General features: G+C 55.3%; 86 protein-coding genes (2 of these 86 cut by a window edge). 30 read left to right on the top strand and 56 right to left on the bottom strand.

What is annotated here, in order from left to right; all coding sequences use genetic code 11:
- Positions 1-306, bottom strand: the 5' portion of a protein-coding gene (locus EDB95_RS23475; RefSeq protein WP_133998197.1) for a FecR family protein. Its footprint begins 918 nt before the window's first position; the window shows 306 of its 1,224 coding nt (coding positions 1-306); the start codon lies at positions 304-306; its stop codon lies off the left edge, out of view.
- A gap of 7 nt (positions 307-313) precedes the next feature.
- The gene (locus EDB95_RS23470; protein ID WP_162852752.1) at positions 314-901 is read right to left on the bottom strand and encodes an RNA polymerase sigma factor; all 588 of its coding nucleotides are present in this window, start codon (positions 899-901) and stop codon (positions 314-316) included.
- Positions 902-1,022: 121 nt separating this feature from the next.
- Here EDB95_RS23470 and EDB95_RS23465 point away from each other — a divergent pair, with 121 nt between their 5' ends.
- Positions 1,023-2,015 carry a glycoside hydrolase family 5 protein gene (locus EDB95_RS23465; RefSeq protein ID WP_133998191.1) on the top strand — a complete coding sequence of 331 codons (993 nt, stop codon included), beginning with the start codon at positions 1,023-1,025 and terminating at the stop codon, positions 2,013-2,015.
- A 23-nt stretch (positions 2,016-2,038) separates the two neighbouring features.
- On the opposite strand, the gene EDB95_RS23460 is transcribed toward EDB95_RS23465, so the two are convergent.
- The 7 genes from EDB95_RS23460 to EDB95_RS23430 form a co-directional block, all read right to left on the bottom strand.
- The gene (locus EDB95_RS23460) at positions 2,039-4,453 is read right to left on the bottom strand and encodes an ABC transporter permease (RefSeq protein WP_133998188.1); all 2,415 of its coding nucleotides are present in this window, start codon (positions 4,451-4,453) and stop codon (positions 2,039-2,041) included.
- An 83-nt stretch (positions 4,454-4,536) separates the two neighbouring features.
- On the bottom strand, positions 4,537-5,946 hold the full coding sequence (locus tag EDB95_RS23455) for a CehA/McbA family metallohydrolase (protein WP_133998184.1): 1,410 nt from the start codon (positions 5,944-5,946) through the stop codon (positions 4,537-4,539).
- A gap of 2 nt (positions 5,947-5,948) precedes the next feature.
- Positions 5,949-8,660: a TonB-dependent receptor domain-containing protein gene (locus tag EDB95_RS23450; protein ID WP_133998182.1), complete on the bottom strand. Its 2,712-nt coding sequence runs from the start codon at positions 8,658-8,660 to the stop codon at positions 5,949-5,951.
- Positions 8,661-8,745: 85 nt separating this feature from the next.
- Positions 8,746-9,552 carry a FecR family protein gene (locus EDB95_RS23445; RefSeq protein WP_133998179.1) on the bottom strand — a complete coding sequence of 269 codons (807 nt, stop codon included), beginning with the start codon at positions 9,550-9,552 and terminating at the stop codon, positions 8,746-8,748.
- Positions 9,549-10,070 carry an RNA polymerase sigma-70 factor gene (locus EDB95_RS23440; RefSeq protein ID WP_162852751.1) on the bottom strand — a complete coding sequence of 174 codons (522 nt, stop codon included), beginning with the start codon at positions 10,068-10,070 and terminating at the stop codon, positions 9,549-9,551. Before EDB95_RS23440 ends, EDB95_RS23445 begins: the two co-directional genes overlap by 4 nt.
- A gap of 191 nt (positions 10,071-10,261) precedes the next feature.
- Positions 10,262-11,233, bottom strand: coding sequence for a terpene synthase family protein (locus EDB95_RS23435; RefSeq protein WP_133998174.1), 972 nt, complete (start codon positions 11,231-11,233; stop codon positions 10,262-10,264).
- Positions 11,230-12,216, bottom strand: coding sequence for a terpene synthase family protein (locus tag EDB95_RS23430; protein WP_133998171.1), 987 nt, complete (start codon positions 12,214-12,216; stop codon positions 11,230-11,232). Before EDB95_RS23430 ends, EDB95_RS23435 begins: the two co-directional genes overlap by 4 nt.
- A gap of 312 nt (positions 12,217-12,528) precedes the next feature.
- Here EDB95_RS23430 and EDB95_RS23425 point away from each other — a divergent pair, with 312 nt between their 5' ends.
- A complete protein-coding gene (locus tag EDB95_RS23425; RefSeq protein WP_133998169.1) occupies positions 12,529-13,863 on the top strand; it encodes a sensor histidine kinase in 1,335 nt (444 codons plus the stop codon).
- 35 nt (positions 13,864-13,898) lie between these two features.
- Positions 13,899-15,224 (top strand): sensor histidine kinase, encoded by a 1,326-nt coding sequence (locus tag EDB95_RS23420; RefSeq protein WP_133998166.1) that lies wholly within the window; start codon positions 13,899-13,901, stop codon positions 15,222-15,224.
- Here the strand turns inward: EDB95_RS23420 and EDB95_RS23415 are convergent.
- From EDB95_RS23415 to EDB95_RS23405, 3 genes are all read right to left on the bottom strand, one after another.
- The gene (locus tag EDB95_RS23415; RefSeq protein WP_133998163.1) at positions 15,190-16,092 is read right to left on the bottom strand and encodes a terpene synthase family protein; all 903 of its coding nucleotides are present in this window, start codon (positions 16,090-16,092) and stop codon (positions 15,190-15,192) included. The two genes, EDB95_RS23420 and EDB95_RS23415, sit on opposite strands and share 35 nt — an antisense overlap.
- A gap of 123 nt (positions 16,093-16,215) precedes the next feature.
- Positions 16,216-17,358, bottom strand: coding sequence for a cytochrome P450 (locus EDB95_RS23410; RefSeq protein WP_133998160.1), 1,143 nt, complete (start codon positions 17,356-17,358; stop codon positions 16,216-16,218).
- A 97-nt stretch (positions 17,359-17,455) separates the two neighbouring features.
- The gene (locus EDB95_RS23405) at positions 17,456-18,058 is read right to left on the bottom strand and encodes a response regulator transcription factor (protein WP_133998157.1); all 603 of its coding nucleotides are present in this window, start codon (positions 18,056-18,058) and stop codon (positions 17,456-17,458) included.
- Between the two features lie 185 nt (positions 18,059-18,243).
- Between EDB95_RS23405 and EDB95_RS23400 the strand changes: the two genes are divergently transcribed.
- Positions 18,244-18,654: a SpoIIAA family protein gene (locus EDB95_RS23400; RefSeq protein ID WP_133998154.1), complete on the top strand. Its 411-nt coding sequence runs from the start codon at positions 18,244-18,246 to the stop codon at positions 18,652-18,654.
- 69 nt (positions 18,655-18,723) lie between these two features.
- Here the strand turns inward: EDB95_RS23400 and EDB95_RS23395 are convergent, their stop codons facing one another.
- A complete protein-coding gene (locus EDB95_RS23395; RefSeq protein WP_133998151.1) occupies positions 18,724-18,978 on the bottom strand; it encodes a hypothetical protein in 255 nt (84 codons plus the stop codon).
- A 355-nt stretch (positions 18,979-19,333) separates the two neighbouring features.
- Positions 19,334-19,603, bottom strand: a complete 270-nt coding sequence (locus EDB95_RS23390) for a hypothetical protein (RefSeq protein ID WP_133998148.1) — start codon at positions 19,601-19,603, stop codon at positions 19,334-19,336.
- 116 nt (positions 19,604-19,719) lie between these two features.
- On the opposite strand from EDB95_RS23390, the gene EDB95_RS23385 reads away from it, so the two are divergent.
- Both EDB95_RS23385 and EDB95_RS28045 read left to right on the top strand, forming a co-directional pair.
- Entirely contained in the window at positions 19,720-20,055 is a 336-nt protein-coding gene (locus EDB95_RS23385; protein WP_133998145.1) for an RNA polymerase sigma factor, read from the top strand.
- A 159-nt stretch (positions 20,056-20,214) separates the two neighbouring features.
- On the top strand, positions 20,215-20,454 hold the full coding sequence (locus EDB95_RS28045) for a DUF2442 domain-containing protein (protein ID WP_133998142.1): 240 nt from the start codon (positions 20,215-20,217) through the stop codon (positions 20,452-20,454).
- A gap of 111 nt (positions 20,455-20,565) precedes the next feature.
- Here EDB95_RS28045 and EDB95_RS23375 read toward each other — a convergent pair whose 3' ends face one another.
- From EDB95_RS23375 to EDB95_RS23360, 4 genes are all read right to left on the bottom strand, one after another.
- The gene (locus tag EDB95_RS23375) at positions 20,566-22,176 is read right to left on the bottom strand and encodes a hypothetical protein (RefSeq protein ID WP_133998135.1); all 1,611 of its coding nucleotides are present in this window, start codon (positions 22,174-22,176) and stop codon (positions 20,566-20,568) included.
- Positions 22,177-22,202: 26 nt separating this feature from the next.
- The gene (locus EDB95_RS23370) at positions 22,203-23,810 is read right to left on the bottom strand and encodes a hypothetical protein (RefSeq protein WP_133998132.1); all 1,608 of its coding nucleotides are present in this window, start codon (positions 23,808-23,810) and stop codon (positions 22,203-22,205) included.
- Between the two features lie 96 nt (positions 23,811-23,906).
- Positions 23,907-24,599: a response regulator transcription factor gene (locus EDB95_RS23365; protein WP_133998129.1), complete on the bottom strand. Its 693-nt coding sequence runs from the start codon at positions 24,597-24,599 to the stop codon at positions 23,907-23,909.
- Positions 24,600-24,606: 7 nt separating this feature from the next.
- On the bottom strand, positions 24,607-26,010 hold the full coding sequence (locus tag EDB95_RS23360) for a sensor histidine kinase (protein ID WP_133998126.1): 1,404 nt from the start codon (positions 26,008-26,010) through the stop codon (positions 24,607-24,609).
- Between the two features lie 123 nt (positions 26,011-26,133).
- On the opposite strand from EDB95_RS23360, the gene EDB95_RS23355 reads away from it, so the two are divergent.
- The 5 genes from EDB95_RS23355 to EDB95_RS23335 all read left to right on the top strand — a co-directional run bounded on the left by EDB95_RS23355 (position 26,134) and on the right by EDB95_RS23335 (position 32,917).
- Positions 26,134-29,088 (top strand): SusC/RagA family TonB-linked outer membrane protein, encoded by a 2,955-nt coding sequence (locus tag EDB95_RS23355; RefSeq protein WP_246073773.1) that lies wholly within the window; start codon positions 26,134-26,136, stop codon positions 29,086-29,088.
- Between the two features lie 11 nt (positions 29,089-29,099).
- Positions 29,100-30,725 (top strand): RagB/SusD family nutrient uptake outer membrane protein, encoded by a 1,626-nt coding sequence (locus EDB95_RS23350; protein WP_133998123.1) that lies wholly within the window; start codon positions 29,100-29,102, stop codon positions 30,723-30,725.
- Positions 30,726-30,796: 71 nt separating this feature from the next.
- Positions 30,797-31,552, top strand: a complete 756-nt coding sequence (locus tag EDB95_RS23345) for a DUF4241 domain-containing protein (RefSeq protein WP_133998120.1) — start codon at positions 30,797-30,799, stop codon at positions 31,550-31,552.
- A 68-nt stretch (positions 31,553-31,620) separates the two neighbouring features.
- Positions 31,621-32,073, top strand: a complete 453-nt coding sequence (locus EDB95_RS23340; RefSeq protein WP_133998117.1) for a carboxymuconolactone decarboxylase family protein — start codon at positions 31,621-31,623, stop codon at positions 32,071-32,073.
- Between the two features lies 1 nt (position 32,074).
- Positions 32,075-32,917, top strand: coding sequence for a sigma-70 family RNA polymerase sigma factor (locus tag EDB95_RS23335; protein WP_133998115.1), 843 nt, complete (start codon positions 32,075-32,077; stop codon positions 32,915-32,917).
- Here the strand turns inward: EDB95_RS23335 and EDB95_RS23330 are convergent.
- On the bottom strand, positions 32,901-33,233 hold the full coding sequence (locus tag EDB95_RS23330; protein ID WP_133998112.1) for a hypothetical protein: 333 nt from the start codon (positions 33,231-33,233) through the stop codon (positions 32,901-32,903). The two genes, EDB95_RS23335 and EDB95_RS23330, sit on opposite strands and share 17 nt — an antisense overlap.
- Positions 33,234-33,460: 227 nt before the next feature.
- Here EDB95_RS23330 and EDB95_RS23325 point away from each other — a divergent pair, with 227 nt between their 5' ends.
- On the top strand, positions 33,461-35,782 hold the full coding sequence (locus EDB95_RS23325; protein WP_133998109.1) for a GH92 family glycosyl hydrolase: 2,322 nt from the start codon (positions 33,461-33,463) through the stop codon (positions 35,780-35,782).
- 25 nt (positions 35,783-35,807) lie between these two features.
- Here EDB95_RS23325 and EDB95_RS23320 read toward each other — a convergent pair whose 3' ends face one another.
- The 13 genes from EDB95_RS23320 to EDB95_RS23260 all read right to left on the bottom strand — a co-directional run bounded on the left by EDB95_RS23320 (position 35,808) and on the right by EDB95_RS23260 (position 59,411).
- Positions 35,808-36,560 carry an SDR family NAD(P)-dependent oxidoreductase gene (locus EDB95_RS23320; RefSeq protein ID WP_246073772.1) on the bottom strand — a complete coding sequence of 251 codons (753 nt, stop codon included), beginning with the start codon at positions 36,558-36,560 and terminating at the stop codon, positions 35,808-35,810.
- A gap of 5 nt (positions 36,561-36,565) precedes the next feature.
- Positions 36,566-38,134, bottom strand: coding sequence for a sodium:solute symporter (locus EDB95_RS23315; RefSeq protein ID WP_133998104.1), 1,569 nt, complete (start codon positions 38,132-38,134; stop codon positions 36,566-36,568).
- Positions 38,131-39,357 carry an enolase C-terminal domain-like protein gene (locus EDB95_RS23310; RefSeq protein ID WP_133998101.1) on the bottom strand — a complete coding sequence of 409 codons (1,227 nt, stop codon included), beginning with the start codon at positions 39,355-39,357 and terminating at the stop codon, positions 38,131-38,133. The genes EDB95_RS23315 and EDB95_RS23310 overlap by 4 nt, the downstream gene beginning before the upstream one ends.
- Entirely contained in the window at positions 39,341-41,707 is a 2,367-nt protein-coding gene (locus tag EDB95_RS23305) for an alpha-L-fucosidase (protein ID WP_133998098.1), read from the bottom strand. The genes EDB95_RS23310 and EDB95_RS23305 overlap by 17 nt, the downstream gene beginning before the upstream one ends.
- A gap of 9 nt (positions 41,708-41,716) precedes the next feature.
- Positions 41,717-44,020 (bottom strand): glycoside hydrolase family 95 protein, encoded by a 2,304-nt coding sequence (locus EDB95_RS23300; RefSeq protein WP_133998095.1) that lies wholly within the window; start codon positions 44,018-44,020, stop codon positions 41,717-41,719.
- A gap of 2 nt (positions 44,021-44,022) precedes the next feature.
- Positions 44,023-45,222, bottom strand: coding sequence for a DUF4998 domain-containing protein (locus tag EDB95_RS23295; RefSeq protein WP_133998092.1), 1,200 nt, complete (start codon positions 45,220-45,222; stop codon positions 44,023-44,025).
- Between the two features lie 12 nt (positions 45,223-45,234).
- A complete protein-coding gene (locus EDB95_RS23290) occupies positions 45,235-46,491 on the bottom strand; it encodes a DUF4959 domain-containing protein (RefSeq protein ID WP_133998089.1) in 1,257 nt (418 codons plus the stop codon).
- Positions 46,492-46,501: 10 nt separating this feature from the next.
- On the bottom strand, positions 46,502-48,421 hold the full coding sequence (locus EDB95_RS23285) for a RagB/SusD family nutrient uptake outer membrane protein (RefSeq protein WP_133998086.1): 1,920 nt from the start codon (positions 48,419-48,421) through the stop codon (positions 46,502-46,504).
- Between the two features lie 3 nt (positions 48,422-48,424).
- Positions 48,425-51,622, bottom strand: coding sequence for a SusC/RagA family TonB-linked outer membrane protein (locus tag EDB95_RS23280; protein WP_133998083.1), 3,198 nt, complete (start codon positions 51,620-51,622; stop codon positions 48,425-48,427).
- A 119-nt stretch (positions 51,623-51,741) separates the two neighbouring features.
- The gene (locus EDB95_RS23275) at positions 51,742-53,085 is read right to left on the bottom strand and encodes a sugar porter family MFS transporter (protein WP_246073771.1); all 1,344 of its coding nucleotides are present in this window, start codon (positions 53,083-53,085) and stop codon (positions 51,742-51,744) included.
- Positions 53,072-54,148: an aldose epimerase family protein gene (locus tag EDB95_RS23270; RefSeq protein ID WP_133998078.1), complete on the bottom strand. Its 1,077-nt coding sequence runs from the start codon at positions 54,146-54,148 to the stop codon at positions 53,072-53,074. Before EDB95_RS23270 ends, EDB95_RS23275 begins: the two co-directional genes overlap by 14 nt.
- Positions 54,142-57,360, bottom strand: coding sequence for a DUF5107 domain-containing protein (locus tag EDB95_RS23265; RefSeq protein WP_133998075.1), 3,219 nt, complete (start codon positions 57,358-57,360; stop codon positions 54,142-54,144). Before EDB95_RS23265 ends, EDB95_RS23270 begins: the two co-directional genes overlap by 7 nt.
- 2 nt (positions 57,361-57,362) lie before the next feature.
- On the bottom strand, positions 57,363-59,411 hold the full coding sequence (locus tag EDB95_RS23260; protein WP_133998072.1) for an alpha-galactosidase: 2,049 nt from the start codon (positions 59,409-59,411) through the stop codon (positions 57,363-57,365).
- 164 nt (positions 59,412-59,575) lie between these two features.
- Between EDB95_RS23260 and EDB95_RS23255 the strand changes: the two genes are divergently transcribed.
- Entirely contained in the window at positions 59,576-60,463 is an 888-nt protein-coding gene (locus EDB95_RS23255) for an AraC family transcriptional regulator (protein WP_133998069.1), read from the top strand.
- 1 nt (position 60,464) lies between these two features.
- Here EDB95_RS23255 and EDB95_RS23250 read toward each other — a convergent pair whose 3' ends face one another.
- The 7 genes from EDB95_RS23250 to rhaT form a co-directional block, all read right to left on the bottom strand.
- Positions 60,465-62,618, bottom strand: a complete 2,154-nt coding sequence (locus tag EDB95_RS23250; protein ID WP_133998066.1) for an alpha-galactosidase — start codon at positions 62,616-62,618, stop codon at positions 60,465-60,467.
- 289 nt (positions 62,619-62,907) lie between these two features.
- Positions 62,908-66,321, bottom strand: a complete 3,414-nt coding sequence (locus EDB95_RS23245) for a T9SS type A sorting domain-containing protein (RefSeq protein ID WP_162852750.1) — start codon at positions 66,319-66,321, stop codon at positions 62,908-62,910.
- 68 nt (positions 66,322-66,389) lie between these two features.
- Positions 66,390-67,475 (bottom strand): DNA polymerase IV, encoded by a 1,086-nt coding sequence (gene dinB, locus EDB95_RS23240; RefSeq protein WP_133998062.1) that lies wholly within the window; start codon positions 67,473-67,475, stop codon positions 66,390-66,392.
- Between the two features lie 2 nt (positions 67,476-67,477).
- Entirely contained in the window at positions 67,478-68,791 is a 1,314-nt protein-coding gene (locus EDB95_RS23235; RefSeq protein ID WP_211352188.1) for an FGGY-family carbohydrate kinase, read from the bottom strand.
- A 79-nt stretch (positions 68,792-68,870) separates the two neighbouring features.
- Positions 68,871-70,163: a TIM barrel protein gene (locus EDB95_RS23230; RefSeq protein WP_246073770.1), complete on the bottom strand. Its 1,293-nt coding sequence runs from the start codon at positions 70,161-70,163 to the stop codon at positions 68,871-68,873.
- A 5-nt stretch (positions 70,164-70,168) separates the two neighbouring features.
- Positions 70,169-72,265, bottom strand: coding sequence for a bifunctional aldolase/short-chain dehydrogenase (locus EDB95_RS23225; protein ID WP_246073769.1), 2,097 nt, complete (start codon positions 72,263-72,265; stop codon positions 70,169-70,171).
- 7 nt (positions 72,266-72,272) lie between these two features.
- Positions 72,273-73,328, bottom strand: coding sequence for an L-rhamnose/proton symporter RhaT (rhaT, locus tag EDB95_RS23220; protein WP_133998056.1), 1,056 nt, complete (start codon positions 73,326-73,328; stop codon positions 72,273-72,275).
- Positions 73,329-73,405: 77 nt separating this feature from the next.
- On the opposite strand from rhaT, the gene EDB95_RS23215 reads away from it, so the two are divergent.
- The gene (locus EDB95_RS23215; RefSeq protein WP_133998053.1) at positions 73,406-74,431 is read left to right on the top strand and encodes a GntR family transcriptional regulator; all 1,026 of its coding nucleotides are present in this window, start codon (positions 73,406-73,408) and stop codon (positions 74,429-74,431) included.
- Here the strand turns inward: EDB95_RS23215 and EDB95_RS23210 are convergent.
- The 4 genes from EDB95_RS23210 to EDB95_RS23195 are packed head-to-tail and all read right to left on the bottom strand — an operon-like array spanning position 74,428 to position 82,363.
- Complete coding sequence (locus EDB95_RS23210; protein WP_133998050.1) at positions 74,428-75,585, bottom strand: glycoside hydrolase family 88/105 protein; 1,158 nt, start codon at positions 75,583-75,585, stop codon at positions 74,428-74,430. The genes EDB95_RS23215 and EDB95_RS23210 overlap by 4 nt on opposite strands.
- Before the next feature lie 5 nt (positions 75,586-75,590).
- Positions 75,591-77,489, bottom strand: coding sequence for a heparinase II/III domain-containing protein (locus tag EDB95_RS23205; protein WP_133998047.1), 1,899 nt, complete (start codon positions 77,487-77,489; stop codon positions 75,591-75,593).
- Between the two features lie 3 nt (positions 77,490-77,492).
- The gene (locus EDB95_RS23200) at positions 77,493-79,229 is read right to left on the bottom strand and encodes a RagB/SusD family nutrient uptake outer membrane protein (protein WP_133998044.1); all 1,737 of its coding nucleotides are present in this window, start codon (positions 79,227-79,229) and stop codon (positions 77,493-77,495) included.
- Between the two features lie 11 nt (positions 79,230-79,240).
- Positions 79,241-82,363, bottom strand: coding sequence for a SusC/RagA family TonB-linked outer membrane protein (locus EDB95_RS23195; RefSeq protein ID WP_133998041.1), 3,123 nt, complete (start codon positions 82,361-82,363; stop codon positions 79,241-79,243).
- 150 nt (positions 82,364-82,513) lie between these two features.
- Here EDB95_RS23195 and EDB95_RS23190 point away from each other — a divergent pair, with 150 nt between their 5' ends.
- From EDB95_RS23190 to EDB95_RS23175, 4 genes are read left to right on the top strand one after another with little or no spacing between them, the layout of a single operon-like run.
- Positions 82,514-86,593 carry a hybrid sensor histidine kinase/response regulator transcription factor gene (locus tag EDB95_RS23190; RefSeq protein WP_133998038.1) on the top strand — a complete coding sequence of 1,360 codons (4,080 nt, stop codon included), beginning with the start codon at positions 82,514-82,516 and terminating at the stop codon, positions 86,591-86,593.
- 58 nt (positions 86,594-86,651) lie between these two features.
- Positions 86,652-87,863, top strand: a complete 1,212-nt coding sequence (locus EDB95_RS23185) for a transglutaminase-like domain-containing protein (RefSeq protein ID WP_133998035.1) — start codon at positions 86,652-86,654, stop codon at positions 87,861-87,863.
- Positions 87,848-89,755, top strand: coding sequence for a sensor histidine kinase (locus EDB95_RS23180; protein ID WP_133998033.1), 1,908 nt, complete (start codon positions 87,848-87,850; stop codon positions 89,753-89,755). The genes EDB95_RS23185 and EDB95_RS23180 overlap by 16 nt, the downstream gene beginning before the upstream one ends.
- Positions 89,752-90,495 carry a LytR/AlgR family response regulator transcription factor gene (locus EDB95_RS23175; protein ID WP_133998030.1) on the top strand — a complete coding sequence of 248 codons (744 nt, stop codon included), beginning with the start codon at positions 89,752-89,754 and terminating at the stop codon, positions 90,493-90,495. The genes EDB95_RS23180 and EDB95_RS23175 overlap by 4 nt, the downstream gene beginning before the upstream one ends.
- Positions 90,496-90,497: 2 nt before the next feature.
- Here EDB95_RS23175 and EDB95_RS23170 read toward each other — a convergent pair whose 3' ends face one another.
- Both EDB95_RS23170 and EDB95_RS23165 read right to left on the bottom strand, forming a co-directional pair.
- The gene (locus tag EDB95_RS23170; protein ID WP_133998027.1) at positions 90,498-91,046 is read right to left on the bottom strand and encodes a globin family protein; all 549 of its coding nucleotides are present in this window, start codon (positions 91,044-91,046) and stop codon (positions 90,498-90,500) included.
- 12 nt (positions 91,047-91,058) lie between these two features.
- On the bottom strand, positions 91,059-91,466 hold the full coding sequence (locus tag EDB95_RS23165) for a hypothetical protein (protein ID WP_133998024.1): 408 nt from the start codon (positions 91,464-91,466) through the stop codon (positions 91,059-91,061).
- Positions 91,467-91,572: 106 nt separating this feature from the next.
- Between EDB95_RS23165 and EDB95_RS23160 the strand changes: the two genes are divergently transcribed.
- The gene (locus EDB95_RS23160; RefSeq protein WP_211352187.1) at positions 91,573-92,232 is read left to right on the top strand and encodes an HD domain-containing protein; all 660 of its coding nucleotides are present in this window, start codon (positions 91,573-91,575) and stop codon (positions 92,230-92,232) included.
- Here EDB95_RS23160 and EDB95_RS23155 read toward each other — a convergent pair.
- A complete protein-coding gene (locus EDB95_RS23155) occupies positions 92,229-93,254 on the bottom strand; it encodes a hypothetical protein (protein ID WP_133998021.1) in 1,026 nt (341 codons plus the stop codon). The genes EDB95_RS23160 and EDB95_RS23155 overlap by 4 nt on opposite strands.
- A gap of 127 nt (positions 93,255-93,381) precedes the next feature.
- Between EDB95_RS23155 and EDB95_RS23150 the strand changes: the two genes are divergently transcribed.
- The 4 genes from EDB95_RS23150 to EDB95_RS23135 all read left to right on the top strand — a co-directional run bounded on the left by EDB95_RS23150 (position 93,382) and on the right by EDB95_RS23135 (position 95,824).
- Positions 93,382-93,930 carry a sigma-70 family RNA polymerase sigma factor gene (locus tag EDB95_RS23150; protein ID WP_133998018.1) on the top strand — a complete coding sequence of 183 codons (549 nt, stop codon included), beginning with the start codon at positions 93,382-93,384 and terminating at the stop codon, positions 93,928-93,930.
- Positions 93,931-93,994: 64 nt separating this feature from the next.
- Entirely contained in the window at positions 93,995-94,306 is a 312-nt protein-coding gene (locus EDB95_RS23145) for a hypothetical protein (protein WP_133998015.1), read from the top strand.
- Between the two features lie 108 nt (positions 94,307-94,414).
- A complete protein-coding gene (locus EDB95_RS23140) occupies positions 94,415-95,101 on the top strand; it encodes a LuxR C-terminal-related transcriptional regulator (RefSeq protein WP_133998012.1) in 687 nt (228 codons plus the stop codon).
- Between the two features lie 144 nt (positions 95,102-95,245).
- Entirely contained in the window at positions 95,246-95,824 is a 579-nt protein-coding gene (locus tag EDB95_RS23135) for a helix-turn-helix transcriptional regulator (protein WP_133998009.1), read from the top strand.
- Here the strand turns inward: EDB95_RS23135 and EDB95_RS23130 are convergent.
- From EDB95_RS23130 to EDB95_RS23110, 5 genes are all read right to left on the bottom strand, one after another.
- On the bottom strand, positions 95,821-96,567 hold the full coding sequence (locus tag EDB95_RS23130) for an ABC transporter permease (protein ID WP_133998006.1): 747 nt from the start codon (positions 96,565-96,567) through the stop codon (positions 95,821-95,823). The genes EDB95_RS23135 and EDB95_RS23130 overlap by 4 nt on opposite strands.
- Positions 96,564-97,346 carry an ABC transporter ATP-binding protein gene (locus tag EDB95_RS23125; RefSeq protein WP_133998003.1) on the bottom strand — a complete coding sequence of 261 codons (783 nt, stop codon included), beginning with the start codon at positions 97,344-97,346 and terminating at the stop codon, positions 96,564-96,566. Before EDB95_RS23125 ends, EDB95_RS23130 begins: the two co-directional genes overlap by 4 nt.
- An 86-nt stretch (positions 97,347-97,432) precedes the next feature.
- Positions 97,433-97,714, bottom strand: a complete 282-nt coding sequence (locus EDB95_RS23120) for a hypothetical protein (RefSeq protein ID WP_133998000.1) — start codon at positions 97,712-97,714, stop codon at positions 97,433-97,435.
- Positions 97,711-99,372: a SulP family inorganic anion transporter gene (locus EDB95_RS23115; protein ID WP_133997997.1), complete on the bottom strand. Its 1,662-nt coding sequence runs from the start codon at positions 99,370-99,372 to the stop codon at positions 97,711-97,713. The genes EDB95_RS23120 and EDB95_RS23115 overlap by 4 nt, the downstream gene beginning before the upstream one ends.
- Positions 99,369-99,959: a class I SAM-dependent methyltransferase gene (locus tag EDB95_RS23110; protein ID WP_133997993.1), complete on the bottom strand. Its 591-nt coding sequence runs from the start codon at positions 99,957-99,959 to the stop codon at positions 99,369-99,371. Before EDB95_RS23110 ends, EDB95_RS23115 begins: the two co-directional genes overlap by 4 nt.
- 91 nt (positions 99,960-100,050) lie before the next feature.
- Between EDB95_RS23110 and EDB95_RS23105 the strand changes: the two genes are divergently transcribed.
- Positions 100,051-100,755 carry a Crp/Fnr family transcriptional regulator gene (locus EDB95_RS23105; protein ID WP_133997990.1) on the top strand — a complete coding sequence of 235 codons (705 nt, stop codon included), beginning with the start codon at positions 100,051-100,053 and terminating at the stop codon, positions 100,753-100,755.
- Positions 100,756-100,908: 153 nt separating this feature from the next.
- On the opposite strand, the gene EDB95_RS23100 is transcribed toward EDB95_RS23105, so the two are convergent.
- Positions 100,909-101,355, bottom strand: a complete 447-nt coding sequence (locus EDB95_RS23100) for a hypothetical protein (RefSeq protein ID WP_133997987.1) — start codon at positions 101,353-101,355, stop codon at positions 100,909-100,911.
- Positions 101,356-101,365: 10 nt separating this feature from the next.
- Positions 101,366-102,766, bottom strand: a complete 1,401-nt coding sequence (locus EDB95_RS23095) for a hypothetical protein (protein ID WP_133997984.1) — start codon at positions 102,764-102,766, stop codon at positions 101,366-101,368.
- 101 nt (positions 102,767-102,867) lie between these two features.
- Between EDB95_RS23095 and EDB95_RS23090 the strand changes: the two genes are divergently transcribed.
- From EDB95_RS23090 to EDB95_RS23080, 3 genes are all read left to right on the top strand, one after another.
- On the top strand, positions 102,868-104,280 hold the full coding sequence (locus EDB95_RS23090) for a hypothetical protein (RefSeq protein ID WP_133997981.1): 1,413 nt from the start codon (positions 102,868-102,870) through the stop codon (positions 104,278-104,280).
- An 86-nt stretch (positions 104,281-104,366) separates the two neighbouring features.
- The gene (locus EDB95_RS23085; RefSeq protein ID WP_133997978.1) at positions 104,367-104,771 is read left to right on the top strand and encodes a DoxX family protein; all 405 of its coding nucleotides are present in this window, start codon (positions 104,367-104,369) and stop codon (positions 104,769-104,771) included.
- 19 nt (positions 104,772-104,790) lie between these two features.
- Positions 104,791-105,948, top strand: coding sequence for an MFS transporter (locus tag EDB95_RS23080; protein WP_133997975.1), 1,158 nt, complete (start codon positions 104,791-104,793; stop codon positions 105,946-105,948).
- A gap of 1 nt (position 105,949) precedes the next feature.
- Here EDB95_RS23080 and EDB95_RS23075 read toward each other — a convergent pair whose 3' ends face one another.
- Positions 105,950-107,134: an ATP-binding protein gene (locus tag EDB95_RS23075; protein WP_133997972.1), complete on the bottom strand. Its 1,185-nt coding sequence runs from the start codon at positions 107,132-107,134 to the stop codon at positions 105,950-105,952.
- A gap of 105 nt (positions 107,135-107,239) precedes the next feature.
- Positions 107,240-108,781 (bottom strand): MFS transporter, encoded by a 1,542-nt coding sequence (locus EDB95_RS23070; protein WP_133997969.1) that lies wholly within the window; start codon positions 108,779-108,781, stop codon positions 107,240-107,242.
- Between the two features lie 116 nt (positions 108,782-108,897).
- On the opposite strand from EDB95_RS23070, the gene EDB95_RS23065 reads away from it, so the two are divergent.
- From EDB95_RS23065 to EDB95_RS23055, 3 genes are read left to right on the top strand one after another with little or no spacing between them, the layout of a single operon-like run.
- Positions 108,898-109,164, top strand: a complete 267-nt coding sequence (locus EDB95_RS23065) for a hypothetical protein (protein WP_133997966.1) — start codon at positions 108,898-108,900, stop codon at positions 109,162-109,164.
- Positions 109,165-109,194: 30 nt separating this feature from the next.
- Positions 109,195-110,376: a DNA polymerase IV gene (gene dinB, locus EDB95_RS23060; protein WP_133997963.1), complete on the top strand. Its 1,182-nt coding sequence runs from the start codon at positions 109,195-109,197 to the stop codon at positions 110,374-110,376.
- Positions 110,366-113,350, top strand: coding sequence for a DNA polymerase III subunit alpha (locus EDB95_RS23055; protein WP_133997960.1), 2,985 nt, complete (start codon positions 110,366-110,368; stop codon positions 113,348-113,350). Before dinB (EDB95_RS23060) ends, EDB95_RS23055 begins: the two co-directional genes overlap by 11 nt.
- Here the strand turns inward: EDB95_RS23055 and EDB95_RS23050 are convergent.
- Positions 113,340-115,343 carry the 3' portion of a T9SS type A sorting domain-containing protein gene (locus EDB95_RS23050; protein ID WP_133997957.1) on the bottom strand. 1,458 nt of this gene lie beyond the right edge of the window, so 2,004 of the gene's 3,462 nt are visible here — the last part of the coding sequence; its start codon lies beyond the right edge, outside the window — the gene reads right to left on this strand; its stop codon occupies positions 113,340-113,342. The genes EDB95_RS23055 and EDB95_RS23050 overlap by 11 nt on opposite strands.

The raw sequence follows: 115,343 nt of genomic DNA, 5'->3' as shown, positions 1-115,343 counted from the left end.
CGGTCGGCGCGGGGGCGTGGTGCGCTCCGCCGCGGCGGGTTCAGGCTCCCCCGGCACCGCATCCTCGGGTGCGGAACGGATGGCGGACAAAAGTTTCTGCCAGGCGATCCCGGGATCCCCCTCCTTAAAGCCGTCCAATTGCTGTTGTACGTATGACTCCCGTGTCAGGTTCTCCCAAAGGATACGATTCCGGTGGTCCTGTGTAACCCAGGCGTCCAATCTGGTCCATTCCTCACTGGAAATCTCCCCTTTTAGAAATTTGCCCGCCAGTTCCGCAATATCGAGATATGACTGTAATTCGTCCATCGCTCCTTTAAAAACAACCGAAAGGGCAAAACGGGTGACAGAAGAGGACACCCCACAGGCAAAAAAACAGGAAATGTCGCAGCCCCAGCCGCAGCATCCGCAGGCCGCGGAGCTTTTGGGTTTTGATGGTATTAATAGATACCTCCAGGCGGCGGGCCGCTTCGTGGTTCCGCAGGCCTTCGAAATAACAAAGGTGGATGACTTCCCGGCAGCCCTCCGGCAGCCGGTCGAGGGCCGCGCGTACATCCGCCAGGACCTCGGCCTCGATCATCCGGTGGAGGACCGTTTCTCCGGCGAGGCCGGACTGCAGAAACGGTGCATGACGGGCAACGACTTTGTCGTGCTTCAATAAATTACGGCTGCTGTTTTTGACGGCCAGGTAAAGAAATGCCTTGACGGCCCGGAGGCTGTTAAACCCCTCCTTTTTGGACCATAATTGTATAAACGCCTCCTGGACGACGTCTTCCGCCTGGATATCGTTTTGGGTGATACCCCGGGCAAAAAAACGAAGACGTTCATAAAAAAGGTCGAATATATGCTGGAGCGCCTTTTCGTTCCCGGCATTGAATCCGGCCATGCAGTGCAATTCCTCCATAGACAGTCGGTGAAGCTTTAGCAAGTGATCGTCACCACTAAATAAAGATGACTGCCTTAATGGATGCCTTAATAAGCCCCTAACGGAAGAACTAATGTCAAAATGACGCACCTTTGTGCCTATGTCGCTCCGTTCCAAGTTCTTTTTTGCACTACTTGCCCTGGGCCCCCTGACCCTTCGGGCGCAAACCCTCCCCCGCATCCACAGCATGGGGAACCGTTTTGTCAATACCCAGGGAGATACCGTCCTTTTCCGCGGTTTGTCCGTGGCCGATCCCGATAAGATCGAACGGGAGGGACACTGGAACCCGGCGCTTTTTGAACACGTCCGGGATATGGGGGCCACGCTGGTCCGTCTCCCGGTCCACCCCTCCGCCTGGAGAGCCCGAACACCCCAACGCTACCTGGTCCTTTTGGATTCCGCCGTACGCTGGTGCGGCCGCATCGGCCTGTATGTGGACATCGACTGGCACTCCATCGGCAACCTGGAGACGGGGCTTTTCCAGGACCAGATATACAACACGAGCCTGCAGGAGACCTTTTCTTTCTGGCGGACCATCGCCCAACACTTCACCGGCAACAGCACCGTTGCCTTTTACGAGCTTTTTAACGAACCCACCACCTATAACGGCCAACTGGGCCGGGTCAGTTGGTCCACATGGAAAAAGACCAACGAGGACCTCATCCACCTGGTCCGGTCCTTCGACCGCCAAACGGTTCCCCTGGTCGCCGGTTTTGACTGGGCGTATGACCTGACGCCCCTGCACGAAGAACCCATCGACGCCGAGGGGATCGGCTATGTGGTACACCCCTACCCCTTCAAACGCGGTCAACCCTGGGAGCCCCGCTGGGACGAGGACTTTGGTTTTGCCGCCGGCAAATACCCCGTCATTGCCACCGAGATCGGCTTTGAATGGAAGGAAGGCGACCCCGCCGACGGCGCGGAACACTACGGCACCCGGATCACCCAATACCTGGAGCAACACGGCATCAGCTGGGTGGCATGGGTGTACGAGACCACCTGGTGGCCGGGGATGCTGAAGTCATGGGATACCTGGGAGCTGACGGGGTGCGGGAGGTTCTTCCGCGGGGCGATGCACGCGGCGGGGCGCTGACGCGCGCGGCGGGGCGCTACCGATCATTCCGTGCGCAGGCTCCGCACCGGATTCATCAGTGCAGCCCTCAGCGACTGGAAGCTGACCGTCGCGAGCGTGATCAACAGGATGCCGGCACCGGCGGAAGCAAAGATCCACCAGGAAAGGGGCGCGCGGTAAGCGTAGTGCTGCAGCCAACGGTGCATGCCGATGAAGACGAGGGGCATCGAGATAAACATGGATAGGATGACGAGACGCAGGAAATCTTTTGACAAAAGGGCCCAAAGGGTGAGTACACCCGCGCCAAGGACCTTGCGCACGCCGATCTCTTTTGTGCGCTGTTCGGCTACGAACGAAGCAAGACCGAAAAGACCAAGACAGGAGATGAAGATGGCGAGCCCGGCGAAGACGGCGGCGAGGTCCCCGATACGGGTCTCGGTGGCAAACTTCTGCGCATACACCTCGTCGTTAAAGTGATAGATAAAGGGGCTGGCGGGGTTGAACTTTTTGAAGACCGCTTCGATGGCGGCCAGCGCGGCGTGCACGGGTTTGCCGGGCTGGAGGCGGATGGTGAAATCACCCATCCAGCCGTCGCCGAGGAAAATAGCGGGTTCGATGGGCTCGTAAGGTGAGTTGGCCAGCATATCGTTGACGACACCAACGATGGTGTAGGGTTTACCATAGAATTTGACGCGTTGACCGATCGGGTTTTTGAAGCCGGCGTATTTGAGGGCGGCCATATTGATCAGCATGGCGCTGGTGTCGGTGGCGAAGTCCCGGGAGAGGTCGCGGCCCTGCAGGACGGTCCAACCCACGGTGCGCCCGAATTCAGGGGTGATACTGACGTTGTGGAAATTCAAATACTTTTGATCTTCCGTCTGTCCTTCCCATTCCAGCGAGTTGCCATTCCCAAATGAAGTGGTCGGGAGGGAGGATTCGGCGACACCAGCGACCATTCCGGTAGCCAATAGCTCATTGCGTACCGCATCGGCCCGGTGTTGCAGGGTATCGGTGTTGATGGGCACGGTGATGAGTCCTTCGCGTGTATAGCCGACGGGGCGGTCTTTAGCGACCTGGATCTGGCGGAAGACGATGATGGTGCCGATAATGAGCGATAGCGAGACGGTGAATTGGAGCGTCACCAGCACCTGGCGGGGCAGTGCGGCAGCGCGGCCGGCGCGGAAGAGGCCCTTGAGGACCCTTACCGGCCGGAACGCCGAGAGATAGAAGGCCGGGTAGCTGCCGGCGAGGATACCGGTCAACAGGGTAAAGCCCAGGGCTACGGCCCAGAATGCCAGGCTGTCTGCCGGAAATTGCAGGTGTTTGGCGGCGATGCCGTTAAAGAAGGGCAGGCTGAAGTAAGCGAGGCCGGCGGCCAACACGAACGCCAGCAGGGCAAGCAGGATGGATTCGCCGAGAAACTGGGCGATCAACTGGCTGCGGAGGGAACCGATGGTTTTGCGGATACCGACCTCTTTGGCCCGTTGTTCACTGCGCGCGGTCGACAGGTTCATAAAATTGATACAGGCCAGGAGGAGCACAAAGGTTCCGATCATGCCAAAAAACCATACGAACTGGACGCGGCCGCCGTCAGGTATGCCCCATTTAAAGTCGCCGTGAAGATGAATACGGTCCAGCGGGTAGGTCATCAGGGTTTCTTTTACTTCCGGGTTGCGCGGCCAGGCGATATAGGCGCCATGGGTAGGGAGCTCTTTGATCCGGGCGGTCGCCTGTTCGGGGGTTGTATTGCCCGCGAGCAGGCCGTAAAGGTGGGCGCTATGATCGCTCCAGTCGGCGTTCCTGTTGAGCCAGGCAGCCTCGGTGTTTTCCCAGGGCAGGAGGATACCCATTTGGTAGAAGGTGCTGTTCTCGGGCAGGTCCTCATAGACACCGCCCACGAAAAATGTCGAGTTGTTGTTCCGCCGGATGATCTTGCCGATCGGGTCGGCATGACCGAAAAGCGCGGTGGCGGTACTTTGCGATATGAGCATGGTGGACGGGTCCTTGAGGGCGCTGCCAGATCCGGCCAAAATATGGAAGGTGAAGATCTCCGGAATGGTGTATTGGGCCCATTGTCCATTGACGGCGATGGCTTTGTCGCCGACGTTGAGCAAAGAAGACCCATCATCCGAGATCATGCCGGTCTTTTGAAAAACGTCGTCATAGCCCTTGGCCAGGGCGGGCCCGAGCGCAGTGGATATGGTATACCCTGCCATCTGGGTATACCCCGCGGCGATGGCACGCTGACGCATGGCGCCGGTCACTTCATGGTGGACCATGACCTGGACGATGCGGCGGTGGTTGCTGTGGTAATGGTCGAAGGAAAACTCGTCGGCGATCCACAGGCCAATGAGCAGGGAGATGGCCATACCGGCAGCAAGGCCTGCGATGTTGATGATCGATTGCGACCGGTGTTTCTGAAGGTTGCGTATGGCGATGGTAAAGTAGTTCCTGAACATGCGCTTGGTTTGGATACGCGAGAATCGCAGCCAAAAAAGTACCCATTTTGCTACATTCTAATAATCAATCAGTTGCGATTTTCTTAGCGCCGGCGACTGTCCGGTTCCGCACACTGGGTGTCCACATATACAGGGTTGCCCACAAGAGCCAGCTTCCCTTCCTTATCCAGCACCTTTACATACATCGTGTGCCAATGACTTTCCGGATCCACCTGGATTTTTTCGTCGTTCGACGCAATATCCCGGCTCAATGCCGGGTTTATCTGCCCGTCCATGATAAATTCCACTTTCCCTCCGGAGACACCTTTCACATAGGCCGTTACATTAATGGTATCTGAAGGCGCCACCTTTAACACGCCTCCCATATACACCGTATCCCTCCCATGGGTAGCCAATACATCAAGGAAATGATTTTTATCCCCTTCCATATCTATAAAAACCCTCCCACTCCGGATCCCATCGATTAATCCTTGCACCGACAGCGCTTTCATATAAATGACCGTGGTGGGTGTTCCAATGTTTTCAGCATGGTGATCATCGCTGCCGCCTATGGCGGTGACATGCTGCCCGCTATTCAGCATTTGATGCCAGAGATCCCAGCCGCCTATGCTATGGTTCATGGTGGCGCCATTGACGACCTCCACAGCGGTGATGACTTTATCCGGAATGTCCTTTATTTGCCACCCGCATCCCATACAATTCTCTCCCGATGGAAGACCCGGATGATTGATCGATATGATTCCCCCGCTTTTGTTGACGGCGTTCATCCAGCCCCGCGCAGCGGCATAGGTGGCGTCCGTCGTTCTAAAATCGATAAAATCCGTCACCCCGAATATATTGGCGTGTCCATAAAATGTAGTGATTTCCCGCCCGGGTACCAGCAGTATCTTATCAAACGCCGGTTGCAATTCGCGTAGCGCGTCAGCCTGGGACGTCGTATTGTGGTCTGTTACTGCAATAAAATCCAGGCCCTTGTTCACCGCGGTTTCCACCACCCGGTACACAGGGCAGGGAACCGCTACACCGGATTGCGCGGCACATTTACCATCACTATGTCCACTGTGTATATGAAGATCGCCCCTATACCACCCGGCCTCCGTATGGATGGGCTTGTCAGAAGACTCATTTATGTAAATACGCGCCTCATAATTGGACACCACGCCCTCCCGGATATTGGGGACGCCCAGTAAAAGCGTCCATTGTCCAGCAGGAAGAACCCCCGGTAAATATCCGGGGGTCGCCTCTTCCTCGCTGATGGTAAAAGTATTTCTGGCGCCGCCGCTCCATCCCCTGAAGCGCTCCGGATCCATAAGCCCGATATCGATGGCCGTACGCTGCTCCCGCCCGTCATACGAAAATTCTATCCTAAGCCGTTTGACACCTTTGGGTAAAGTAAAAGACCGCTCTATATACGTGTGGAAATCCTTTCTCTCTACTTTGCCTTTTAGGATTTTGTAAGGAAGGGTAGCTACCAGTAATAAGAGCCAGACCACGGTTAAAACTTGTATCTGAAGGAAATTTTAAAGCTCCTCCCCAGCAGTGGACGCGCCAAAAATATATATTGATTTGCCTCGGCGCTTTGGATCTCCCCCTGGCGCGGATTGCCTTCGGTAAGACCCAGCGAATTCGTAAGATTATCAATGACGCCAAAAACGGTAATTTCTTTGGTCAATTTAACCGATGCATCTATATCCACTTTCGTATAGGCCGGAAGTACCTGGGAGTTCGCCACATCGGTATACCTTTTCCCCTCATATTCTATGGCCGATTGCAAGCGAAGTTTGTTGCGGAAAAGATTGAAACCCGGAACCGCCCTGATGGAGGTGTGCGGTACCCTGATCAGCTGATTCCCGTCGTAATTGGCTTTTTGGGTGAGTGTACCCCCGGAAACGGCATCTACTTCATATCCTTCGTATACCCCATGCTGGTAGGTCGCCGTGGCGGATACATCAAACCACTTTACCGGGTAAAGAGCCCCCTCCAATTCAAGACCAAAAGTCTGCGTATTGGCGTTCGCGTTTACGGAAGTAAATCCGTTCAAAGTGCTCACTTCATTCGTGAAACCTACGTTGTTATACTTAGTCCAGAATCCCGTACCATAAAAAGCGAAAAGCCTGCGCGCATATTTGAAGCCGACTTCGCCGAGTTCCATGGTTTGGATAACTGCGTTTGCATTCACATTGGTGTAGTACGTACCAAATCCGGGAATACGCGCAGCGGAAGTATATCTGCCAAAGAGCCCCATGTTTTCCGAAAGCTGATAATCCGCGCCCAGCGTCCAGGTGGTGTAGTTAAAATGATGGTTATAGCCCTGCCATACCCCGTTTCCGGTGGTTATGGAGGACGTCGCATACGTGCCCAGGTTTACGGATTGGGATTGTTCTACAACGCCGTCCGTTTGCGCGTTTTCCCAGCGCAATCCGCCGTCAAGCCGGAAGGCATGGGTAATCTGCCATTCATCACTGACATAAAGCGCGTTGGTGGTCTGTTCGCCGTTGGCATCCGCCCACTCATATCCATACTGGGAGACCCCGTTATTGGAATAGGTATGTACGATATTCCCGTTGCCATCCAGGGCGACAATATTCAACAACCTCGAATTATTTTGAACGTCCAGGTACACCTTTGAAGAATACCTGCTGAAGTTTTGACTGAAGTGCGCGTAATAGTAGCCCAGGTTAAAATCGTGTTTTGAAGACCCCGTTACAAAAACGTGTGACAGGTGAAGGTCATTCATCACTTCCGTCATAGGCATCGTAATGCCCCGCAAACCACCTTGAATCACCATGCCATTGCCGTTTTGACCGGCATTGTCAAACAACTTGCCTGTGGTGACGTATTGAAACCCCAGTTGCTGCGCCCCCGGCGCTTGTGTCAATAACGGTGCCTGTGCTTTATAAAACGAATCGGCGGTTAACAAGTTAAGCGCGTATACACCATTGCGCTGGGTTTGTGTATTGTTGAAACGAAGCGAATTCTTTAAAATCCAATTGTCGGAGAATTCCGTCTGAAATTTAACGGTAACCTGGCTCCTGTTTACAGACGTGCCCACCGTATTGTCAAAATGATAAAGACTGCTGTCCGCCTGGATCATGTTCATTCTTTGCGTTTCCGCACCGGCGATCGCTCCGTAATTGCCATCAAAACCCGATACCGCCACGATCTTCCCTTTACTATTATAGGTCATCGGCATGTCTGTATAAAACACCACATCATCATTCATTTGCTTGAAGTCAAGATTAAAGGATGTTTTTTCCCAACTCTTGCCAAGGGAAACCCTGAATTGCCCACCGTGATTACCGGTGTACCCGGGATTACGCACCCCTGACTCCGTGCGGTAAAATCCACCGGCGGAAATTTTCCAGTCATCACCGATCGGAGCGCCTACCCATACATCTTCCCTCATCAGGTTATCACCGCCCAGGCTCAGCTTGAAAACGCCCTCCGTTTTATCGCCAACGGCACGGGGAATATAGTTCACCGCGCCCGCCGGTGCATTGGAATAAAAAACAGAAGAAGGGCCGCCACGAACCACTTCAATGGATTGAATGGTCTCATCGAGACGAAATGCCTGGTCCGCATTCAGGTAACCCAAGGCCGGGTCATGTTGTACAGGAATTCCGTCTTCCATCAATTGAATGGATCCGAAACCATCCACAGGAACACCCCTTGCCCTGATATTACCACTCGCCTCACCCCCAGTTGCTTCCACCCAAAAACCAGGTACCGATTTCAACGACTCGGTCACGCTGGTCGGCCCCTGTAAGCTCAGTGCATTATACCCGATACTGGTGACGGAATAGCTTGTTTGCAGTTTGGTACGGTTTAAAGCACCGGCACGCCCGGTCACAATAATTTCATTCAACCCGTTCTCTACCGCTTTTAATTTTATCAAAAGGGAGATGTCGGCATCCGCTTTTATGGTATAGCCGGATATCGTTTGGGTTTGAAAACCCACATGGGAAACAACAAAGGAATAAGGACCTCCCGCGGGCAGATTGCGATAAGTGAAAATACCCAAAGAGTCTGTTTGTGTCGCCGTGGTAAGACCGGTGCTTTGGTTTTTTGCAAAAACAGAAGCGCTGGTCACCGGCTGCCCGTTCTCGTCATTGACCTGCCCCTTGACCACATTGGCATTTTGGGCACTGGCAATCAATTGAATATGACAGAAAACTGTCAACAATAGCAGCGTAATTGGTCTGATCATACAATACGTTGTAAGGATTTAGTTTCCTTATTATACGCATCCTCTATACCAGTCCCTTACTGTTCATATTAACTTAACAAAGGGTTCAATTGTTCATGACGAAGGTATCGCCTTGTTTTTGGAGGCTGAAATTATTGAGCAGCGCAATGCTTTTGAGGATATGGGAGAGGGAGTCCTTTTTGTCTATTTTTCCAATAAAGGTCCGGTTGCCCAGCGCTTCTTTATTATAGATGATCCTGGCATTGTAAATCATCTGCAATTGGTCAAATACTACCTCAAGAGGGTAGTCGGTAAATACATAGCCATCGTCCTTATCTTTTTCAAGATGAAAAATACGGGCCGATGTAAAAATATAAATATCGCCGGGCGTAAGATGGTATTCATTTTTGCCGGCATTTACCTTGACTTCTCCTTCATGCAACACTACTTTTGACGCATTTACCGTGAAACGGGTCCCCAAAACAGTAATTAGTACAGAATTGCTATATACGGAAAAGGGTTTGGCGGCATCTTTGGCAACGGTAAATGTGGCTTCACCATTTAATATCACCTCTCGTTTTAAGGAGTCAAAGTTTTCGGGGTAAGAAATCGTACTGTTGGGCAACAGTTCTACGGAAGAACCATCACTCAACGCAAGCATCATTTTTTGAGCCGTGTTGTTCTTTTTTGTGGCAAAAGCCGCAGTGCTTGTTCTTTTTGCAATAAAATACCAGGACAGACCGACCACCATTACCACCGAGGCTGCCACAGCTATCCACCTGAAATTAAAAGGAGTAGCCGTATTCCTGTCTATGTTATTCCACAACTTGTCGGATATATCGGGCGATAACACCTGGTTGGGCTGAAAGTTGTCCCACTCTTCTTCGTTCATTATGGTTTCTTCTGTTGTCAAACTATATACTTTTTTATCTGCTTCAACGCCTTGTAAATATGTGCTTCCACCGTTTTGGAAGAAACAGACAGGGTTTCGGCAATTTCTCTATAGGTCATCCCTTGTTCACGGCTCATGGCAAATACCTGCTTTCTTATAGGGGGCAAATCATTCACCGCTTCCGATATTCTCTTTTGCAATTCGGCCTCCCGCATTTTTTCCGTTGTACTGTCAATCCCCCTGTCAATACTTAGCGTATCCAGACGAGTCGTTACCGCATCCGTATGGTTATACTTTCGCAGAAAATCAATAAGTATCGTATGGGCTATCCTGAACAACTGCGTGGAAATGGCGTATTCTTCCTGCAAAGTGTGGCGGCATTGCCAAAGTTTGGTAAATGCCATTTGTACGACTTCTTCTGCGATATATTCGGATTTCGTTTTGCTGAGGATGAAGAAATAAAGTTTTTGATGGTATTGGTCAAATACTTCTTTGAAGTATATGGCGTCACCATCCTTTAAATCCTTGACACTAAGCAAAATTGTTAGTTTTGGCGGCGAATGTAGGTAAATAACGAGGTAGCCGTTACGGCGGGAATAAAAATAAATATTTAGTAATATTAGTGTGCCGGATTGAGTTCATTCCAGTTTCCTGCTTCCGAAGTCATATCTATTTGATTTTCAAACCATAAATCATCGCTTCATACTGGAAGGTGCCGGTGAAGATGGAGCTATCCATAAACGTGAGGGTATCTTGAAGATTCAGTGGTGCTCCACACGATGTTCCCCTTCATAAAATGCTGCAGGCAAGAAATATATCGACTTAGTTGTTCATTGGTCCTTGAATCATAGACTAATGCTCTTTCTGCCAACTGGATGAATTTTCTTATTTCATTATCATGAATGGCGGCCACATCTTTTATGGCATCTTCAGTGCTCAATTGGTCTTTGCGCTTCAAAATGGAGACCAAATTAAATTCGGAGGCATTTCCCGACCCCCTTGCAATTTCTTTACTAAGAGAAAAAAGATCGTTGGCAAAACAAACCGTATTTCGAGCAATCTCGGTCAATTTGTGGACCACCGGGGACTTATAAATTGGTTCCGAAAGTTGGACTTTCCCTGTTACCTCCAATGATTCAGTGGCAAGGTTTGCTGCCCCCAAATACTGACGCATAGCAAAATACTCGTTCAAATTTGGAAGTTCGCTCTTAATAGCATGTTTGAACTGCCAAAGGCCACCTTCGAAAGTATCTTTTATTCCCTGAATAAATTTTTGTTTCCATATATCACTACTCCTGAATTGCATGCTCTGCCAAAAATCATCCAACGCTGCTAAAATCGGGCCGTCCTTTTTGACAGTGCAACGCCGGCCTCTTTCAAGGACGTCAAGAAGTCCATCTACAAAATATGTAAATGAAGCAATATCCCTTATTTCGTTCCCTTCGTCGAAATTATCATCAACTATAAACAATAGCGTATTCACGTTGCACCAGGCCGCCAGGTCCTCAAAGTCGCCATACGGATAGCTTCGGGCAATCATATTCGAAAACTTCTGACTTCGGTACTTCTGAAACATCTCCTCACTACTAATTAAATCAAAGTCCTGGACCCACTGGTTTGTATGTGCTTCGATTTCAGCCATATTGGGGTGAATTTCCGATGGGAAGGGACAGTAGAGTTCCGGAATCTTATAAATTTTCATACCGAGATCTTTTCAAAGGTATAAGTATGCGGATACCGTGCGGTGTCCTTGGTACTCCATTCAATGTTGCCCCGCATCAATATTCCAAGGGCGTCAACGTATTCTTTTAAAATTATATTAAAGCGGTCACCATATTTGAATATCCCGCCGGATAGTTCAAGGAATTCATTAACCGTATCATCATGAATATCAGCTGCCAGTTGAATGGCTTCACTAAGTGTAAGGTTATATTTTTCTTTCAGGATGAATACCAGATTGAACTCGCCGCCGTTATTCTTTTCCTCGATTTCCTTGGCCAATGAAAAGAGATCGTTCGAAAAGCATATTGCATTTCTACATAGTTCCGTTAACCGTTGGATAATGGGCTCGTCAAGAATAAACTGAGGCACGTCTATTCCTGCGATGCCTTCTAATGCGTCAGTACTCAAATGCGCCGCGCCGAAATACTGCCGCTGTTGAAAATATTCATCTAAACTTGGCTTTTTACGCATGAGCAAGTGCTGAAACTGCCAGTACCCCCCATCAAACATATCCTTGCAACCTTTGATAAATTTCTGTTGCCAGCGAGCATTGGTAAGTTTTCGGATCCGTAACCAGAAGTCGCTAAGTGCTGCCAATGTGGGCCTGTCTTCTCTTAGGGTGCAAGTCCGGTTCATATCCAATACCTCAAAAAAAGCTTTCGTATAGGAGAAGAATTCAGCTTCATTTTTTATCAGACCTCCCCCATCGATTTGGTCGTCAACAATGAATAGCAGGGCATTAAGGTCGGACCATGCAGCGACAGTTGTGAACTCCGCTTTGGGAAAACTTCTCCCTATAAAGTGACCAAATTTGCTGGCTTTAAAATTTTCCTGCGTTTCCGAATCTTCGATAAGACCGAAATCCAATACCCATTGATTGGTATGGCTCTCAATTTCGTCTACTTGCGGGTGTACGGCAACTGGGAAGGGACAGTGTAAATGGGGAATTAGGAATTGTCTCATATCGAGGTGGTGTTTATTAGCTTGGGGCAATTCCGGGCGATGACTGTAAAATAAGCCATTTAAATAAAAAATTCACTTTGATGGGTTAACCACTCCCTTTCATTTGTTTTTAGACTGGTCCTAGGAGTAGATGACTTATGGAAGCCACTTTTGAAAATATAGATATTAGTTTGAAAATGACTCCTTTATAAGTACGTGCTCCTCAGCAAGGCAATCCTCACGCAGCAGATGACGGCTTACTTCGTTGTTAGTGATTGAGCTTCAACCTGATTAAGCTTAAACGGTTTGGGATTTTATAAAATATTCACGAACATGGGATTAATAAGGAAGCTATTGTATGCTGGCTGTTCGGATCTGCAGGAGCATGATCCACAAAAGGCGATTTGTTTCGGGGTAAACGTAATGGTTTTGGTCAATGCGACATTGTGCATATTGGTAGGAGGGCTCTTTACACTGCTCAGCCGAAATCTGCTCATGTTGGGAGGGGTCCTCATAGAGACCACCTTTTTATCTATCCCCATCCTGGCCAATTTCAAAAAAAGATACTTTATTGCGAGTCTCTCCTTATATCTCCTCATGTGCATAACTACCTTTTACTATGGCTCCGTCATCGGGAAGGAGATGGACAATGCCACTTTAATGTTGGTCTATTCATTTTCCGTCGCCTTTTTTCTTTTCCGGGGTATTACTTTAGCGATTTGCATTGCAATTAATTTTGGATTCGTCGCACTCCTCAATTACAATTACGCTCACCACCTCATCCCCACGATGACCCTCCCATCTAAGGCATTAGAAGGATTTGTAAAGTGGTCTGTGTTCGCTGTCACTTTGCTCCTAACTGCGTTAACCTTCACCATGTTTGCCAAAAGGTATAGTCGGGTTTTGCTGAACTTGCTAAAGCTGAGACATTATACATCCCAGGTTGAAAAAAACCTGCAGGAGGAAGAAATATCAAACGAAAACAAGGTAAAATTTATCTCCACAACCTATCACGAAGTCAACAACTTCTTTTCCGGGCAGTCATCCCTTATTCGGAGGCTCAGTATTCTGGAAAATCAAAACCGTCATGCTGATATCAAGGAAATCTTGACAATAATCGAAGGTTATAGCGAAAATATGCAGTTGTTGATAAAAAACGCATTGAGCTGGTCGATGTTCGAAATGCAGGTGACAGACGAACCCTATATCGAGCTCTTGGATATCAAGGCCTTACTTGCGAACATGATCAGGGCTAACGAATTCATTGCTCTTGAAAAAAATACGAGACTCATCTTCCTGGTTGATGAATCACTTCCCGCGTTTCTACCCTCAGACCGATTAAAGCTGCTTCAAATTACCCATAATTTGTTAAATAATGCGATTAAGCACGCCGATGAGAAGGATGTAATACTGAAATTGGAAAAATTGCCCAACGGCTGGAGGATGATTGTCCAGGACAACGGGGTCGGCATCAGCGAAAGCTTACTACAAAGGATATTCAACCCATTTGTCACTGAAAAATCTAAAGGAAACATTAATGGCATTGGGCTTGGGCTTTATATCACCCGGAAACTGGTAGACCAGCTCCATGGTGATATATCAGTGCGCAGTCAATTGAACGCTGGTGCGTGTTTTACCGTCACCTTTCCAGAACTGGCGCTGAGCTAGGGCTTCTTATTCTGTAAATCATCGAATAAGGTACAATGAAGAAAATAAGGTCACTAGTTTATGTGGGTACCGGGGGGCTAAAGGAATATGATCCCCAAAAGGCAATCTGCATCGGAATCAATGCAATCACCCTAGTAAATGCCACCTTATGTTTGGGTGTCGGAGGCTTTTATTCTCTGATCACACAGAATATGTTAATGCTGGGAGGGGTTATTGTTGAAACAGGGCTACTGACGGTACCGATTTTATTAAATCATCGCCATAGGCACAGCGCTGCAGCATTGTTCATCTTTTTGACATTTTGTTGTACAACTTTGTATTACGGTTGCATTATTGGCAGAATACTCAACGCCGATTTAATGCTAGTATATCTAATTTCTTCTGCCCTCTTTGTTTTCAAAGACCTCAAAACAAAAATGCTGTGTGTTGCTCTGGTTCTTCTTCTGATAATTTTATTGGAATACAACTACTCATATCAAGTCATAAAACCCATTCCTTTTACCAGCGGCATCGCTCTTTGCATAAGATGGTCTGCCAATGCAGTCATCATCTTCCTTGTGATCATTACTTTCGCAATGTACTCGAAGAGGTACAACCATGTACTAAAAGAATTACGGGCCCATGCGCAGAAGGTCGAAGAGGACCTCATAGAGGAAACTATCGCTGGTGAAGAAAAAGTCAAATTCATCTCTTCTGCCTGTCATGAGGTGAACAACTTCTTCACGGGCCAGTTCTCTCTGATTCGACAATTAGACCGATTAGAACGTGATAACCGACACGCTGATATAAAAGAATTATTGGGCATAGTCAAAAGCGCTTCAAACGACTTGCAGCTATTGATTAATAATGTACTGAGCTGGTCTTACCTTGAATTGGGATTAAAAAACGACCTGTTTATCGAGCGCGTAGACATCAAAGCGCTCTTCATTAACCTGGTCAGAACCACTGATCTGATTGCCCTGGAAAAGAATACCAGCATTACCCTGGTTGTCGATGAATCACTTCCTCAATACATCACGACTGATCGTTTGAAACTCCTCCAAATATCTCATAACCTGATTAGCAATGCCATAAAACATGCCAATGGGAATAGCATTCTTCTCCAATTGGAATGTCTCCCCGGCCGTTCTTGGCGGATTGTTGTACAGGACAAAGGGGTGGGCATCAGTGAAAGCCTGATTTCAAAGATTTTCAATCCATTCGTAACGGAAAAATCAACCGGAAATCAGAATGGGATCGGGATCGGATTGTACATCACCAGGGAACTGGTACACAAACTCCGGGGTGACATACATGTGGACAGTAAAGTAGATTTGGGGGCCCGATTTATCGTGACGCTTCCTGAACTGGTGACGAACTAGGTTTTCCTTTGGCGTAGATGTGCGGATACCGGGTCGTCTCTTCAGTGCTCCAGATAATATTGGCCCGCATCTGGAATTTCAGGGCTTGCACGTAGTGGCTGAGTTCGTCCCCTGTTGTCGCTTCTATTTTTTGGGAGAGGTCGACAAATTCTACCACTGTATTGTCATGGATTTTTGCGGCCTTTTCGATTGCTTCCTCCGTTTCAACTTGGAATGTGTCCTTGATAATGGAAACGAGGTTAAACCCACCGGCCGCCTCCGACTCTTCCAGTTCCTTCCCAAAGGAGAAAAGGTCATTGGCAAAGCAAACCGCATTCCGAGAAAGTTCGGTCACCCTCACTACCATGGGTTCGTCAAGGACCGCCTCCGATACACTTACCTTCCCCGTCAGCTCCAAGGAATCGGTGGACAAGTGAGCTGCTCCCAAATATTGCCGATTCTGGATATAGGCTTCCATTGAAGGTCTCTCTTTTTTGGCGATCAGGTCAAACTGCCACATCAAGGCCTCGAACATTTTTGTCACGCAACCGACCATCTTTTGTCTCCAGGCCCGGGTCGAGTGCAGCTCCAGCCTTTTCCACAGATCTCGGAGCGCTTCAAGGACCACCCGGTGCTCACCACCTGTACCCCCTTTTCCTCCATCCATAATTTGTAGGAAGCCGCTGACCAACCGGGCACAGGTGAACCGGTCTCGGATGACCTCCTGGTCAAACTGGTCATCCACAATAAATAAAAGAGTATTGAAATCACTCCAAGCGCAAAGGGGGTCTACATCCCCCTTGGGAAAAGTACGGGCAATAAAGGTGCCGAAACGTTGCTTTTTATAATGTTCGATGTCTTCGCCCTGGACGAGCCCAAAGGATTGCATCCAAGCGTTGGTATGTGCCTCAATCCGTTCCCAATCCGGGTGGAGGAGGGACGGGAAGGGACAATACAGTTCTGGTATTGCGTATAACATTTACGTTCTTATGAATGGTGAAAGCATGTGCCCTCAAGCCCTGACCTCGAACGTGAGTGGGAGGCTTTTAAACCCAGACAACATTGTACTGGACGTGGCCGGAACAAGCTGGGTATTCTCCCTGACCTTCAGCTTCTTCATGTGCCGAAGGATGACTTCGAGAGCGATCCTCGCCTCCAATCTCGCTAGGGGGGCGCCTACACAAAAATGGATCCCGTGCCCGAAGCTCAGGATCTGAGAAAAGTTGGTCCGGTCCAGGTCAAAATGATTAGGATAGGGAAAAACGGATGGATCCCGGTTGGCCGAGCCTATCCAGGCCGTCACGAATTGTCCTTTCTTGATCCATTGCCCTTTCAATTCTACATCCTGGGCTGCGATGCGATACATGTTCAGGGCAGAAGGCCGTAAGCGCAGCACCTCGTTGATCGCCCTGGGAATATCTCCAGGAAGCGCGTGGAGCTGGTCCTGAAGTGTTTCGTGCTCTGATAAATAGAATAAAGCATTTCCAATAAGGGTGGAGGTCGTTTCATATCCTGCCATGAACAGAATAATGCAGTGTGCAAAGATGTGTTCCGGGTCCATATTCTCCGTCAGCAGGTGTGAAATCAAATCCGGCTGGGGACGCATCCGTCTCTCCTCGAACAATTCCAGGAAAAAGTTCTTCATTCCTTCCTGACCCTGGTAAAATCCGGTCCCCTCAACTACCATCTTTGTCCAGGCGTTGAAACTTTCAAAGTGTTGCGGAGGAATCCCCAATGCCTGTGCAATGACACTCGCGGATAGGGGCAGAGCAAAATCGTTTACAATATCCCATTCGCCCTGATTCAGCACTTTTGTGATTAAGCCTTCACATTGGGTATAAACTGTGTCCTCTAACTGACGCATCGCCTCGACAGAAAAGGCCCCGGATACCAGGGCCCTCAGCTTCCCATGCAAGGGAGGATCGGTTTGGTTGAAACTGTTACCTATCGGGTTTTCCTCGATCTTGGGCATGTATTCGTTAGAGAAAACGGAATAGTCTGAAAGGACCCGGCGCACATCCTCATAACAGAACACCTGCCAAGACCCCTTAGGTCCAAATATCAAAGGAAATTCTTCGTCATAATACACAGGGTTCTCATTCCTCATCTGTGCATACCATGAGGAAAGATCACCCAACTGGTGAGGGGATTGCATAACAATAGATAAACCTTAGAATAATTGTTGAAAGCGCAAATTGCAAATATTTGCCCAAAGGGAATTATCAATTCGGGAGCTTGTTAATGACCGAAAGTCAACTGATCTTATATAGCGCTGCAAGTTCGGTCAGCTCTTTGATATTATTTGTGTTTGTCTTTTCAAAAATTTGTCTTTTAAATCCCGAAACCGTACCGGCAGTAACATTCAAGGCCGCAGCAATATCATTGGTACCTTTTCCTTCCAGTAAATAGTGAAGCGTCTCTAGTTCCCTTGTTGTAAGGCCGGCAAAAGGACTATCGTCGTTGCCAGCTTGGACTGGAGCAGGTGTTTCATTGAACAGAAATTGTTTAAGTCTTGATCTTATCAGGTCTTCATCTCCCTGTTTTGACAAATAATTATTTATCCCGAAGGACTTTATTGCCTTCGCATAAGTATCGGTCGGCTTTGCAGAGAAGACCAGGATGTTTAGCTGGGGGTACAGGCCTCTAATTGCCGGTAGTATGTCAAGAGAGCTTCCGTCCGGAAGGCCAATATCAACGATCAGGTGGGTATAGTGCTCTTTCTTTAGTTCTTTCAGGAGCTCGCTGCAGGAAGTCACACTTTTTATACTTGAGAATCCCAAATCGAGCTCGATGGTCAACCGTAGGCCTTTTGATATCATGATGTGATCGTCCGCAAGTAAAATCTTGGGCTCCATAGCAAGTTGTATATTTTTTCTTACACCTATTATGTATCGTTCGTCAAATCTATTAATGAAATATACATATTTATCAGCAAAATATATTCTCAATGGGAATAATTTGCCCTTCCCAAAATTTTTTGGCAACCGCTCATGGATAGTTCCTCTACTTTAGCCACGCTCAACAACTATTAAAACAGACTATGGAACAGAAAAACCCAGATCGCGTCATTTACACGCGCCACAAGGATTATTTGAAAGCATCGTACGTTGAAAACTTTGCATTCGTACATCGTAACGACTCAGAGGACATCGTTCGCCACAGGTTAGACATGCAAGGCGGAGAATCCGTTAAGCTACTCCTGGAATTTCCGGATCCCCGCCGGTTTTCAATTGGTGCCCACTTGTATCTTGCGAGCAGCGAGGCGCGCGAAGGAATTGAGATGTGCGCTATTGTCACTAAATCAAAATGGGAATACTTCGCAGCACGTTTTGCAACAGCAGTGGCAAACACGGGATACCCTGTTGCGGTATTTAAAAGCGAAGAGGATGCCATCGAATGGCTTACAGGCAACCCGAAGCCTGTTGGAATTTCGTATCCCGCAGCTTTATAGAGTTTTTAAGGTTTTTATCCTACGCTTGTAGGACATAGGTAGCCGTCCCCCATGTCAATGGGGGACTCTTCACTTTCCAATACTCTTGTAAGCTAAAACGGATAGCGTAGCATACTCAACTTTAATGAGTTTTGCCAGTTGAACGAGATCTCCAACCGTAAAGCGGTCAGGGGATTCTATTCTTGATTTGAGCGTTTTATAGCCCAGATGCAGTTCCTGCGCTATATCCGTTATGGGAAGAATATCAAACAATTCGTCAATATGTTTTGCTTGTCCTCCTTCAATTAAGGACTTCGCTGAGCTCAATTGTCTTTCCGATGGCATCAAAGGAAAATTTCGGTCGGAAAGGTAAAGGGCGTGGTCAATTAAATCGAAAATATGGCAAAAAGAACAACATAAATGGCCTTAATGACAATATAAATTATTAAATTGACCATATTTCAAATTCTAAAATCTAGTTCTTTGCCTATCTCGATTATGTTAGGAATGCATACATATATCTTTTTGCGCAGTTTGAAAGAGAACTGCATAGGGTTATGATTGACGGCCGGCCTGTCTAGGTTGGCTTCTTTTCTGCATGTTCAACGATTGGTGGTATATAAACACTTTTAGGTGTAACATTAATTGAGGACGGCCGGCCTTTCTAGGTTGGCCTTTTTCTGGAACCGCACCAGCGGAGCTATAATTTTTTCTTCGGCAGGCGTACATGCGGTAGAATGAGCTCAAGGAGCTTGTGGGGATCGACTTCGAATAACCTGCTCAAACTGGCAAGTTCCGCAATAGTGAAACTTTCCGGATTCCGCACCTTTCCAGCAAAGGTGCGGTAGTCCTGGGCCATGTCCGACGCCACGACGGTTCTTGGAATTATATCGAACAATTCGTTGAACTTAATTGATTTTTCGCGTTCCAAAATTGACTGCACGGCCAGGTAACGGTTGTCTTTCTTCATCTACCAGTTTTTTTACTGGTAATCAAGGTAGTATCCTATCCAATTCAACCGCGAAAAACTGTAAAATACGTGTATTGACGTATTTCTAAACCAATAAATAACTGGTAATTTTGGACATGAGTATACAGAAAACACCAGAACACGACCTTTCGGACCTTTTAACAGGGATAAGAAAGGGAGACCTTTTTGCCTTTAAAAAGGTGGTAGCGTTGTATCAGGACTTTGTCAATGAAGCCTGTTTTGCTGTTCTCCGAAATAAGGACCAGGCTATCGAGGCAGGGAGCCGCGTCTTTCAAATGCTTTGGGACAATCGATCTGATATAAGTAGTCGGACCTTGATAAAAACCTACCTGACGATGGCTGCTTATGAGGTATGCAAAGCTCAGCGTCGTGGATCTGTTCCGGAAACACCAGCTATAATTCCAAGAGAAAAACGCACCGTCAGGCGGTAATTTGCTCCGGCTCCTGCTGATCGGCCCGGTAGTCGCATGCAAGCGTTATTTCAACCACAGGGATCCTAGCGGGTGATGTTCCAAGGATGAATTGATGGCCGATTGGAAACTTGCTGTGGAAGGGCAGCAGATTTTTTTAAATTGAAGCGTTAAAATAACATGCGGACAATTACCAACATAAAGGCATTAAATGACTACCTCTTGGAATGCGTTTTTAGCGACGGCTCCACTCGGATCGCCGATATTAAGCCTTTTCTAACTGCGGAAGCATTTAAGCCTCTTCTAGATCCGCGTATATTTTCCTCTACTCTTTCTAATCAAGGTTATTTTGTCGAATGGAAAGATCAGGACATTGATCTCAGTGCTGATACGCTTTGGCATATTTCTGCGCAGGCATAGGCAGTTGAATTCTCTTACCCAGATGGCTTAAAAGAGAAACCCGCGGTGGTGGCGGGTTTTGAATTATGTTCGGGACGACTGGATTCGACCCAGCGGCGCCGGAAAGGTATCTTACTCCGGTTGCAACCAAACCACCCTCACCTGCTTATCCCGCCTTCCCTCTTTATCCAGCTCCAGTGTCGTGTACACATTGTTGTCCCTGTCGTAGTCGGATACGCCGTACACGGCGAGGTCGTGTTCTTTCTTATTTTCCGCGCGTCCGAATACGAATTGCCTGTCGGGCATCAGGTCGGCGCCTTCCAGGGGGAAATAAAACCCGTCGCATTCCGTGACCGTCCGGATCGTGGTCAGCTTGCCCTTCTTTGCCGATTCGCCGTTTTTCTCGATGTCGTTGAAAAGCACATAGCTTTTATTGGCACCATCGATATAGGCGAAGGATTTGTACTGGTTGGCATCATTTAATTCGGTCGCGCTCAGCTCCAGCTCGGAAGCATAGAAAGCCTGGAAATGATATTTCACCACAAAGTGGCTCTTGGGGATCAGGTAGCTTTGTTTCTCTACGCCGGCCGCGTCAAATTTGCATACGGCCAGGTTGCCGGTTTCGACGGAGGTCATGGTATAATTGTCATAAGCGCTGTGCTGGGTGATGTTCGTCAGCTCTTCAAACACCACGGTAAAGGTCCCGTCGGCATTGACGAACATATTAACCGGTACACCGGTGTACCCGTTTTTCTCGCCAAACACGGCTTCATCCTCTGCATTGACTTTCTGCGTGAGCAGGGGTTTTACGCTCAGGAGCTTTTTTGCAAACGGATCGATAAAGGCCAGCACCGTCGCGGTCTCGTTGGGGTTGTGTCCCGGCTGGACCGCCGCCAGGAGAAGCAATTTTTGGGTAACGGGGTTGTACCGGACACAGCCGTGTTGGACGATCAGGCTGTTGTTAAAGGGCAGCTCGGTCAATGTCACTTCTTTGGCCCCGGCATCCAGGGTCGCCAGTACCAGTTCGCTTTCCCTGCCGCCGCTCTTGGCGTTATTGTAGGCATAGGCCAGCACGCTGACCTTGCCGCCCTCGACCGGGGCCATGTCGATAAAGTTGAGGTACTTGTATTTGCCACCGTCGGGCGACAGGTAGAAGGCGCGGGCGATTTCCTTATGATCGGGTCCGTAGGATACGATTTCCAGCCGTTTGTTGCGATCGGGCGTAAGGCTGTTCAGCATGACGACCGCGTAATAATCGGAGTGGGGGTCTTTGCGCACGTAAAAATCAGGCAGGGGTACGTGCCCAAACGCCATCGCGAAAGCGTTTCCCAGATTCACCTTGTCCAGGTCCAGCAGCCTTTCATTCTTTTTCAGGTTGCCCGTGGCGCCGTCGAAGATGATCCGGTAAAGAATGGGGGTATGCTCATCATATTCCCGAACCATGACGACTACATCTCCATTGACTTCGAAGATGCCCCTTACGGGTGCTTCCTGGTGCTTGGGCAGTTGCACGGACGTTCCCTTCGTGGCAATCAGGTGGTGGGTGGCGTCGAACAGTTTCAATTCGATCCCGGCCTTATCATCTATGTGGAGGTAGGCGGTATATCCGCTTTTAAGATGGAGCAGTTTCGCATACCCGTCTGTGGGTTCATCGAAAAAGGAGCTCTCGGCAACGCGTTTAAATTGGGAAAAGGAGGGAAGGGCCACAGCAAGGCTGATCAGAGCGCAAAGGATAAGTTTCATGCGCCAAATATATAGGATTTCATCATTTATTGCGGTTGCAGCCAAACGATTTTCGCGATTTTCGACGTTCCCTTCTTAGCGAGCTGCAGGGTAATGTATAGGTCCCTGTCACGATCGTAGTCAGACAGGGGGAATGGTGCCAGATCGTGTTCCTCGCTGTCGGCGGCCGGGCCGAATAACCATTGGGGAGCCGGCGTCTGACCATCCCCCAGCGGATAATAAAAACCGTCACAGTATTTTACCCCCTCAATGGACGTGACCTTTCCCACCGATTTGGTGGCATCCAGGTTGCGCTCCAAATCGTTGATCAGTATATAGCTGCGCTCTTTCGCATCCAGGTAAGCGAAGTCTTTAAATTGGGTCCCGTAGTATAGTTCGATGGCTTTGTCCTGCTCAAAGGACTGATGGAATGGAACTAACAAGTGATCCCGGAAAAAATAGCTTTGGGGAATCACCTGGCGATGCTGTTCGACGCCTTCGGTAGTATACCGGACCACTGAAATATCACCCACCGTCGTGTTGCTTACGGAATAATGTTGTCCCTCTGTCGTGGAAATACTAACCGCCTCGTATACAACGGTAAACGTTCCATCGGCGTTTACGTATACGTTTTGCGGGAGGCCGTCGCGCCAGAATGCCTTTCCAAACAACGACTTGATATCCCCGTCGGCCGTTCTTTGCGCGGAGATGGGTTTGCCGGCTTCAGGATCTCCAAAGGGATCGATCATGGCTGCTATCACGTCATAATCGCTGACGGGGGGCCATTGCCGGTCACGGCCGGCGGCTACCAGGAGGATCTTTTTAGTGACCGGATTATACCGGACACAACCGCCGTCGATATACTCTTTTACCTCCGTCGTCAGATCCTTTGCAGATGCCCCTTGCGCCCCGGAATCCAAGGTAGCGAATACCATTTCACCCTTTCTATTGCCATACATGTTCGCATTAAAGGCGGAGAGGAGTACACAGACCTTTTCTCCACCGATCACCGCCATATCCTTATAGTCCAGGAATTCATATTTGGGGCCGGCGGCCGGGCAAAAGGCCCGGCTGATTTCCTTATGGTCGGGGCCATAGAGGACGATCTCCATCCTTTTGCTGCGATCGGAACAGAAATTGTTTAGGGTAACGATGGCGTAGTGGTCGGATCGCTGGTCCTTACGGGCAAAAAAACCCGGGAAAGGGCCCGCGCCCTCGTAATTGATCCTGCGCCGCTCATTCCAGCCTACCTTTTCCAGTTCGGCGAGTTTTTCCTCCTTTTTTATGTCGCCCGTAGTACCATCGATGATGATCCGGTAGAGCTTCGGTTTATTATCCGAGTAGTTCTGGATCAGCATCACGACGTCCCCGTTGATCTCGAAAATGGCCATTAAACCCATGTCGCCCTCCCGTGTATAGGCGGGCGTCACCACCTTGTTCACCACCGGCTGGTGGGAGGGATCAAATATCTTTAATTCAAAACCTGCTTCTTTGAAGTTGATGTGTACATACACCGTATTCCCGTTTTTCAGGTGGAGCAGCTTTGCAACCCCTTCTTCCGGTTCGTGGAATTCGGCGCTCTCGGCAATCCGTTTGAATTGGGAAAAAGAGGGCAGGGCGGTGAGCAGCAACAACGCACAAAATATTCGTTTCATGGGAGTTCAGCGGTTGAAGCCACGAAAATACACAAATCAGGCGCTCAGATATCCCGTGTTTATAACTGCGTCATTTTGATAATAACTGCAACAACTTCAGGATTCTGAATGACTGACATTGAACAAAAAACCTACCCCATAGACATTCTGAATCCGGATGTTCCGGGAGGCATTGAGGTATTTCCTCAGGCGGGAGATAAACACATCCAGGCTCCGCCCCAGGAAATAGTCACTATCCCCCCACAACTGGTTGAGGATGTCCTCCCGTTTCAAGACCCGGTTTTGGTGACGGAAAAGAAAATCCAGCAGCTCCGACTCCTTGGGGGTGAGGATGATCTCGTCCCCTTCCCCCACCCGGAGCTTTAACCCTTCTTTATAAAAGCGAACGTCTCCCCGCTGGACGATACCGTCGTCGTCGGTCCGCCGGCGGATGATGTTGCGCATCCGCAGCACGAGCTCGTCAACGTCGAAGGGTTTGACGATATAGTCATCCGCCCCGATCCGGAGGCCCCGGAGTCGGTCCTTTTTTTCGTTCCTCGCCGTCAGGAAAATAAAGGGCAGGCGAAGCCCCATGTCTAAAATCCGGGTCGCCAGCTCGAAGCCATCCATATCAGGCATCGTAATATCGAGGATGGCGATCTGGTACATGTCCGGGTGTTCACGGAGCTGTTGCAGGGCGGTGTGGGCGCTGGGGAAAAGATCGGTGGCAAAATCGCTTATGTCCAGGTATTGTTTGACGACAGTGCCCAGGTCAATTTCATCTTCAACGAGTAGTGTTTTTGGTTGCATCTGGCTTTTATAGTGGTATCGTGATCAAAAAAGCACTGCCCTCCCCTTCCGTGCTGTCGACGGTGATGGTCCATTCGTGGGCATCCACGGCGGTGCGGACGTAGTAGAGCCCTAAGCCCAATCCTTTTACAGAGCCTTGAACGGAGCGGGTGTCCCGGTAAAATTTGTCAAAAATATGCTCCCTGACGGAGGAGGGAATACCGATGCCATTGTCCCTGATCTCCACATACAGGTTTTTGCGGTCGGAGGAGGTAAGGAGGTGAACCTGTTTCTCGTCCTTGTTGTTGTACTTAACGGCGTTGTCAAAAATATTCAAAAAAATGGTGCCGAACCAAAAAGGATCCAGGGCCGCGGTGTCCCTGGTTGCATTTTTATCCAGAAACAATACTATATCCGGCCGTTGCAGCCGGTAATCCGACACCAACTTATCAAGGAGTGCATGTACGGACTGCGCTCGTTTGTGGAGGTCGATGCGGTGAAGCGTCGCAATGTTCAATACATTGCCGATCAGCGTCTTTAACCTTTCTGCCTGGCGCTCGATCACTTCCGTAAGGGGCAACAACGGCTGCTTTTCGCTTTGGATGGCGCGGTTGGCGACCATGATGGCCGCCAGGGGGGTATGGAATTCATGGGTGATGCCGTTGATAAAATCGGACTTCATCTCCGACAGTTGTTTTTGCCGCCGCCAGTTTTGAAAGGTGAGGTAGAATAAAAGGACGACGGACCCGATGGAAAACAGGGACAACAAAAAGGCCGGGAGCATCCGCCGGAAGATCGTCCATTGCCGGTCGGCCGTATCCACATAAAGGTCCGCGGTGATGCGATAGGAATAATCCCGGCTGGCGGACACGGTCAGGGAAGTGACCAGGCTCCGGGGATGTATGTGGAAAAGGTTGCCACCGATGCGTACGCCATAGTCCGTTTGGATGACGTGTGTCAGCCCGGTATCCCACACCTTGTTGTTGTAACAGGAGACATACTGGTCGCGGCGGAACGATACGTCCAGCGAACGGACAAAAATGGCATACGACAAGGGGCTTGACAGGTGGCGTCGCTCGCGGACGACGCGAAGCGCGCTGTCGAGGTTGTTCGCGCGGGCCAGGGCGGCAAATGCACTGTCGCATACCCTTTGCCGGTAGTGGTCGAAAGTCATCCTGTCGTCCTTGTACAGCCGTTCCATCTCCATCATGTCCTTGTTGATAAACCCGTCCAGGATGCGCTGACCGCCCGGGATGACTTTGTCGTTGCGGATCATCGTGAGGTAGTCGCCCCCGATAGGTTCCTTTTTGCTTTGGAAAAATTGCTCGTTTTTAAGCTCGTACGTATTGTACAAAAGGAAAAACTGGACCCCTGACAATACCAGGAAACCGGCGATGGCTATGGCGCGGTATGCGGCTATGGTTAAGTTCAAGGGGCGCAAGCTACTACTAAATTTCTGGTGGTCAGGATGTTTAATATTCGTTAACAGTCGGTTATTGGTCCGTTAACAGGTTTCGGAAAAGAGGGGGGCTACTTTCGCTCAAACGAACTCCTTATGAGAAAAATGCTTGTTCTGTTCCTTGCTTTGTCCGTGCTTGCCGCCGCGGCGAGTGCGCAAACCAGGAAGATTTCCGGGAAGGTCACCGCCGCGGGGACCAACGAACCCCTGGCGGGCGTCACCGTCCAGGTCAAGGGGGCTGACGCCGGTACGCGCACCAATGCCGAAGGCGCCTTCACCCTCACGGTCAGGGATAACGTCAAAACCCTGGTCCTCACCTCCGTGGGCTATACCAGCCAGGAAATATCGGTGGGCGCCAACGATTTTGTGACGGTATCCCTACAGCTCGCCACCCGTTCGTTGAACGAGGTGGTGGTCGTGGGATACGGCACCCTGAAACGCGAAGAGATTACCTCCGCGGTGGCCTCTGTCAAACCCGAAGACTTTAACCAGGGCGGCGCCCGCAATGCCCTCGACCTGATCCAGGGCAAAGTAGCGGGTCTGGAAATCACCCGGACCGGGGGCACCAACCCCAACACCGGGGTTTCGATCCAGCTCCGGTCCGCCACCTCCCTGACAGGGAGCATCTCCCCCCTGGTGATCGTCGACGGGATCCCCGGCGGGAACCTCGACCTGTTGCAACAGGACGACATCGCGTCCATCGACGTGCTGAAAGATGGTTCCGCCGCGGCGATCTATGGGACCCAGGCCAACGGGGGTGTCATCATCGTCACCACCAAAAAGGGGCACGCCGGTCCACCCCGTTTTGACTACTCGACCTACTTCCGGAAGGATTTCGTCTGGAGAAAACCCGACTTCATGACCGCTGCCCAGTACCGGCAGCGCGCCCTGAGCGGTCTTTATCCGAACCTGACGCCCATTTACACCGAGGGGCAGTACAGCGCCAACACCGATATGTTCGATTCGCTGGTGAACAAGGACAACCTTACCCAATACCATAATCTTTCCATGTCCGGGGGGACGGAGAACACGAGCTACCGGGCCAGCATTTATTACAGTGACCTGGAAGGCATCGCCCAGGCCAACAGCCGCCGTCAGTACGGCGCCCGGTTCAGCATCGATCAAAAGGGCATGGGCGGCCGGATGACCGGGCACGTGGACCTGGTCACCAACTTCAACAAAGCCAACCTGGAAGGGGGCGGCCAGTGGCAGGAGGCCCTGTCCCGTATCCCGACGCTCCCCATCCACGACTCGACAGGCGCTTTTTATACGTCCAAGCTGACGAGCAACCCCATTTCCGACATCGCCCAAACCACCTACCTCCGGGACCAGTCCACGAATTCCGCGGACGCCAGCCTCGGCCTGGAAGTGTACAAGGGGCTGAAGGTCGCCGCCTTCGGCTCGGTGATGCGCGACAGCTACAACGACAACGAATACGAAGACCTCAATTCGGACGCGTCCCTGTATAACGGCACCTACCCCGGCGGCGGGTATGCCTACCAGGGCAACACGGTGGTGACTGATTATGCATTTACGCCGACTGTTGAATACAACCATGAGTTTGGGGTCTCTCATCATGTGAACGCGGTAGCGGGGTACAATTACCAATACCATACCGAGACCGACATCAGCATGAGCAACCAGGGTTTTATCAACGACGTCACCACCGACAACAACATCGGGATCGGTCAGGCCCTGGCCGACGGCAAAGCCAGCGAATACTCCTATAAAGAAGCAGAAATCCTGATCGCTTTTTTTGGAAGGGTCAACTACAGCTACCTCGACCGGTACTTTTTCCAGGCCAGTCTCCGGCACGAGGGGTCCTCCAAATTCGGGGCCAACCACAAATGGGGCGACTTCCCCGCCGTATCCGCGGGCTGGGACATCACCCGGGAAGTATTTATGCGCCACACCAGGATCTTTACCGACCTGAAGCTCCGCGCCGGCTACGGTGTTACGGGAAACTCCGGCATCGCGCCCTATCAATCCCTGGTGACCCTGACCACCGGCGGCCAGTATGCTTACCCTGATGGGGTCTACCGCCAGACTTATGGTCCCGGCAACAACCCCAACCCCAATCTGAAGTGGGAAAAGAAAGCCGAAACCAACGTCGGCGTGGACTTTAGCCTTTTGAACGCCCGCCTGACGGGGTCCGTCGACGTATTCTACCGGAAGACCACCGACCTTTTGTACAACTATACCACCCAGTTGCCACCCTACGTCCAGTCCAGCATCTATACCAACGTAGGCTCCATGTCTTCCAAAGGGATCGAGCTGACCCTGGGCGGCACCGTGATCAAGCAACGGGATTTTACCTGGAAGATGGACGTCACCGGCAGCTATACGACCAACAAGATGATTTCCTTTTCCAACTCCCTTTACCAGTTCTCCCACCTCGACCTGGGCGGGATCTCCGGCCCCGGCGCCCTGGGGAACGCGTTGCGCATCGACCAAGGCGGCGCCATCGGGAACTTCTACGGGAAACGGTTTGCCGGCTTCGATACCTCCGGTCACTGGCTGTTTTACAAGGCCGACGGCAAGACCAAAGTGCCCTTGTCCGGTATCACCCAATCCGACTACACCATCCTGGGGAACGGCATCCCCAAATACATCCTGTCTTGGACCAACAGTTTCGTATACAAGAACTGGGACCTGCGCATCTTTTTCCGCGGCCGTTTCAAGTATAAGATCCTCAACACCATGGACCTTGACTACGGGAACAAGTTTACCCTCCCCGGAAACGTCCTGAACAGCGCCTTTGGGAAGTACAACCAGCTCAACGACACTTACGAATATTCGGATTACTACCTCCAACCCGGGGGCTTCCTCAAACTGGACAACGTCACCGTGGGGTATACCTTTCGCATTCGTACACCGCTCATCCGCTCCCTGCGGCTTTATGCCAGCGGCAGCAACCTGGCCATTATTACCAAGTACAAAGGGAACGACCCCGACTTCGTGGAAGACACCGGTCTGACGACCGGGATCGACTCCCAGAATGCCTATCCCGACACGCGTTCCTTTTTACTTGGCCTAAACCTCGGTTTCTAAATCATCATACCATGAAAGTGAGACTCCTCCTGGTACTGGTCCTTTTTGCCTCCTGTACCAAGCTCAACGAAACAGACTACAGCAGCTTTATCACCGCCAATTATTATAATAACGAGAACGAGGTCATCTCCGCCGTTCTCCGCCCCTATACCCACACCAACGCCTGGATCACTTCCTCCGGCCAGGTCGGCTACTGGCGCGTCAGCGAACTCGCCGGCGACCAGCTCGCCTGGCCCATCAAGGGTGTCGACGGCCAGGACAACGGCAACTGGATCCGGTTACACTACCACACCTGGGTCATCGACGACCAGGACATCGTCCTCAACCCCTGGAACCTGATGTATACCGGTGTCGGGTACTGCAACGACCCCATCGACAACCTCCAAAGCCGTACCGCCACCCAGATGGGGATCACCGAATCCGAGCGCGAGGAACTCATTGCCGAGCTCCATTTGCTCCGGGCGTTTTATTATATCAAGCTGATGGACCTCTATGGGAATATCCCCGTCGTCACCGCCGTCGGTACGCCCACAAGTCCCCCCACCATGTCCGAAGACAGCGTCTTCCAGTTCTGCGAAAGCGAAATCCTGGCCTATAAAGACCTCGTCCCCATCCTGACCCCTTCCATGGTCGGCCGGATGACGAAAGCCGGGGCCTTCGCCATGCTCGCCGAGCTCTACCTCAACGCCGAAAAATGGACCGGCAAGCAACGCTGGGCGGATTGTATTTCGGTCTGCGACTCCCTCATCAACTCCACCGCGGGTTCCCAGACCGGAGGATCTATGGCGCTGGATACCGACCTCAATTCCACCTACAGCAACACCAACTACCAAAGCCCGGAAATCATCTTCTGTATGGGCTATAACTACCAGAAGTCCACGTTCCGGTGCAACTACAATTCCGACTTCTATCACTTCAACGAACAATACATTTACAACGGCACCTTCAACGGGAACAACGGGATCGTCCTCATCCCCGGTACCTACACCCAATACCAGGATAGCGACTACCGGAAAAAGGACTGGTTCTTCATCGGTCCCCAGTACTACCTCACCGACCCCACCAAGCCCGTACCCGGGTACAGGGAGTATGCCGGTCAACCCCTTGTTTTTGTAGACAATATCCGTAAGAACATCACCCTTCAACCCGGTCAGAACCCCAACACCCTGCCGTCCAACATGACCACCGGCGAAGAAAACAGCGGGGTCCGTTTTAACAAGTATAAACCCGGCCAGGTCACCGACCCCAATTATTTCAGCAACGACTGGGCCATCTACCGCCTCTCCTGGATCTATTTCGCCAAGGCCGAAGCCCTCATGCGCCAAAACGGCGGCACCGCCCCCCAGGCCGCCGTCGACCTCATCAATGCCGTCAAAAAACGCGCCTTCAGCGCGACCTATTGGCCATCCGCAGCCTATACCACCGCCACCCTCACCCTCCCCGAGCTCCTCAATGAGCGCGGACGCGAATTCATCTTCGAGGGCTGGCGCCGCCAGGACATCATCCGTTTCGGCACCTTCTCCACCGGCTCCTGGTGGGACCACACCCCCGATGGAGACACCCACCAGCAACTTTTCCCAATTCCGCTGACGGCCATCGAAAACAACTCGAACCTGAGGCAGAATCCAGGGTACTGATTTTCTTTTTTGCAGTTGGATTATATATGGCCGCTCCTTTTTAGGGGCGGCTTTTTTTTCTATATTCGGCTATGCGGACTTTACTCTTGCTTGGATGGATCGGATTGGCGGGTTGCGAATCCCGGAACGGAGAATATCCCATTTCCAAGGAAAAACTCGACACGGTCAGACACAATGTCTATCCGGTCTCTGTCCGTCCCCTGATATTTGAAACTGCTTTTTTTGAGGGGACCACGCTTACGCAGCATTCAACGCGCCTGCGTTTCTGCCCCATCCATATCGGCGACCTACAGGTGACGACCGGAAAGGTGATCGCCGATTGCCCCGTGACCGTTAAGGACGGGGTGCCCTTTTTGGCAGATTTTCCGGTAGGCGCCTTCCCCGTCCAGCTGGCCATCGCCACCATTAAGACAGACGAGCGGGTAGCCTTCAGCCGCATCCTGTTTTCGCCCGCCCCCGTCGCCCGTTGGGAAATGGCCCTGTTACGCGGGCAAAAGCCCCTCCCGTTGTACGATACTTCATATTATGGGTACGGAGTAGACGGAGGCATCGGGCTTTTTATCGACAGTGCCGCCAACGCAGTGATGCAAGCAGACGACAAACTAGACTCCGCCATGACAGATAGTATGTTTATATACAGTATGAAGGTGCATACCCGGGATACCTGGGATTATGGGGTATACAGGTTCAAGGGGCAAAACGTCGCGGTCTTTTCCACGGGCTGGGGGGATGGGTTCTATGGCAGCTATATAGGATATGATGCGGAGGGGAAGATCTGCCGGTTGCTGACGGATTTTGGGGTGGTGGATTGGCAGGGTGAAAAATAATTTGAATTTTATCCCGCGCCTTTGTCACGCGGCGGAGCGCTTTTGTGTCTTGTTGGAAAATAACGTTTATGGAACCCAGAATCACCTTCCAAGACACCCGCAAAGGGATGTTGGACACCCTTTTGAAAGTTGGCCAGTTTATGCACTCCGCCCAGCTCGACCCGAAATTGCAACACCTGCTGGCGTACCGGGTGTCGCAGATCAACGGCTGCGCTTTTTGCCTGGACATGCACCATAAGGACGCCATCGCCGCCGGGGATACGGAGCAGCGGCTGCATGGGATGCCGGCCTGGAAAGATTCCCCCTATTATAGTGACGCGGAACGCGCGGCGTTCCAACTGGCGGAGGAACTGACTGCCCACCACGAGGCGTCGGACGCGACTTTTGCCGAGCTGGAGAAATATTTTTCCAAAGAACAAATCGCGGACATTACCTTAGGGATCTCTATGACCGGGACCTGGAACCGGATCAACAAGGTTTTCCGGACACCGGCCGGCAACTATAAACCTGGCACCTATTAAAATGACGGACTATACGAACATCCTTTTCCCGTACGCGTACAACATCCTCGGCTCGGCCGAGGATGCCCGCGACGCGGTGCAGGAGGTGTTGATCAAACACCATACGGAGCCACGGGAGGGCGTCATGAACGAGAAGGCGTACCTGATCAAAAGCGTCATCAACCATTCGATCAACCAAAAACAGCGGCAAAAACGGACGCTGTCGGAAGACTCGTGGCTGCCGGAGCCGGTAGCGACGGAGTCGGCGGATGCGGGGTTGTACCTGAAGGACATCCTGTCCTATTCGCTGCTGGTGTTGCTGGAGCGGTTAAACGCCCGGGAGCGGGCGGTCTTTATCCTAAAGGAAAGTTTTGACTATTCGCACGAGGAGATCGCGGAGATCCTGTCTTTCTCCGTGGAGAATTCCCGGAAGTTACTCAGCAGGGCGCGCGAAAAGCTTTTCAAACCGGCAGCGGTGAGCCAACTGGATGCGCGGACAAATACGTTGCTCCACAACTATATCGACGCGATCCGGGGCAGGGACCTGGCCCGGTTGGAGGATATGCTGGCAGCGGACATCGCGTTCTACGCCGACGGGGGCGGGAAATTGCCGATTGCAGCGAAGTTCCTGGCCGGTGCGGAAGCGGTGGCGGCGTTGCAGGTCAGGACCTTTTTCGCCTTCCTCTCCCAGACGACGATCCGCGAGGCGGAGATCAATCACCAGCCGGCTATCCTGTATTACAATGGTGACCGGTTGCAGGCGTGCCAGGTGTTTGATATCTCACCGGAGACCGGGAAGATCTTGCAGATTAACGCGATTATCGATCCGGAAAAGTTGCGGGGACTCTCTAGGACTGATAGTTGATGGGCCCCAGCTCGATACCGTTGGAAAGTAAAATATAAACGTTGGAGAATGTTACTACCCAGGTATTCGGGTTACCTGTTACCGACCCGGTCCAGGTGGAGATAGGCACTTCTTGCCCGGCAGCGTTTTCTACAACGAGCTCTTCAAGGGTATTGGTTGTCGTGTTGAAGACGTATCCAACGGTGTAGCCCTGTTGGAGAAAGGAACCCATTACGAAGTGGAGCTGCGCGGTTGAGGATTTCCCGGTGGCCTTGGCCGTGGGCATCAGAAGGGGAATGGAAAAAAGAGCAACGAAGAGGAATAAGGCTTTTCTCATGGCGTAATTTTTTAGTACCCTGAACCTAATAAAAAAGATTGGAATTCGTATATTATTTTTATTTTCTGGAACTTTCTCCCCCCTTTTAATCGCCTTAAATTCGCGTCAAGCTGTAGCTTGACTTTACCCCCTAAAGTAAACGTATAGCTTGACGTAACTTTAAGGCGGAGAAAAGGAGGGCCACGGATTGAAAATTGGGCTTAACTTGGGGCACTTAACCCGCCCTCATGCGATCTATCCTTTTCTGCCTTTTTGCTGCCGCGATGTTTACCACCAAAGCGCAAGTGCAGCGCACTGCGAGCGTCAGCGCGGTGCTCCCTAAAGCCCCGATCGACTACATCAACCCCTTCATCGGCGCCACGACGCGCAACATAAAAGGCGGCAGCCTGGGCAAAACCTTTCCCGGCGCCACCACCCCTTTTGGCATGACGCAGGTGAGCCCCAACACGATCACCGGCGGTGACAACGGATCGGGCTACAGCTACGAATACAAAACGATGGAAGGCTTTGCCCTCACGCAGATGAGCGGGATAGGCTGGTATGGGGACCTGGGGAACTTCCTGGTCATGCCCGCGGTGGGCGCCTTAAGGACCAACCCGGGAACGGAAGGAGGCAGGGATGGGTACCGGATGCCGTATGACAAAAAAAGCGAGACGGCCTCGGCGGGGTATTACGCGGTAACGCTGGAAGAGGGCGTTTCCATCCGGGCGGAGCTGACGGCGACGCCGCATTGCGGGATGATGCGTTTTACTTTTCCCTCCTCCAAAAGATCCAGGGTGCAAATCGACCTGGCGAGACGCGTGGGCGGCACGTCGGTGGAACAATCCGTAAAGGTCGTGGACGACTCTACGATCGAGGGCTGGATGAAGTGTACGCCGGATGGCGGGGGCTGGGGTGACGGGGCCGGTCAGCCGAACTATACCGTCTTTTTCTGCGCCCGGTTCAACAAACCCCTGACGCGGTATGGCGTGTGGAGCGCGAATATACCCGACGGTTGGGGACGGCGACGAGAGGACGTGACGAGCGACCGTTACCAGGACAGTGTGCAAAACGCGCACATAACGCGTATGGCAAAAGACGCCCAGGGCAAACACCTTGGCTTTTTTGCGGAGTTCCCTACGGTGGACAATGACCCGGTGATCCTAAAAACCGGGATCTCCTTTGTGAGCGTCGACGGTGCACAAAAAAACCTGGAAGCCGAGATCCCCAGTTGGGACTTCGACGCGGTGCATGCACAGGCGCGGGCGCTTTGGGCGGACGCGTTAAACGCCATTGCCGTGACCGGGGGGAGCGAGACTGATAAATATTGTTTTTACACCGCATTGTACCACGCCATGATCGACCCGAGGATCTTCGGAGACGTGGATGGGAATTACCCGGGCGGGGATGGACAACCGCACAAGGCGGACGGGTTTGTCAAACGGTCCGTTTTTAGCGGCTGGGATGTGTTCCGGAGTGAAATGCCTTTGCTGACCATCATCCGGCCGGATGTGGTGAGCGACCTGATCAGTTCCATGACGGCGCTGGCGGACGAGAACGGGACGGGTTACTATGACCGATGGGAATTCCTCAATGCCTATAGCGGGTGTATGGTGGGGAACCCGGCGATCGTCGTCATCGCGGACGCGTACGTTAAGGGTATGCGCTCTTTCAATATCGACAAAGCCTACGCGGCTTGTCTAAAAACCGCGGCCCAATTTGGAAATGGGGACCGCGGATATAGCCCGGGCAGCATTTCGGAGACGTTGGAGTACGCCTATTCCGACTGGTGCATGGCGCAGCTGGCGGCAGCCTCGGGTCATACGGACGACGTCGTGCGCTTCCTGGGCCGGGGGGAAGCCTTCCGGAACGTCTGGGACTCTACCCATCACTGGTTCCGGCCCCGGGACAAAAACGGGGATTGGGAACCGTGGCCGGCGGGTGGACGGCTGACGGATGGATATGGAACGGTCGAAAGCAATCCTTACCAACAGGGCTGGTTTGTGCCCCATGAGGTTAATGGCATGGTCGCCCTCATGGGCGGCCGGCGGAAGGCGACCGCGGACCTGGTCAGTTTTTTCCAAAATACACCGGGGCCCATGTTGTGGAACCCCTACTATAACCACGCCAACGAACCCGTGCACCACGTGGCCTATCTTTTTAACCGGTTGGGGGCACCCTGGCTGACCCAGGAGTGGACCCGCGCCATTTGCCGGCGGGCCTATCACAACGCCGTGGAGGGGCTCGTGGGGAACGACGACGAGGGGCAGATGTCGGCCTGGTATGTGCTGTCGGCAGCCGGGTTGTACCCGCTTTGCCCGGGGAGTACACGGATGGAGATCACGAGCCCGGTCTTTTCAAGCGTGACGATTCAGGTGGAGGGCGGGAAAACATTCCGGGTCGTGGCGCGCGGGAATTCCGCGAAGAATATATTTATCCAGCGGGCGCGCCTGAACGGTAAGCCATACAAGCTTTGTTACCTCGACTTTTCGGACGTGATGGCGGGGGGCACCCTGGAGCTGACGATGGGGCCGCAGCCGGCAAAGCAGTGGGGCATCGCCACAGAGTAGCGGCATCGCGCGACGCGCAGGCGCCTTAGCGCCGGTACCCGAGCTCCGCTCCCCCGCTAACGGGCATCACGCACCCCGTAATAAACCGCGCCTGCTCCGACACCAGGAACACACAGGCATCGGCGACAACGTCCCCTTCCGGACAATACCCGAGCAGATGGATCGCATCCAGGTAGTCGCTGATCCCCTGGGGATCGGGCTGTGCCGCCCCCCATTCCCGGAGCATAGGTGTCCAGACGCCCGCAGGGGCAACGGCGTTCACGCGGATACCATACCGTGCATAGTCGATGGCCATCGATTTGGTGAGCGCGTCGAGCGCGCCCTTGGTGGCGGCGTAGGCGGCGTGGTTTTCCTGGCCGATCTGGCCGACAAGACTGCTGGTCTGGAGGATACAGCCCCGGCTCTCCCGGAGCGCGGCCAAACCAAACTGCGTCGTGTGGAGAACGCCTTTCACATTGACGTCGAACAACAAGTCCCACTCCGGCGAGCTGGTCTCGTGCAGGGGTTTGGCAGGTTGGGCGACGCCCGCATTGTTATGGATCGCGTCGATCCTTCCGTAGCGATCCAATGTACGCTGGATGGCGCCGGAGACATCCCCGGCGCAGGCTACGTCACCGACGATTCCCAGCACATCGAGGGCGGCGGAAGCAGTCGCCACCGACCCGGGGTCGTTGGCAAAAATAGCGACCGAAGCCCCAGCTTCCCGGTATTTCCGGGCGCACTCAAGACCAATGCCTGTCGAGCCGCCCGTCAAAAAGATCACTTTATTGTTCAACATAGGCATCAATGAAAAAGCCAGAACAGGATGCCCATCACGACAATGAGCGTTCCGGCGAGGAATTTGTAGTTGCCGATCCCTTTCCAGCCGGGGCTGCGCAGGGGATCCAGGGGAGACCGCCAGTAAAGGCCGTCCGGTGCTTCTCCCGGGTACACGACACTAAAAAACACCTGCAACACCACGCACAACACGAACAGGTAAAACGCCATCATCATAAAGGGCACGTTTCTTACAAACACATAGGCAGCCACGCCCAGCGCGGAACCGATCCAAAGCGTGAGCCGGGCGGAACGGGCGGAAGCCCTTTTCCAAAAAACACCCACCAGGAAAACACAGGTGATGGGCGGGGCGATGTGTGCGATGATGTCGTTGAGCCCGTTGAAGATGCTTTCGTACCGGTTGAGGAGGGGGAGCAGCGCGAGCGAAAAAATGAGCGAAGCCCCGGCAGCAATTCTTCCCGCAAGGACAAGTCCTTTATCGGATGCCCCGGGACGATAGCGTTTGTAAAGGTCGTAGCTCACCAGCGTGGCAATGGAGTTCAGCGCCCCGGACACCTGTCCCATCAAACCGGACAAGAGGGCCGCGACGAGCACACCCACCAGGCCGCTGGGCAGCAGTTGGGTGATCATCAGTGTGTAGATGCCTTTGCTGTCGCCACCCAGGCTGCGCACATCCAGTCTACCGGTGGCGGCTAAGGCATACGCAAACAACCCGGGCAGCACGAAAATAAAGACCGGGAGGATCTTGATAAAGCCGCAAAAAAGCGGCCCGACCCTGGCGTTTTGTTCGTCCTTGGCACCTAAAACGCGCTGGACGATGGTCTGGTCCGCGCACCAATACCAGATACCCAATACGGGATAGCCCAAAAACACCGCGTACCAAGGCATGGCACCGGAGGGACGCAACATGGATAGCCGGTCGGTCTGGCCGTGGGCATGCAACACCGACGTCATGGCGGTCCAGCCGCCCATGCGATGCCAGCAGGCGACGGTGATACAACAGGCGCCCGCGATCAGCACAACGGTTTGGATGGATTCGGTCACGACGACGGCCCTGAGCCCCCCGATGATGGTGTAGACCGCGGTGACCAGGCATATCACGATGACGCTGGTATACAGGTTGATGCCAAAAAGTGTTTTGAGAACGATCCCCCCGGCCAGCATGGAAAAAGCGATGTGGATGACGACCGCGCTGACGATCGACACGGCAACAAGCCAGTTCCTGCAGGCGCCGTCGTACCGCTTTTCCAGGAAATCGGGGAGCGTACTGACGCCGGAACGGATATAAAAGGGTACGAAAAAAAGCGCCAGGAGGATCAGCGTAAAGGCGGCCATCCATTCAAAATCCCCGTTCAAAAGACCGGTGTCGAAGCCGCTTTGGGCAAGGCTGACGAGGTGGACGGTGGAAATGTTGGTGGCAAAAAGCGCCAGGCCGATGGCCGGCCAGCGCAAGGTTTTTCCGGCGAGAAAGTATTCGCGGGCACCCTTGCGGTGTCTTAGACCGACCCACAACCCGATGGTGAGGATCGCCGCAATATAGGCGACGCTGATGACGGTATCGAGCGTACGGATCATGGCAAAATGAGGTCACAGCTGCTCCCGGGTTCGTAGGATGTCCGGTAGACACCGTCCCTGACGGAGACGGGGTGAACGAAATGCTTTTGCAAATGAGGAATATGTTCAAGGAAAAGGGCGTCGTGCCCCAGCGCGATGTGGTTGAACAACACCAGGTGTTGGTGGAGCTGACCCATGTCGCCTACATGCGGGACGACGGGAATGCCGTACAAACGGCACAAAAGACTGACGGTAATAAATTCACTCACGCCCCCTACCCTGACGGCGTCCACCTGTATAAAACCGGCACAGCCGGTCTGGAGATAATTCTTGAACACGACGCGGTTGGGGACGTGCTCCCCCAGGGCCAGTTTTACCGGCGCCAGCGCCCTCGCCAGGGTTTCGTGTGCCAGCACGTCGTCCGGATGCGTGGGCTCTTCTATCCAGAAAGGATCCATGGGCAACAGCCTCCGGCAAACCCCCAGCGCCCGGGGCAGGCTCCACTGCTGGTTGGCATCGAGCATGATCCGGGGCGCATCGCCGACCGCTTCGCGGACCAGGTGCGCCCTGCGGATGTCCCGTTCGGAATCGGGCGAACCGACTTTCAGCTTCATCGCCGTAAATCCTTCGGCCACGGCCTTTCGGGCGTTGTCGCGTACTTGTTCGTCGGGGTAGTTGAACCAGCCGATCGATGTATCGTAACCGGGATAGCCCTTTTTAAGGATGCCCATCCGGGTCTCTTTGGACGCGCCGTTTGATGTCAGCATCCGCAGCACTGCTTCCGGCGGAAGAACGTCCTCCAGGTAAGAAAGGTCCAGCAACCCCAGGACCGCTTCGGGCGAAAGATCGATCAGCAATTTCCAAAGGGGCACGCCCCGGCGTTTCGCCCACAGGTCGAAACAGGCATTGGTGACGGAAGCGAGCCCGAGGTGGACCACGCCTTTGTGGGGGCCCAGCCAGCGGAATTGCTGTTCGTTGGACAGCTCCTGGAAGATGCGTCCAAAGCTCCCCATCAGGTCTTCGATGTCCATTCCCTTTAGCCGTTCGGCGTAGAAATGCGCGGCTTTGCACACCAGGTCGTTGCCTTCGCCCAGCGTAAAGGCAAGACCGCTGCCCGTATGCCCGCTGTCGTCCCCCAGCAAGGTGACGGCATACGAATACACGGGGTCGCGATGAATGGCGTCGCTACCGGCGCCATGCTCCAGCGGAAAGCGCACGTCTCTGACATCAATGGTGTTGATCATGAACGAGGGGAAGTTGTTCCGCGTCGGTATCCAGCGCCAGCACGAGCACGGCGCTGTTGGGATCGGGGAGTGTTTTTGGTAAAGGAAAAATGAGGTTGTCTCCTTGCTGGAAGGCCTGTTCTCCCCCACCCATCCAATAGGCCCGCAGTACCCGCGCTCCCGCGAGGGCGGGCAGCGTTAAGGTATCGGAAGGGCGTTGCATAAGGTGGATGTACACCAGCTTTCCCTTGCGGGTGCTGGCATAGACATCATTCGGGGTATACGGACCGCCTTTCGTGTCGTAGATGCTGCTTCCGTAACGGCTCAGCCACTCGCCCACCTCCCGGATACGGGTGGCTTCCCGGGCCTCGAAGCGGCCGTCCGGCATGGGACTGATGTTGAGCAACAGGTTCCCGTTACCCGCCGCCGTGCGCACCAGTGCGTGGATACATTCGGCCAGGGTCTTGACCTTGTCGTTGGGCTTCCAGGCCCACTGGGTGGCGATGGTGATACAGCTTTCCCAGGGCTCCACCATGTTGAGCCGGCCGATCTCCTGTTCGGGGGTCAGGAAGTCTCCCACCGCACTGGTACCATACAGCGTCGATGGATCCTTACCCAGGCGGTTGTTGACGACGACATCCGGGTCCAGGCTTTTGATATAAGCATATACCTCCCGGGCGTATGCCATGGTCCATGGCTTTTCCCAATATCCGTCAAACCAAAGCATATACGGATGGTAGTGGGTAATCAGTTCTTTCAACTCCCCCTTCATCCGCGCGACAAAAGCGGGCATATTTGGGCCATAGTCCTTGTCGTGCCAGTCCAGCACGGTGGAATAGATGCAGAAGTGGATGTGTTGTTTCCGGCAAGCCTCCGCGAGTTCGCCCACCACGTCCCTTTTAAACGGGGTGTGCATGATGTTGAAATCGGAGTACGCCGTCGGCCAGAGGCAAAACCCATCGTGGTGTTTGGCGACGATCGTCAGGTAGTGCATACCCGCTGCTTTTGCGGCGGCTACCCAGGCGTCCGCGTTGAACAAAGCGGGGTCGAATTCCTTATACAGGGTATCGTACTCTTCCGTGGGAACCTCGCGTCCGCGGCTCCAGCCGATTTCCGTGCCCCTGAGGGTTACGGGGCCCCAGTGAATGAAAAGGCCGAAGCGCTGGCGCATGAAATCGGCGACATCTTTCTTTGGCGTGCTGGCCGGAGGACCGTTTACCAGGAAGTGGGCGATGCGTACCGAGTGGCCCTTGCTGCGGGGGTCGTTGTTGTCCGCGATGGTCACCTTTAGCAGATGCTGACCTTCTTCGAGCCCGCTACCCAACACCTCGTACCACGGCAGGTGCAACCAGCTGCTCCACTGCGTATACAGGTTCATCGTCCTGGCGGGGCCGTCGTCGATCGAATAGGTGATGGCGCCTGCGTCCGGACCGGAGAGAACGGCAATTCCCGCGGCAGTGCCGCGGAAGGCCAGCGTGAGCGTCGCGCCGGGGGTAACGGCCGAGAGCACTGGAACATGCACAAAGCCTTTGCGGGTGGAGGCGCTGTCGGCGGGAGTCCAATCCATGGACAGGGTCCAGGTGGAGTCGAACGCCGCATCATATACGGGAACATATTGCCCTTCAGAGAGGTTCGCGGGGTCAAGGGGGCGGGGCGCAGGGCCCGGCGCCCCGCTGCCTTGCGGCGCAACCCCCGCCTTCGTCACCCAGCACGCCTCCAGAAGCCGGCGTATGCTCTGAAAGTAGAGCTCCTGCCCAAAAGGAGCAGGATGTATGTCTTTAAAATCTTTTTCCCAACTGAATTCGCCTTTTCGAAGGTGGTCGTACACTTCATAGGCAATGTTCGCCGAAGGCAAACGGTAATGCCCGGCCACCAGTTCCTGGTTGGCGACCTCCACCGGCGTTCGCCCGGAGGTATAATCCTTTGTCTTATCGGGATCGGCAAACGCCATCATGACGATGTCCATGGCGGGATTACTCAGGCGCGCGTGGCGGATGATGCCTTCGAGCGCGCGGACCTGTAGCAGGCTGTCGGTGCCGTTGACGCGGTCGTTCACGGCCGTCTCCACAAAAAGCAGGTCGACCTTTCCGGAATCGAGCACGTCCTGTTGCAGACGGAACGCGTGAGGGACGCTCCCTAAGGACGGGATGCCCGCGGCGATAAAGCGGAAGGTGGTCTGGGGCCAGCGTGTCCGGAGATAGTCGCAGACCTTCTCCCGCCAACCGGGGTTGTAGGTGATGGAACCGCCTAAGAAAGCAACGGTCATCTGTTCGCCGGGACGGTGGAGGCCGTCGCGGATCTGCCCGTAGGGTTGGGCGGCGGCGCTGCAAACCGAAAGGGCGAGAACGAGGCTAAAGGCAATGTTTTTCATGCCTTAAATTTAGCTTGTTCGAACATACTTAATGACCCCGTTTACCTTTATTTTTACCTGGTGCGGCGTAGCCGACCTCAGTCGATAATCCGTGACCTTCCCGTCCTTCCACGTCATATCGACGGTGACGTTCCCCCTGGCTTTTAACCCGCGGACGTGACCGGAGGAGGCCCAGGCGGAGGGCAGCGCGGGCAAGAGGTCGATATAGCCCTCGTGACTTTGGAGCAGCATTTCGGCAAGCCCGGCGGTGGCGCCGAAATTGCCGTCGATCTGAAACGGCGGACCGGCGGAAAGAAGGTTCGGGTAAACGCCGCCACCGGCCCCGTAGTTGATGTCGGTGCGGGTCGTGGGGCGGATGAGCGTCGTAAATAACCGGTAGGCGCGGTCGCCCTCGTGTAGCCTTGCCCAAAACAGGAGCTTATAAGCAATGGACCAGCTGGGGCCGTCATCGCCCCGGGCGTCCAGGGTTTTTTTGCAGGCCTCCGCCAGCGCGGGGGTGGCATCCGGCGTGATCAGGGTCGCCGGGTAAACACCATAGAGGTGGGAAATATGACGGTGGTGGACGTCTGTTTCTTTATAGTTTTCCAGCCATTCCATCAGACGGCCGTCGGGGGCAACGACCCCGGGCGGTGGTATTTTGGTGAGCATCGTGGCAAGGGTGTCGCGGAAGGCGGCGTCCCTGCCCAGGACCTTCGAAGCCGTGATGACATGGTCGAAGAGCTCCCGGATGACCTGGTTGTCGATGGTGGGTCCCATGCAGATACTCGCCGTCTTCCCATTGGGCAGGTAAAAGGTATTCTCCGGGGAAGAAGAAGGCGCCGTCACCCACCAGCCTTTGGCGGAATCCTCGATGAGCATGCTGTTGTAAAAACGCGCGGCCCCTTTTAACACCGGATAGATGTCCGCCAGATAGGCGCGGTCGTTGGTAAAAGCATAGTGATCCCAAAGATTGCTGCACAACCAGCCGGATCCCACTTTGCAAACGCCCCAGGACGCGGACTCCCCGGGCTCCGTCCAACCCCAGACGTTGGTGATGACGTGGGCGACCCAGCCGGGGGCGTTGTAATACGCCTTTGCCGTTTTCTCGCCTTCCGGGACCATGCCTTTGACCAGGTCAGCCAGCGGCAGGTTCAACTCGGAGAGGTTGGTCACCTCCACCGGCCAGTGGTTCATTTCTACATTGATGTCAAGATGATAATCGCCGTTCCAGGGCGTATGTACGTCATTGGCCCAAAGCCCTTGCAGGTTGGGGGGCAGATAGCCCACCCGGGTGCTGCAGATGGAGAGGTATCGGCCAAACTGGAAAAACAGGACGGGCATGCCGTTGTCCGCTTCGGGGTGGTCGTGGAAGGCGGAAATACGTTCGTCGGTGGGGAGGGCGCTCCCACCGTCACCGATTTTCAGATCGAGCCGGCCGAACAAGGCCCTGTATCGGGCAACGTGTTGCCGCAGCTCCGCGGCAAACGGCGTGTGGATCGCCGTAGCGAGGTTCCGGGCCACGGTCGACCGAAAACCCGGATCGCGAAAATCCGTACCCGCGGATACATAGATGGTCAACTCGGTGGCTCCGCGTACCGCGAGTGTGTTGCCTTCCGGCCGGCATGTGCCATCGGTACACTGCGCTTTTACGCTAGCCAGGTATTGCATCCCGTTGCCGTCAGTCCCGTTGTCCAAACGGCCGGACAATTGCAAAAGATCTCCGGTGACATTCGACGACCCGCGCTCAGGGCGGCTAATGCCGATCTTACAATTGATGGCTCCGGGTTTGCTCGCGCGGATGCGGACAATGTCCACGTCGTGATCGAAGCTGGTGAGGTATTCGCGGGTGTAGGTGACGCCACCGACCCTGTAGGTTTCGCGGGCGAGGGCGCTGTCAAGGGAGAGCTCGCGATGGTAGGCGTCAGGCGCGGGCGCCAGCGAAGGGGCGCCGTCACCGAAATCCAGGTCGAGACGCCCAAGCATTTGAAAACATCCGTAGCGCGTCCCCCCGGATCCCGGCCCTGTGCAAATAAAAGACTGATCGATGAGCGCCTGCGCCTCGTCATTCTTCCCCTGCAGCAGCAGCGCCCGGATACGGGGCAGCTGTTTATACGCTTCATAATTGTTGGCGTCCTGGGGTGAGCCGGACCAAAGGGTGATGTCGTTGAGGACGATGGATTCGTGCGTGACACCCCCGTCGGGGGTCATGCCGAGGCGGCCGTTGCCCAAAGGAAGGGTTTCTTCCCAGCGGGTGGCGGGACGGTCGTACCACAAACGAAGCTGGCACAAGGCACGGAGCGGTAGCAAGGCGCAAAACAATATCAACGGCTTCATAGCTATTCTTTATCCCAGAACGTGAGCTGAGTCATGTTCACATAATTCGATTGGTCCACCGTCTGGATCACGCGCACGCGGATAAAACGGACGGGGGGAGGATTGGAAATAAAATTAAAATTCATCGGCGCGGACCCGTCGTCCGAACGGAAGGCTTCGGTCAGCAGGGTCCAGCCATGGGCAATATTGGAAGCCTTCCAACCCGGATCGTTGCTGGCCAATGTCGGAAAGGCGCCGGTGGTGTCGGCTATGCCCCATACCTCGAAGTCGTTGGGGTTGTGGCAACAGTTCCGCCCGATCTCCTGGATAACCGCCAGGTGGTTGTATACCTTGCCCATGTCCATCGTGATGGTCTGCGGCAGGTTGTTGGCCCCGTCGCTGTGAAAAATATTCGGGTAGCCCTGGGGGGTGGTACTGCCGTTCCAGAGCATCGCTACGTTCGTGCTGGATTGATACGGCTTCATATCGGTGGGCTCGTCGATCTCGGCAAAAATGCTTTTGTCACACTGGACGAGCTTGAAGATCTGCGGGAAGGTATCGGCCTTCAACGTCCAGAACGTGTCGATGGCGTGCGTGACCGGGAGGTAGGAAGACTGTACCAGCACGGACGCGCCGGATTGATAGCTGGGCAGGGTGACCAGGCTGTCGGCCGGGCCAATGGCGCTTTTTGACGCCACCCCCGCGGCATTAGTATAGTTGATGGTGGTCGTAATGTTGACGGTATCGGGCGTCGCAAACTTCAGGGTGACGGATCCGTCGGCGTTGACCACGAAGGGCGTGGTGGGATCCGGCAACCGGTTGTGTAAGGAAGCCTGGTAGATGGGGCCATAAGCCCGGGCGTTGTCGATCTCCGCGGTGACGGATTTGTTCCCGGCGGAGTCATAGGAATTGACAAAAAAGGTATACGTGTATTCCGACAGGTTGTTGATGTAACATTTCACCGTATCGGCAGGATTGTGGGACGTAGCCGGGATGATGACGGAATCGGCGTTGTTGTTCCAATACACGACGTACTTCGCCACGCTGGGATCGGTGCTGGGATGCCAGGTCAGCAACAGCCGCAGGTCACCGGGATAGACCGTGGGGTTTTGGATAACACCGGGATAAGTGATCTCCTGCCCATTCAGGAAAGAACGGTAAGCGGTCGGCTTTTTTCCGCAGGACAGGATCACCAGAAAGCCTATAATGAGGTATCGTTTCATTGCACAAATATTTTATCGAGGATCTCCCCAGAAGGTGAGCTCGTTCATGTCAAAGAAATTATTGGTCCCACCCATATTGGTCAGGCACTCGAAACGGATGTACCGGACCTTGGGCAGCGTGAGCGCAAAATTGAAATTGAAGCCAGCTTGCCAGAACGCGAGGTCAGCACTGGTAAACTGGGGGTTGGGTAACCCCGAGGGTTTGGCCGGGGAGTGATATTCACCCAGGTTGATCCAGCCGTTCGCGGTGGTCCCGCCCACGGGCGGCAGGTTGGTGCTGTCGGGCATGTTTTCGTCCATGGGTACATCCGGCCGACCCCAGAGCACAAAGGCCTGAGGGGTGCCATAGCCCCACATAAATCCCCCGGTTGGATTGTCTCCCGTCCGGCCGACCAGGTTGAACCGGCTCAGTTTGGCGCTCTCTCCCATGTCAAAGGTGACCCAGGAAGGCCATACCAGGGGCGTAATCGGTTGCTCGGTATTGTAGGTCGGTTCATTGATGTTGTTGTCCCAAAGATTTTGCACATCCCAATAGCTTTGGTCGTCGAACGGAAGCACGTCCGAAGGGAGCGTGTATTTCTTGAAAAGGCTTTTGTTCATCTCGACCTCATAGATCGGCTTGATCGTGGCGTATACCGTATCGGAATAGTTGTTCCATTGATCGGTAATGTACACACCGAACTGGCGGGGCAGGGTGTCGTATCCCCTCAGGCTAAAGTTCGAGGAGTCCTGGTTGGTATAGTTCTGGTCGATGATCTGCAATTTGCCGGTACTGTCGGGGCCGATGACGATGATCCCGATGGGCGCTTTTGCGGGGTTGGCAACGGTAATGTTTACGCCCCCAAAGTCCGGCACCATCTTTACCGTCGGTATAGCCAGCAAATAAGGCGGCGTCGTGGGGTGAACGGTGACCGTCACCGGGTCCGAGGACACATTCGCGCGGCTGACCACGGTCAGGGTCACCTGGTAGTCCTGGCTTTGGGCAAAACCGCTGACCGTAACGGTATCGGAATAGTAAGAGGACTTGGCCTGGCGGCTGTCCTTGGCATTGATCATGTAGTTGGCCTGTACGTACAGGATGTTCTGTGAGTTCGGAAGCGTATACGTCAGGATGGCCCCGCCGCTGAAATTCGTGACCTGTACATTGGTCACGGGGCCGGGTTTGGTTTTGTCCGTGGACACGATCGTATTGTAACTGTCCGTTTTTGTACAGCCAAAGTGCGCAGCGGCCAGTGTCATCAGCAGTGCAATCGTAATGCGATTTCTCATACTTGTGGGTTTACCAGTAAAGACTTTGTACGAGGTTGGGGTTTGTCAGCAGGTCGTATGTCTGGATCGGGTAGATATAGTTTTTGACGCTAAAGACCGGCTGATAATAGTTGACCAGTTGATAATATCCTTGTGTTGTAAAGTTGTTAGAGGCGGGGTTGACATTCCAACCCTGGAAAGGCCCGGACATGACGCCCTGCAATTCCTTCCACCGGCGCAGGTCCCAACCGGCCTGGCCTTCGAAGGCCAGCTCGATCCGCCGTTCCTGGTGGATGATGGCCCTCAGCCCCGCCTGGGTGCCGGGTTTGCCGGGGTTGTTGGAGTACTGCGCCCAGGATGCCTGTACGCCCTGGAGGCCGGCCCTTGCCCTGACCATGTCGATGTATTGATAGACCTGTGCGCTGGGTCCGCTGACTTCGTTGAGGCATTCTGCATACAACAGCCAGAGGGCGGGTAGCCGCATAAACGGCCAGGAATAGTTGTATCCTACGCTGGTCTGGCCGAAATAGGTTTGGTAGGGAACCAGTTTTTTGGCCCAATAACCGGTCGCGTTCCCCCGGAGCGCGTCGGGCCAGGCGGCATACCCGTTCACCGCGTTGACAAAGTTGGCATTGTTATCGTCGGTATTGCCCAACCCAAACCAGATCGCCCCGTCAAAGGCAACGTCGGCATAATACCGGTTTTCCCGGTCGAAGTTGCCCTTGGCACACGGATAGCCTTTTTTGATATAATAGAAGTGGGCGTCGTCTCCGGGCTGGAGCGTATACCGGTTGGCATAGTCCCAGTTTTTGTCTTCGTTGATGGGCACGCCGTTATTGGTGTAGAACAGTTCCGATTCCGCGATGGGTACGGAGAAGTTGGAATACACGGCAAAGACGTTGGAGGCGGCGTCGGCGTTGGTCCGTGCCGCGGCCATGTACTGCCAGCCGAAGTACGGATTGAGCGTCCAGATCTGCTCCGGATTCCAGCTTTCGGTGATGGCCCCTTGTATGGCGAGCAACGCTTCGGTGCTGTCGCTCATGTGTACCACGTTCCCGTTGAGCTTGAACTGGTAAAGCGAAGCACCGGCAGCGTTGGCGGCCGCAATCGCTGCCTGACAGGCGGTGGCGGCCCTTTGCCATTTGGTGGGATCGGCCGTGGTGGAGAACAGGTGTGTCCCGTCCTTGCGCACCATCCCCGCGTAGTCGGGGTTGCCGTTGAAGAGGGGGCTGGCCTGGGTAGCCAGTACCTCCGCTTTTACGGCCAGGGCGATGGTGGAGGTGATCCGGCCCTGTTCCGCCGCGGTATTTTCGATGATCGCAGGCAGATTATTAATGGCCGTATCGAGCAGGTTGACCACGTAATTGAAACAGGAATCCACGGTTTGTTGCGGGACCCGCACCTGGTCGGTGGTGGCGTTGACCGGCAGGGCCACGTCCTCGATGGGGATGGGGCCGTACATGCGGATCAGCCAGTAGTGGTAGTATGCCTTCAGAAACTGTGCTTCCGCGATCCAGCGCTGCGCTTGATATGGCGGCAGGCCGGGGGTGGTGTTGACGTTCGCTAAAAAAGTATTGCACATCCGGATCGACTGCCAGAGGTTCAAGCCCATATTGTACCCGTCCCAATAGTTCAAAAGCGGGTTGTCGGCGTTTTGAAGACCTTGCATAATCGTAAAGCCGGCGTCTCCGCCCGCGCCGCCCAAGGTCGTCCGGTCGCTGAGGTTGATGGGGAAAATCACCTCCCCCGAGGTCGTAAAGCCCGCATTACGCCGGATGTCAGCCAGGGCCTGGAGGTTGGAATAACAGCCGAAGAGGTAGGCCTCGGTCTCGTTGGCGTTGCTAAACGAACTGGCGAGCGTGGCCACGTCGTCGGGGGTGACGTCCAAATATTTTTTACAAGAGCTGGTGGTCAACAGGAGCAACAGCGCTATATAGACTACGTTCTTCATGTCTTAAAAATTTAAGTTTACGCCCACGTTGAGTACTTTTTGGATCGGGTAGCTGAAACCCTGACCCGACTGCTCCGGATCCCAGAGCTTGAAGGGCGCCCAGGTCAACAGGTTTAACCCGTTGAAATAAATCCGGGCGTTGTCCAGGAAGATCCGGCGCGACCAGGCCCTGGGCAGGGAATACCCCACTTCCAGTGACTTCAGCCGCATAAAGTTGCCGTTCCGGAGCCACCAGGAGCTGGTCTGTTCGTTGTTGTTGTTCTCATACGTCGACAGGCGGGGCCAAAGGGCGTAGAGGTTTTGATTCTCCTCCGTCCAATGGTCGTCTGCGTAAGCCTTTAAGAGCTGTGCGTTGTTGGCAAAGGGCGCGGTACCATACTGCCCGTAATACGCGTTGTTCTGGGCGGTCGGGTTGATGAAAAAGGAAACCCGTGCGTCGCCTTGGAAAAAGGCGCTCAGGTCAAACTGTTTGTACTGGGCCGAAAAACCAAACCCATAAATGATCTCGGGCGTGGTCGGCAGCCCCAGCGGCACCTGGTCGTAGGAATTGATGACACCGTCTTTGTTGATGTCCCGGTATTTGATGTCTCCACCCTGGGGCGGGTTGCCGCCAAAGAGCTGGGAGGGGGAATTGGCGGCTTCTTTGTCGTCCACAAAAAGCCTTTCCGCGATGTATCCGAATTGTTCGTTGATGGGCTGGCCCGAGTGGAACAGGTATGGATAAGGATATTGCGGCTCTTCGAGGTGCCCCACCTTATTGCTGGTCCCGGTGAAGTTGGCCATCACCGTTACCTGGAGGTCCTTCGAGAAACGCTGCTTGTAATCCAGGTGGAGGTCGATCCCATTCGAATACGCCGTCCCCAGGTTGGCCTGGAGGTTGGCTGCGGCGCTGTTTTCGATGCCCGTTTCCACGGGGATATACCCGCGCGGGATCAGGATGTTGTAGCGGTATTCGTGGTAGAATTCGGCGATGAGGTTGAAGTTCTTCAGCACTTCGATTTCCAGGGCGACGTTGCTTTTACGCGCCGTTTCCCAGGTGACGTCGGGGTTGGGATACGCCTGGATGGTCGTTCCATTCAACGAGAAACCGTTGGTGCTGCCAAAGGTGGCGCCCGGGCCGCCGTCGGGCGTCACGCTGGAGAGGTAAAAGAAACGCTGTTGGCCGATGTTGTCGTTCCCCACCAGGCCGTAACTGCCCCTGACTTTTAGCCGGGTGATCAACCGGGAAATGCCGCCCTTCCAATAGGATTCGTTGGAGATCACATATCCCGCGCCGATGGTGGGGAAGAAACCAAAGCGGTGGTTCGGGGCAAATTTCTCGGAACCGTTATAACCAAAGTTGAATTCGAGGAAGTACCGGTCTTTGAACGAATAGGATGCCCGCCCGGATAAACCCAGGTTCCTGGCGGGAAGAGAAGCCGCGAGGGACGGTTGGTTCGTGATGGGGTCGTTGGCGTTAGGCGTGACCGTTTGTTCGCGGGTGCCCAACACGGTACCGCTGACATGGTGGTCTCCAAAGGACCTATCGTAGTCGATGGACCCTTGCATGTAAATATAGGTCGAGATGATTTTGCTCCCCGGGTAGTAGCTCAGGAATTCCTGGGCGGCGCCGGGCTGGTTGTTGATCCAGTTCAGTGTATACTGCCCGGTGGACTGATTGACGCTGGCGACGTCATAATAAAACGGTTTGTAGGATCGCTGCTGGTCGAAATACGAGTACCGGTTCGTGCTGAAGATCCCGTGGAAAGCAAGACCGCGCGTGATGAAATTAAAGGTCTGGTTGAGCTCGAACTGCGCGGACATCCGGGATTCGGAAAAGTTCTTGTACCCATACATCAGGTCCGCATAAGGATTGTCCTGCAGGCTCCCTGTTTGTGACGTGTTGTTGCCAAAGAGGATGTGTTTGGTCAACAGGTTGGCCGAATCGGGTGCATAAAAAGCCGGGAAGGACACCGGGCTGGTATGCAGTACCCGGTCGTAGAGATCCGTGGCCAGCCCGGACTGGTCGCTGGTGATGGGACCGGTATAGTCGTTAAAGTTCCCCCACAACCGGACAACCGCTTCGGTCGTCTTGGTGACCTTGACGTTCACGTTCGAACGCAATTGATAGTTCTCGAACTTCATCCCGGAGTTGAAGTTGTTGACCGGGCTGATCTGGAGGATCCCGTTGTCCCGGTCGTACGAACCGGATATATAATATTTGGCCTGCTCGCTCCCACCCTGTACGCTGAAGTTGGCACGCTGGGTGGTGGTTTGTTTCCGGAAAAGCATGTTCATCCAGTCCACGGCCGGGTACAGATAGGGATTGCTCCCCGGGGCGTGGTTCCAGGTCGCCGTGGCGTTTTGGATCTGGTTGGGCGTGAAATAAGGCGTAGCGAGGGGATCCCGGGTGGTCACCGCCTCGTTATAGTCTTTCATATAGGTGATTGGATCGGCGAGCTGGACGGTTTTTGTCGGTTTTGACACGGAGTGTTCATAACGGAAGTTGACCTTTGCCTTCCCGGTCTTGCCTTCCTTTGTCGTCACCAGGATGACCCCGTTGGCGCCCCTGGCACCGTAAAGCGCGGCCGCGCTGGCGTCTTTCAAAATGGAAAAGCTGGCGATGTCGTCCACGTTCAGACGCGCCAGGTCGTTTGCCGTCAATTCGACGTTGTCGACTAAGATCAGCGGACTGGCGCTGTACCCTAAGGTCGTAACGCCCCGTATAAAGAACTGCGCGTTATCCGCCCCCGGTTGCCCTGACCGCTGAAACGCAATAACCCCGGCAATCTGTCCCGCCAGGGCATTGGTCAGATTGCTCGCAGGGATCCTCAGGTCCTCCGGGTTGACGGAAGTGACCGATCCCACCACGGCTTCCCGTCGCTGTTTTTTACCATAGGCCGTGACCACCACGTCCGACAGGTTGTTTTTGGACAGGTGCATGATCACGCTCATGTTCGCCCGCGCGGGTAACGCAAGCGTTTCGAAGTTGATGCTGCTGAATTCGATGATGGAATTTTCGGGCACATCCAGGATAAACCGGCCGTTGTCATCGGAGACCGTTCCGATCCTGGCATTGCCCCTGACCGTGACATTGGCACCCCTCACCAGGGCGCCCGCAGTATCCCGGATCGTCCCTGTGATGGTTATCCTTTGGGCTTCGGCCCTGAGCCCCAGGAAAATGCAAACTAAAAAGGCCAACAGTTTGAATGGCTTCGGCATAATGCAATCGTTTTGGCGCTGAAATTGTGTGTTGGATTTGCAGCTAAATTAGCATGAAGGGTTAGCCCAAACCATGGGCATTCCTTGGATTTTGATGGATTATCCTACGGTGTTCCTGTCTAGTGAATCACCAGTGCATCCTCCAGCTCTTCGAGGGTTTTCCCTTTGGTCTCTTTTACTTTCAGGGCCACAAAAACCGCCCCCAGTGCGCAGATCCCGGCGTAGAGATAAAACGTCTTGTCTCCCAGGCGTTCGAATAAGGGAGGAAAAGTAAAGACCAGGACAAAGTAAGCCGCCCAGAGACAAAGCACGGCGAGCGACGTGGCGGCGCTCCTGATCTTCCCGGGAAACACTTCGGCGATCAATACCCAGGTCACGGGCGCCAGTGTCAGCGCGTACGTGCCGATGGACGCCAGGAGGAACCACGACACCTGTGCCGCGCCCGTCCCCAATAAGTGTACAACGGCCAGGTACAGCAGCGAAAGACAAACGGCTCCGGCCAGCATCAACGGTTTGCGGCCCACCTTATCTACCAACAGCATGGCGGCCACGGTAAAGACCAGGTTCACGCCTCCGATAAAGACGGTTTGCAAAAGCTGCCCGTCTCTTGCCACACCTATGCTGGCAAAAATGGCGGGGGTATAATTGAAGACGACGTTGATGCCGCAAAATTGTTGAAAAACGGCCAGGCCGATGCCCACGAGGACGGAGGGGAAAACCGCGCGGTGTAAGAGCGCGCCGTAGTGAAGGCCCTGCGCGGCGGAACGCTTATCGGTGGGTGCCGCGGAGCGGTGAAAGCCGCCCAGAGTCTTGTGGGCATATTCTTTGCCCCCGATCCGCTCCAGCAAACGCTCCGCCTCCGCCGTCCTTCCAGCCTCCGCCAGCCAGCGGGGACTTTCGGGAAGCCACAAAGCGCCCAACACAAACAAAGCCGAAGGAACCACCCCAAGACCAAACATCCATCGCCAGGCATCGGGGCCTGTATTTCTAAGCGTATAGTTGATGAGGTTGGTCACCAGGATACCGATGACGACGGTAAGCTGGTTGATCGCCACCATCCTGCCCCGAAAAGAGGCAGGGGATATTTCGGCGATATACATGGGGGAGAGCAGCGAAGCCATGCCCACCCCCGCGCCCGCAAAAAAACGGGCCCCGATAAAAAAGTACCGCGTCGGCGCGAGCGCCATGGCCAGCGAAGAGACCCCGAAAAGCATAGCCGCCAGGAGTAATCCCTTCCGGCGGCCATACCTGCCGGAGATGCCCCCCGCCAGGACACTACCCAGGATGGCGCCCAATGCAAGGCTACCGGTGGCAAAACCTTCCCAATATGTATCCAACCCAAAGGTGGTTTTCAAAAAAGGAAGCGCCCCTGAAATCACGGCGAAGTCGAACCCAAACAGGTATCCACCCAGTGCCGACACAAAGGAGATCGAAAGAATGAAGGAATGATTATACCGGGTCATGGACATCGAATTCAAATATAGTGGTGGTTTTGTATTCCGCCCCGGGGTCCAGGATGGTGCTGGGAAAACCGGGCTGGTTCGGGCTGTCCGGGTAAAACTGGGTCTCCAGGGCCACGGCGCCGTGTTGTTCGTAGGTAACACCTTGTGCACCCAGAAACGATCCGTCCCACCAGTTGGCTGTGTACACCTGAATGCAGGGCTTGTCGGTATAGACGCGAAGACGCCGGCCGGAGGCGGGATCGCGGAGCGCTGCGGCAAGGCCGGGTTCACCCGGCGCGCCATTTGCGCTGCGACCCGGCGCAACGTGGTCCAGCACGAAATTGTGATCCAGCCCCCGGTCTACCGGAAACACACCCAGCCTTTCGCCAAGGCGCGCCGGCCGTGAAAAATCCAGCGGCGTCCCCGCCACCGGCCGGACCATACCGGTGGGAAGATTGTTCCCATTTTTCTCTGCATAGTCCCGGGCAAAGACCCGAAGTTCATGTTCGTCGATCAAAGGACGCGCAAAGGCACTCAGGTTGAAATAGGAGTGGTTGGACAGGTTGACGGGGGTGCGCTTGTCCGAACGCGCGGTATAGTCCAGGTAAAGCCGGTTGTCCGGTCTGAGCGTATACCGTATTGTCGCGTCCAGGTTCCCCGGATAACCTTCTTCTCCATCCTTGCTCCGGTAACCCATCAGTACACTCGCCTTGTCCGTTGATTGGACGACCTCCAAGACTTCCCATAACTGTTGGTGAAACCCGCGGAAGCCTCCGTGCAAATGGTTGGTGCCTTCGTTTTGGGTCAGGTGGTACGTGACGCCGTCAAGGACAAAACGGCCCCGCCAGATGCGGTTTACATAACGGCCCACCACACACCCCAGGTAAAGGGGGTTGTGCGCATAAGTGTCGATATCCTGGTAGCCGGCCACCACGTTGCCGAGGCGCCCGTTCCGGTCGGGCACCCAAAGCGTCCGTATGGAAGCACCCAGGTTGGTCAGGGTCAGGTGCATCCGGGGGTTTTGCAAGGTGAACAAATACTGGGCGTCGGGGGTATGGCAAACAGACTCTGTAATGGTTAGCATAGTGTTTTTTGGATCGTATGTAGATATTGCGTGGCACCGGCATGGGCAGGGTCCAGCCGGAGCACTTCGGACAGGTGTTCTTCCGCGGCGGCGGTCTGACCAAGGCCCAGGTAGCCCAGTCCCATCAGGTAGTGACAGTGCTGGCGGTTGCGTACGTCCAGGTCCTGGTCAAAGACCAGCATGTCCGGAAGGGATACGGCAAAATAGTCAATGTGGATCTTGTCCTCTATATGGGCCTCCCCAAAGCGGATAAAGCGTTCGAAGATGTTCCATGCCTTGGCGGTTTCGCCCAGTTTTTGCCAGGCCAGGGCCTGGTAGTAGATCTTGTCCGGTTGGGGATCGTTGTAGAAGATGGCCTGTACCGGCTCGTCCGCACCAAGTGTGGCTTCCTCGAATGCGGCCCGGGCTTCCTCAACGCGCCCTCGCGCTTCGTAAATACAACCCATCAGGTATAGGCGGTCATTCTCCGGCGTGCCATAGAGTTTGCCTTCGCCAAGGTTTTCCGGATAGTGTACCGTCGCTTCCAGGAGCGCTTCCGCCCGGTCGTATGCGCCTTTATCGATGGCCTGTTTGGCCAGGCCCAGTTGGCTATACAGGTATTGACGGACGACCTTACCTTCCCCACCCTCCCACGGATGGAAGATCCGGCCGGCCAATAGCGCCTTCGCCTTTTCATGGTCTTGCCGGAGGTTGTACAGGGACACGCGTTCCAGGTAAAGGTCATCCCGCTGCCCGACGAGCGGCAGGTAGCGTTCGAGCAAGTCGAGGCGTTCCTGCACCGGCCGGCCGGTTACTTTATACAACTGGTCCAGCTCCATAAGAACACGGGCGTCTTTCTGATCGAGCAGAAAGGCCTGCTCCAGGCAATGTATGGCCTTGGCCGTTTCTTTGGTTTTATTGTAATACGCCAATGCCAGGTTGCGGAAGGGCAAGGCATAGGCCGGGTCGATCTGTATTGCTTTTTCCCAACAGTCAATGGCTTCTGCGTACTGGCGTTTGTCGTACCAGAGGTTGCCTAAGTAACAGGCGGCGTGGGCGTCCGTGGGGTTTTGTTCCAGGGCGCTTTCCAGGATAAGGATCTCTTCTATTTTGTTGGGAAAAACAAGGGAGGGGTCGCCCTGGGCGGCCTTCCGGTAGAGCGCGCCGGCGTCCTGACCCGCTTTGAGGGCAAACCAGGCTTTGTAATAATTGCCCAGGGTGCTGTCGTCCAACAGGCTGCCGGCTTCCTCATACAGACCCATGTAGGCATAATCCAGGGAAAGCTCCAGGTAGTTGTTGAGGGCGCCCCGCATGCGCCCGGCAAAATCGGGATGCCGTCCCTCCCAGGCACAACCCATATTAAAGGGATCGATGTCCAGGGACTCTTGTATAAACGCGCGGTTGTCCCGGCCCAGTTGCCGCAACACGACCGCTTTCAGGTGACGGGCCTGCACACTGTGCGCGTTCCGCACAAGTGATTTATTGACGTGCTCCAGGGCTTGGCGCCATTGTTTTTGTTGACATTTTATCCGGGCCATCGACAAAAAGGCACTGTGTTGCCACGCGTCGTTCCAGGCTGCCTTGGCAAAGGCATCGTAAGCATCTTCTATCCGGCCTTGCAACATCAGTGACCAGCCCAGGTTGTAGAGCGGCTCCCCCTCGTAGGGATTGGGATTGCGCAATGTGAGCGTGGCGATGGCCCTCCGGAAATAAGGCTCCGCGCTTTTGAACTGGCCCCGGCGCAACAGCCAAAGACCAAGGGCGTTGTTACAGCGGATATCCCCAGGGCTGCGTTTCAGGCCCTCCTCGTAATAGTCGACCGGGTTATACGTGGCGTGCCGGTATTGTTCCAGGTGCAGGCCGTTCAGGTAGAGCTCTTCCACCTGTTCAATCTCCGCGGGGCTTTTGGCAGCAGTGGCGGGGGACGGTTGGGCTTTTACTTCCGGGGGGTCGGGGCGGTAGGCTACGAGCGTCACTCCTTCCGCGGAGAGGACAGCGACGTGACAGCCTGCGGCGCCGGGAAGTCGTTCGCTGAAAATGTGCGCGGGGGAAAGGTCAAACGTATACTCCTTAATCAGGGTATCGTCCCGGAAAATTTGTATCCGGGCGCCCGGATACCGCGAGGTCGCGTATACGCTGACGTTGTCCTCTTCCAGGTTGACCATCGCCTCCTTGGTCGCGTTCTTGACCATGCCCACCCCGGCAAAGGGCATGAAGTATTGTTCAAACGTTTTTTCCTCGTTGGGCTGGAGCCAGGAGAAATCGGGCTGGTTGTCCGTAAATACGCCGGTCATCAGCTCGATATAAGGGCCGTCCTCATCGGTCAGGTTCCGGTCCCAGGCCTTCCCGAAGTCACCGTTCCCCCAGGTCCATTGTTTTTTGCCGGGGGAAACATGGTGATCGGCCACGTGGAGCATACCCGCCTGGGTATCGTGTTCATAACAACCCATAAAGTCATACCTGGAACGGATGGCCATATAGGAAGTAGGTACCGGGATATTCACATACCGGGAGATATCCGTTCCCGGCGCATAATTGACCTTATAATACGTGCCGGTGGCGATCGGAAAATCCGATACGTCCCGTTTTCCATGATCAAATACGGCGTATACATCCGGTGGGAAAAGGGATTGGTAGTGCTCGCCCACCTTGACGGCCGGGTTGGCCCACCAGAGAAAGGTCTGGGGAAAAGGCGTGCGGTTGAAAAGCTTCCCCCGGATCTCCAGGTAGGCTTTGTCCGGGTATAACGTAAAGCCCGCCAGGCCTTTGGTCCGGAACATGATCTCCACCTCGTTCATCCACACCGTCCGGCTTCCATCCGGGTGTTCCTCCAGGCTGAAGTCCACGGGGGAAAAGGTAGAAGGCCGGTGGTGCTGGGGCCAGTTGAATTCGATCCCCCCCGATATCCAGGGACCCGCCAGGCCCACCAGGGCCGGTTTGATCACCTGGTTGTAGTATACGAAGTCGCGCCCCCTCACCTTGTCATACGCCCGTTGCACCCTACCCCCCAGCTCCGGCAGCAGCATGATCTTCAGGTATTCGTTTTCGAGGAAAACGGCGGTATAGGTCACGTCCTCTTTGTGATCCGAAATGTGCTCGATCACCGGATGCGGGTAGACGACCCCGCTGCTCCCCTGGTAGACCCTTTTTTCCAGAAACAAAGGGTTCTTTTCGGGTTGCCCGGCTTTATAGGTAGGTATCCGTACTTCTTCGATCCAAGCTTTTACGTCCATAGTTATTGTTTGATGATGTCGATCATGAGGGCGTCCTCCTTTGGTACGCTGACCTGTCCGGTAAGTGTTTGGCCGGTCAGGAAGTCCTTATACACGTAGTTGCCCGCGGGCAGCCCCAGGGCCTCCGGGGACAAGGTGTAAGCGAAGTCCCCCTGGCGGCTGAAGTTGAAAAGGCCCACGAGCGTGGTGTCACCCTTCAGGCAAAACACCATCTGCTGGTCAAAACCAGGTCCATCGGCCCACTTCAGGGGCGTGAACACCCGGGGATGGCTAAAGAAGGCGCAAACCGACGGGTTGTCGAGATACATGCGCGCGCGCTCCTGGGCGAGCGCGCTCCGGTAATCCGACCCGTCCCCGAGGATGCTGCCCATGACCATCAGCGCGTACAACCGGACCTTTACCGTCTGTTCGGACAAAGCAGGGTTCTTTTGAAAGTGCTCCATAACGGTCACGTCCAGGTTGGTGTACGGCCAGAGCGTGCCCATGGCCCACCCCAGGTGCGACGCCGAGGCCAGCGAATATTCCGTGCTGCCCCAGTTGGGAAAACCTTTGTCGTCGTCCCGAAGGTGGCTGTAAATATCCGTGGTGAGAAAACGGGCATGGGTATATTGACTGGGGAAAAGCGGGGAAATGGCCTCCGTATAAAACACATCCGGCCCCAGGATGGAATCGGACAGGTGCCGGAGCAGGCGCATGCCGTAGTTAAAGGCTTGTATACCCGTTCGGATGGCGGGGTCGGCATGGCGGGGCGACTCCTGGGCACCCGCGCTCAGGAAGTCGATCTTGATAAAGGTCGCGCCCATGGCCTTTGCTTTTTCCAACTGTCCTACAAGGTAGGCGCGCATGGCAGGATGCGTCGGGTCCAGGGCATAAGCGGCCCAGTCGCCGTCCTTATAGGCAATGGGCTCACGGTTCGCGTCTTTGAGGACGACCTGTCCGATGGTAAAATTCGTCCCGGCGAAGGGCGCCTGATCGATCCCGTTTTTCCACGTCCATTGGGCAAAGGGGGCGAAATAAAACCCGATCTGCTGGTGTTTTTTCCTTGTGTAACGCCCCAGTGCCGCCAGCATTTCCGTCGAGTAAATACCCTGGTCGTAGGAATCAATGCTCAACACGGGGTTTTTAAAATTCCCAAGCGTAGCGAGGAAGTCGGACACCTTTTGCACCCCCGCGGGCATCATGACGTGCTCATAGCCGAGCACGCCTTCCACCCCAAAGCTGTTCCAATAAAACGGGGCGGGGCCCTTCCACTCCAGGCGGCCGTTGATCCTGGCGTTCACTTCGCCGTAGGTTTTCAGGAGCGCGCGGATGTCGCGTCCTCCCCCGACGAATACCGTTGGCGAACGCACGACCGACCCCACCATCGTGCCGTGAGGCGCGTGGTCGTGGGTACCGTCTTTGCCGCCTTCGTCCGCGGGGAGTGCGGGGTTGTCCGGGGTGGAGACGCCGCCGAAAACCGTGAGCGAGTCGCGGTCACCCATGCGATACGCGATCCCCGTTTTCCAAAAATCGTGTGTCACGCTGCCCACGACAACCCCCGAAAAGTTCGCGTTGTCATACACAGCGGTCAGCTCGTAACTCATCCCTTTGGCGGGCGCCTTTTGCTCCAGCACGTGCACCCAGTCGTCGTTGTCAAAGGGCACATCCAGCAGGCGGCGCTCCGCGCCGGGTACCTGCGCGGTCCCCGCGAGGGGGGAAATGTTGCGCGTTTCCAAACCGTCCGCGCTTTGGGCCTCCAGGTCTATCAAGAGATAGGTGTCGTAGAGCGTGATGTGCTGGATCAACCGAATACCGCCCGCCTCGTGTATAAACGTGAGCCGCTTTCCGTCCAGTGAACACCAGTGCCGCGGACAGTCTTTGGTTGACACCAAACCCTTATGGACGTCCTCCACATAAGCGTAGGTCCGGGACAGGGTTTGGCCGGTAGCGAACCGGTAACTAAGGGTCCCGGCGACGGTGTCGGCTGTCACGGACACATAAGCATTGGATAGCGTCTGGCCGGTGACGACGCCGCATAAAACCATAAAAAGGATGATACAAGGTATACGCATATCGTTAATATCCTGGATTCTGATCGTTCAGGGTTTCGGTGTACATTATGAACACGTCCGCGGACCGAAGTTAATGGAGAATATGCCAAAAATCTACCTTTGTCTCCACTCACGGAATAGCAATTTTTCCGAAGAGTATGGACTTTTTCCCGATTTTTATACCCATGCAAAAACGGCTGCAACGCAAAAAGGAAGGCTTTGAAGGCCAAAAGCTCATCGTCATCCCCAGGAAAATCATCCACGACTTCCTGACCAGGGACCCCATTACCCGTCCAGCCTATATCACCGACATCGGGTACTATCCAAAGGCCCTCTTTCACTATATGGAAAGACCGGCGGGGGTTTCTCAACACATTGTGATTTACTGTGTGGAAGGGCGTGGGTGGGTCACGATGGAGGGTATGACGATCGACCTTTCCCCCGGTGAATTCGTGACCATTCCCGCCGGCACGCCGCACCGGTATGCAACGGATGCCCAGGCGCCCTGGACGATTTATTGGATTCACTTTGCGGGCGACACCGCAACGTATATCACAGACCTGCTCCGCCAGGGCAAACCCCGGCTGGTTTATGACCAACAACGCTTCAGGCTTTTTGACGACATCTATGCCCACCTGGAAAAGGGATACAGCAACGATAACCTCCGTTATGTCAACATGATCTTTTATCATTTCCTGTCCTCCCTGCTGTATGGAGACAAGTTTTCCCAGGCCGCCCAGCCACAGGAAAAGGACATCATCGACCGCACGATGGAGTTGATGCAGAAGCGGAGCCAGGACCTTTTGACCCTGGGCGAGCTCGCTGACTTTGCCGGGCTGTCGGTATCTCATTTTTCCACCTTATTCAAAAAACGCACGGGACATTCCCCCGTCGAATACTTCAACCACCTCAAAATCCAGAAAGCCTGTCAGTACCTCCTTTTCACGTCCATGACCGTCAGGGAGATCGGGGTCATGCTGGGTATAGAGGACCAGTTTTATTTCTCGCGGATGTTTTCCAAGTCCATGGGGGTGTCGCCTACGGAGTACAGACAGCGGAATACGCCGAGGTGAGCTATTGCGCCACGGCTTCGAAGACCGTGCTCTCCCCGTCGTGATCGAAGTCGGAGCGGACCCCCTCGTTCATCAGGAAGGCCCCGGTAAAGGATTTCCCCTCGTAAGCCCCGAAATAGCCTTTGTCACCCTTGTTGAGCTCGCTGAGGCGATAAGTGGCGTCGGGGTTGAGCCCCTTGAGCCGGATGTTTCGATGAACCGATTCCGGTGTTTTTTGGATCAGAAACGAATACACCACCGCGCGTTTCTTATCTTCCGTCACGTACATCAAGGCGGCCCTGGGCTCCTCGTAGGGCGACACGAGCCGGTACAGGTCCCCGTGGAGGACCACGTCTTCGATTCCTTTATAGGTCTGGATCGCGTTCCTGGCGAACTCCTTGTCGGCGGGGCTCATCTGCATGGGTTGCAGGTCCATCCCCAGCTTCCCCGTCATCGCTACATCAAAACGGAATTTGAGGGATTCGCTCCGGTGCGTGATTCCGTTGGGAATGTTGGACACGTGCGACGCCAGGCCGATCGCGGGGAAAAAGTATTCCATCCCCCACCCGATCTTAATCCGGTCCACGGCGTCCGTATTGTCGCTGGGCCAGAATTCCATGAAGTTCGGGAGGGTGGCATAGTCGACCCGGCCGCCGCCCCCGGAACAGGCCATCAGCGTGACGGCCGGAAAGGCTTTTTTCACCCTGTCCATAATGTTGAGCAGCGCCTTAGAGTAGTCCACAAAAAGGTTGCCCTGGCGGTCCTTGCCCAGGTAAGCCGAACCGGGGTTGGTGACATACCGGTTACAATCCCACTTCACATAACTGATCCCCGGGTTTTGCCGCAACAGCTTGTCGATGCACTGATAGACGTATTCCTGCACCCTGGGGTTCGAAAGGTCAAGGATAAGCTGGTTGCGTTGAAGATCGAGCGGCCGGTGCGGTGCGGTGATGACCCAGTCCGGGTGCTGTTCGTACAGCTCGCTTTTCGGGTTGACCATTTCCGGTTCGATCCAGATGCCAAACTTCAGGTGATTCGCCCGGCACTGGTCCACCAGGTATCCGATCCCGTGCGGCAGTTTGTGCGTATTCACTTCCCAATCACCCAGCCCCGCGTCGTCGTTGTTGCGTGGGTATTTATTTCCAAACCAGCCGTCATCCAATAAAAACAGGTCAAAACCCATCGTGCCCGCCTGTTGGATGATGGTGGTCAGCTTTTGCTCGTCAAAGTCGAAGTAGGTGGCCTCCCAGTTGTTCAGCAGCACATCCCTTCGCCCATACCCATTCCGGATGCCGTAGGTCCTTGCCCAGCGATGGAACCGGCGGGTGACCTCCCCCGCCCCTTCGGCGCTGTACGTATGCAACAAGGCCGGTGTCGAAAAGGTTTTGCCCGGGTCCAGGGTATAATCCGAGGCATAAGGATTGGCGCCGCAAAGGACGTTGAGGTTGCCCTCCGTGCCCACCTCGAACTTGAGCTGCCAGCTCCCCGGCCACGCCAGCGTGGCGCCCAAGACCTGCCCCTCGTCCTCCCGGAGTTTTCCGTTCAGCGCGAGCAGGAAAGAGGGATTGCTCCGCTGGTCCGAACGCACCCCCAGTTTGGAATCGATGATCCGGATCCCCGGCTGGAGCTGCGTTTCCGTCATATTGGCCTCGCTCGCCCAGTCGCCATAATACGAAGTCAGGTAGTATGCCGTCTCGTGAAAGCTCAGATCTCCCGAAGCAAAATCATGGAGTTTTATAGCCCCCTTCTCCCCGTTGCGGACCTCCGCCCACTGCGCAATGACGTTCTCCTTTCGATAGGCCTTGTAAAAAAGGGTGACCGACACCGGGTAGTAGCTGTCGTGAAGGTGAATCTCCGTTTGTTCCGTATTACTGTCGAGCTGCCGGGTGCTGTGGTTTTCATACACCAGGTAAGTCGTCGTATTGCCGTCGTCATGTGTCAGGCGTAGCGCTACCTCCGTATAGTTTTTCCCATAAGTGGAATAAGCCTCATCCCCTTTCGCGGGGTCTTCTCCCCCCTCCGGCGTTTGCGGCCCATAATAGAGCTGCCTTAACGTACTGTCCTTCCCCACCCCCAGCAGCAGCAGGTTGTCGTGCGTCGACACGCGGATCACCTGGGCATCCATCACAAACGGGCACACAGCCGCCAGGAACAATACAATCGTCTTTTGCATCATAGGCGCCAAATTTCGGGCTTATCCGCGGGGAGGGGAATGGGCTATCCTACGATCGGGATGGATAATCGTACGACGGCGTCTTCCCCTCCGGTGTGGGCATGCCTTTCTCTTCTGGCGTGGGCATGCCGTGTCACAGCGCGGGGTGGATGAGCCTAAATAACCTCTTTTCCGCAGAAGCCAAAAACACTTGCCATCGTTCGGATCTTCTGCGGAAAAGAGGTTATTTAGGCTCATCCACCCCGCGCGGGCGCTCGCGGCCCGGTCAGCAAGAGTGAGGTGGTTATTTTGGCTAGTGTACCATGATATTTCTTTGGGTGCGGCTCGTGCCGTCCTGCCAGGTCAGGATGTAGAGACCGGAGGGTACGCCGGTCAGGTCGATACGGACTTGGTAGGCGCCCATGGGGACGGCCATCGTCTTGGTTACTTTTCCGTTGAGGTCAACCAACTGGATGACGGCTTTGTGGACAGAATAGGGCACTTTGACGTAGACCGAACCGGTGGCCGGGTTGGGCAGCGCTGTGACGTGGGGTTGCAGCGGTACGTTTACCGTCGTTAGCCAGGTGCCGGCGGTTTTGCCGAGGGTGTCCGTGGCCGTCAGGCGGTAGTAGTTGTTGCCCTGGACCGGTGAGGGATCGGTGTAGGCGTAGTCAATACCGACACCGGCGATCTGTTGGGAACGGACGGTATAGATCGACGTATAACCGGTGCTGTCCGTGGCCCGCTCCAATTGGTAGGAGACGATATTCTCGTCGTACTGGGTGACCCAGGTCAGTTGGAGCTGACCATTGACCATCGAACCGGTAAACGAAATCATGGCGAAAGTATCGGCGACGGCAGGCGGCGGTGTGTAGACGTATGTAAACTGTGTAGTGCTATCGCTGCTGCCGGTTCCGGCGCTTGTCGACACCGACACAAGGCCGGTGGAACCCTGGCCGACGACGGCGGTGATCAGCGTGTCGGAGACAACGGTGAAGGAACTGGCCGGGCTGCCCCCAAAGGTAACCCTGTCTGCTCGCGTGAAATGGGTGCCAAGAATCGTCACCACACCACCCGTCGTATCGGAGGTGGGCGAGAAGGAGAGCACCTGGGGTATGTATACCGGGGTGCTTTGGAGATAGGTAAAGTCCGAGGTGGAGACGACCGTATCTTCCCCGGGCTGGATCAGTGTGATCGGGCCGGTGGACCCGGTGCCTACGGTGACCCATATCATGGTATCGGACTCGATGACGAAGTTCGACCAGGTTCCTCCAAGCGCGACGGCGGTGACCCCGGTAAAATGCGTTCCCCTGATCACCACGATCCCACCCGTGGAATCTGCCTGGGGAGAGAAGGAAGTGATGGCGGCTTGGGCCGGGATGCTGCTCAGGACGGTAAAGTCGCTCGTCGTCTGGAGCGTGTCTCCCGACGCGTAAACGACAATGCGTCCGGTGGACGCGCCTCTTGCCACGACGGCAGTGATCTCAGTCGACGACACCACCGTAAACGAGGCGGCGGCCACGTTCCCGATGATCACTTGTGTCGTACCGCCCAGGCTTATCCCGGTGATGGTGACGACACCGCCTACCGTATCCGACGCCGGGCTAAAGCCGGTGATCGAAGGCGGCGGCGGCAAGGTATAGGTAAAGACCGCGGCAGAGGTGTCGGACCCTTGGGGTGAAAAAACGATCACCGTGCCGGTAGCGCCTTGGCCAACGACGGCTTCGATCATCGTATCGGATACGATCGTAAAGGATGCCGCAGGGACCGAGCCAAAGCTGACGGCGGTCACCGTGGAGAAGTTTGCACCGTCAATGATCACCGTTCCTCCCGCCGTATCGGAGGCGGGGGTGAAGGCGTGGATCAAGGGGGCATGGGACCCCGGTGCGGGCGCCAGGTAGGTAAACCCGCCGAGCGAATCCGTTCCAACGGGTGTCACGACCGTGATCGCGTGTCCAAAAATATTTGACGGTACGACCGCGCTGATGCTGGTGTCGGACCTTACGGTAAAGGATGTTGCGGCCACACCACCGAAATATACGGCCGTGGCGCCGGTAAACTTCGACCCGCTTATAAAGACCGTGGCCCCGGCAGAATCCGCGGGGGGGATGAAGGACAATATGGACGGGCCGGTCAAAAAGGTAAAGGTGGCGGCGGCGGTAGCCGTGCCGTTGGGGGTGACCAGTTGCACACTGCCGCTGGCGCCTTTTCCGACGACAGCCGTCGCCAGGGTGTCGGCCAATACGCTAAACGAAGCGGCGGAATCGCCCCCGAAAAACACCGCGGTCGCCCCGGTGAAATGCGTTCCATGAAGGGTTACCGTGCCTCCGCTGGTATCGGAAGAAGGCGAGAAAGCGGCTATGGTGGGTGTCAGTGTAACAAAGGTGAACAACGGGCTTGCCAGGGTGTCGCCCACGATGGTCCCATTGGGCAGCTTCCCGCTAAACGATATATTCCCGGAGGTCCCGCTGCCCACGACGGCCGCGATCACCGTATCCGAAACGATTTGGAAGGATGCCGCGAAGGCGTCGCCAAAAAAGACGGATTTGACATCGGTCAGGCCCTGGCCTTTGAGGATTACCGTATCCCCCTTGCCGGCGCTGGTGGGCGCAAAAGAAGTAATCCGGGGGGAGAGCCCCAGGTAGGTGAAGGAAGCGGTCGAGGTCGAGCTTACCCCGGGCGTAACGACCTGCACGGTCCCGCTGGCACCGGCGCGGCTGACGACGGCCTTAATAACGGTATCGGAGACCACGGTCAGCGACGCGGCGGTATCCGCTCCGAATAATACGGCGGTGGTGCCGGTGAAGTGGGTGCCTTTGATCGTAACGGTTCCACCGGCCGTGTCGGCAAGGGGAGAAAAGGATGTTATTTTCGGCGTATCGGGAAGGACCCATGAAAACCCGGTACTGTCATAAGAACTGCCATTACCTACCGCCAGTTTATTGACCCAGGGCGTACCCCTCGGTACGACGGCCGTAACCGTCGTAGGAGAAACCACGGTGAAGGAGGTTGCACTCCAGGGACCGAACTCCACATCATTGACCGCGCCCAAATTGATCCCGTGGATCGTTACAGTCGACCCGGCCGTGCTGGGTACCGGCGAATAGGAAGTGATAAAAACACCGGTATAGGTGGACAGGTTGGTAAACCCAAGCAGGGGGGACGTAAAACCGCCGGTGGTGTTCACCCCTTTATTCAGGGTATCCCGCACGGTTAGCGCACCATTATCAGGACCGCTGACAACCGCCGTGATCACCGTATCGGAAACTATCGTAAAGAAAGCGACCGGTTGCCCACCGATAGTGACATTGGTAATATTCGTAAAACCCCTTCCCCGGATCGTGACCGTATCACCGGTGTGGCCATAGGTCGGGCTAAAAGAGCCGATGTACGCGGCGCCTTTTGCGGGCGTGCCGATCAATGCAAAATACATACCGGGGGAGTACCCATTTGCGTTAAACACACCAAAACTTTCACCCGGTGTCGACGGACAAACCGCTGTCATCAAAGTGTCGGAGAGGACCCTAAAGGAAGTCGCATATCCGTTCCCGATGTTAACGCTGGTGGTGCCGGTAAAGCCCCAGCCGTGGATCGTAACCGTTCCACCTGCCGTGTCGTAGTTGGGGTCGACCCTGGACACGTAACAATTGACTTGCGCAGTGGCGGGCAGGGAGAAAAAAGCAAAAATGGCGGCGACTAAGCGTACGCGTTTCAGTGAAATAAGCATGTGTTTCATTTCGGGTTCCGAAAAAGTAAGAGCGTTTCAAAGATACATAAATATCCTAATGTATCGTATTAATCCTCCGTAAAGAAAAGCCCGAGTTGCACGGTGGGCGGGGGTTCCCCGAAGTTGGACAACGAGACTCCTAACAATCTGATCTTCACCGGCTCTTCCAAAACACCCCGGAGCAACTGGCGAACGGTGGACTGGATAAGTTCAAGATCATCGGTCGGAACCGGGAGGGAAAAGCTGCGCGTGATCAGGCGAAAATCGCTGAATTTGACCTTGAGCGTGACCGTTTTCCCGCGGAGCTGGTGGCGCTGGAGACGGTCCCGGACGATGACGGACAGGCGGTCGAGTTCGGGGGCCATTTCTTCGAGGGAGGACAGGTCTTCCTGGAAGGTATCCTCCGCCCCGACGGACTTGGTTTCGCGGTGGGGTTGAACCGGCCGATCGTCCAGACCCCGAACGATCCGGTAATAAAAGGCGCCGGTTTTACCAAAGTCGCGGACCAGTTCTTCTTCGGTAAGTTTTTTGAGGTCGGCCCCGGTGAAGATGCCCCGGTCTTTCATTTTTTGCGCGGTGACCCGGCCGACACCGTGGAACTTTTCCACCGCCAGCTTTTCCATAAAGGCTTCGATGGAGGACGGACCGATAAAAGCAAACCCATCGGGCTTCTGGAGGTCTGAGGCGATCTTGGCCACGAATTTGTTGACGGAAACCCCGGCGGAGGCGGTGAGCTGGAGCTCTTCCCGGATGGCTTTGCGGATCGCGTGTGCAATCTCGATGGCGGACCCGATCCCCAGCTTGTCCACGGTGACGTCTAAGTAGGCTTCGTCGAGCGACAAAGGTTCAATGAGGTCTGTATAACGGTGGAAAATGGCGCGGATCTGCGCAGAGACTTCCTTGTACACGTCAAACCGGGGACGGACAAAAATGAGGTCGGGACAAAGCTCCCGCGCCCTTTTGGAGGGCATTGCGGAACGGACCCCAAATTTGCGGGCCTCATAGCTGGCCGTCGCCACCACCCCACCCCGGCCTTCTGGAGAGCCGCCCACGGCAATGGGTTTGCCCCGGTATAGGGGGTTGTCGCGTTGTTCGACGGATGCATAAAACGCATCCATATCGATATGGATGATTTTGCGAATGGGTTTGTCCATGACTATCCTTTCCCGGCCATCAGGTGCGACGGCACAGGGCCCCCGTTCCAGTGCTCGTGCAGACAAAGCGCCGCACCCACGGCGGTCGCCTGCGCCACGGACGCGGCCCTGACCTGCTGACCCGGGAAAGCACGGGCCAACAGGTGCATGAAAATAGGATTTTTACTAAAGCCACCGTCGACCAGGACCTGGGAAACACCGGAACCTTCCAGCACGAGCCGGGTACTGTCCGCCTGCCGGTAGACCAGGTCGAGCATCAGTCGGTGGTACGCCGTCTCGTAATCAGGGAACTCCCCGGGCTCCCGCTCCAGAAAACCCGAAGGCGGACCTGCCTGCTCCAGGCGTTCCAGGAGCGCGGTGTCGCAACGCACCGTCTCGAAATGGTTCGCGGGTTTGTGGAAGTGCAGGGCCAGTCGCCGGGCCTGTTGTTCGTGCGCGTGCCCCGCAAAAAGCCGGGAGGCCTTGACCGGGTTCCCTTTGTAGGAAATATAGCAAAGACAGTCTTGCTGCAGTTGGCCGGAGGTCAGCGGCGTGGCGTTGAAGGGGTTGAGGCTGACGCACCAGGTCCCCGTGGACAGTTGGAGAAAGGGCTCGCTGACGGTCCGCAGGTACGGGATCAGCGCCGAAGAACTGTCGTGCAGGCCGATCCCAAGGCGGACCGTCCCCACGGTTTGACAGGTATCCGACGGCAGGATAGGCGGTATTTTTTTGTCGATCCCTTCCTCCCGCACCCAGCGGTGGTAGGCCATCGCCTCGAAGTCCCAAAGCCCGGTATGACAACCCGTGCTGGTGATGTCCGCCGCGGGCGGGCCGCCCAGCACAAAACTGAGGTACTGCGGCAGGTGGAGGGACCAGGCGATATCCGCAAAAAGCGCCGGCTGCTCATACTTCAACCGGTACAACTGGAGCCCTGAACTAAGGCTGTCGTTCAAGGAGGAAGCGGTCTGGCGGCTGAGCGCGCCCGCGCCCCCGTAGCTATTGTAGAAGTGCTCCAGGAGACGTTTGGGGTAAGGCTTCAGGTAGTTGTACAAAGGCGCGATTACCCGGCCTTCGCGGTCCAGGTGGACAAAGCTCGCCCCATAAGCCGCGAAGTTGATGGCCCGCACCTCCCAACGGGGATCCGTCAGGACGTGGGCCGCCTGTTCCTTGACCCAGGCCGTGAGGACCGCCACGTCTTCGCAGGGAAAGCCGTCCTCGTCCACTGTTTCGCGGAGCTGTACGGACTCCTCCCAGCAGACACGGTAGTGCAGGTCGAACAGAAGTAGTTTTTTGTTCGTCTTGCCGACGTCGAATATGGCTATGACGGGAATGGGCATGGTCATTCGTTTGGCGGGCACGGGCTGCGGCACGCCCGCGCGTTTCGGGTCGGGCGGCGCGCCCGCGCGGGCCGCGGCGCTAGAGGCCGGTGGCGCGCCCCCCGCTCCCGCGCTCCTCTGTGAGCCGCCGCCGCACCTCGCCGGCGCGATACAACGCGAGCGGCTCCAAGGCCCCGCCCGCGCGAAGCCGGGCCTCCGCCACCAGCGGGCGGACGTCCGTCCGGTAGGCAGCCTGGAGGACTTCCTGGGCCCTGACCACGTCGCTGGCCGCCCGGGCCTCACGGAGGGCGGCGCGGTCGACGAGGAGCGCCTGGGCATAAGCGATCTTAATGGCTTCCACGGACTGGAGTAGGTCTTCCAGGGGGTCCTTGACGTTGTGGGAAGCGTCGATCATCCAGCCCAGGTCCCGGGAATGCAACATCCCGCGGGCGTCCATGCCTTCGACGAGCTCGCAAAAGATCAGGAACAACTGGTAGGGTTTGATGCTACCCACGGTCAGGTCGTCATCTCCGTACTTGGAGTCGTTGAAGTGGAAACCGCCCAGCTTTCCCTCCATGAGCAAAAGGGCCACGATCTGTTCAATGTTGGCGCCCTGGAGGTGGTGTCCCAGGTCGACGAGGGTATACGCCTGGGGTCCGAGCTTGCTCACGGCGAGCAAGGACTGTCCCCAGTCGGCGACAGTGGTGGAATAAAAATTGGGTTCGAAAGCCTTGTATTCGAGGAAAAGCTTCCAATCGGCGGGGAGCGCCGCGTAAATCTCGTGCAGGCTTTCCAGGGTCCGCTGGAACGCTTCCCGGAAGTTGAGCTGACCGGGGAAACAGGAACCGTCGGCCAACCAGACGGTCAAGGACTTGGACCCCAGCACTTCGCCATATCGGATGACTTCGATGTTGTGGTCGATTGCCTGTTTTCGCACCGCCTTGTCGACGTGTTGAAGGGAACCGTATTTATAACTCAGGGGTTGCCCCGGCTGATCCTGGAAGGTGTTGGAGTTCATGGCATCAAAGACCAGCCCGTAGCGCGTAGCCAGGGCCTTGATCCGTTCCGCGTCCTCCGGGATGTCCCAGGGGATGTGCAGGGAAATGGCGCCACTGGACCGGTTGAGGGCGTGAAGAAGCCCCACGTCGGCGATCTTTTCTTCGAGGTTACGGGGTTCCCCACCGAGGCCGAAACGGCCGAAACGGGTCCCACCGGCCCCCAGGGCCCAGGAGGGAATGGCGACCTGGAAGGCTTCCAGGAGGGGGAGCACCGATAAAGCCTGGGGCGTTTCGGACGCCAGGTGGTTAAACCGGCGCTCATGGGCGAACATGCGTTGGTCGTTGTGCTCGGCAATCGTTGTCCGGGAAATGTGCATGGAAAGGGTTTGAAGCATCGAATTTAACGAACAAATGCCATGGCTACGCCACCGTCCACATTCAGCACGTTTCCGGTCGATTTGTCCAAAAGACCGCCCACAAAAACGAAACAGGCATTGGCGATGTCGTCCGGGTTGATGATTTCGTTCAGAAGGGTCCGTTTGGCATAGTAGGCGGGAAGTTCGGCCACCGTAACCCCATAAGCCTTGGCGCGGCCTTCGGCCCAGGCGCCTTCCCAAATTTTACTGTCGGTGATGACGGCGTCGGGGTTGACGGTATTGACGCGAATATGGTCCTTCCCCAGCTCGGCGGCGTTGAGCCGGCTTAGGTGGAGCTGGGCGGCTTTGGCCGAACCGTAGCCGGCGTTGTTCGGACCGCTGACCAGGGCATTTTTGGAGACGATGTTCAGGACGTCGCCCCCAAAACCCTGCTGGCGCATGACCCGTACCCCCGCCTGCGTGACGAGGAACTGGCCCTTGACCAATACGTCGTACAGGAGGTCCCAGTCGTTTTCGGTATGTTCTTCGAGGGGTTTGGATATAGACAAACCCGCGCAGTTGACGACGATGTCCACGCCCCCGAAGGCCAGCGCGGCGGCAGCAAAGGCGCGTTGGATGGTATCCGCCGCCGTTACGTCCAGCACCTCCGCGGCAAAGGCGTCCCGGCCAAACTGGCTCATGAACGATTCGGTGGCACCAGACAGCCGCGCCGCATCGTTATCGTTGATGAGCACGCACGCCCCCTCCTCGATAAATTTCCGGGCGATGGCCTTCCCGATCCCCCCGGCGCTGCCGGTTACGAGGGCCACGCGCCCGCTCAGGGGTTTGGGTTTGGGCATGCGCTGGAGCTTGGCCTCTTCGAGGAGCCAGTATTCGATATTAAAAGCCTCCTGCCGGGGCAGGGAAGTATATGCACTGATCGCCTCCGCCCCCTTCATCACATTGATGGCGTTTGTATAAAACTCGGCGGCGACACGGGCGGTTTGTTTATTGGCCGCAAAAGCAAACATGCCCACCCCCGGGTAAAGAATGATGACGGGATTGGCGTCGCGCATGGCCGGGCTGTCGGGATGTTTGCAGGTATTGTAATAGTCTGCATACATTTTCCTGTACGCTTCCCAGGCAGGTTCGAGCGCGGTCTTTACATCGGCCAGGTCCGCATCCGGGGCAAGGCCCAGGACCAACGGGGATATTTTTGTCCGCAAAAAATGGTCCGGACAACTCGTCCCCATGGGCGCCAGGCGGGCGAGGTCATGGGAGTTGATAAATTCCAGCACGCGTTCGTCGTCGGTAAAGTGACCCACCATGCCCGTCCTGGAAGAGCAAAGCCCGCGGAGCACTGGTGCCAGGGCCGAGGCCTGGCGAAGCCGGGCTTCCCTATCGAGGGATGTCATGCGCGCCCCACCGAAAACCGGCCCCTTCTTGCCTAGGTTGTCTTCAATGTATTGCGCGCAGCATTCGATCACCTCCAGGGTGTTGTAATAGCTCTCATACGCCGTGTCCCCCCAGGTAAACAAACCGTGAGAACCTAGCATGATCCCCCGGATGCCCGGGTTTTCGTCGAGACAGGCCTTCAGCTTCAACCCCAGGTCGAAACCGGGCCGTTGCCATTCCACCCAACCAATGGTCCCGCCAAAAAGTTCCCTGGTGATGCGTTTGCCGTCTTTGGCCGCCGCGATGGCGATGGCGGCGTCGGGGTGAAGGTGGTCGATGTGTTTGAAAGGCAGGAACCCATGAAGAGGGGTGTCGATGGAGGGCGCCTTCGAAGCCAGGTCGTAGATACAATGATTGAACAGTTCTACCATCTTGTCCTCTTTGGCCACCCCCTCATAGACGTTGATCAGGCTGCGCAGGCGGTCTACATAAAGGGCGGCCAGACCGCTCCGCTTCATGGTGCCCAGGTCGCCTCCGCTGCCTTTTACCCACATGACCTCAACTTCTTTCCCCGTCAGGGGGTCTTTGGATATGACTTTGGCGGAGGTGTTTCCACCCCCATAATTGGTCAGCCTCAGGTCCGCGCCCAAAAGGTTGGAGCGGTACACCAACAGGGCTACCTCGTCGCCTTTCAGTTTGGCGGCTTCGGCCTCATCCCACAGATACGATACGTGCTTGAAATTCATAATATTTTTATTTGAGTGCATTCCCAACTCCGACGATCACCACCGACAGGAGGATCGCTCCAATGCCCAACGCGATCGTCGTCTTGGTGCGCCGGCTCACCCCCTTCCATTCCTTCAGCGCCAGCCCCCAGGCATTCGCCACGAGGATGATAAACGCCATGTGCAATATCCACGAACTGGCTCCATTCCCCAGCTTGCTCTCGCCCATGCCATAGAAAAAGAACTGGAGGAACCAGGTCGTACCCGCGAGGGCGGAGAACAGGTAGTTCTTTAACAAGGGTGTGCGCTTGTCGGTATAGTCCCCAAAGGAACGGTTGCGCAGGTTGAGGATCAAACACCAGATCCCGTTGGTCGCCAACCCACCCCACAGGAGGGTGATGTAAATGACGTTGTTCTGGTAGAGCGGGTTGAACCCGGCTTTTACAGCGGCTTCCGCCATCGGTTTGCCGGCCTCGATCCCGAAGTTGAAACAGGCGCTCAGGATGCCGCTGATCACGGCCACCACCAGCCCTTTGACGAGACTGAATTCGGAGACGCTTTTCTTCTTTTCTTCCTCAGGCAGCTCACGTTCCTTGCGCATGCCCGCCCGTCCGCAGATATAGATCCCCAGCAGACAAACCAGGACACCTGCAAGAACAACCCGGCCCCAGGAAGTGGTCAGCAGGTCGTTGAAGGTCGTCTTACCGTCAGCGGGAAAAAAGTTATAATAGATCGACGGCACCAGGGCGCCAAAGGCCGAGCAAAAACCCAGCACCACGGAGTTGCCGAGGGACATGCCCAGGTAACGGACGCCCAATCCATACGTGAGCCCCCCTACGCCCCACAAAACCCCAAAGAGCATCGTATACCGGATGGTTTCCGCCGGGGTATTCCGGATGATGTCGGCAAAACCCGGAACCGTCAGCCAGGCCGCGAGGGGCGGGACGATCAGCCAGGAGAAAAGCCCCCCGATGATCCAATAATTTTCCCAGTGCCAACCCCGCACCTTTTTGTACGGCATATAGAAACTACCGGAGGCGAACCCGCCTATAAAGTGGAAAAAAATACCTGCGATGACTTGCATAATCGTTAGATGGCGGTAAAGATAAGAGGGGGCCGCCGGTTAACTCTCCTGTACTGTCCTGTCGTATATTTGCCCAAATGAATATTTACCGGCTGATCAGCGTCAACGAACTTTCGGTCACGCCCAAATACCTGCAGGTGGCGGACTCCATCCTGAAGGGCGTGGAGCAGGGTCACCTGCTGCGGGGGGACGCGCTTCCGTCCATCAACGACCTGAGCTTCGAACTGGACCTGGCGAAAGATACGGTGGAAAAGGCGTACAAGCACCTGAAGCAAAGCGGGATCGTGGGTTCGGTCCACGGAAAGGGTTATTTTATAACGGGGGATGCGCCTACCGGCAAGACCAGGGTGTTCCTGTTATTCAACAAACTCAGCGCGCACAAAAAGATCGTCTACGACGCCTTTGCGGCGGCGCTGGGCGGAGATGCGCTGATCGACTTCTATATCTATAACAACGACTATGCGCTTTTCAAACGGCTGCTGATGGACCGGAAGAAGGACGGCTACTCACACTTCGTCATCATACCGCATTTCCAGGAAGGAGGGGAAGGCGCCACCAGCCTTCTCAACGACATTCCCAAACACCAGCTCATCCTGCTCGACAAACTGGCGCCCGGTATCACGGGCGTCTTCGGGGCCGTCTATGAGCGCTTTCGTGAGGATATCTACCAGGCATTGACGGAGGCCCTGGAGCCCTTGTCCAAGTACCGGACCATTAAGATTATTTTTCCTGACTATACCTACCATCCCCGCGACATCCTGGAAGGGTTTATCAACTTCTGCCGCGACTATGCGTTCCAAAACGAGGTCGTCTCCGACCTGCACGCGGAAAAAGTACAGGAGGGCACGGCCTACATCAGCCTGATGGAGGATGACCTGGTCGTCCTGGTGGAAAAGATCCTGGACGCCGGTCTAACGCTGGGCGAAGCGGTGGGGGTGATTTCGTACAACGACACGCCCCTGAAGCGGATCATCCTCAACGGCATTACGACGATGTCTACCGACTTCCATCGCATGGGCACCGAAGCCGCGAGGCTTATCAAAGAAGGCAGCACGGAACACATCGCGCTGCCCTTCCGGTTGACGTTGCGCAAGTCTCTTTAACGGCCCATCTTGTACACCTCCGTTCCTGCCAGCAGAAAGGCGCCTGTTCCATAGGCCTCCGTACTGGAGGCGCCCGTCCGTTGGGGGTTTTCCCCGATCTGTTGTACATACCCCAGCCGTCCGTCCGGCTGGACGGCACGCATCAGCGCCGCCCAGGCGTTCGCCACGACGGTCGCGTAACGCGCTGCCGGGAGCAGTCCGCGGTTGATCCCCCAGGCGAGGGCGTAACAATATAAACCCGTACCGCTGGTTTCCGGTCCCGGAAAGTTGGCCGGGTCCAGGAGAGAAGCATGCCAGGTTCCATCGGGTTGTTGCAGACCGGCCACACGCGCCGCCATTTCCCGGTAGAGTCGTATAAACCGCGGCCGGTCGGGATAGCGTTCCGGCATATTGGCGAGCATCCTTACAAGACCTGCCATCACCCAGCCGTTCCCCCGCGACCAAAACATCGGTTGTCCATTGGCTTCGTGCTGACCAAAGTAGCGGCTGTCGCGGTAATATAGGCTATCGCCCGGGGCGTAGAGATAGGCGGTCGTCTTCCACCAAAGGCTGTCGGCAAGGTCGAGGTACCGCCGGTCGCCCGTAGCCGTCGACAGGTAGGCCAGACCGGGAGGGCCCATAAAAAGGGCGTCGCACCAGGCCCACTGGCGCAGTTGCACGTGGTTTTTCCATTCCAGCGATTCGCTGTGCGGCAGCCGCAGGAGGGAATCGGCGAGGTGCCGGAAGGGGCGGAGCATGGAAGCCGCAGGGAGCGGCCGGGACGCGGTGCCCGCTGGCGGCCGGGCCTCGGTGGCGATATAAAGCTGCGCATACGTCTGCCCGATGCAATAATCATCCGCCATGGTCCTGGCGGGCCCCGTCTCCCATTGTAAAGAATCGCCGATGCAGCGAAGGGTATTCCAATACGTGGTATCCCCCGAAAGCTGCCCCAACGCGAACAACCCGGTATACGACACCGCGTTTACCCAGTCCCAGGCGGGGTACTTCATTCCCTCGCCCTTCCATTCTTCCAACTGCCAGTGGGCGACGCGGTTCATGACACGCAGCGTGGAATCCTTCGGAGGGAAGTGCGGGTACGGGACCGGATGGGGCTGCGCGGGCGCGCCCAGGCCAAGGACCAGCACAAGTGCGGCCAGGTTCATTCGTTTCATCATTGGTATCATGGCATTGAAAACCGCACCTCGGTCTTACCGCTTAGCCCCGGGTCTTTGAGGACCAGGGACACGCGGGTAAGGCTTTTACCCCAACTGTCTTGGAGACGGGCGTCGTCCATGTCCTTGACGGTCGTTTGCCAGGACAGGGCGGCGGCGCTAAAAGACAAGACGAGGAGGGGCGTGCCCGACGGGCTGCTAAAGGTGAGCCGGCCGGGGCCGCTTTGGGTGACGGTGCAGGGGGTTAAAAAGTTCAGACAGGTCGAGTCCTTCCGGACGTCGAGAACGAAGTCGTCTTCGAGCCGGAGGGTTTTGTCGCGGGGGTTGAAGTCAAACGTCCGGTCCCAGCGTTTGACAGCCGCCTCCGCGGGATAGGCGCTGGCCAGGTTCATCCGCAGGACCGAGCCGTCGAGGCGTACGTCGGTGGCTTTGTACTGTGCGCCGTCCTTTTGCTGGACGCCGTTGATAACGGGACAGTTGTGCCACTGGGACTGCATGTTCCACAGCGTATACCGCTGGCTGGAAAAGGTTTTGGCAGTGTAGGTGCCGACGCCGGCGTCGACGATGACGGGGGCGTCGCCCGCGTACAGGATGAAGTTACCGACGTCGTTGTGGTTGTGGCTTTCGCCGTTGTTGCCGCCCTGGGCAGCGAAAACGAGGTCGGGGGCGCGCGCCACCATCACCTGCACCGACGGCAGCCACCGCAGTGCAGGAGCAGCTACCTCTGCGGGGGTGGACGCCAACGCCCCATAAGTCTCCACGCCCAACACAAAGTCGTGCACGTTGCCAGTGGGCAACGCCCGGTGCCGCAAGTCGAAAAGATACGCCGCGAAATGCCGGAGCGTGTCGTCGTGAAAGTATTGTCCAAAGCCATACACGCTCACGGGGTCCGGTAGCGTCCGCGGCGTAGCGTCCGCAAAATTGACGACATACGGACCCGCGATGTGCATGGTGCTGATGTAGGAACCGATGCGATGCAGCAAGGGAATGCCCGACCAATCCAGACGCCCGCCGGACACTGAAGACGCCAGTTCGAGGATATGGATGAGCTTGCCCCCGGCCTCGCTCCAATAGGTGGGGCCTTCGTCACAACCACCGTCGTCCCCGTACCCATTAACGAAGTTGTCGGTGCTGCGCAGGACCTTGTCGAGGACGAGGTTGATAGTGTCGGCATGGACACCGGTCAGGAGCTCGGCGACGAGGACGTTGCCGTTGATCCAGGGGTTCCAGTTGTTGGGGACGCGGTTGTTAAAACCCATCCACCAGAAGTCATTCCGTCCCAGGTAGGGCGCGATGACGCGGCGGGTGAGCTCGTAGCGGACGCGTTTACCCAACACGGGGGAAAAACGGTCGAGCTCGCTGGACAGCAGCCACTGGATGGCGCCGACAGAAGACGCGGTTTCTCCATCGATGAGGTCGACGACGTTTTCGTCGGGGTCGGGCAGGTCGGTACCTATGTGTTGCATCCCGACGTGGGCGGGCAACACCCAGGTGCTTTCTTCAAGCGTGGCCCAAAGTCCGTCGGCAATGGCGGGCATGTATTTGGGATCACCGCTCACCAGCTCGCCGATGACCAGGGAAGCGAGGGCGGTCCGGCGTTCGGTCAACCGGGTCTCATAATGGGTGCGGTTGCCGGTCGTCTTAAACTCGTGGTAAAGGCTCACCGGGAGGGCGGGCCAGGTAAAATCGATATACCGGTCCGCCCTCGCAGTGAGGCTGGCTTTTACAGAATCGGGCAACGCCTTGATGGCGGTCAGCACTTTTTGCTTCCGGGCCTCCCTCCAGGTTTGGACCTGCTCCAGGGTGAGGTGGAGGCCGGAGGCTTCCAGGGCCGAGGAGAGGTAGTTGCGCGGGGGGGCAACACGCGCGATCAAAAGGAGTCCCATCAGAAAAAAAAGTTGCTTCATAACTTACCAGTTCGGGTTCTGCACCAGGTTCGGGTTCAAGGCAAGCTGCTGGGTAGGCAGCGGCCAAAGATAGTCCCGGGCGGGGTTAAAGCTGCGCTTGCCCGCGCTTTCCAGGATGACAAAATGGTTTGCATCTAAGATAGGATTGTTTACGGAAGCCTGGTAGGGAGGACCAAAGTATTGGGGGCCTTCCACGGCCAGGGGCAGTTCGGTTTCGGCGGTTTTCCAGCGGAGCTCGTCCCAGTAGTGGAAGCCCTCGAAGGCCAGCTCCACGGTTCTTTCCCGGCGGATCTCGGTGAGGAGGTTGAGGCTGTTGGCCGTCGCAAAGGCGTTGGTGAGGGAGGGCAGTACAGAGGGGTTGTTGTTGGTGGCCCGGGCGCGGAGGGCGTTCACCGTGAGGTTCAGGTCCGCGTCGCTGATGTTCCCGTTGAGTTCGTAGGTGGCTTCGGCATAGTTCAGCAACACTTCGGCATACCGGATCGCCAGGAAATTGACGAAGCTGGTTTGATTGGTCCAGTCCTGGACGATAAAATACTTCCGGACCTTATACAAAAGACCGGGGATGTAGGGGATGATGCCCTGGAGCTGGGGCCAGATATTGGCGGAGCTGAGGAGGGTCATGCCCATACGGGGATCCCGGTTCCGGAATTCGGTCAGGGGGCTGGTCTGCTTGTAGGTCGAGTCATAGACGGATTGGCCGGCAGGAAGGCCGTCTTTAAAGAGGACGGCATTCACATAGCCCCGGGAGGCGGTGATGTTGCCCTGCTCCAGGTAGCCCCGTTCATAAGAATGCGAACTGATGATGTTGCTGAGGCTGACACCGTACAGTTTGGGAAGGATGATCTCTTTGTTGGTGGCGTAGGTAAAATTGGTACCGCCAGGGGTGGGGTTGCCGCCCGCGACGATCTGGTTTTCGGTGGAGGGCTGGGTCTGGTATTGGAAAAGATAGTAGTAGCTGCTGTCGGGAACGGACGCCACAAAAAGGGTATGCTTGCCCCCGTTGATGACGGCCTGGGCAGCCTGGACGGCGATCTGGAGGTGAGCGGTCGCGTTGCCACCGCCATGGTATTTATCCCAGGTCCCTTCGAAAAGGGCGACCCTGGATTCCAGGGCCAGCGCGGCCGTGGCGGTGACCCGGCCATACTCACTTTTGCTTTGGGCAATGTCGGGCTGGGGGCAATAAATGGCGGCGTACGTGAGGTCGGCATAGACGCTGTCGATAACGGTTTCCCGGGCGGTCCTGGGGCCGTACAGAAGACTGTCGGAAAGGGTCAGGGTCCGCATGACCAGGGGGACGTCCCCAAAACGCTTGACGAGCTCGAAGTAGCCCCAGGCGCGGAAGAAACGCGCCTCTCCAAGGTATTGATGGATCAGGCCGGTGTCGCCGGTAACGGTGACCGACTTCTGGAGGATGTTGTTGGCGGCCCGGATGAGCTTATAGAAGTTCGTCCACTCCGAGGACGTGGCCGGGGCGATGCGGGAGCCATCCCCCACCCCGACGGTGCCGGTACCATAACCGATATTGGAATAGTCGTCCTGGGCAGGCGTGGGATTGCCCGTGGGATCGTCGGTACCCAGACCGGGTAAAAAGGTATATAAATAGGTACAGGCTTCGCTCAGATCGGAAGGGGTGTTCCAGAACGAGGCGTCGGTGAGGCTCGTCTGGGGATTCTGGACAAGCTGCTTGGAGCAACCAGTCAGGGATGCCAACAGTATGACAGATGCTATAGTACGTTTCATGATCTCCTGGTTTAAAAAGTGAGGTTCAGGCCGAAGGCGAACGAACGGAAAAAGGGGTACTGGAAGCTGGCGTTGGTGGGGTCCTCGGCGTCATAATATTTGAACCACATCTTGTTTTTCTCCCAGAGGTCCTGTCCGCTGAAATAAATCCGTACAGTCTGGATCTTCGCCCGCGCGGTGAGGGCGGCGGGAAGCGTATAACCCACCTGAAGGTTTTTCAGGCGAAGGTAGGCGGCGTTCTGGACCCACTTGCTGGAGATGACCGTGTTGGTGCCCCCACCTGGATAAAGACGGGGGAAAAGAGCGTTAGGGTTCTCCGGCGTCCAGTAGTTCTCGTTGATGGCCCAGGGCATGCGCCAGGAGTTGACGAAAGGCTGCGCGGCGGAGGGGTCGATGAGCATGCCGCGCTTGGCCACGCCTTGCAGGAAGACGCCCAGGTCAAAGCCTTTCCACTGCGCGCCCAGGTTGACACCGTATGAATAACGCGGTGACGTATTCCCCAGGTAGACCAAATCCCCATGGTTGGCAAGTGTACCGATCCCGCCGTTAATGACGCCGTCCTTATTGATGTCGGCGTACTTGATGTCGCCGGGACCCTGGTTGTTGAAGTTGAACTGGGAGGGGCTCTTCTGAACATCGGCCTGGTTCTGGAAATAGCCGACGGCCTTGTACCCGAAAATGGAGTTGATGGAGTAGCCGGGGATCGCAAAGTTCACGCCATTGCTGATGACGACGTTCCCGTTGTATTTGGTGACCTTGTTGTTGTCGTCCCAAACACTGACCGAAGCCCAGTAGTTGACCTTCCCTACCCTGTCCCTCCAGCCAACGGTGGATTCCCAGCCCCAGTCCCGGATGGCGGCGGCATTGGTCTGGCTGGGGGATACGCCGAGTACGGCGGGCTCGTTCAGGGTGATCAGGACGTTGTTGTTGTCCCGCTCGAAGTAGTCGAAGGTGGCCATAAGGCGATGCTGGAATAGGGTTACATCCAGGCCCCCATCGGTGGTGGTGATGGTTTCCCAACCAAGAGAGGGGCTGGGCAGGGAAGACTGGTAGATATAGATATTGGATTGGTTATTGAAGGGATAGCCCGTCGTATTGGCATTGAGGGTGGCGATGTAATTGTAGTTGTTTGTAGAAAGCGCACCCAATTGCGCGTTCCCCAGGCGGCCCCAGGAGCCGCGGAGTTTGAATTCGTCAAAAAAGGGCAGCGCTTTGTTGAACCAGGATTCTTTACTCAGCCTCCAGCCGCCGGAAATGGAGGGAAAAGCCTGGCTCCGGTGACCGGGAGAGAGGCGCGAGCTGGCGTCGTTACGCAAGGTGGCTTCGAGGAAATATTTTTCCTTGTAATTATAATTGAACCGGCCAAAGAACGATACCCATGCATTGGTCTGGATATTGTCCCCGATATCGCTCGGGGGCAGGTTGGCATTGGTCGTATAGTTCAGGGTCGGGAGGTTGTTGTTGACAAGGGCGTTGTTGTACGCGCTCAGGTAGTCATAATTGTAATACTGGTCCTCGAAACCGCCGAGGAGGTGGAAGTGGTGGTCACGATGCACGTCCAGTTCATAGTTGGCCAACGCCTGGACGTCGTAAGAGGTCTGGGTGGTCCGGGTCTTTTGCAGGGAATTGGGGTTGACGGTATAGCTTTTGATCGTCGCCACGCCCGCTGTATTGTAGGCCCAGAGCGGGATGGACTGGTTGAAGATGTTGTTGTTGTCCTGCTCGAAGTACGGGTTGTACCGTAGGGAGAGGTCCAGGCCTTTGATAAAGTGCGCGGCCTTAAGGGTAAAGACCCCGTTCAACTGGTTTTGGATGGTATTGTTGTAAGAGCCGCTGTTCAGGACGGCGTAGTCGTCCGAGCCGCTCCCGGTATAGGCAAACTGGGTGGTGGAACCGGGAAGGAAAATGGGATAGCGGTTCCTCAGTTGGTAGAGGTTGTAAAACAGCCCGTACTCTCCGTTAGCGGCGATGGTGGGTTGCTGTATAAGGTTCTCATTATACGAAAGCCGGGAGTCCAGGCTGAAAACAGACCCCAGGCGATTCGACAAATTAAACGTCACATTATAGCGTTCGTTGGCGTCGGGTCCGAACTTCAGCACACCCTGCTCCTTGTAATACCCGGTGCCCAGGTAATACTGGGTCTTCTCGTCACCGCCCCGGACGTCGACGTTGTAGTTCATGCTGGGCGTCGTTTTCCGGAGCAGGATGCCAACCTGGTTGATGTTGTAATAATAGTTGACACCATAGGGGTCATTGGCGATATAGTTCGAGTCGGAGCTCCGCATCCAGTTGATCTGTTGCTGGTTGTAGGGCTGGGCCGTACCCGCGTTGGAAGCTGCCGTGTCCTGCATGATGCTTTCTTTCCAGGACGGGATGCGCTGGGGGATGTCGTAGGACTTTTTAATGACATAAGACTCGTTAAAGTCCACGCTGACCTTGCCGGCCTTCCCCATTTTGGTCGTGATGATCACGACCCCGCTGGCGGCTTTGGCACCATAGATGGCGGCGGCCGCAGCGTCCTTTAGGACGGAAATGGTCGCAATATCCATAGGGTTGAGGGTGGTTAGATTCCCATTGGGAACCCCATCGATGACGACCAGGGGTTGGTTGGTGCCGTTGAGCGAGGAAAAACCACGCACGTTCAGGCTCCACCCCTCCAGCCCGGGCTGGCCCGAGCTCCGGGTGACGATCAGACCGGGCGCGGCACCCTGGAGACCGTCTACCGCATTCACGATGGGCCGGTTCTCGATGGTCTTGGCGTCCACGGTAGAGACCGCCCCCGTCAGGTCGATCTTTTTCTGGGCGCCGTAGCCAACCACGACCACGTCGCTTACCGACCCGGTCTTAGCCTTTAGGGAGATGTTATAGATTGTCTTCGCCGTTATGACCAGCTCCCGGGTGTCGAAATTGACGGCACTAAAGACAAGAACCGCCCCGGGTGCGGCGCCGATGGAAAAATGACCGGTTTCATCGGTCTCGGTTCCCGCCTGTTTACCCTTTATGGTCACGGAAACGGAGGGGATGGGTTTACCGGTCTCGTCCGTGACCGTGCCGGTCATGGTTTTGACCTGGGCCCACCCCGACAGGGAGAGAAAGAGGAGAACGGCAATCAATAGGGGCCTGTTCATACGCATACAATCGAAGTTTGGTGAAGAATGACTTCAACAAAAATGGGCGCTGCCCCCCGAAGCAGGGGGTGAAAATCCTTTGTAAAAGGGGGGAGTTTTTGGTTTTTGCGCCACGGGCGCGGGAAAAGCAGAAAAACAATCCCTAATTTTCTACCCGTGAAGAGGGTTATATTGCTGTTGATGTTTCCGGGGAGCCTCGCCGCCCAGCGGCGGGAGTTCCATCATTTTACGGTCGAAGACGGCCTTTCCCAGCATTCGGTCATGCAAATCGTCCAGGACCGCAAAGGGTTTATCTGGCTGGGCACCCATTACGGACTCGACCGGTACGACGGTGTCCGTTTCAAAGCCTACCAGAACGACCCTGACGACACCAACAGCCTTTCCGATAATTATATTAACGCGCTCTTGGTGGACACCCGGGGATTTCTTTGGGTGGGCGCTTCCGGCCGCCTCGACCGGTTCGATCCCGTCAAAGGGATTTTCTGCCATGTATTATATGACAGTCATTTCGTCCCCCAAAGCCGGGACGTCTCCGTCAATTGCCTCCTGGAGGACCATCGCGGAAACATCTGGGTGGGGACGCCACACGGGCTCGACCAGATACAAGGCGGAGAGCAACGCATCTCCCGGGTGTATAGCTTTCCCGGCGGGCGCGACCCGGAGGGCAGCGGCGGGCGCCAGGGTGGTGGCGGCCTACCCCAGGGCGGCGGCGACCTGGATAACAACATTCGCGCGCTTTGCGAAGACCAGACGGGCACCCTTTGGATCGGCACCGGGACCGGGCTGATCCGCATGGACACGAACGGGCATACGGCTGTTGTGCTTACCGGTAATTATATTACCAGCATCGCGGAAGACAAGACCGGGGTGCTATGGATCGGCACCCAGCACCAAGGCGTCAACCGGTATGCCCCCCGCACCGGGAAGTTTAGCCCGCTCACCGGTCTGCCCAGCAACAACATCCGCAAGATCCTCACCGACCGGGACGGACGTTTATGGATCGGGACGCAGGAAGGCCTCGCCATTGCCGACCCCGTGTCGGGTGTATTGACCACCTTTTTGCACCAGCCCGACGACAAATCCAGTCTTAGCCAGAATTCCATCTATAGCATCTGCCAGGATCATGAAGGCTCCGTGTGGGTGGGTACTTATTTTGGGGGCGTCAACGTCACCTATGCCACCGCCACCCCGTTCACCGTTTACCAAAGCGGTCCCCCCGGCTCCAGCATCAACAACAACGTTGTCAGCGGGATCGTCGGCGGCAGCGGCAACCAACTTTGGCTGGGTACCGAGGGCGGCGGTCTCAACTGTCTCGACCGGGGCACAGGCCGGTTCACCTACTACCGCAACGCCTCCGGTGTTTCTTCCAGCCTGGGCTCCAACCTCGTCAAGGTCCTCTACCGCGACCGCGCCGGGCGTATCTGGGCGGGGACCCACGGGGGTGGGCTCAATTTGTGGATACCGGGTGGGGCCGGAGGCCCGGGGGATGGTGGGGCCGAGGGCCGAGCCGGCGGCTTCCGCCACTTTTTGTATGCGCCCAATGATCCCGCTACGCTCAATTCGGAGATCAACGCCGTCTTGCTGGACGGCGCGGGGACCCTGTGGGTCGGGACTCAGGGGGGGCTGAAGTTTTTCACGGCGGGCGGAGTGACGCCGGGCGGAGCTGACGCCGGCTTCGCCCAGGTTGCGGGCCCTCCCCTATCCGCGCCGCTGCGAAGCGACCCCGTGCGGGCGCTCCTCGAAGACAGTCGAGGTGCCGTCTGGATCGGCCTATCCGACGGCCTCTTTGTCTACGACCCGCGGTCGGGCGCCTGCAGGCAGTTGGGGCGCGGCACCGTGAATTGCATCCGCGAAGGCACGGACGGGCGTGTCTGGGTGGGTATGTACTTCGGGGGAGCGCGGGTATACGACGGGCCTCATTGGACGACCTATACGCAACGCGACGGGTTGCCCAACAACAATGTGATCGGTATCCTGGAGGACGATCAAAAGAAACTCTGGTTTAGTACAGACAACGGGCTGGCGCGGTTCGATCCGGTCAAAGGCGTCTTTAAGAACTACACACGGGCGGATGGGTTGGCAGCAAACGAATTCAACTATAACTCATTTTATAAAGCGGCGGACGGGGAACTGTTTGTCGGCGGGTACAACGGGGTGACGGCTTTTTATCCGGAGCGGATCGAGACCAACAGGGATACGGCGCCGCTGGTGTTTACGGGGTTGCGTGTCCTCGACAGCAAGGATGCGGACATCTCCCATAGCAGCGGGGTGACGCTGACGGCGCGGCAAAATGTATTCAGCATCGACTTTGCGCTGCTGAACTTTATTAAGCCAGGGAAAAATAAGTACGCCTATACGCTTGAAGGTTTTGACTCTTCCTGGCACTACACGGACGTACCCTCCGTACACTATATGAACCTCCCGGCGGGTACGTACCGGTTGCTGGTCAAAGGGGCCAACAATGACGGGTTGTGGGGCGCGCCGGTGGCTTTGTCCCTGGAGGTCCTGCCCCCCTGGTGGAAAACGTGGTGGGCTTATGCGTTGTATGCGTTGGCTACGGCATCACTTTTTTTCCTCCTCATACGCTTCTTCTGGATACGCGCATCGTTGAAAAGAGACAATGCGCTGCACCAGGCCAAGCTTAATTTTTTCACCAATATTTCGCACGAGATCCGGACACGGCTTACCCTGATCGCTGGGCCCATCGAAAAGCTGCGGCTGGAGCAGGCGGACAGCGCACTCGGGCGGCAACTGGCGCACGTGTCCAGCAATGCAGGGCGACTCCTCCAACTGGTGGAGGAATTGATGGACTTCCGCAAGGCGGAGACGCACCACCTAAAGCTCCACGTCAGCCCGGTCAATATGGTGGCATTTGGGCGGGACGTCTTTGCTTCCTTTGGCGACCTGGCGCTGTCGCGGCGGATCATTACGGACTTTATCGCAACGGAAGAAGACCTGACGGTGTATGCGGACCCCATCCAGTTGGAAAAGGTACTGTACAACCTCCTGTCAAACGCGTTTAAGTTTACACCGGAGGGAGGGACGATCAGCGTGACCGTAGAAAAGCGTTCCGGTTTTGTGGAGGTGAAAGTAACCGACAACGGGAAGGGCATCGCGCCGGAGCACATCGACAAATTGTTCGTCAACTTCTTCCAGGTAGACGACCGGGACACGCGGAACACGGGCTATGGCATCGGCCTGGCGTTGTCGCGGAGCATCGTCCAGTTGCACAAGGGGCGCCTGACGGTCGAAAGCCGGCCGGACGAACGGACTTGTTTTACGGTGTCGCTGCGGACGGGGTATGAGCACTTTACAAAGGAGCAGCTGGTGCCGCGGGTGGAGGTGGAACCGGGGCAGGAAGTGCTGCCACGCCTTGGGGCCTTGCCGGGGCGGCCCCACCCTGACCGGCTTCCGGGCCAGCCCGCGACGGCCCCATCCGCGACCGACGCTCCGGGGCCAGTCGCGGCCCCTCGTAAAGCGACACTTCTGCTGGTCGAAGACAACCCCGAGGTCCGCGCCTTTATTACCCAGGCTCTGCCTCCGGAATACTGCGTCCTGGAAAGCCCCCACGGCGCCGCCGGTTGGGAAACGGCGACGACGGAGATCCCGGACCTGGTCATCAGCGACGTCATGATGCCGGAGATGGACGGCCTGACGCTTTGCGGACTGCTTAAAACGGACCCCCGGACAAACCATATCCCCGTTATCCTGCTGACGGCAAAGGCTTCGGTCACGCACCAGGTCCATGGTCTCGAAAAGGGCGCGGACGTGTATCTGACCAAACCCTTTAGCGTACAGGTGCTCCTGTTGCACATACGCAACCTGCTGGCGTCGGTGGAGACCATGCGCCGCAAGTACGGCCTCCAGCTCTCGGGACGGGGCGGGGAAAGCACGATCCCCAACGACTTCCTCCGGGACCTGGTGGCGATCATCGAAGAAAACCTGGACGGGGAAGCCTTTGACATCCCGCTGCTGTGCACCAAAGTGGCCATGAGCCAGTCCGTCCTGTACAAAAAGGTCAAGGCCCTCACCGGGCTGTCCGTGGGGGACTTTGTCCGGCAGGCTCGTTTCCGGAAAGCCGCCCGGCTCCTGGAGGAGGGACGGTTGTCGGTCTACGAAGTGGCCTACAGTGTCGGGTTCAACGACAGCAAATACTTTAGCCGGGAATTCAAAAAACAGTTTGGAATGACGCCCAGTGAATACGCCAAGTCCAAATTCGCCTCGGATCATACCTGATTCAAAACGGCATTTCCTTGCTTTTGGGTTTTGTTATCTTTGAGTCAAACGTATAGCCATGACTTTTTTGCTTCTTCTGGCCTGGTTACACACGGCCGACACTTCTTTCGCGCGCTTCGCCGACCATCAGAATGATCTTTTTGTAAAGGCCTACGAAGCCCGGGACACCGTCCGCTACAACAGCCTCCTTTCCGAATTCATCAAACGATATGACCAACTCGATTCCTTTGACCAGCGGAACTACCGGGGGTACCTCGAAAATGCCTTTTACAACCTCAGTTGCACGTTTGCGCTGCTGAACAGTAAGGACCGCGCCCTGCTGTACCTGGACAAGTCCATCCAGGCAGGCTACCTGGACTATATGCACATGTCCACGGACAGCGACCTGACGGGGCTGCACGATGAGACCCGTTTCAAGACCCTGATGGCTTTTGTGCGGACAGTGGGCGACTATAGGTACATCCTGGGCCGGGCGGGCGCCTACAATACGGCGGACCAGCGGCCGCTCCCCGCCTTTACCTATGCCCCGGCGACGGATCCTCATTTACAGGCGCTCCGGACGGCCTTCAACCTGGACTCTATTGCGGGTAAGGCCAACGACGTATCCCAGGTGATCAACCTCATGCGGTGGATACACAACCTCGTACCCCACGACGGCAACCACGGCAACCCAGACGTCGCCAACGCCCTGGCGATGATCGCGGTCTGCAAAAGGGAACACCGCGGGCTCAACTGCCGTGGCCTGGCCACCGTCCTCAACGAGTGTTACCTGGCCATGGGTTTCAAGTCCCGTTTCGTCACCTGTTTGCCGAAAGACAGTCTTCATGTCGACAACGATTGCCATGTCATCAATATGGTATACATTCCCTCCTTACACAAGTGGGTGTGGATGGACCCGACCAACGAAGCCTATGTCATGAACGAACAGGGACAATTGCTGGGTCTCGCCGAAGTACGGCAACGGCTGATCGACGACCGCCCGCTGATCGTCAACCCCGACGCCAACTGGAACCATTTGTCGTCAACGCTGAAAGAAGATTACCTGTACAGCTATATGGCCAAGAACCTGTATATCCTGGAATGCCCGGTGGCCAGCGAATATGATACGGAAGCCCGCACCACCGGGAAGACGTTGGCGTATATCCGGTTGCTGCCGCTGGATTATTTCCAGCAGGGGCCCGATAAGACCGTCCATACATACCCCAAAGAGCAGGTGACGTTTGTGACGTATCGAACCAATAATCCGGAGGCGTTTTGGGCGGCGCCGTAGGCATGGGAGGCGCGCGCCAGGCGGCCGCCGCGGCGCAGCGGTGGGCGGCAGCGACGCGGCGGTGGACGGCGGCGGCGCGGCGGTGGGCGGCTGCGGCGCGGCGGTGGGCGGCAGCGGCGCGGCGGTGGGCTGCGGCGGCGGCTTCGGCGCGGCGGTGGACGGCGGCGGCGGCTTCGGCGCGGCGGTGGACGGTGGCGGCGGCTTCGGCGCGGCGGTGGGCTGCGGCCCGCGGCTGGGCCCTGGCCCTTGCGGCCACGGCCGCGCGGATGGGCGCCGCCGCGCAGGTTCCCACGGGGATCGAATGGAACAACTATTCCACCTCCTTCGCGTGGAACGGCCGCAACACGGACAGCCCCTTCCTGGAGACGGCGGTGCCGTACAATGGGAAGTACTTCCAGGCGATCGACCATACACCGGCGGTGCCGCTGGAACCGGAGCGGGACTGGGGGTATTTCCGGGAGCTGAATGCCTATGATTCTTCGGATGTCTTTTTTTATGCACCGGGGGTGACGAGGGAGAATGCGGGGCGGTTTGAATACCGCATCCTGAGAGATGCAAAGACGGAGGTGGTGCCGTGGAGCGCTTTTCACGCGTTTACGGACGCGTTTGCACCAAACGGGGATGGCAAACCAAGCGGATTGCTGGGGGGGTATCATACGGACTGGGACCATTACCTGGTGGCGGAGCTGCGGGACAAGGAGACGCACAGGATGTTAGCGACCTCGGTGGTGTATTGGGAACAGATGCGGCCGGAGCTGTTCAATATCTACATGCCGGACGAATTGGGGTCGTTTCTGGAGATGAACGATTTTTTACAACACGTTACCAACAATTATAACCTTAACCCCAGCGCGGAAGATACGCTAAAGTGGCTCCGGAAGTATCCGCGCAGCGAGCTGGACAGTGGGTCGGGATTGCCCAAACATTTGCGGCTTCATCATGACGAGAACAACCTGATCTTTTACCTGGCGGCACATATATTCGACCGGAAGGCCCTGGAGTACCAGTTGGTCCGCGACGGCCAAATCATTGTCCCGTGGAAGACGAATGACTTCGACCTGAATTTTATCTGGCTGAGGGACCTTTCTCCCGGGACGTACGTGCTCAACATGCGGTTTAGCGGCCAGCGGCACAACCCGAACAGTTATGGGTTTGTCATTGAGCCGGCCTGGACACAAACGGTCTGGTTTAAGGTTTGTCTCCTGGCGGCGGCCGTCCTTTGCGGTGCGGTGGCCTGGTGGTTGCTGTGGCTCGGGCGGCGGGCGCAACGGGAACGCCTGAACCGGGAAAAGCTGCGGATCGAGCTGAAGTCGATCCGCTCACAGCTGAACCCGCATTTTGTGTTTAATGCACTTTCTTCGATACAGGCGTTGATCAACAAGGGCGATGTGGAGGGCGCCAACCGCTATCTGTCCGACTTTGGGCACCTACTCCGGAACTCTTTAAAAGCAAGCCGTCATGACTTTACGCCGCTGGAGGCGGAGATCCAGACGCTGGACACGTACCTGAAGCTGGAGCAGTTGCGCTTTCCTTTTGTCTATACCATGCACAAGGCGCCAGACCTGCCGGTGGCGGACCTGGAAATCCCTTCCCTGTTGTTGCAACCGCTGGTGGAAAATGCGGTCAAACATGGTATCTCGGCACTCCGGGACGAAGGGCGGATCGACATCGGCTTCTTATGGGAAAACGGTAATTTCACCTGTCTGATCCGGGACAACGGCAAAGGCTTTGACCCTTCGCAGGTGAACGGGGGCTATGGACTGACCCTGACCCGGGAAAGGATCGGGCTGCTGAACGAAGTGCTGGACGGTTCTTCCATCCGCATGGACCTCCACACCACGCCGGGGATGGGCACCACGGTCACCCTGGTTTTTCAACACTGGATACAATGACGCTGACGGCCGTATTGATCGACGACGAACAAAACAACCTGGACAACCTGGGTCACCTGCTGGGGGCGTATTGCCCCGAGGTCACGGTGACGGGTACCGCCCTGAGCGCGAAGGAGGGGCGGTTACTGTTGGAGCGGGTGCGCCCGGATTTGCTTTTCCTTGATATACAAATGCCCGGCGAGACGGGGCTGGACCTGCTGCGGTCGCTCCATACGTACAGCTTCGACGTCATTTTTGTAACGGCCCACGACCAGTATGGCATACAGGCGGTGAAGTTCTCCGCTTTGGATTACCTGCTGAAGCCGATCCATATCGACGAGCTGAGGACGGCGGTCGACAAGGCCATCCAACGCCGGGGGCACCCCCAGGGGCAGTTGGAGAACCTGGTGCACCTGCTCCGGCAGCAGCACAGAGAGGACCACCGCATTGCCCTGACGACGCTAAAAGAAACGCGTTTTGTGCCGGTCCGCCAGGTGATCCGCCTGGAATCAACCAACAATTACAGCCACTTCTACCTGGCCGGGGAGGAACGCCTGACCACTTCCCGGGCCATCCACGAATACGAGGACATGCTCCGGGACTATGGCTTTATCCGCTGCCATCAATCCCACCTCGTCAACCAACGCTTTGTCCGGAGCTGGGTAAAAGACGACGGGGGGTACCTCCTGCTCGACGACGGGACCCAGGTCCCTGTATCCCGGAACAAAAAAAGCGCCGTTGCAGCGGCGCTTCATAGATGATTCTACCGTTGGACAACCACAGACATTTGTGATTCGATGACGCGACCCACCGAAGCGGTGAGGTTGGCGGGTAACCCGTTCTTGTTAGCCGCGATCACCACGTCGACGATAAATTCGTTAAAGGCACCGGCCGTTACCTTGTTCGAGATCCGGTGATTGGTCGCGGGGTTGTGGGCATTGCTCATGCTCAAACCCGAATACGTGTAGTCTTTGGCACCTGTTCCCACGCAAAAGAAGTCGGTGAGGTTTTTGCTGAGCGCGTTAAAGCCGCTGAAATTGTTCGCGCCGACCTCTGCAAGCAGGGTCATAAAATAGGGGTTGATCGAGTCGTCCCCGGCGATCACAAAGATGGCGCTGTCCACCACGCTGCGGATACCGAGGCGTCCCTTTTCGATCATCTGTCCGCTGTTGGCGGGGTCGGAGACCATCGCCGTTCCGCCCAGTGAATCGTACAAGGTCGGCTGTGAGGAATTTTTGCTGCTTTTGGAGCAGGAAGGGAACATGGATAGGGCAATAAAAAGGCCCAGCAAGAACGTTGCTGCATTTTTCATATGTGTGTGGGTTTAAAAAAGATGTGTGAAGAAACGTTTTACCTGTAGGCCGAAATTTACCGCCGCCACTGGACATCCAGCGGATGCCATCTGGTCTTCCGTGGGCATAAACCGATCGGCGTTATAGGGCAAAGCCGCTTTGAAATCCCTGGTGATCTGTTGGGCGCTGGTTTGGTAGGGGAAATAGGTGAAAATGACCTTTTGGGTTTGTGGGTTTACCAATACGTGATCGATACCTTTTTCCTTATACAACCAGGTGGTGACCGTTTTTGCATCTTTGGCGCTCATCGGCTGGCGTACGTCGATGCGCGCCATTTCGCGAAGGCCGGGCGTGACTTTCACGGGTTTCAACGCCAGGTAAATGTGCAGCGCCAGTGCCAGAAGGCACAAGCCTCCGGCAGCAATGAATATTTTTTTCATAACGATATTTTTGAGGGGATGTGTAGGGGCGACTTCCCTACATAAAGAACCTACGACATTATCTTCGCGGTGGTTTTCCTTGCGGCAAAATTTTTATTATTGCATCATGATGAACCTGCACGCGCTCGAACAACAATTTATAGCGTACCTGAAGGCAACCGCTTCTGCCGAAGACGGCTCCCACGACCTCGGACACTTCCGGCGGGTATGGAACATGTGTCGCCGCATCGACGCCGCCGAAGAGGGGAAGGGGGATCTTTATGTGTTGCTTGCGGCAAGTTATTTTCATGACCTCGTTAGTTTGCCTAAGAACCATCCCGACCGGTCCAGATCATCTGTGCTCGCCGCTGAAAAAACCGCGGTATTGCTGCGCGAAGAATTTCCGTTCTTCCCCGCGGATCGCATAGACGCCGTTCGTCACGCTATCGAAGCCCATAGTTTTTCCGCGGGCATACCTGCGACCACCTACGAGGCAAAGGTCCTCCAGGACGCGGACCGTATGGAAGCCCTGGGGGCCATCGGGATCGCGCGGACTTTTTATACGGCGGGGTTTATGCACAGCCGGATGTTTCACGAGGAGGATCCCCTGGCGTTGGAGCGGACACCCGACGACCGGCACTTTGCATTGGATCATTTTCAACTGAAGCTGCTGCAGTTGCCGGACAAAATGCAAACGGCCGCGGGACGGGTGATCGCGCAGCAGAAGGCGGCGTTGCTCGTATCGTTCAGGGAACAGATGGTCCGGGAGGTCATAGGGGAAGACTAGTGCTGTCCCCGCGCTATGATCAAAAGCGGTCCATACGCGCTGTATTGGGGTAGCCCCGATACATCAAACAGCGTAAAGTCTTCCTTGCAAAGCGGCAGGAAGTGTTGGAGGATATCCGGCTCGATCTTATGAAGCGGCCAATTGCTCACCGGTTCGGTCGAGGTACATTGATAACAGTAAAGGTTGACGGCGCATACTTTTCCCTCCCAACCGGGTGCGGTATTGATCAGATGCCCCATCGTCTTTTTCTCGTTGAGGAGCGTATGGGCTTCGCCGAATTCCCCATAGTAAATGGGATCCCCCAGGCGGGCGGCAAAAGCAAGGAGGCGCCCGGCCATGTGCCCGTTCCTATTTCGATATACGTCCCGGCACGTGCCGGGATTGAAGATTATATCTTGATAATCCAAAAAGTATTCTCCAAGACCAACTTTATAATCTTCAGGACGCCGTACAAAATCTTCCTTCAAATTTTTTATCAATGTGAGGAGCGTATCGCAGTTTCGTGTCGTATCTTCATAGCGCTGCAAAAGTGAATCGGCATAATGCAGCAAAGCCGGTGCCTTTTGTTTCCACAAAAATGACAAAGCCGGTACGCAAGCATTGACCCTCTCAAAATCCACCCCGCCTCCGGGAAAGACACGGCGGTTTTCCGGCCGGTTCTGATCGTAGGCTAAAAGACCTTTCCAAAAAACCTTGTCCCGTATATGGAGATAGGACGTATCTCCGGTACGGAGGTATTGACCCGCCAGCAGGTGTGCGCCATGTCCTCCCTCCAGGAAAAAATGCGTCAATCCCATTTGCCGGTTTAGAAAACCGATCCAAACCAGGGGAAGGCGTGTATAAAACCGGAGCTGATGGGAGCCCCCTTCCGCCTGGAGCACCAATCGATACCCCTGCAACCGGACCTTTAACGAGTCTTGGGTGCGGGCGTCGAAACCGCTGTCCAGTGAAAAGCCGTAGCTGTGTGTGGACAGGTAAGCATCCACCTGTGCCGTGGCGGTCATTGCGAAGCAAACCCACAAAAAATGAAATGTAATAATTCTAAAATAATGCACAACCAATTGATTAATGAAATTTACCAAAATTAACAGCTATAAAAATGCGCCGAAGTTCTCTAATTTTACCCACCAATCATAACCATAAGGACCTATGATTCCTAACGATCAGCATATCCATATAAACGAAAGGACCCTGGAACGCATCTTTTACGATTATTTTCAAAAACTTACATACCAGGCCGGCGAAACATTGGGCGAGCACTTGTCTTCCAAAGATATCGTATTGGAAGTATTTCAAAAGTTGTGGGAAGGACGCGCCGCCCTCAAATTCTCCGACGAGAAGAAGCTGGCGGGATATCTCCGACTCCTGACCCAAAATGCCTGTATAGACCATATCCGGAAGCGGAATACGCGTAAAAAAGCGAACCTCCACCTCGCTTACCGCTGGGAAGTGCTGCAGATGCCAGAGGATTCCGTGCTGGCCACCGTAAAAAGCGCCCGGCTCCAGGAACAAACGATCATGACCCTGTCGGCCGCCCTGGAAAAACTCCCCGTGCAACAAAGAAGGGTGGTCAAAATGGACCTGCTGGAAAAATCCTCCGCTGAAATCGCCGCAAGCCTCCAGATCACGGAAGGTTGCGTGAGGGGTTACCGGGCAAAAGCCCTGGCCTCTTTACGCAAAATGCTCGGCGCCCTTTAAAAAATCCCATTTACGGTACAACGGAAAATAACTAGGTACGTTATATACGTAGAACTGCCTAGCTATGACGAAAAAGGACATTCAAATTGATGAGGATACCGTAAAAATTATGGCTGGAATCCTTCTGGATCGAATCCTGATGGACCCGGAAGACCAGTTCGAGGCCAGGGTCCCGGAACAGCGCGTAAAAGCGCACATCGAGGCCGGAAAGCTATATACAGAACTATCCGATACTCAAAGGATTCTGAATAAAATCCGCAACTATAGGCGGTGCAGCCTCAGGACCAGGAAGGCTTTCCAGGAACTCATGCACCGGGTCTCCCCACCCCTATTGCCCCTAACTGAGACACAAACACATTCCGACTCCCTTACTTAAACATTGACAAAACAGGTTTAGGCGTACGATGTGATGACGCAATATCCGCTTAAATACGGAGAAGTATTTCCGTATTTATACGGATAAACTTTTTGACCATGATATTCGATGACGATACTTACCAGAGCGGAGATGGAAACACTGAGCCGGGACTATCATAACCACATTCGAGATGCTTTTTCGGAGCTGGTGTTTATCCTGGACACCGACGGTGTCATCACCGAAATGAACCACACTGTCCGGACACGATTGGGTTACAGCAAGGACGCTTTGGCGGGTACCACCCTGGCCGCCCTTTCGGACCACCCCTTGACGCGCTTTTGGTTGCGTATACCCGATACCGGTACGCTGGTGCTGCCCATCCGCCGTTTAGCGACATCCGGCGGCGCCTGGCTAACCGTTCGCCTCACCGCGTCCTTCCTCCCGGACGGCCTCGGCAGGATCATTGTTATAGGGAAAATGCTCGGCCTGGACAACCTCGTGGAAACGCTCCGCCAGTCGCTGGAAGCCTCCACCGACGCTTACGAGCAGGGGATCCTTCGCGAATGCCTGCTGTTGTGTACCCAACCCATCGAACGCACCGGAGCTGCCCCCACCAAGATCCGGCTGACCCGGCGTGAACGCGCCATTCTCCCGCTCGTGGCCCGTGGCCTGACCAGCGGCGAAATCGGCAAAACCCTGGGCATCCTCGAAGCCACAGTCAACAAACACCGGGAAAATCTGCGCAAAAAATTCGGCGTGCACAACACCGTGGATTTGGTGGCGGCCGCCAGGAGAGGGAGGTTTATAAAATAAGAACACTTTTGCTGAATGTTATAACCTATAATTCTAAAAAAATAAAAACTTATAGAAGTATGTAGTAAACCATAGCTGTGCTTTTTAACTTTGTTTCTAAGTATAAATACGGAGGCGTCTCCGTATAAAGACTTAGAAATTTTTATGGATACACTTCTTATAAGTTATGCGGTAGAGAAATCAGGAATAGTCATTGCCCGGTGGAAACCCGTAGGCCGTGTCACTGAAACGATGAGTAAACTTGCCGTAGAGCAACGGCACAATCTTCGCCTGGGTAAAAATATTTATCTGATAGTCGTCAATAACCCTTTCAACGAATTCGATGATAGCGCCACGGCCTACCTGTCCAGCGCGGAAGGCACCAAGGGCATCGCTGCAGCAGCCATCGTAGCGCCCGACGCCCTCGGCAAAAACACGGGTAAACATATCATTGAAATCGACGTCCCCTGCATAAGGACCGCGATCTGCGATTCTTTGAAACACGCCTCCGACTGGCTGCTCGAAATGATGAAGCCCAACCCAAAGGGGATTACGATCCGCGAGGACCAGGTCCTCAAGCTTTGGGAAAAGCACTTTACCCGCAGTGCCATCGCGGAAAAGATGGGCTGTGCCCCAAAGACGGTTGACGCCCATACCTACAGCCTTAAAAAGAGGTTCAACGCCAAGAACATCCAGGAACTGATAAAGAAAGCCAAAGACGAAGGCTTCCTGCCGCACAGTTAGCGACTATCCCATCGGAATTTTTTGATCCCCACCGCCGCAAAGACGAGGGCATAGCCGACAGCGACCAGGATCGCCTGGGTAACCCCGGTGTTCCAGGCACCGGGTTGCATGCTGGCACCCAGCACCCTTTTCACGGTCCCGTAGGGCGACCATTGGGTGACGACCTTCATGTCATTGCCCAGCGCACCCATCTCTCCGAAAAGCCCCACCATGATAAAGACCAGGTACACCAGGCGGGTGGTGGAATTGACCGTTTCCGGATTTTTGATCAGCCCGACGATCATCTGACCAAGGCACAGGTAGACCAGGGCCGCGGTCAACGCGGCGACAAGACCCAGGAGGTATCCTTGGAGCGTGATCTGTATATGGTCCACATAAAAACCCACCAGGTACACGGCGATGGTTGTGATCAGGATCGTGATCAACTGCACGATCAACCGGCTGCCCATGACCGTCCAGGCCGGAACCGGGGCTACCCGTAACCGTTGGAAGACGCCTTTATCCCTGTCCCTGGCGATCGCATTACTGTACCCTATCAGGCAGGACGCCGCCACGCCGATGGTGATGCTGGTCGACAAGGCATAAGCGGCCCCCATCTTGTCGACCAGGGACTTCCAGGAAATGAGAATCACGACCGGCACCAGCAGCGACAAGAGGAACGCCCGGCGGTTGCGCCACTGGGTCAACATATCCGCCCTTAGTAACGTACGGAGGACGGTGGAGGTGGAAGGTATGGGGGTCATGCGCGAACGGTTTTACCGGTGAGGGCAATAAATACGTCTTCGAGGGTCACGCGGCCCCTGCGCGACACCGCGATGACTTCCGGTTCTTCTTTATGGCGGTCGATAAGCGCCTGGGGCGTGTCTATCGTAAGCACCTTACCATGGTCGATGATACCTATCCGGTCACAAACCGACTCGGCTTCTTCCATCGAGTGCGTGGTCAGCAGGATGCCGTGTCCCTTGTCCCTGATCGCCTCGATACGCTCCCACAACTGGCGCCTCGACTGGGGGTCAAGACCGGTGGTCGGCTCGTCCAACAGAACCAACCTGGGGTTATGGATGGTGGCGATCACCAGGGAAACCCGTTGCTGTTGTCCACCCGACAACTGCCCGAACTTCTTGGTGGAGGCCTCCGCGAGTTTGATGTCGTCCAGGATGGATTCGATTTTGCCTTTTGACAAGTGAACCCCATAGATGCCGCCGAATAGTTTGATGATCTCCTCTACCGTCAGGTCCGACTGGAAACTCGTCGCCTGGAGTTGTACCCCCATGGCGGCCTTGGCATGGCGCGGTTTAACCTTCAGGTCATAGCCCGCGACGCGGATCGAACCTTCGCTGGGTTTTAACAGGCCTTCTATGGCGCTAAGGGTGCTCGTCTTGCCCGCACCGTTGGGTCCGAGCAAGCCGAAAATTTCCCCCGGGTGTACCTCGAAGGAGACGTCTTTTACGGCCTGAAAGTTTCCGTAGCGGACGCCAAGTCCCTCGACGTGGAGCATCAGCGGGCCGAATGGGTGGTCCATGGCTGGAATTTTCTCCAAGATAGGGCGCCCGCGTATTCTTGTTTTTGGTTTCCCCACCAATCGGGGAAAAGATGCGACTAACCCTTTTATTCCCACCCGCCGCCGGCCACCAATATCTTCGTCTCCGTCCCCCCATCCGCCCAACCGGACAGAATCTGGCTGTCTATCGGTTCATAGATCCCCAATGACCCGCTGTCTTTCTTTACAGGGACGAGCAATATATAGTAAGGTTCGATGTAATCGGGTCGCTTGTCCAGGGTATACCCCTTCACGGTGACATATTGGACACCCGCGGCCTTCAATTGATCCAGGATCTTCCGGGTCAGGGGTTTTGCAGATTGAAAAAAAGTTTCGGTTTCGCCTTTCATAGATGGCTGGGTTGATCGGTTAGGATGTCGTTTGCCCGGCGCAGTGCTGCCGGGAATGTGGCCGTCACATTTTTTTTGCCCACCGCAAAGAGCAGGCGAGCGTCCTTCAGCTCCTGCATCACCTGGGCGCTGGCGACCTCGGAGAGGATCAGGCGGGTGCCCCTTTTTCTTGTATGCTTATATATTTCCCGGAGGGTCCTGATCCCCGTCGTGTCGACAATCGGCACGTATCTCATCCGGATAATCAGCACCCGGGGTGGATTTTCCGTTTGCTTGATGGCTTCCTTGAATTTATAGGCGGCCCCAAAGAACAAGGGTCCTTTAAACTCGAAAATGTCTACGTGGGCAGGGGCCTGAAACGCCTCTTCTTCTTTGTCCATGGTGATAGTCACCCCACTGAAACGGATCATTTGCCGCATGAAAAGGAAGCACGCCAGGACCATTCCAATTTCGATAGCCACCGTAAGGTCTACGAGTACAGTCAATAAAAAAGTCGTCATCAGCACGACGGCATCCCCCTTTGGCCCCCTCAGCACGGACACGAAGTTTTCCCATTCACTCATATTATAAGCAACCACTACCAGAATACCCGCCAGCGTCGACATGGGTATAAGAACCGCCCAGCGACCGACACAAAGCATGATCAATAGCAGTGTCAGCGCATGGATCATGCCGGCCACCGGTGTACGGCCACCGTTTTTGATGTTGGTCGCCGTGCGGGCAATCGCACCTGTTGCAGGAATACCGCCAAACAGGGGCGTCACCATGTTCGCTATACCCTGGGCGATCAATTCCGTATTCGGTCTATAGTTGCCCCCGATCATCCCATCGGCCACCGTCGCCGATAGCAGGGACTCGATCCCACCCAATAAGGCAATGGTGAACGCGGGCTGTATGAGCAGTTTCAATTCGGTAATGCCGGGTAGATGAATGCCGGGGCGTTGCAGGGTTGCCGTTATAGCGCCAAACCTCGTTCCAATAGTATCCACTGGCAAATGAAGCCCTTGCACGGCTGCCGTGGTAACAATCACCGCTACCAGGGAGCCTGGTATTTTCCGGGTAACCCTGGGCCATAGCAAGACAATGACGACGGTAATCAGGCCTAAAGCGATCGCTGCCGGGTTAATCGTGGACAAATGATCCAGATATGTCTTCCATTTATTGATGAAATCACCGGGAACCGCACCTGTATGCAGGCCCATTAGATCTTTTATTTGGGAGGAAAAAATGATCAAAGCAATTCCACTGGTAAACCCCGTAATCAGCGGGTACGGGATATACTGTATGACAGACCCCAGCCGGCTGATCCCCATCAGGATCAATATAACGCCCGCCATCAATGTCGCGATCGTCAGGCCTGTCACCCCATATTGCTGAACAATGCCATAGACGATGACGATAAACGCGCCCGTAGGCCCCCCGATCTGCACCCGGCTTCCCCCCAGGGCTGAAATCAACAAGCCTGCAACAATAGCCGTGATCAGACCCTTTTCGGGGGAAACGCCGGAAGCAATGGCAAAAGCAATGGCCAGAGGTAATGCCACGATGCCGACGATCACACCCGCCATGGCATCCCTGGCAAATTGGCGGCGGTCGTATCCCCGGAGGGTATCCAGGAGTTTCGGCCGGAATATATGGATATTGGACGCCTTGGTCATACCTTCATCCAGAATTTGAGCAGGCCGCTAAATGCTTCTTCTACGCGGTGAAAGTCCCTCGGCACTTCTGCGTCCATGCTGTGATAGGTAACCAGTCTCGCCCCTGCCGGAAGCCGGTCCAACTGCCTGTACAGGTAGCGCGTATAATAGTCGTACAAGGCCTCCGTATACACGAGCCGGTCGTCTATCTTGTCTGTCCCGTCCAGGTTTTCGTGAAAAGAATTGTAAAAATAAAAGGCATCATACCGCTCAAAATCCACCTGGGTAAAGTTCCCGTGAATAAAGGAGACATTGTCAAGCCCTAATTCCTTCCGGGCCTCGTTGGCGGTATCCACCAGGTCACCCCGCTGCTCGACTCCGGAGAAAAACGAACCGGGTCTGCACTGCGCGGCCGCCAGGCAAAATTTCCCCACGCCGCTTCCAATATCCAGTACCCGCGTACCCTCGTCGCCCGCCAGGAACCCAACCGCCTGCCGGACGACACGGAGCGGCGTCCAGTGCACCCGCGACAACGCCCTCACCTTTTCCGGGTAAATCCGGTCGAAGTATACATCGCTATCAAACCGCACATCGGCCAGCTCTTTCATAGCGCAAAACTACCCCGCCCACCTACCCCTTGCGGTACACCTTATCACCCAAAAAAGTGCATTTAATCACTTTTCGTACTTTTACCCATCCATGAGTATAAAAGGGATCTTTCCGATCGACAATTGGGATTTCAAAAGCCAGTCCATCCTCTCCGGTCTCCCCGAAGAAGACCTCGACATGCTTATGGAGCGATCCACCACCCACACGTATAAAAAAGGAGATACCATTTTCCGCGAGGGCTCTTTCCCTTCGTCCATTTTTTTTATCGCCACCGGCAAGGTCAAAAAATTCAAAACCGATAAAGCCGGCCGTGAACAAATCATCTACGTCGCCAACACCGGAGAACTGATCGGATACCACGCCGTCCTTTCCGAGGGAAGGTACCCCGACTCCGCCGCCACCCTCGAAGAAAGCACGCTTACTGTTGTCGAACGCGAGGACTTTCTCCACACCCTCCGTCACTCCCCCACCCTCAACCATCGCCTCCTCCAGAACCTCAGCCACGAATTCTCCGTCCTCATCAACAACCTCACCCTTTTTGCCCGCCGTTCCGTCCGCGAACGCCTCGCCCTCCAACTCGTCGTTCTCCGCGAGAAGTACAAAATCAACTTCGAACCCGGAACGCCCGTGGAAATCAACCTCTCCAGGGAAGACCTCGCCAGCCTCGCCGGCACCACCCGTGAAAACGTCGTCCGTATCCTCACCGAATTCAAAGAAGAAGGGCTGCTCCAAACGAAGGGCCGCAAGATCGTTGTTCTTGATGTTCGGGGATTGATCGGGGTGGCGGAGAGCTAGTTCTTTGAAGCGTCGCTGTTCCAGCCTGTGAAGCGCAATATCTGCCGATTCGATGTAAGTGGAAAGGGCGTTGGCTCCAGGATGAATATTTTCCGTGGCAGCTTCCTCATGAGGTCCATTGCAATCATCCACTGTATTAGCCGCTCTTTGTCGTCATTGTACATCATTGTCAAAGTTTTTATTAAGGTATTCGCCTTTGGCGTGATAAAAATAGCAGGTGTCCTGGCGGGTTATGATTAGGAAGAAGGTGTGGCGGTGGAAGAAGGTGTGGGGGGCGCGTTGGACGCTGTCGGAAATTGCTTTCAGATCTACAATCTTTTGAACAACGCTTTCGGGTAATCCATTTGAGGGATAGGCGAAAGATGCGGTTCGCTGCACGTCCAGGGAAGTGCCCTCGGGAGCGGTGTAGGTTTTTTGGGAGAATTTGTCAAAAACAATTCTAGAAATGTTCTTCCCAATGAATGAAACATTTAACGTGTCATAATGCTCTGGCAATTTAATAAAAACACTATCCTCCAAATGTCGCTTTGTAGAAAAAGAGCCCTCTCTTTTTGTCAACAATGCCGCGCTGAATAGAATTGTTACAATTATATATTGCATATTTCCCATTTTAATTTTGACATTTTCCACCCTCATTCAATAGGCCTCGATAAGTCGTAAACTCTGACGCCAACCCCTTCCCCACCACCTCCTCCTGATACAACGTCGAATTCTGCAACCCCATATACATAAGAGCCTCATAAGGCGCAAGATCGCTGCCCACCGCAGCGTACGTCGCTTTATAGTATGTCTGCACAAACTGCTCCAGTGAGGTCGCCAGCGAAGCGATATTAGCGACCATCCAATCATGCTCCACACTCTCCCAAATATTGACGGATTTGGACTCCGCCTCAAAATAAGTAGCCAGCTCAGAAAGGTCCATATCATCGATAGGCTGGGGCCAGGCCGAAATGACGGAAGAACCGAAGGTTTCGAGGGCCTTCTGGCGAAGCCGCGCGTGAAAGGCCTCGTGTATAAAGGTAGCCGCGAGGTAAATGCGGGAGTAGTCGGTATCCAGGGCCGAGGAGGCATTAAGGGTAATGACAAAGTTATTGTTCCCCAGATACGAACACCGCCCATCGGAGGAAGCTATGGTATCGGACAGGGCAAACGTGACGTTGTAGACCTGGTTGTCATCAAAACCGGAAAGGATACTCCGAAGCCCATGATTGAGATTGGGGTTCATGAGGTGAAGATATACGCATTGAACAATAGGGTGATTGGTAATAGAGGTATCGGGCTTGATGGAGGCATGGGCTACTCCGCCGGCGGAGGCACTCCCGGAGGGGAGGCCGACAAGGGTGTAGTCGGAAAAAGTAGGTCCACCGGAGGAGGGGGTAGTGTCGACGGTGCCATCGTCGGTACATTCTTCGGTGGAGTAGACGTATTGACACTGGGTGGGCCCGCCCCCGATGGAGCTGCAGGCGTACCAATCCGTGATGATGCAAATGGAGGCGTGAGAGGGTCCTGAGGGATTGACCAAAAGCGGGGATACCGGCAGGAGCGGCGTGACGGCCAAAGAAGGCTGATCACGCAAAAAAGTCCGGGAAGCCCGCAACGGAAGAGCACTGACATACCCCCGGAGAAACACCCCAAACCTGTCCTCTACCCGAATTTCTCCAGCGGGACCGGGCATGCGAAGCACCCGTTCAACGTGCCAGGCCCGGGAAGCATCCTGATACATCAACAACCAGGTAAACGAAACTCCCGATACTCCCCGAACGGTGAGGGATGCGCCGGAAAGAGGCACCACGACACCCGGTCCGAAGGAAAAGGCCCGCACAACCGCCCTATCCCAAAGGGGCTGTACACCCCGGGCGTCGGGGCTGTACACAAGGGTATCCGGCCGGTAGGTCGACCAAAAATAATGTTGCGCCTCCCCTATCAAATCATCAGAAAACGGCCGGGGCGCCTTGCCACACGCCGTAACAAGCAAAAGAAAAACGATCACTAAAGCCAGTCTGTTGAACATATCCAAAATATTTAGGGAACCAAACTAATGAGTGTAAGAGACAAAGTCAATCCGTAAAAACCTGGAGATTTGGGCAAAAACTATACTTTTACCATCCAAGCATGGTAAAAGACAATATAACGGGGGGGCAAAAGCCGATCGATTTTTGGGCGGTGTTGCTGGCCCTATCCGGGTTTATACTGATCCTCTCCTCATTACCGGGGATTGGCATTTCTGCGGACTCGATCACCTACACGAGCGTGTCGAGGAACCTGAACCACGGGGGCGTATTGAGGTCCTTTGACAGGGACGTGTTTGTGGACTTCCCGGTGGGTTACCCGCTGTTCCTGGCGACACTGCAAAAAATAACGGGTCTGGACCCGATAAAGTTTGCATTGTTCCTAAATGCGATCATGCTGGCCGGAATAACATTTACGGTAACGCAGTTGCTAAAAAGGGAGGGGATCGACCGCAAGGGGCAACTCCTCTTAGGCGCCTGCGTCGTGGCGAGCCCCGCCTTGCTGGAGGTCTACGAAATGCTTTGGTCGGAGACCCTCTTCATCGTGCTCATCGTTTGGTTTATCGCCGCGAGCCAAAAAGGGTCCTTTTGGATGATGGTCGTCGCCGCGGGATTGTCGGCGGTGGTTCGTTATGCAGGCGTCACCCTGATCGCCACGGGAGCGCTGATCATTTTATGGGACAGGGGTTTTAAAAAGGCCGTACTGTACGGCCTGGCGGCGGGAACTCCGCTGGCACTCAACCTGGTCCGCAACCAACTGATCAGCGGCACGGTCACCGGGGACCGGCAAAAAAACCTCCTATCCCTGTGGACCCACCTGCAAAGGTTTGGTGGTGTTTTGTGCGAGTGGGCGCCGCCGTTGAACCGGTGGCCGGTCCTATACGCACCTATAACACTCCTTTTTATCGCGGCGCTGATAGCCATCTGGAAACGAAAAAAGGGTTCACTTACAACGATCTGTGTGACCTTCACAGGCATCTACACGGTGTTTATCCTGGGAACATCGATGCTAACGGCTTATGAGAGCCTGGATACCCGGCTTTTGTCGCCGCTATTCATACCGGCCTTGCTGGGGATTGGTGGAACGATCTACAAGAGAACCGGACCAATCCCGATAATAATTCTCCTGGTGGTGGGTATCATGGCGGACGCGACCTATATAACACACCCCGGGATCGCCTATAAAAGGTACGTCCGCTATGACATCCAAACCCTCCGCCAGTCCCCCACCCTGGAATTTATAAACACCCACCCGGACATAGTGGACACGAACACGAGCGTGTATACAAATGCGCCGGACATTCTCTACCTGCTGTCAAAACGGAAGGAATCGGACTACCTTCCGGATCAAGCCTCCCCAAGAGACATAAGGGATTTCAAAAACGACCGGGGGGCGTATGTAGTTTGGATCGATGCTTGCTTGGCATATCCGAAATATTGCCTGGATAGTCTTAAGCAAATGGGTCTGGATACGGTGTATATGGGAAAGGACGGTGCTGTCTATATCCACAGATAGAGCGGGCGGGCGCAAATAGAGGGCAATACATATTCTAAAAAATGCTATATTAGGGTCCGAAAATCCACTAGAAAATCCACCATTTCATGAAAAGGTCCTTCCGGTCCAATATCCCCGTTCGGATTGATATCGCATTACTCCTATTGCGTGTGTGGGCGGGTGCAAGTTTGTTTGTCAAGCACGGTCTTGAAAAAGTGACGCATTTCCAGGATATGGCGGCGCATTTTCCGGACCCCATCCACATCGGGCCAAGGCTGAGCCTGATTTACGCGCTGATCACCGATGCCCTTTGCTCGATCCTGGTGGCGGTGGGTTTTGCCACGAGGCTGGCGGCCTTTCTGATCGTCGTCAACTTAGGGGTCGTTTTCGGAGCCATGCATCAATTCTCCTTTATGGCGGACCACGCGGAGCTGGTCTATCTGTACTTCGGCGTGTTCGCGACCCTGATGATTACAGGAGCGGGCCGGTTCAGCGTGGATAGTTACCTGTGAGGCTGTACCTTCGCAGCCGATGATCAAGCTGCGGATATTACCCCTGAACGACCGGCGCTCCCACAGGGCAGCCACGGGTGCGTTGTTCTTCCTATCCGGGCTTTGTAATTCGAGCTGGGCGTCAAGAATTCCGACGATCCAGCAAAACCTCAAACTTTCGGACGGCGCGATGGGCGGGGTGCTGATGGCGGCCCCGGTGGGGTTGATGTTGTCGCTCCCCGTGGCGGGCTGGCTGATCCAACTGAAGGGGAGCCGGCTGGTGGCGGGGTTTTCCGCGGTCACTTACATCTCGATGCTGCAATTGCTGGGGATGGCGCCCAGCACGGCTTTGCTGGTGTCTTCCCTGCTCCTTTTCGGGTTTTCCGGCAACCTGCTGAACATTTCGATGAACACCCAGGCGGTGGAGGTGGAAGCGCTCTATGGCCGCACCATCATGGCATCGTTTCACGGGTTGTGGAGCCTGGCGAGCTTTACCGGCGCCCTGGTGGGCACAGCGATGATGGCGGTCCCGGTGACCCCGACGGGTCATTTCCTGATCATTGGGGCCGTAGCTGTCACGCTGATGGCGCTGAGTTTCCCGCGGCTTTTGCCCGCGCAGGAGGTCGCGGAAGATGTCAAAAAAACGATGTTCGCAAAGCCCGACCGTTCGCTGGTAGCGCTGGGGCTGGTGGCCCTCTTGGTGATGATCTGTGAAGGCGCCATGGCGGACTGGAGCGGCATATTCTTTAAAAAAATAGTGCGGGTCTCCCCTTCTTCCGTCGGCCTCGGTTATGCCTCCTTTACATGCACAATGGCTTTTGGCCGGTTTGTTGCCGACGGGCTGGTCACCAGGATAGGGATGAAAAAAGTTTTGCAGGGAAGTGGCCTCCTGATCACCGCAGGTCTGGTGCTGGCCGTGGCCGTTCCCCAGCTGCCCACGGCTGTGCTGGGCATGTTTCTCGTAGGGCTGGGCTCGTCCTCCGTCGTCCCCCTGATCCTGTCCACCGCAGGCAAGTCCAAAACAGTGTCAGCGGGGATGGCGCTGGCATCGATCTCTACCATTAGCTTTATGGGGCTCCTTTTCGGGCCGCCCCTGATCGGGTTTATTGCGGGGGCGACGAGTTTGAGGGTTTCTTTTCTTTTCCTTTCCTTAATGGGGCTGTTTATTGCGGGGACGGTTGCCCGGATGAGGGAGTAGACTATTCTTCTATCAACTTCAGGAACGCAACAAGTCCAATGGCTTCAACATTGTCGGAAAGCGGAAAGCGCTCGGTCCCCGAGTAGACGACGAATTTATGGGTTGCCTTGATGTCCTCGCAACCGGCATGAAATCCTTTTTTAACACTGGGTGCGCCTGACTTTTTTATTTCGATGGCCCATATTTGTCCCCCGGGGCCCTCCAACACAAGATCGATCTCCGTTTGGGTGACTGTCCGGTAATAGCTGTATTGCCATTTAGTGGAAAGGCGGGTAATAATGCTTTCCATGACAAAACCCTCCCAACTGGCGCCCACTGCCGGGTTTCCCAATAAGCCTTCAAAAGTTGAAATATTAAGCAGGCTATGTAATAGTCCGGTATCCCGTATGTATATCTTAGGCGATTTGATCAGCCTTTTTTTCGTATTTCCGGCCCATGGCTGAATTTGCCTGACCATGTAAAAATCGGTCAGGATATCCAGGTAGGACTTTATCGTTGTATGGCTTACTTCAAGGCTCTTGCCCAAGTCCGAATAAACGACCTGCTGACCATGGTAATGCGCCAACATCGTCCAAAACCTTTTCATTCTTGTGGCCGACACCTGAGGGCCCATAAGTGGCAGGTCCCGCTCTATATAAGTAGAAATAAAGTCGTTCCTCCACTCCCAGCTTTCATCATCTGTCGGTGCCAAAAAGCTATTGGGAAATCCCCCGCGAAACCATAGTTTCTCCGGGTTAAATGCCAGGGGATCGTCTGTATAGATTTCCCAGGATGAAAAAGGACTTAGCTCCAGGTAGCGGATCCTGCCCGCCAGTGTTTCTGAAGATTGTTGTAACAATTCCCGGGAAGCAGACCCAAGCAATAAAAACTGGCCGGCCGTTTCTCCTTCACGTTTACGGACATCCACAAGCCCCCTTAGAAGCCGAAACAGGTCCGGTTTTCTCTGTACTTCATCAATAATCAACAACTGGTTGTTAAATCGCTTTAGGTAACCTTCAGCGTCATCGAGTTTGCTCAAGTCGGAATCCAGTTCCAAGTCCAGATAGGATGCCTTTTTGGTCGGTTGCTGATGGGCAATCTCCAGCGCAAGCGTCGTTTTGCCGACCTGCCGGGGACCTACGACGGCCACCACAGGTACGTGTGAAAGGGCGTTGGTCAACCTATGTTCAAGATCTCTGCGAATCATAGGGCAAATTTAGGATATTTGAAAGTCAAACTTTCAAATATCACAAAAAAAGACAAAAAACAGTGACATCTGAAAGTCAAACTTTCAAATGTCACGGTTTTCCCCCTAATGGGCCGCTCCCGCCCCAAGCGGCCGCACACTCCGCAACCCCACCACCGAAATCACCGCCAACCCCGCCAGCACCACCGCGCTCACGCCCGCGGCTACCTGCATTCCGGACATATAGGCCGCCGCCGCCTGGGGACGCACTGCCGGAACGAGGGTAAAGGCCGAAGCAAAGCCTTCCCGCGCAGCAAAAAGGTCGCGGACGGATAGCCCCGAGGGCAAAAAGGAGGGTAGCCGGAGGCGGTAGAAGAAGGCCCCCAGGCTGCCCAGGAGGGCAACACCCAAGGCGACGCCAAGCTCGTTGCACGTCTCGCAAATGGCGGACGCGGAACCGGCCTTTTCAGGAGGCGCCGCGCTGATGACGATGCCGGTGCCCAGGGAAACAGCGGGGGCGATCCCAAAGGCGCTGAGGACGCCTCCGATGACGACGAGGGCGAGACCGCGCCCGGCAGGAACGGAGCCGGGACCAGGGGAAATGGCATCCGGCCCCACCAGCGCGATCAGGAACAACCCGATGGCCGCAATAACAAGCCCCACCGCAAAAAGTCCCCCGGGCCGGAACCGCTTGGCGAGCGGTGGGGAGATCAAAAACCCGATCATCATAAAAACCGCCTGCGGGACCATCCACAACCCGGCGTGCAACGGAGATAACCCCAGCACCATTTGCAAATATTGAGCGGTGAAAATGGAAATCCCCCCCATCGCGATAGCGATAAAAAACAGCACGATAAGGGTGGCGCTGAATACGCGATCGGCAAAAAGACGAAGATCCAACAGGGGATCAGCCTGACGCCGTTCCCGCCGGACAAAGACGACACCGAAAACGATTCCCGCCAGTAGAATAAGCAAGGGCCAAAACGACCACCCCGACCGGGCGAGCTCTGTACACCCATAGACAAAGGGCAGGATAGCCAAGAGGGACAAGATCACCCCAACAGGATCCAGGGTGTGCGTGGTCCCTTCCCGATAGCCGGGCAGGAGCAAAGGACCGGCCACGAGGAGCAGGAGCATCACGGGAACACCCATCAGAAAAACACCTCCCCAATGAAAATGCTCGATGATCACCCCGCCGACGAGGGGGCCGATCACCATACCCACCATAAAACAGCTCATCCAAAGGGATATGGCGGTCGCCCGCTGGTGGGCATCATGAAACATGTGACGGATAAGCCCCAGGGTACAGGGCATGAGGGTGGCTCCGGTGATACCCATGAGCGCACGGGCCGCGATGAGCATGCCGGCCGTGGTGGAGAAAGCAGCCATGATGGAGGCCAGGCTAAATCCCAAGGCCCCGATAAGCATAATGGGCCGGTATCCTAACCTGTCCGCGGCGGTGCCCATGGTCACGAGCCAGCCGGCGATCATAAAGTTATAAATATCCATAATCCAGAGCTGCTGGCCGCTGTTGGCGTGGAGGCTTTGGCTGAGGGGCGGCAGCGCAAGGTACAGGACGCTGACGTCGATCGACAACAACAATGTGGGCAGCGCTAACACGGCGAGTGCGATCCATTCGCGTCTACCAGCGAGGGTTACAGTGTTCATACTACAAACTTAGTGACTGTCCCCTGCCACGCAGGGATGTGTTAATGACTTTTAAGAGGGGGGATCCTGACTTTGGTCTCATTTTTGAAACGGGGGGGTTAACCGAATACTATTCTATGACAACGCCTAAGAAAATCATCTTTTACCACTATTCGTTTGCGATCCCGGCCGAGGTTTCGTGGGCGCCGGCGGAACATCCGACCGAAATCTGGCTGAAACAAGCAGCGGCCCTCGACCTTCCGAAGGAAGTGACCCTGATTGTAAAAGAACGAAGACTCGTGCATTTTCCGGATATTTTCCATCAACACATGGATACGCTGCGCTCCATCGTAGAAGCGATACGGAACCTGGGGGTGAGTATATTTCTAAAAATTGCTAAATAATTTAGTATTTTTTAGTAATTTAGTGCCGATATGGCCTCTTCTCCTACCGCACGATCGGTCGCACACTTCGACCTGGATGCGTTTTTCGTGTCCGTCGAGTGTCTGAAGAACCCCGTTTTGAAGGGGCGGCCGTTGATCGTGGGCGGTGGCGAACGGGGCGTTGTTGCGGCCTGTAGCTACGAGACCCGGAAGTTCGGGGTGCACAGCGCGATGCCGATGAAGCTGGCCAGGCGTCTTTGCCCGGAAGCGATGGTCATCTCCGGAGATATGGAGAGTTATTCGAAGTACTCGCACCTGGTCACGGACATCATCCGGTCAAAGGTGCCCGTTTGTGAAAAGGCCAGCATCGACGAATTCTATATAGACCTGTCGGGGATGGACAGGTTTTTTGGCATCTCCAAATTCACCCGGGAACTCAGGGAAACCATCACGGACGAAACGGGGCTGCCCATCTCTTATGCCCTGGCGTCGAACAAGCTGATCAGTAAGGTGGCCACCAACGAGGTCAAGCCCAGGGGGCAGATGGAAATTCCCTTTGGAGAGGAACGCCGTTACCTGGCGCCCCTTTCGGTGCAGAAGCTGCCGATGGTGGGCAAGCAGACCGCGGACCAGTTGCGGCAGATGGGCGTGGAAACCATCCGGGTGCTGGCCGACATTCCGATGGAAATGCTGGCGAATATCTTCGGCAAAAACGGGATCGACCTTTGGCGCAAAGCCAACGGCATCGACGAAAGCCCGGTGGTACCGTATAGCGAGCAGAAGAGCATTTCGACCGAAAACACTTTTCACGCGGACACGACTGATATGACGTTCTTAGGAGACGAGCTGGTAAAGATGACGGAAAAGATCGCCTTCGAGCTCCGCGAGCAAAACAAATTGACGGGATGTATCACCGTCAAGGTGCGGTATTCCAACTTCGATACGTTTACCAAACAGGCGACGATTCCCTACACAGGGTCGGACCACGTGCTGCTGCAAAAGGTCAAGGAATTGTTTGCACAGTTGTACGACCGCCGGTTGCTGGTGCGGCTGGTGGGCGTCCGGTTTTCGCACCTGATCCCGGGGAACTACCAGATCGACCTGTTCGAGGACACGCAGGAGATGATCCACCTCTACCAGCAGATCGACCACATCAAGCGCCGCTTTGGCAATGACCTCCTGCGCAGGGCGGTCGGATTTGTTGGGGGGGAAAACAAGCGCTATGTATCTTAACTGCAAAACCTATTTCAGCTACCGCTACGGCACCTTCACGACGGAGGAGCTGGTGAAGGCGGGTGCCGCGATCGGCGCGGAGGCGCTGGCGCTGACAAACATCAATTGCACCGCAGACGCCTGGGACTTTTACGAATTCTGCATACAGCAAGGTATACGACCGGTCCTGGGGGCGGAGGTGCGGAATGAGGATACCTTTTGCTACCTACTGTTGGCCAAAAACCTGGACGGCTTTGCTGCGATCAACCGGTTCCTGTCGGAGCACCTGCAGACGAAGGCGCCTTTCCCGCAGCGGCCGAGGTTAAAGGCGGAGCATGTTCGGATCATTTATGGGATGGAGACGGCGGCCCCCGGGGCGCTGCGGCCGGGCGACCTGGACGAACACGAGCTGATCGGTGTCCGCCCCTCCGAGGTCAACAAACTCTACGGCAAAAACACGACCGGCGGAAAATTCGTCATCCGCAACCCCGTGTCCTTCCAGGCGCCGCCGGCAGACGACAACAGCCGGGACCGGAACCAGAAAAACGAATCCTACCGGTTGCACCGCCTGCTCAGGGCGATCGATAAAAATACCCTCCTGACCAGGCAACAACCGGAGGATATAGCTGCGGCGGATGAATTTTTCCATACACAAGAACAGCTCACAGCTGTCTTCGCCCACCACCCCACCCTGATCACCCGGACGAAAGAGGTCATGGACACCTGCGACCTGTCCCTGGATTTCAGCACGGATAAGACACTGCAAACCTATACCGGGAGCAAGAAGGAGGACAGAAAACTGTTAAGACAAAAGGCCCTGGAGGGTTTCCGCTACCGCTACGAAGCACGGGCGGACGCGCTGGAGCGCGTGGAAAAGGAGCTTGGCATCATCGACCAGATGGGCTTTAACGCCTTTTTCCTGATCACCTGGGACGTCATCCGGTATGCGCAAAGCCGGGGCTTTTACTATGTGGGCCGGGGAAGCGGGGCCAATTCCATCGTGGCCTATTGTCTCCAGATCACCGACGTGGATCCGATGGAGCTGAACCTGTATTTCGAACGCTTTTTGAACCCAAAGCGAAGCTCGCCACCCGACTTTGACATCGATTTTTCCTGGAAGGACAGGGACGAGGTGATGCAGTATGTCTTTACAAAATATGGGTCCGAACGCGTGGCACTTCTCGGGATGTTCAGCACGTTTCAGCGAAACGCAACGATCCGGGAGCTGGGGAAGGTGTGCGGCCTGCCGAAACCGGAAATCGACGCCCTGGTCGACAGCCCGAAGGCACCGCTAAAGGAAGACCGCTACCAGCGGGGGATACAGCACTACAGCGAGCGGATGATCAATTTCCCCAACCACGGCTCGGTGCACCCGGGCGGGATGCTGATCAGCGAAAAACCAATGTATACCTACACGGTGGTGGAGTTGCCGCCCAAAGGATTGCCGGCGGCGCAAATCGACCTTTTTCTCGCGGAAAAAATCAACCTTTTCAAGCTGGACCTCCTGAGCCAGCGCGGGCTGGGGCACATCAAAGATTGTATTGAACTGGTACGGCAAAACAAAGGGGTGTCCATCGACATACACGACGTGGAGACGTTCAAGCATGACCCCCTGGTCGCCGCGCGCATCAGAAAAGCCGACAGCATCGGGTGTTTTTATATCGAGAGCCCGGGGATGCGACAGTTGCTGCAAAAGCTGCGCTGCGATGACTACCTGACGCTGGTAGCGGCGAGCTCGATTATCCGGCCGGGAGTCGCCCAGTCGGGGATGATGCGACAATACATCCACCGGTTTCATCATCCTGCTGCGATCGAGTACCTCCATCCAAAACTAGAAGAGTTGCTAAAGGAAACCTTTGGCGTGATGGTATACCAGGAAGATGTGATCAAGGTAGCGCACTATTTCGCGGGTCTCGACCTGGGAGAGGCCGATGTGCTGAGGCGCGCCATGAGCGGGAAGTACCGGGGGAACGACCGCTTCCGGGCCATCCGGGACCGGTTCTTTGAAGGTTGCAAGGCCAAAGGATATGAGGAGGCGCTGAGCGCCGAGGTCTGGCGGCAAATGGAATCCTTTGCCGGTTTTTCCTTTAGCAAGGCGCACTCCGCGAGCTTCGCGGTGGAAAGCTATCAAAGCCTGTACCTGAAAACCTATTACCCGATGGAGTTTATGGTGGCGGTCATCAACAACTTCGGCGGGTTCTACCGGACGGAGGTGTATTTCCACGAGCTGAAAGGGACGGGCGCGACAGTGTTGCCGCCCTGCGTCAACGAGGGGTCGTACGAGACATCAATCAAGGGGTCCACGGTCATTACGGGCTTTAACCACGTCCAGGGTTTGGAAGAGAAGCTCGTGAAAACGCTGCTCGCCGAGCGTGCCCACAACGGCATTTTTACCGACGTCGGCGACCTGGTCGACCGCGTCGCCATCACCCCCGAGCAAATGAACCTGCTGATCCGCATCGGGGCCCTGCGGTTTACTGGGAAGAGGAAAAAGGAATTGCTGTGGGAGGCCACTTTTTTGTACAAAAAAAAGCAACGCCAGCCCGCAGGCGTCGCGCTCTTCCGGGAGCAGCCCGCACGCTGGCAGTTGCCGGATCTGGCGGAGCATCCGCTGGATGATGCATACGACGAGATGGAACTGCTGGGGTTCCCGTTGACGAATGTATGGGCATTGGCCGATGTCGATCTGGAGGCATTCAAGACGACCTCCGATCTGCCGGCTTGCCTTGGCCAAACGGTGACCATGATCGGCTATCTCGTCATCACCAAACAGGCCCGAACCCAAAAAGGCGAGTCCATGATGTTCGGGACGTTTTTCGACAAACGGGGGGATTGGGTGGATACGGTGCACTTCCCCGCTTCGTTGGCGCGGTTTCCGTTTCAAGGTAATGGGTTTTATGTGTTCACAGGCAAGGTGATAGAAGAGTTTGGGGTGTATTCGGTCGACGTCAATGCCATGCGGAAACAGGGGTTAAAAGGGCGTTCTATTCTTTAATAAAGAGTATGCTCTTCCGCACCATGTCCATATCCCGGATCACCAGCACATAACAACCCGTCGGAAGCCGGCTGATATTGATGACCGGGTTCAACAACCTTCCTGTCAGATACGTCCTTCCTGTCATATCCACAATGGAGAAAACCGGCATACCCGTGCCCGTCCTTTTGACATATATATAATCATGTGCCGGGTTGGGATATACGAAAGCGGTTGTACCCGGCACAGAAACCGCGCTGTCGGAGGCGGCGGCATCCGGCATGGAGGCCACCACCGTCCCCACATCGCTCAGGATCTTTAACGAAAAGCCAAATAAATTAGAAGAAAGTCCATCATTATTGTACACCCGCATATAGTATGTCTGGCCCGTCGTAAGGCCGCCGATCGTGGCATTTTCCGTTCCCGGATTCTCGAAACAAAGCAGGGACGTCAGCTGACCCGGTGTTCCGCTGAATACCTGGAAGGCATAGTCAAACGATGCGTTATTGGGCACCAGTGCGATACCAAGGGTGTTAGCCGTCGCTACGAAGGAATACCATACATCGTCGGCCTCATTCCCGCTATTATTGCAGGGAGGCATCGATTGCGTGGCAGCCCCCAGTACAAGGCTGTACGTGCTGTCGATGACGAGGGATTTCGCGCCGGTGACCTCGTCATTGGAGGGGGCCGACCCGGGGGTCGTTACGCTGGTATTGATGAAGGTCTCCGTGGAATCCCCTCCTGCCAGATAAACTCTATAATAGTAAGTCGTGCCGGGGACAAGGTTCACCAGGTTGGCGTCTCCGTTAGAGTAGTTGAAGCAGTACAGGGACGTAAGGCTGCCACAGCTTCCTTTAAATACCTGGACTACCGTGGGATGGCTGTTTGACGCAACGGCATGTACGATATGCCGCGTAGCGGTTGCCGTGAACTTGAACCAGATATCGCTGTAAGCCGTGCTCGTACAGGCGGGCATGGACAGGGTAGCCCCTGCAAGGGTGTACAGCGAATCGTTGACGGTATTGTTCGCAGGGATGTTGATTGCCCCGGTACACTCGTCATTCACTGGGGACACCATCGCTTTCACCTCCAGCCCGAATGGATAGAGGGCTGAGCCAAAGTCAATGCTGTTATATACCCGGATATAATAGGTGCTGCCTATGGTCAGGTTGTGAAAAATTACGCTATCCGCCAGCCTGAAGGAGGTATCCGCCACGCAGGCCAGCGACGTCAGGTTGCCAGGGGTTCCGCTGAAAACCTGAAAGACATACTGGGCAGTGCCTAAGGTGGAAGGGGTTAGAATGATCCGTGTCCTGTTGGTGGTAGGAACAAAGGAGAACCAGATATCATCGGCCAGGTTGCCGGTGCTATAGCAGGGGGACATGGATTGGGTCGCACCCAGCAATGACGAGCGATAGAGGGTATCGGTTTTGATCGCCCTGGCCCCCGTGACCTCGTCATTGGTGGCAAGGGCCATGGACGACACGGTGGTTTTGATATTGGTCTCCGCGGTATTGCCTCCGGCGAGATATACCCGGTAATAGTAGGTAGCCCCTGCCGTCAGGTTTTTCAATTCTACCTGGCCGTTTGGATAGCTGTTGCAAGACAGGGAGGTGAGGTTGCCGCAACTGCCCTGGAAGACCTGTACCACGACCGGGAGGCTGTCGGTGGCTTGCACCCCTATTTTATGCAGGGTGCTGGTGGTCGCCGTAAATTTAAACCAGACATCCCGGGCGGCAGAGCCGGTGCAGGCCGGCATGGACAGGGTAGCCCCGGCCAGGGTATACAGCGAATCATACGTCGATCCGCCAGGAGGGATGTTGATCGCACCCGTACACTCATCATTCACCGGCGGCACAATAGGTTTGACCTCCAGGCCAAATGGCGTGAGGACGGAACCATTGTCCAGGCTGTTATATACCCGGATATAGTAGGCGCTGCCTGGTGTAAGACCGGATAGAATAGTACTATCCGCCCCTTTGAGGGAGGTATCTGCTATGCAGGCCAGCGAGGT

It is taken from the genome of Dinghuibacter silviterrae, from assembly GCF_004366355.1.
GTDB lineage: Bacteria > Bacteroidota > Bacteroidia > Chitinophagales > Chitinophagaceae > Dinghuibacter > Dinghuibacter silviterrae.
The sequence above is the reverse complement of the archived record's forward strand: the minus strand, read 5'-3'. Positions and strand labels throughout refer to the sequence as shown.

Coding starts and splice junctions, on each gene's coding strand:
- EDB95_RS23470 (WP_162852752.1), bottom strand. CDS start 901: ATGGAGGAATTGCACTGCATGGCCGGATTCAATGCCGGGAACGAAAAG.
- EDB95_RS23465 (WP_133998191.1), top strand. CDS start 1,023: ATGTCGCTCCGTTCCAAGTTCTTTTTTGCACTACTTGCCCTGGGCCCC.
- EDB95_RS23460 (WP_133998188.1), bottom strand. CDS start 4,453: ATGTTCAGGAACTACTTTACCATCGCCATACGCAACCTTCAGAAACAC.
- EDB95_RS23450 (WP_133998182.1), bottom strand. CDS start 8,660: ATGATCAGACCAATTACGCTGCTATTGTTGACAGTTTTCTGTCATATT.
- EDB95_RS23435 (WP_133998174.1), bottom strand. CDS start 11,233: ATGAAAATTTATAAGATTCCGGAACTCTACTGTCCCTTCCCATCGGAA.
- EDB95_RS23430 (WP_133998171.1), bottom strand. CDS start 12,216: ATGAGACAATTCCTAATTCCCCATTTACACTGTCCCTTCCCAGTTGCC.
- EDB95_RS23425 (WP_133998169.1), top strand. CDS start 12,529: ATGGGATTAATAAGGAAGCTATTGTATGCTGGCTGTTCGGATCTGCAG.
- EDB95_RS23420 (WP_133998166.1), top strand. CDS start 13,899: ATGAAGAAAATAAGGTCACTAGTTTATGTGGGTACCGGGGGGCTAAAG.
- EDB95_RS23415 (WP_133998163.1), bottom strand. CDS start 16,092: ATGCAATCCTTTGGGCTCGTCCAGGGCGAAGACATCGAACATTATAAA.
- EDB95_RS23410 (WP_133998160.1), bottom strand. CDS start 17,358: ATGCAATCCCCTCACCAGTTGGGTGATCTTTCCTCATGGTATGCACAG.
- EDB95_RS23405 (WP_133998157.1), bottom strand. CDS start 18,058: ATGGAGCCCAAGATTTTACTTGCGGACGATCACATCATGATATCAAAA.
- EDB95_RS23400 (WP_133998154.1), top strand. CDS start 18,244: ATGGAACAGAAAAACCCAGATCGCGTCATTTACACGCGCCACAAGGAT.
- EDB95_RS23395 (WP_133998151.1), bottom strand. CDS start 18,978: ATGCCATCGGAAAGACAATTGAGCTCAGCGAAGTCCTTAATTGAAGGA.
- EDB95_RS23390 (WP_133998148.1), bottom strand. CDS start 19,603: ATGAAGAAAGACAACCGTTACCTGGCCGTGCAGTCAATTTTGGAACGC.
- EDB95_RS23385 (WP_133998145.1), top strand. CDS start 19,720: ATGAGTATACAGAAAACACCAGAACACGACCTTTCGGACCTTTTAACA.
- EDB95_RS28045 (WP_133998142.1), top strand. CDS start 20,215: ATGCGGACAATTACCAACATAAAGGCATTAAATGACTACCTCTTGGAA.
- EDB95_RS23375 (WP_133998135.1), bottom strand. CDS start 22,176: ATGAAACTTATCCTTTGCGCTCTGATCAGCCTTGCTGTGGCCCTTCCC.
- EDB95_RS23370 (WP_133998132.1), bottom strand. CDS start 23,810: ATGAAACGAATATTTTGTGCGTTGTTGCTGCTCACCGCCCTGCCCTCT.
- EDB95_RS23365 (WP_133998129.1), bottom strand. CDS start 24,599: ATGCAACCAAAAACACTACTCGTTGAAGATGAAATTGACCTGGGCACT.
- EDB95_RS23355 (WP_246073773.1), top strand. CDS start 26,134: ATGAGAAAAATGCTTGTTCTGTTCCTTGCTTTGTCCGTGCTTGCCGCC.
- EDB95_RS23350 (WP_133998123.1), top strand. CDS start 29,100: ATGAAAGTGAGACTCCTCCTGGTACTGGTCCTTTTTGCCTCCTGTACC.
- EDB95_RS23345 (WP_133998120.1), top strand. CDS start 30,797: ATGCGGACTTTACTCTTGCTTGGATGGATCGGATTGGCGGGTTGCGAA.
- EDB95_RS23340 (WP_133998117.1), top strand. CDS start 31,621: ATGGAACCCAGAATCACCTTCCAAGACACCCGCAAAGGGATGTTGGAC.
- EDB95_RS23335 (WP_133998115.1), top strand. CDS start 32,075: ATGACGGACTATACGAACATCCTTTTCCCGTACGCGTACAACATCCTC.
- EDB95_RS23330 (WP_133998112.1), bottom strand. CDS start 33,233: ATGAGAAAAGCCTTATTCCTCTTCGTTGCTCTTTTTTCCATTCCCCTT.
- EDB95_RS23325 (WP_133998109.1), top strand. CDS start 33,461: ATGCGATCTATCCTTTTCTGCCTTTTTGCTGCCGCGATGTTTACCACC.
- EDB95_RS23320 (WP_246073772.1), bottom strand. CDS start 36,560: ATGTTGAACAATAAAGTGATCTTTTTGACGGGCGGCTCGACAGGCATT.
- EDB95_RS23315 (WP_133998104.1), bottom strand. CDS start 38,134: ATGATCCGTACGCTCGATACCGTCATCAGCGTCGCCTATATTGCGGCG.
- EDB95_RS23310 (WP_133998101.1), bottom strand. CDS start 39,357: ATGATCAACACCATTGATGTCAGAGACGTGCGCTTTCCGCTGGAGCAT.
- EDB95_RS23305 (WP_133998098.1), bottom strand. CDS start 41,707: ATGAAAAACATTGCCTTTAGCCTCGTTCTCGCCCTTTCGGTTTGCAGC.
- EDB95_RS23300 (WP_133998095.1), bottom strand. CDS start 44,020: ATGAAGCCGTTGATATTGTTTTGCGCCTTGCTACCGCTCCGTGCCTTG.
- EDB95_RS23295 (WP_133998092.1), bottom strand. CDS start 45,222: ATGAAACGATACCTCATTATAGGCTTTCTGGTGATCCTGTCCTGCGGA.
- EDB95_RS23290 (WP_133998089.1), bottom strand. CDS start 46,491: ATGAGAAATCGCATTACGATTGCACTGCTGATGACACTGGCCGCTGCG.
- EDB95_RS23285 (WP_133998086.1), bottom strand. CDS start 48,421: ATGAAGAACGTAGTCTATATAGCGCTGTTGCTCCTGTTGACCACCAGC.
- EDB95_RS23280 (WP_133998083.1), bottom strand. CDS start 51,622: ATGCCGAAGCCATTCAAACTGTTGGCCTTTTTAGTTTGCATTTTCCTG.
- EDB95_RS23275 (WP_246073771.1), bottom strand. CDS start 53,085: ATGACCCGGTATAATCATTCCTTCATTCTTTCGATCTCCTTTGTGTCG.
- EDB95_RS23270 (WP_133998078.1), bottom strand. CDS start 54,148: ATGCTAACCATTACAGAGTCTGTTTGCCATACCCCCGACGCCCAGTAT.
- EDB95_RS23265 (WP_133998075.1), bottom strand. CDS start 57,360: ATGGACGTAAAAGCTTGGATCGAAGAAGTACGGATACCTACCTATAAA.
- EDB95_RS23260 (WP_133998072.1), bottom strand. CDS start 59,411: ATGCGTATACCTTGTATCATCCTTTTTATGGTTTTATGCGGCGTCGTC.
- EDB95_RS23255 (WP_133998069.1), top strand. CDS start 59,576: ATGCAAAAACGGCTGCAACGCAAAAAGGAAGGCTTTGAAGGCCAAAAG.
- EDB95_RS23250 (WP_133998066.1), bottom strand. CDS start 62,618: ATGATGCAAAAGACGATTGTATTGTTCCTGGCGGCTGTGTGCCCGTTT.
- EDB95_RS23245 (WP_162852750.1), bottom strand. CDS start 66,321: ATGCTTATTTCACTGAAACGCGTACGCTTAGTCGCCGCCATTTTTGCT.
- dinB (WP_133998062.1), bottom strand. CDS start 67,475: ATGGACAAACCCATTCGCAAAATCATCCATATCGATATGGATGCGTTT.
- EDB95_RS23235 (WP_211352188.1), bottom strand. CDS start 68,791: ATGCCCATTCCCGTCATAGCCATATTCGACGTCGGCAAGACGAACAAA.
- EDB95_RS23230 (WP_246073770.1), bottom strand. CDS start 70,163: ATGCTTCAAACCCTTTCCATGCACATTTCCCGGACAACGATTGCCGAG.
- EDB95_RS23225 (WP_246073769.1), bottom strand. CDS start 72,265: ATGAATTTCAAGCACGTATCGTATCTGTGGGATGAGGCCGAAGCCGCC.
- rhaT (WP_133998056.1), bottom strand. CDS start 73,328: ATGCAAGTCATCGCAGGTATTTTTTTCCACTTTATAGGCGGGTTCGCC.
- EDB95_RS23215 (WP_133998053.1), top strand. CDS start 73,406: ATGAATATTTACCGGCTGATCAGCGTCAACGAACTTTCGGTCACGCCC.
- EDB95_RS23210 (WP_133998050.1), bottom strand. CDS start 75,585: ATGATGAAACGAATGAACCTGGCCGCACTTGTGCTGGTCCTTGGCCTG.
- EDB95_RS23205 (WP_133998047.1), bottom strand. CDS start 77,489: ATGAAGCAACTTTTTTTTCTGATGGGACTCCTTTTGATCGCGCGTGTT.
- EDB95_RS23200 (WP_133998044.1), bottom strand. CDS start 79,229: ATGAAACGTACTATAGCATCTGTCATACTGTTGGCATCCCTGACTGGT.
- EDB95_RS23195 (WP_133998041.1), bottom strand. CDS start 82,363: ATGCGTATGAACAGGCCCCTATTGATTGCCGTTCTCCTCTTTCTCTCC.
- EDB95_RS23185 (WP_133998035.1), top strand. CDS start 86,652: ATGACTTTTTTGCTTCTTCTGGCCTGGTTACACACGGCCGACACTTCT.
- EDB95_RS23175 (WP_133998030.1), top strand. CDS start 89,752: ATGACGCTGACGGCCGTATTGATCGACGACGAACAAAACAACCTGGAC.
- EDB95_RS23170 (WP_133998027.1), bottom strand. CDS start 91,046: ATGAAAAATGCAGCAACGTTCTTGCTGGGCCTTTTTATTGCCCTATCC.
- EDB95_RS23165 (WP_133998024.1), bottom strand. CDS start 91,466: ATGAAAAAAATATTCATTGCTGCCGGAGGCTTGTGCCTTCTGGCACTG.
- EDB95_RS23160 (WP_211352187.1), top strand. CDS start 91,573: ATGATGAACCTGCACGCGCTCGAACAACAATTTATAGCGTACCTGAAG.
- EDB95_RS23150 (WP_133998018.1), top strand. CDS start 93,382: ATGATTCCTAACGATCAGCATATCCATATAAACGAAAGGACCCTGGAA.
- EDB95_RS23145 (WP_133998015.1), top strand. CDS start 93,995: ATGACGAAAAAGGACATTCAAATTGATGAGGATACCGTAAAAATTATG.
- EDB95_RS23140 (WP_133998012.1), top strand. CDS start 94,415: ATGACGATACTTACCAGAGCGGAGATGGAAACACTGAGCCGGGACTAT.
- EDB95_RS23135 (WP_133998009.1), top strand. CDS start 95,246: ATGGATACACTTCTTATAAGTTATGCGGTAGAGAAATCAGGAATAGTC.
- EDB95_RS23130 (WP_133998006.1), bottom strand. CDS start 96,567: ATGACCCCCATACCTTCCACCTCCACCGTCCTCCGTACGTTACTAAGG.
- EDB95_RS23125 (WP_133998003.1), bottom strand. CDS start 97,346: ATGGACCACCCATTCGGCCCGCTGATGCTCCACGTCGAGGGACTTGGC.
- EDB95_RS23120 (WP_133998000.1), bottom strand. CDS start 97,714: ATGAAAGGCGAAACCGAAACTTTTTTTCAATCTGCAAAACCCCTGACC.
- EDB95_RS23115 (WP_133997997.1), bottom strand. CDS start 99,372: ATGACCAAGGCGTCCAATATCCATATATTCCGGCCGAAACTCCTGGAT.
- EDB95_RS23110 (WP_133997993.1), bottom strand. CDS start 99,959: ATGAAAGAGCTGGCCGATGTGCGGTTTGATAGCGATGTATACTTCGAC.
- EDB95_RS23105 (WP_133997990.1), top strand. CDS start 100,051: ATGAGTATAAAAGGGATCTTTCCGATCGACAATTGGGATTTCAAAAGC.
- EDB95_RS23100 (WP_133997987.1), bottom strand. CDS start 101,355: ATGCAATATATAATTGTAACAATTCTATTCAGCGCGGCATTGTTGACA.
- EDB95_RS23095 (WP_133997984.1), bottom strand. CDS start 102,766: ATGTTCAACAGACTGGCTTTAGTGATCGTTTTTCTTTTGCTTGTTACG.
- EDB95_RS23090 (WP_133997981.1), top strand. CDS start 102,868: ATGGTAAAAGACAATATAACGGGGGGGCAAAAGCCGATCGATTTTTGG.
- EDB95_RS23085 (WP_133997978.1), top strand. CDS start 104,367: ATGAAAAGGTCCTTCCGGTCCAATATCCCCGTTCGGATTGATATCGCA.
- EDB95_RS23080 (WP_133997975.1), top strand. CDS start 104,791: ATGATCAAGCTGCGGATATTACCCCTGAACGACCGGCGCTCCCACAGG.
- EDB95_RS23075 (WP_133997972.1), bottom strand. CDS start 107,134: ATGATTCGCAGAGATCTTGAACATAGGTTGACCAACGCCCTTTCACAC.
- EDB95_RS23070 (WP_133997969.1), bottom strand. CDS start 108,781: ATGAACACTGTAACCCTCGCTGGTAGACGCGAATGGATCGCACTCGCC.
- EDB95_RS23065 (WP_133997966.1), top strand. CDS start 108,898: ATGACAACGCCTAAGAAAATCATCTTTTACCACTATTCGTTTGCGATC.
- dinB (WP_133997963.1), top strand. CDS start 109,195: ATGGCCTCTTCTCCTACCGCACGATCGGTCGCACACTTCGACCTGGAT.
- EDB95_RS23055 (WP_133997960.1), top strand. CDS start 110,366: ATGTATCTTAACTGCAAAACCTATTTCAGCTACCGCTACGGCACCTTC.